The organism is Paucisalibacillus globulus DSM 18846 (assembly GCF_000482485.1).
Taxonomy (GTDB): Bacteria; Bacillota; Bacilli; order Bacillales; family Amphibacillaceae; genus Ornithinibacillus; species Ornithinibacillus globulus.
Window position 1 is genome coordinate 1 of sequence record NZ_AXVK01000029.1, and the last position, 104,819, is coordinate 104,819.

General features: G+C 36.2%; 83 protein-coding genes and 2 riboswitches. Of the genes, 65 read left to right on the forward strand and 18 right to left on the reverse strand.

The window, feature by feature from the left end; genetic code table 11:
• Positions 1 to 312 precede the first annotated feature (312 nt).
• From K332_RS0109090 to K332_RS0109100, 3 genes are all read left to right on the forward strand, one after another.
• Complete coding sequence (locus K332_RS0109090; RefSeq protein ID WP_026907171.1) at positions 313 to 1,491, forward strand: DUF2628 domain-containing protein; 1,179 nt, start codon at positions 313 to 315, stop codon at positions 1,489 to 1,491.
• Between the two features lie 157 nt (positions 1,492 to 1,648).
• Entirely contained in the window at positions 1,649 to 2,662 is a 1,014-nt protein-coding gene (locus K332_RS0109095; RefSeq protein WP_026907172.1) for a LacI family DNA-binding transcriptional regulator, read from the forward strand.
• A 149-nt stretch (positions 2,663 to 2,811) separates the two neighbouring features.
• The gene (locus tag K332_RS0109100) at positions 2,812 to 4,485 is read left to right on the forward strand and encodes a glycoside hydrolase family 13 protein (protein ID WP_026907173.1); all 1,674 of its coding nucleotides are present in this window, start codon (positions 2,812 to 2,814) and stop codon (positions 4,483 to 4,485) included.
• A gap of 65 nt (positions 4,486 to 4,550) precedes the next feature.
• Here the strand turns inward: K332_RS0109100 and K332_RS0109105 are convergent, their stop codons facing one another.
• Positions 4,551 to 5,630: a C40 family peptidase gene (locus K332_RS0109105; protein ID WP_026907174.1), complete on the reverse strand. Its 1,080-nt coding sequence runs from the start codon at positions 5,628 to 5,630 to the stop codon at positions 4,551 to 4,553.
• 277 nt (positions 5,631 to 5,907) lie between these two features.
• On the opposite strand from K332_RS0109105, the gene K332_RS0109110 reads away from it, so the two are divergent.
• Both K332_RS0109110 and K332_RS0109115 read left to right on the forward strand, forming a co-directional pair.
• A complete protein-coding gene (locus K332_RS0109110) occupies positions 5,908 to 6,279 on the forward strand; it encodes a CidA/LrgA family protein (RefSeq protein ID WP_084287866.1) in 372 nt (123 codons plus the stop codon).
• Positions 6,272 to 6,961: an LrgB family protein gene (locus K332_RS0109115; protein WP_026907176.1), complete on the forward strand. Its 690-nt coding sequence runs from the start codon at positions 6,272 to 6,274 to the stop codon at positions 6,959 to 6,961. Before K332_RS0109110 ends, K332_RS0109115 begins: the two co-directional genes overlap by 8 nt.
• A gap of 121 nt (positions 6,962 to 7,082) precedes the next feature.
• Here the strand turns inward: K332_RS0109115 and K332_RS0109120 are convergent, their stop codons facing one another.
• On the reverse strand, positions 7,083 to 8,123 hold the full coding sequence (locus tag K332_RS0109120; protein WP_026907177.1) for a YkvI family membrane protein: 1,041 nt from the start codon (positions 8,121 to 8,123) through the stop codon (positions 7,083 to 7,085).
• A 159-nt stretch (positions 8,124 to 8,282) separates the two neighbouring features.
• Positions 8,283 to 8,366: riboswitch (cyclic di-GMP riboswitch) on the forward strand.
• A 1,050-nt stretch (positions 8,367 to 9,416) separates the two neighbouring features.
• On the opposite strand from K332_RS0109120, the gene K332_RS0109125 reads away from it, so the two are divergent.
• Positions 9,417 to 10,691 carry a cation:dicarboxylate symporter family transporter gene (locus K332_RS0109125; protein ID WP_026907178.1) on the forward strand — a complete coding sequence of 425 codons (1,275 nt, stop codon included), beginning with the start codon at positions 9,417 to 9,419 and terminating at the stop codon, positions 10,689 to 10,691.
• Between the two features lie 130 nt (positions 10,692 to 10,821).
• Here the strand turns inward: K332_RS0109125 and K332_RS0109130 are convergent, their stop codons facing one another.
• Positions 10,822 to 13,905, reverse strand: a complete 3,084-nt coding sequence (locus K332_RS0109130) for a GNAT family N-acetyltransferase (protein ID WP_026907179.1) — start codon at positions 13,903 to 13,905, stop codon at positions 10,822 to 10,824.
• 535 nt (positions 13,906 to 14,440) lie between these two features.
• Here K332_RS0109130 and K332_RS0109135 point away from each other — a divergent pair.
• The 13 genes from K332_RS0109135 (at position 14,441) to K332_RS0109195 (ending at position 27,746) form a co-directional block, all read left to right on the forward strand.
• Positions 14,441 to 15,349, forward strand: a complete 909-nt coding sequence (locus tag K332_RS0109135; protein WP_026907180.1) for a dihydrodipicolinate synthase family protein — start codon at positions 14,441 to 14,443, stop codon at positions 15,347 to 15,349.
• 34 nt (positions 15,350 to 15,383) lie between these two features.
• On the forward strand, positions 15,384 to 16,115 hold the full coding sequence (locus K332_RS0109140; protein ID WP_211237413.1) for a GDSL-type esterase/lipase family protein: 732 nt from the start codon (positions 15,384 to 15,386) through the stop codon (positions 16,113 to 16,115).
• Between the two features lie 12 nt (positions 16,116 to 16,127).
• Positions 16,128 to 17,525, forward strand: a complete 1,398-nt coding sequence (locus K332_RS0109145) for an ABC transporter substrate-binding protein (protein ID WP_026907182.1) — start codon at positions 16,128 to 16,130, stop codon at positions 17,523 to 17,525.
• 70 nt (positions 17,526 to 17,595) lie between these two features.
• Positions 17,596 to 18,468 carry a carbohydrate ABC transporter permease gene (locus K332_RS0109150; protein ID WP_026907183.1) on the forward strand — a complete coding sequence of 291 codons (873 nt, stop codon included), beginning with the start codon at positions 17,596 to 17,598 and terminating at the stop codon, positions 18,466 to 18,468.
• An 11-nt stretch (positions 18,469 to 18,479) separates the two neighbouring features.
• The gene (locus K332_RS0109155; RefSeq protein WP_026907184.1) at positions 18,480 to 19,322 is read left to right on the forward strand and encodes a carbohydrate ABC transporter permease; all 843 of its coding nucleotides are present in this window, start codon (positions 18,480 to 18,482) and stop codon (positions 19,320 to 19,322) included.
• A gap of 23 nt (positions 19,323 to 19,345) precedes the next feature.
• Positions 19,346 to 20,035, forward strand: coding sequence for an N-acetylmannosamine-6-phosphate 2-epimerase (locus K332_RS0109160; protein WP_026907185.1), 690 nt, complete (start codon positions 19,346 to 19,348; stop codon positions 20,033 to 20,035).
• A gap of 114 nt (positions 20,036 to 20,149) precedes the next feature.
• On the forward strand, positions 20,150 to 21,022 hold the full coding sequence (locus tag K332_RS0109165; protein WP_026907186.1) for an ROK family protein: 873 nt from the start codon (positions 20,150 to 20,152) through the stop codon (positions 21,020 to 21,022).
• Positions 21,023 to 21,167: 145 nt separating this feature from the next.
• Complete coding sequence (locus tag K332_RS0109170; protein WP_026907187.1) at positions 21,168 to 22,019, forward strand: MurR/RpiR family transcriptional regulator; 852 nt, start codon at positions 21,168 to 21,170, stop codon at positions 22,017 to 22,019.
• 276 nt (positions 22,020 to 22,295) lie between these two features.
• Positions 22,296 to 22,931: a hypothetical protein gene (locus tag K332_RS0109175; protein ID WP_026907188.1), complete on the forward strand. Its 636-nt coding sequence runs from the start codon at positions 22,296 to 22,298 to the stop codon at positions 22,929 to 22,931.
• 12 nt (positions 22,932 to 22,943) lie between these two features.
• Positions 22,944 to 23,657 (forward strand): ABC transporter ATP-binding protein, encoded by a 714-nt coding sequence (locus tag K332_RS0109180; protein ID WP_026907189.1) that lies wholly within the window; start codon positions 22,944 to 22,946, stop codon positions 23,655 to 23,657.
• Positions 23,626 to 26,091 carry an ABC transporter permease gene (locus K332_RS0109185; RefSeq protein ID WP_026907190.1) on the forward strand — a complete coding sequence of 822 codons (2,466 nt, stop codon included), beginning with the start codon at positions 23,626 to 23,628 and terminating at the stop codon, positions 26,089 to 26,091. Before K332_RS0109180 ends, K332_RS0109185 begins: the two co-directional genes overlap by 32 nt.
• Before the next feature lie 12 nt (positions 26,092 to 26,103).
• Positions 26,104 to 26,598, forward strand: a complete 495-nt coding sequence (locus K332_RS0109190; RefSeq protein ID WP_026907191.1) for a PadR family transcriptional regulator — start codon at positions 26,104 to 26,106, stop codon at positions 26,596 to 26,598.
• Between the two features lie 404 nt (positions 26,599 to 27,002).
• Positions 27,003 to 27,746 carry a DUF4230 domain-containing protein gene (locus K332_RS0109195; protein WP_026907192.1) on the forward strand — a complete coding sequence of 248 codons (744 nt, stop codon included), beginning with the start codon at positions 27,003 to 27,005 and terminating at the stop codon, positions 27,744 to 27,746.
• 46 nt (positions 27,747 to 27,792) lie between these two features.
• Here K332_RS0109195 and K332_RS0109200 read toward each other — a convergent pair whose 3' ends face one another.
• Positions 27,793 to 28,251 carry an SRPBCC family protein gene (locus K332_RS0109200; protein WP_026907193.1) on the reverse strand — a complete coding sequence of 153 codons (459 nt, stop codon included), beginning with the start codon at positions 28,249 to 28,251 and terminating at the stop codon, positions 27,793 to 27,795.
• 266 nt (positions 28,252 to 28,517) lie between these two features.
• Between K332_RS0109200 and K332_RS0109205 the strand changes: the two genes are divergently transcribed.
• The 4 genes from K332_RS0109205 (at position 28,518) to K332_RS22255 (ending at position 32,754) form a co-directional block, all read left to right on the forward strand.
• A complete protein-coding gene (locus K332_RS0109205) occupies positions 28,518 to 30,044 on the forward strand; it encodes an ABC transporter substrate-binding protein (protein WP_026907194.1) in 1,527 nt (508 codons plus the stop codon).
• Positions 30,045 to 30,059: 15 nt separating this feature from the next.
• Positions 30,060 to 31,013: an ABC transporter permease gene (locus tag K332_RS0109210; protein WP_026907195.1), complete on the forward strand. Its 954-nt coding sequence runs from the start codon at positions 30,060 to 30,062 to the stop codon at positions 31,011 to 31,013.
• A complete protein-coding gene (locus K332_RS0109215; RefSeq protein WP_026907196.1) occupies positions 31,010 to 31,837 on the forward strand; it encodes an ABC transporter permease in 828 nt (275 codons plus the stop codon). Before K332_RS0109210 ends, K332_RS0109215 begins: the two co-directional genes overlap by 4 nt.
• 170 nt (positions 31,838 to 32,007) lie before the next feature.
• Complete coding sequence (locus K332_RS22255) at positions 32,008 to 32,754, forward strand: hypothetical protein (RefSeq protein WP_051359406.1); 747 nt, start codon at positions 32,008 to 32,010, stop codon at positions 32,752 to 32,754.
• 72 nt (positions 32,755 to 32,826) lie between these two features.
• On the opposite strand, the gene K332_RS0109225 is transcribed toward K332_RS22255, so the two are convergent.
• On the reverse strand, positions 32,827 to 33,204 hold the full coding sequence (locus tag K332_RS0109225; RefSeq protein ID WP_026907197.1) for an SET domain-containing protein: 378 nt from the start codon (positions 33,202 to 33,204) through the stop codon (positions 32,827 to 32,829).
• An 804-nt stretch (positions 33,205 to 34,008) separates the two neighbouring features.
• Here K332_RS0109225 and K332_RS0109230 point away from each other — a divergent pair.
• The 4 genes from K332_RS0109230 to K332_RS0109245 all read left to right on the forward strand — a co-directional run bounded on the left by K332_RS0109230 (position 34,009) and on the right by K332_RS0109245 (position 43,804).
• Complete coding sequence (locus K332_RS0109230) at positions 34,009 to 34,776, forward strand: PP2C family protein-serine/threonine phosphatase (protein ID WP_026907198.1); 768 nt, start codon at positions 34,009 to 34,011, stop codon at positions 34,774 to 34,776.
• A gap of 16 nt (positions 34,777 to 34,792) precedes the next feature.
• Positions 34,793 to 36,481 (forward strand): serine/threonine protein kinase, encoded by a 1,689-nt coding sequence (locus tag K332_RS0109235; protein WP_026907199.1) that lies wholly within the window; start codon positions 34,793 to 34,795, stop codon positions 36,479 to 36,481.
• A 14-nt stretch (positions 36,482 to 36,495) separates the two neighbouring features.
• A complete protein-coding gene (locus K332_RS0109240) occupies positions 36,496 to 37,215 on the forward strand; it encodes a hypothetical protein (protein WP_026907200.1) in 720 nt (239 codons plus the stop codon).
• A gap of 70 nt (positions 37,216 to 37,285) precedes the next feature.
• The gene (locus K332_RS0109245; protein ID WP_026907201.1) at positions 37,286 to 43,804 is read left to right on the forward strand and encodes an InlB B-repeat-containing protein; all 6,519 of its coding nucleotides are present in this window, start codon (positions 37,286 to 37,288) and stop codon (positions 43,802 to 43,804) included.
• Positions 43,805 to 44,520: 716 nt separating this feature from the next.
• On the opposite strand, the gene K332_RS0109250 is transcribed toward K332_RS0109245, so the two are convergent.
• Complete coding sequence (locus K332_RS0109250) at positions 44,521 to 44,706, reverse strand: hypothetical protein (protein ID WP_026907202.1); 186 nt, start codon at positions 44,704 to 44,706, stop codon at positions 44,521 to 44,523.
• A 196-nt stretch (positions 44,707 to 44,902) separates the two neighbouring features.
• Here K332_RS0109250 and K332_RS0109255 point away from each other — a divergent pair, with 196 nt between their 5' ends.
• The 3 genes from K332_RS0109255 to K332_RS0109265 all read left to right on the forward strand — a co-directional run bounded on the left by K332_RS0109255 (position 44,903) and on the right by K332_RS0109265 (position 47,908).
• Entirely contained in the window at positions 44,903 to 45,229 is a 327-nt protein-coding gene (locus tag K332_RS0109255; protein ID WP_026907203.1) for a PepSY domain-containing protein, read from the forward strand.
• A gap of 235 nt (positions 45,230 to 45,464) precedes the next feature.
• A complete protein-coding gene (locus K332_RS0109260; protein ID WP_026907204.1) occupies positions 45,465 to 46,826 on the forward strand; it encodes an APC family permease in 1,362 nt (453 codons plus the stop codon).
• A gap of 125 nt (positions 46,827 to 46,951) precedes the next feature.
• Complete coding sequence (locus K332_RS0109265) at positions 46,952 to 47,908, forward strand: acetamidase/formamidase family protein (protein WP_026907205.1); 957 nt, start codon at positions 46,952 to 46,954, stop codon at positions 47,906 to 47,908.
• 146 nt (positions 47,909 to 48,054) lie between these two features.
• On the opposite strand, the gene K332_RS0109270 is transcribed toward K332_RS0109265, so the two are convergent.
• Positions 48,055 to 48,501 carry a ribosomal maturation YjgA family protein gene (locus K332_RS0109270; RefSeq protein WP_425414454.1) on the reverse strand — a complete coding sequence of 149 codons (447 nt, stop codon included), beginning with the start codon at positions 48,499 to 48,501 and terminating at the stop codon, positions 48,055 to 48,057.
• Positions 48,502 to 48,679: 178 nt separating this feature from the next.
• On the opposite strand from K332_RS0109270, the gene K332_RS0109275 reads away from it, so the two are divergent.
• Positions 48,680 to 49,654: a Gfo/Idh/MocA family protein gene (locus tag K332_RS0109275; RefSeq protein WP_026907207.1), complete on the forward strand. Its 975-nt coding sequence runs from the start codon at positions 48,680 to 48,682 to the stop codon at positions 49,652 to 49,654.
• A gap of 300 nt (positions 49,655 to 49,954) precedes the next feature.
• Positions 49,955 to 50,524 (forward strand): REP-associated tyrosine transposase, encoded by a 570-nt coding sequence (locus K332_RS22260; RefSeq protein WP_051359407.1) that lies wholly within the window; start codon positions 49,955 to 49,957, stop codon positions 50,522 to 50,524.
• 209 nt (positions 50,525 to 50,733) lie between these two features.
• Here K332_RS22260 and speD read toward each other — a convergent pair whose 3' ends face one another.
• Positions 50,734 to 51,111 (reverse strand): adenosylmethionine decarboxylase, encoded by a 378-nt coding sequence (gene speD / locus K332_RS0109285; protein WP_026907208.1) that lies wholly within the window; start codon positions 51,109 to 51,111, stop codon positions 50,734 to 50,736.
• Between the two features lie 222 nt (positions 51,112 to 51,333).
• Between speD and K332_RS0109290 the strand changes: the two genes are divergently transcribed.
• From K332_RS0109290 to K332_RS0109310, 5 genes are all read left to right on the forward strand, one after another.
• On the forward strand, positions 51,334 to 51,846 hold the full coding sequence (locus tag K332_RS0109290; RefSeq protein WP_026907209.1) for a DUF4178 domain-containing protein: 513 nt from the start codon (positions 51,334 to 51,336) through the stop codon (positions 51,844 to 51,846).
• 58 nt (positions 51,847 to 51,904) lie between these two features.
• The gene (locus K332_RS0109295) at positions 51,905 to 52,573 is read left to right on the forward strand and encodes a PspA/IM30 family protein (protein ID WP_026907210.1); all 669 of its coding nucleotides are present in this window, start codon (positions 51,905 to 51,907) and stop codon (positions 52,571 to 52,573) included.
• Between the two features lie 64 nt (positions 52,574 to 52,637).
• Positions 52,638 to 53,249, forward strand: coding sequence for a DUF4247 domain-containing protein (locus K332_RS0109300; RefSeq protein WP_026907211.1), 612 nt, complete (start codon positions 52,638 to 52,640; stop codon positions 53,247 to 53,249).
• Positions 53,250 to 53,269: 20 nt separating this feature from the next.
• The gene (locus tag K332_RS0109305) at positions 53,270 to 53,665 is read left to right on the forward strand and encodes a DUF350 domain-containing protein (RefSeq protein WP_026907212.1); all 396 of its coding nucleotides are present in this window, start codon (positions 53,270 to 53,272) and stop codon (positions 53,663 to 53,665) included.
• A gap of 363 nt (positions 53,666 to 54,028) precedes the next feature.
• Positions 54,029 to 55,579, forward strand: a complete 1,551-nt coding sequence (locus tag K332_RS0109310; RefSeq protein ID WP_026907213.1) for a polyamine aminopropyltransferase — start codon at positions 54,029 to 54,031, stop codon at positions 55,577 to 55,579.
• 111 nt (positions 55,580 to 55,690) lie between these two features.
• Here K332_RS0109310 and K332_RS0109315 read toward each other — a convergent pair whose 3' ends face one another.
• Complete coding sequence (locus K332_RS0109315) at positions 55,691 to 56,659, reverse strand: sugar phosphate isomerase/epimerase family protein (RefSeq protein ID WP_026907214.1); 969 nt, start codon at positions 56,657 to 56,659, stop codon at positions 55,691 to 55,693.
• A gap of 177 nt (positions 56,660 to 56,836) precedes the next feature.
• Between K332_RS0109315 and K332_RS0109320 the strand changes: the two genes are divergently transcribed.
• The 11 genes from K332_RS0109320 to K332_RS0109370 all read left to right on the forward strand — a co-directional run bounded on the left by K332_RS0109320 (position 56,837) and on the right by K332_RS0109370 (position 69,104).
• Positions 56,837 to 57,823, forward strand: a complete 987-nt coding sequence (locus K332_RS0109320) for a LacI family DNA-binding transcriptional regulator (RefSeq protein ID WP_026907215.1) — start codon at positions 56,837 to 56,839, stop codon at positions 57,821 to 57,823.
• 33 nt (positions 57,824 to 57,856) lie between these two features.
• Entirely contained in the window at positions 57,857 to 58,867 is a 1,011-nt protein-coding gene (locus tag K332_RS0109325) for a Gfo/Idh/MocA family protein (RefSeq protein WP_026907216.1), read from the forward strand.
• A gap of 66 nt (positions 58,868 to 58,933) precedes the next feature.
• Entirely contained in the window at positions 58,934 to 59,920 is a 987-nt protein-coding gene (locus K332_RS22265; RefSeq protein ID WP_051359408.1) for a Gfo/Idh/MocA family protein, read from the forward strand.
• Between the two features lie 57 nt (positions 59,921 to 59,977).
• Entirely contained in the window at positions 59,978 to 60,961 is a 984-nt protein-coding gene (locus tag K332_RS0109335) for an ABC transporter substrate-binding protein (protein ID WP_026907217.1), read from the forward strand.
• A gap of 296 nt (positions 60,962 to 61,257) precedes the next feature.
• Positions 61,258 to 62,778 carry a sugar ABC transporter ATP-binding protein gene (locus tag K332_RS0109340; protein ID WP_026907218.1) on the forward strand — a complete coding sequence of 507 codons (1,521 nt, stop codon included), beginning with the start codon at positions 61,258 to 61,260 and terminating at the stop codon, positions 62,776 to 62,778.
• A complete protein-coding gene (locus K332_RS0109345; protein ID WP_026907219.1) occupies positions 62,775 to 63,842 on the forward strand; it encodes an ABC transporter permease in 1,068 nt (355 codons plus the stop codon). Before K332_RS0109340 ends, K332_RS0109345 begins: the two co-directional genes overlap by 4 nt.
• Positions 63,843 to 64,024: 182 nt before the next feature.
• Entirely contained in the window at positions 64,025 to 64,705 is a 681-nt protein-coding gene (locus K332_RS0109350) for a hypothetical protein (RefSeq protein ID WP_026907220.1), read from the forward strand.
• Complete coding sequence (locus K332_RS0109355) at positions 64,702 to 65,676, forward strand: Gfo/Idh/MocA family protein (RefSeq protein ID WP_026907221.1); 975 nt, start codon at positions 64,702 to 64,704, stop codon at positions 65,674 to 65,676. The genes K332_RS0109350 and K332_RS0109355 overlap by 4 nt, the downstream gene beginning before the upstream one ends.
• A gap of 298 nt (positions 65,677 to 65,974) precedes the next feature.
• Positions 65,975 to 67,252 carry an ABC transporter substrate-binding protein gene (locus K332_RS0109360; protein ID WP_036688557.1) on the forward strand — a complete coding sequence of 426 codons (1,278 nt, stop codon included), beginning with the start codon at positions 65,975 to 65,977 and terminating at the stop codon, positions 67,250 to 67,252.
• Between the two features lie 74 nt (positions 67,253 to 67,326).
• On the forward strand, positions 67,327 to 68,268 hold the full coding sequence (locus K332_RS0109365; protein WP_026907223.1) for a carbohydrate ABC transporter permease: 942 nt from the start codon (positions 67,327 to 67,329) through the stop codon (positions 68,266 to 68,268).
• Between the two features lie 11 nt (positions 68,269 to 68,279).
• Entirely contained in the window at positions 68,280 to 69,104 is an 825-nt protein-coding gene (locus K332_RS0109370) for a carbohydrate ABC transporter permease (protein WP_026907224.1), read from the forward strand.
• A gap of 310 nt (positions 69,105 to 69,414) precedes the next feature.
• Here the strand turns inward: K332_RS0109370 and K332_RS0109375 are convergent, their stop codons facing one another.
• The 3 genes from K332_RS0109375 to pxpB are packed head-to-tail and all read right to left on the reverse strand — an operon-like array spanning position 69,415 to position 71,827.
• On the reverse strand, positions 69,415 to 70,170 hold the full coding sequence (locus tag K332_RS0109375; RefSeq protein ID WP_026907225.1) for a LamB/YcsF family protein: 756 nt from the start codon (positions 70,168 to 70,170) through the stop codon (positions 69,415 to 69,417).
• Positions 70,171 to 70,187: 17 nt separating this feature from the next.
• On the reverse strand, positions 70,188 to 71,138 hold the full coding sequence (locus tag K332_RS0109380) for a 5-oxoprolinase subunit C family protein (RefSeq protein WP_051359409.1): 951 nt from the start codon (positions 71,136 to 71,138) through the stop codon (positions 70,188 to 70,190).
• 2 nt (positions 71,139 to 71,140) lie between these two features.
• Positions 71,141 to 71,827, reverse strand: coding sequence for a 5-oxoprolinase subunit PxpB (gene pxpB, locus K332_RS22270; RefSeq protein ID WP_051359410.1), 687 nt, complete (start codon positions 71,825 to 71,827; stop codon positions 71,141 to 71,143).
• Positions 71,828 to 72,225: 398 nt separating this feature from the next.
• Between pxpB and glpX the strand changes: the two genes are divergently transcribed.
• Both glpX and K332_RS0109395 read left to right on the forward strand, forming a co-directional pair.
• Complete coding sequence (glpX, locus tag K332_RS0109390) at positions 72,226 to 73,170, forward strand: class II fructose-bisphosphatase (protein ID WP_026907227.1); 945 nt, start codon at positions 72,226 to 72,228, stop codon at positions 73,168 to 73,170.
• A gap of 347 nt (positions 73,171 to 73,517) precedes the next feature.
• Entirely contained in the window at positions 73,518 to 73,847 is a 330-nt protein-coding gene (locus K332_RS0109395; protein WP_036688563.1) for a hypothetical protein, read from the forward strand.
• Positions 73,848 to 73,958: 111 nt separating this feature from the next.
• Here the strand turns inward: K332_RS0109395 and K332_RS0109400 are convergent, their stop codons facing one another.
• Positions 73,959 to 74,444, reverse strand: coding sequence for a hypothetical protein (locus tag K332_RS0109400; RefSeq protein WP_026907229.1), 486 nt, complete (start codon positions 74,442 to 74,444; stop codon positions 73,959 to 73,961).
• Positions 74,445 to 74,536: 92 nt separating this feature from the next.
• Here K332_RS0109400 and K332_RS0109405 point away from each other — a divergent pair, with 92 nt between their 5' ends.
• Positions 74,537 to 75,115, forward strand: coding sequence for a vWA domain-containing protein (locus K332_RS0109405; RefSeq protein WP_026907230.1), 579 nt, complete (start codon positions 74,537 to 74,539; stop codon positions 75,113 to 75,115).
• Between the two features lie 156 nt (positions 75,116 to 75,271).
• On the opposite strand, the gene K332_RS0109410 is transcribed toward K332_RS0109405, so the two are convergent.
• The 3 genes from K332_RS0109410 to K332_RS24450 form a co-directional block, all read right to left on the reverse strand.
• A complete protein-coding gene (locus K332_RS0109410; RefSeq protein WP_026907231.1) occupies positions 75,272 to 76,447 on the reverse strand; it encodes a hypothetical protein in 1,176 nt (391 codons plus the stop codon).
• A gap of 118 nt (positions 76,448 to 76,565) precedes the next feature.
• Complete coding sequence (locus K332_RS0109415) at positions 76,566 to 77,750, reverse strand: HD-GYP domain-containing protein (protein ID WP_026907232.1); 1,185 nt, start codon at positions 77,748 to 77,750, stop codon at positions 76,566 to 76,568.
• Between the two features lie 75 nt (positions 77,751 to 77,825).
• Entirely contained in the window at positions 77,826 to 78,083 is a 258-nt protein-coding gene (locus K332_RS24450) for a diguanylate cyclase domain-containing protein (RefSeq protein WP_084287875.1), read from the reverse strand.
• A 156-nt stretch (positions 78,084 to 78,239) separates the two neighbouring features.
• Here K332_RS24450 and K332_RS22275 point away from each other — a divergent pair, with 156 nt between their 5' ends.
• The gene (locus K332_RS22275; RefSeq protein ID WP_036688565.1) at positions 78,240 to 79,013 is read left to right on the forward strand and encodes an HAD family hydrolase; all 774 of its coding nucleotides are present in this window, start codon (positions 78,240 to 78,242) and stop codon (positions 79,011 to 79,013) included.
• Positions 79,014 to 79,036: 23 nt separating this feature from the next.
• Here K332_RS22275 and K332_RS0109430 read toward each other — a convergent pair whose 3' ends face one another.
• Positions 79,037 to 79,501 carry a divergent PAP2 family protein gene (locus tag K332_RS0109430; RefSeq protein WP_245604656.1) on the reverse strand — a complete coding sequence of 155 codons (465 nt, stop codon included), beginning with the start codon at positions 79,499 to 79,501 and terminating at the stop codon, positions 79,037 to 79,039.
• Between the two features lie 180 nt (positions 79,502 to 79,681).
• Between K332_RS0109430 and K332_RS0109435 the strand changes: the two genes are divergently transcribed.
• From K332_RS0109435 to K332_RS0109480, 10 genes are all read left to right on the forward strand, one after another.
• Positions 79,682 to 80,506 carry an MBL fold metallo-hydrolase gene (locus tag K332_RS0109435; protein ID WP_026907234.1) on the forward strand — a complete coding sequence of 275 codons (825 nt, stop codon included), beginning with the start codon at positions 79,682 to 79,684 and terminating at the stop codon, positions 80,504 to 80,506.
• An 81-nt stretch (positions 80,507 to 80,587) separates the two neighbouring features.
• Positions 80,588 to 81,025, forward strand: a complete 438-nt coding sequence (locus tag K332_RS0109440; protein ID WP_156914175.1) for a hypothetical protein — start codon at positions 80,588 to 80,590, stop codon at positions 81,023 to 81,025.
• A gap of 196 nt (positions 81,026 to 81,221) precedes the next feature.
• Positions 81,222 to 82,208, forward strand: coding sequence for a LacI family DNA-binding transcriptional regulator (locus K332_RS0109445; protein WP_026907236.1), 987 nt, complete (start codon positions 81,222 to 81,224; stop codon positions 82,206 to 82,208).
• A gap of 210 nt (positions 82,209 to 82,418) precedes the next feature.
• Positions 82,419 to 83,819, forward strand: coding sequence for a sucrose-specific PTS transporter subunit IIBC (locus tag K332_RS0109450; RefSeq protein ID WP_026907237.1), 1,401 nt, complete (start codon positions 82,419 to 82,421; stop codon positions 83,817 to 83,819).
• Positions 83,820 to 83,834: 15 nt separating this feature from the next.
• Entirely contained in the window at positions 83,835 to 85,289 is a 1,455-nt protein-coding gene (locus tag K332_RS0109455) for a glycoside hydrolase family 32 protein (protein ID WP_026907238.1), read from the forward strand.
• A gap of 27 nt (positions 85,290 to 85,316) precedes the next feature.
• Positions 85,317 to 86,270: a carbohydrate kinase family protein gene (locus tag K332_RS0109460; RefSeq protein WP_026907239.1), complete on the forward strand. Its 954-nt coding sequence runs from the start codon at positions 85,317 to 85,319 to the stop codon at positions 86,268 to 86,270.
• A 165-nt stretch (positions 86,271 to 86,435) separates the two neighbouring features.
• Positions 86,436 to 86,591 (forward strand): aspartyl-phosphate phosphatase Spo0E family protein, encoded by a 156-nt coding sequence (locus tag K332_RS23580; protein ID WP_084287881.1) that lies wholly within the window; start codon positions 86,436 to 86,438, stop codon positions 86,589 to 86,591.
• Positions 86,592 to 86,820: 229 nt separating this feature from the next.
• Positions 86,821 to 88,161 carry a short-chain fatty acid transporter gene (locus tag K332_RS0109470; protein ID WP_026907240.1) on the forward strand — a complete coding sequence of 447 codons (1,341 nt, stop codon included), beginning with the start codon at positions 86,821 to 86,823 and terminating at the stop codon, positions 88,159 to 88,161.
• A gap of 323 nt (positions 88,162 to 88,484) precedes the next feature.
• Positions 88,485 to 88,571, forward strand: a riboswitch (cyclic di-GMP riboswitch).
• Positions 88,572 to 88,808: 237 nt separating this feature from the next.
• On the forward strand, positions 88,809 to 94,187 hold the full coding sequence (locus tag K332_RS0109475; protein ID WP_026907241.1) for a diguanylate cyclase: 5,379 nt from the start codon (positions 88,809 to 88,811) through the stop codon (positions 94,185 to 94,187).
• A 735-nt stretch (positions 94,188 to 94,922) separates the two neighbouring features.
• On the forward strand, positions 94,923 to 100,277 hold the full coding sequence (locus K332_RS0109480; RefSeq protein ID WP_156914176.1) for a diguanylate cyclase: 5,355 nt from the start codon (positions 94,923 to 94,925) through the stop codon (positions 100,275 to 100,277).
• Between the two features lie 42 nt (positions 100,278 to 100,319).
• Here K332_RS0109480 and K332_RS0109485 read toward each other — a convergent pair whose 3' ends face one another.
• On the reverse strand, positions 100,320 to 101,564 hold the full coding sequence (locus K332_RS0109485) for a TraB/GumN family protein (RefSeq protein ID WP_026907243.1): 1,245 nt from the start codon (positions 101,562 to 101,564) through the stop codon (positions 100,320 to 100,322).
• Positions 101,565 to 101,818: 254 nt separating this feature from the next.
• On the opposite strand from K332_RS0109485, the gene K332_RS0109490 reads away from it, so the two are divergent.
• The 3 genes from K332_RS0109490 (at position 101,819) to cbpA (ending at position 104,458) form a co-directional block, all read left to right on the forward strand.
• Entirely contained in the window at positions 101,819 to 102,751 is a 933-nt protein-coding gene (locus K332_RS0109490; RefSeq protein WP_084287884.1) for a DMT family transporter, read from the forward strand.
• Between the two features lie 360 nt (positions 102,752 to 103,111).
• Positions 103,112 to 103,615 (forward strand): hypothetical protein, encoded by a 504-nt coding sequence (locus K332_RS0109495; RefSeq protein WP_026907245.1) that lies wholly within the window; start codon positions 103,112 to 103,114, stop codon positions 103,613 to 103,615.
• Positions 103,616 to 103,831: 216 nt separating this feature from the next.
• Positions 103,832 to 104,458, forward strand: a complete 627-nt coding sequence (gene cbpA / locus K332_RS0109500) for a cyclic di-AMP binding protein CbpA (RefSeq protein ID WP_026907246.1) — start codon at positions 103,832 to 103,834, stop codon at positions 104,456 to 104,458.
• The last annotated feature ends 361 nt before the right edge of the window (positions 104,459 to 104,819 follow it).

Below are 104,819 nucleotides of genomic sequence, written 5' to 3' on the forward strand. Positions count from 1 at the left end.
CCAAAGGGGATTAGTGGGAGGAGCCGTATGCGAAGTTCCGCACGTACGGTTCTGTGAGAGGGGTGGTCAGAGATGGCGACCCCTACTCGATTTTGTAGATAGGAAAGTATAAAAACTTTCCGCCGACATAAGAAAAACTACCAAACTACCACATTCGTTAAAGGACGAACGAATGTGAGTTTTTCTAAAGGGAAGAGCCATGGGGACAGGTACCTTGGCCCGGCCAAGGTACCTGTCCCCATGGTTCGAACTCCATGCTATAATTACAAAGTACTAGTTTAGCAGCAAGGAAGTTTACATGGGGGTGTAGTTTTGTATTGTATACATTGTGGAAAGAAACAGATTGAGGAAGCGAGGTTTTGTTTCTCTTGTGGAAAACAGTTAGTTATTGGTGATACATATGAAGGAAAGGATTTTGAGGTTAACCAGAATAATATTGTAAATAAGGGAAAAAAGCAGATAGTAGATGTACCGATGTCTGATGAAGAATTATTAGTTGAATATGTTGGAAAGTATAAAGCAAATTACTATACAGGAAATTGGACTAAGGGAAAAATTAATTGGAACTGGGCTGCATTTTTTCTAACTATTTTCTGGGTAGGATACAGAAGAATGTATGGCTTTATTTTCGGACTTCATATTTTTTATATTTTATTAGATTTAGCTTTGCAGCTACTAGGGGTCAGGAATACAGTAGCAATAGATGTGGGAATTGGTGCAGCATTGTCAATTTTTCTAGGGATGAATGGAAATAACATGTATCAAAAACATGCTCAGCGTAAAGTGAAGAAGCTGAAGCGAAAGTACGGGGAAAAGGTAGGAGCGGTATTAAAAATAAGTAGTGGCCCAAGCTGGGGAGGATTCTTTCTCAGTTTAGCTGTATTTATAGTATATGGGGTTATTACGTTTGCTATATTTTATCTCCCACCGATTACAGATCCAGAGCCGCAAAGATTCTATACGATAGTTGAGGAATATGAAGATGCTGAAGGTGAAACAGTGGTAGAGGATAGTGAGAGTGGAGATGTGGTAGAGAATGCTGCTGAGTACGAGGGCTGGGATGACGTGGAAGACGGATACTATCACGAACTAGTCGCCCCATCCTTGTTTGATTTCACGGTTTCCAAGGAAATCGATATTAACTTTGATGGTATCAATGAGATTGTCACATTGAGTGGTGGCCCGGTTTTGGATGATCCGTACCTCAACGATCAAGTGTATATCTCTGTTCGATTTGGTGATGTTGAGATGTATGAAAAGGTCCAATCAGAAGGTGATTCTAGTTTAATGTTATATGACGTTAATGGTGACGGTTTGCTCGAGCTACTATATGAAAATAGTGGGGATGAGACTCTTATCGATATTTTTCAGGTAGACAATGAAAAATTAGAATTTGTTCGTGCTTTGCCAGGTAGATTAGTAGAGTTGGATACGAATAGAATTATGACGGAGAATGGTGAGTATTGGTTTGAGGAATGGTGGTGGGAGTAACCGATTCCTGCCACTTTCTAATATTCAGGCCAGTGAACCTGTCCCCGTGGCTCATTTGTCCCGATGGATCTACTGAATTTCTTGCAACCGATTTCAGTTCGTGCTATCATCGTTTGTGTAAACGTTTACGTTGGTTTTTGTAGAGGAGTAACATATTATGTCTTTTACGATAAAAGATGTTGCAAAGAAAGCGAATGTTTCTATTGCAACGGTTTCAAGAATCATTAATAATAAGCCTGGCTATTCAAAGGAGACAGAAGAAAAGGTTCTTCAAGTTATTGAGGAATTAGGTTATCATCCGAATAGTATTGCCAGAGGATTGATTAACAAACGTACACATACTATTGGTGTATTAGTACCTAAATTATCGAGTATGATCATTACAGAGTTTATTCGAGGAATTGAGGATATTACGCATCATAATGGTTCAAGTGTTATTGTATGTCACACAGAATCCAACGGTAAGAAGACGATGAAGTATTTACAACTACTTTATGAAAAACAAGTGGATGGGATAATATTTGTTAGTGAAGAGCTAAAGGAAGAATATTATCAGTTTATTAATCGAATGAAAATTCCAATCGTATTACTTTCAACGGAAACTTATCAATTTCCTGTTCCATATGTGAAAGTAAATGACCAGCACGCAGCGTTTTCTGCAACAGAATTCCTTATTAAAAAAGGTCATCGTAATATTGGAATGGTTAGTGGAAATAAAGAGGATATGGTGGCAGGTCAATCTAGGATTAATGGTTTTATGCAGGCCATGAAGCATTATCAATTACCCGTTTCTGAAAAACATTTTGTTTCTGAATCTGGATTTGGCTTTGATGATGGTAGGAATGGATTGCCAAGGTTAATGAAGCAATATCCTGATATTACTGCAGTATTTGCTGCTAGTGATGAAATTGCTTTTGGTATACTTTCATCTGCGTATACTATGAAAATTAATGTTCCAGAACAGTTATCAGTTATTGGTTATGATAACCTTAGTATTGCCGAAATGAGTATACCACCTCTTACAACAGTTGCGCAGCCCCTTGTTGAAATGGGAGAAATGGCAACAAAAATGATTCTTGAAATCATTAATACGAATCAAAAGGTAGAGAGCAAGATTGTTGCACATCGTATTGTTGAAAGAGAAAGTGTAAGAGATTTAACAAATGAATAAGTCTCTTTATGTATAATGAGTAAACGTTTACGTATTTGTAGATTAAAAAGTATAATTATCGTTTTTTTCAGTTTGAAAATACGATTACTTTCAAAAGAAAAAACAAGTATTTCTATAGGTGAAATGTACTATGTATAGGAGTTGTCAAAATGAATAAACAGTGGTGGAAGGAAAGTGTGGTATATCAGGTATACCCTCGTAGTTTTAATGATAGTAATGGTGATGGAATAGGGGATATTAACGGAATTACCGAAAAATTAGATTACTTAAAAAATCTAGGAATCGATGTTATTTGGCTATCTCCAGTTTACAAGTCTCCGAATGATGATAATGGCTATGATATTAGTGATTACAAGCATATTATGGATGAGTTTGGAACAATGGCTGATTGGGAAGAGCTTCTAACAGAAATTCACTCGCGGGATATGAAACTGATTATGGATTTAGTGGTGAACCATTCTTCTGATGAGCATGCATGGTTTTTAGAATCTCGTAAATCAAAGGATAATCCATATCGTGATTATTATATTTGGCGTCCTGGCAAGGATGGTCGTGAGCCAAATAACTGGGAAGCGACATTTAGTGGATCTGCTTGGAAATATGACGAGGCAACGGATGAGTACTTTTTGCACCTTTTCAGTAAAAAACAACCAGATTTAAACTGGGAAAGTGAAAAACTTCGAAATGAAGTGTATGACATGATGAAATGGTGGTTAGATAAAGGTATTGACGGCTTCCGAATGGATGTAATCAACTTTATTTCTAAGGAAGAAGGTCTTCCAGATGCACCCAATCCAGAAGGGAAAAAATATGTTAGTGGTGGACAGTATTTCGTCAATGGTCCTAAAATTCATGATTACTTACAAGAAATGCATCAAGAAGTATTGTCTAAATACGATATCTTAACCGTAGGAGAAATGCCTGGTGCAAGTGTGGAGGATGCTAAACTATACACGGATCCGAGCCGTGCAGAAGTAAATATGGTGTTCACTTTCGAGCATATGGATTTAGACTCTGGTCCTGGTGGAAAATGGAATCTGAAGCCACTTCAACTACGTGATTTGAAGGAAAATATTACAAAATGGCAAACAGGCTTACATGGTGTTGGTTGGAATAGTTTATATATGAATAACCATGATCAACCAAGAATGGTTTCTCGTTTTGGTGATGATAAAACGTATCGTGTAGAATCTGCTAAAATGCTTGGAACGTTCTTACACATGTTACAAGGAACTCCTTATGTTTATCAAGGGGAAGAAATAGGGATGACAAATATTCGCTTCGACTCCATTGATGATTATCGAGATATCGAGATTCTAAATATGTATAAGGAGAAAGTTGTGGAAGGGAATGAACCACACGATAAAGTCATGGAATCTATCTATGTGAAAGGTCGTGACAATGCTAGAACCCCGATGCAATGGGATGCTAGTGAAAATGCTGGATTTACTACTGGAACACCTTGGATTCAAGTAAATCCGAATTATCCAGAAATTAATGCGGAACAAGCGGTTAATGATGAGAATTCCATTTATCATTATTATCGTAAGCTAATCCAATTACGTAAGGAAAATCCTATTATTGTGTATGGTGAGTATACGTTATTGGATGAAGAGAATGAGAAGGTTTACTCTTATTTGAGAACCTATAACAATCAAAAACTACTAGTTGTAACAAACTTTAGTGCGGAGGAATTGGAGTATGTGATTCCAGCTGAGTTTACAGGCGGGGAATTGTTGATTGGCAATTATTCAGACGTTAAAGGTAAAGTTGAGAAGAAAATACAGCTAAGACCTTATGAGGCAGTAGTTTATATTGGTTAAGTAAATGAAAAGGCACAATTAGCAGATTGCTAGTTGTGCCTTAATTATTCAATCCTAATTAGTGATTAATAAAACCTCTTAAATCCTTCAAAATGCTTTTTCCAATAAGAGTTATTTAAATTAGTAATGGTCACACCACCATCAGAAGCATGGATGAATTCATTATTACCAAGATAAATTCCAACATGGGATATACCGGATTTATATGTTCCTTCAAAGAATACGAGGTCCCCAACTTTAGGTGTATCTACATAATAGGAACGCATATGATATCCTTCACTTGAATAGCGGTTTGTTGAAAGTCCGGCTTCTTTATAGGCATAGAAAATAAATCCACTGCAGTCAAATCCATTAGGTGTGGATCCACCCCATGCGTAGCCAACTCCTAATTGGCTTTTGGCTGAATTGATTAATTTGTCAACATTATAGCTAATCTCTTTGGATGGCGTTTCATCCTTTGGAGTTTCAACTTTTGCGCCATCACCAATATTTAGTTTTTGACCAATATAAATCAAATCAGATTTCAAGTTATTCCATTTTTTTAAATTAGCTACCGTAACTTTATGATTTACCGCAATTCGTGATAATGTGTCACCTGACTTAACCGTGTAAACACTAGTAGATGGAACCTTTTGATCTTGTGGTTTCTCTGTTTTATGATTAGTTGGGTTAGTTGGCTTCTCTGTTGTAACTGTTTGTGCCTTGCTCACAACAAACACATTTCCTGGATAAATTAGCGTAGTCTCTAAATTATTCCATTTCATTAAATCCTGAAGTGAAACCTTATGTTTAGAAGCAATTCCACTCAATGTATCACCAGATTTGACGGTGTATGTCGCTGCTTTTGATGTCGTTGGTTTTTGTGTTTCTTTTGGTTTTGTAGTTTCAGTTTTATTGCTTGTATTTTTGCTAGATGAGTCCTTTTCTGTTTTCAGGACTTGGTTCGGGAAAATAATATCGCTTGATAAATTATTAAACGATTTCAGTTGCGCAACACTTACATTATGTTTTTGTGCAATTACCCAAAGAGAATCCCCACTCTGAACTTTGTACGAACTTGCCGCTTCAGCTTCTTCTGCACCGAATAATGCGGATGCAATGAAAGCAGTCGCAGTTACAGACATAAAAATCTTCTTGTTACTCAATTAATTTACCTCCTCACAAATTACTAGTCTATTAGAATCAGTATACTATAGTTTTGTCGAGGTTAGTAGATTAATGTGGAAATTTAGGGATATTTTGGCGATATTAGGTAGATTTGACTACTTAAATAATAATACTTTAGTATGCCCCTACTAAAAGTACGCTGTGTTGGACAGCATTATGATGAAGTGCTAGTCTATTCCTTATTGGAAATAGAGATTTGAAGCTAGGCAGAGGAAATTATTGCTACTAGCATGAGAAATTGGAGTGTCTAAAAAATTGCTGAACATATGTAAAATAATTCTTCATATTGCTTTTTTATATGGTATATATTTATTCGGAAATTGGATTCAGCATGTCCTAGGACTAGTTGTACCCGGAAGTGTCATTGGAATGATAATCCTATTCATTATGCTTTCTACTAAAATACTAAATGTTGCATGGGTGGAGAAAGGTGCTAAATTTATGGTTAATAATCTTGTCCTATTTTTTATTCCGGCAACTGTTGGGATCATGAACTATTTTGATTTGTTCGCAGGCAAAGGTTTTTTACTGGTTGTGATTGTTTTATTTAGTACGCTTCTTGTGATGGTTAGTTCGGGAAAGATGAGCCAATGGGTAATGCGTAGAAGGGAAAGAGAGCATGGCTAATTTATTAACAGCACTCATCGCGGTGCTTGCAACATATTGTATCTATTTATTTGCAAATAAGATTCATAGCAAGGTTGGGTATACATTTACCGCACCTGTTATTACTTCCGCCATTGTGATTATTGCTGTATTACTGATTTTTCATATTCCATATGAAACATACATGATTGGTGGAAAGTGGATTAATGAGTTACTTGGACCTGCGGTTGTAGCGCTAGCTTATCCGCTCTACATGCAACGTAGTGTTCTAAAAAAATTTATTACCCCGATCCTCACTGGAACGATTGTAGGAGCAATTATAGGAATATCTTCTGGTATATTACTAGCAAAATTAGCTGGATTCGAGGAAGTCATTATCTACTCCCTTACTCCAAAGTCAGTGACAACACCTGTTGCGATGGCTATCGCAGAAATGTTAGGTGGCGTGACTACGTTGGCAGCTGTTTTTGTAATGATTGCAGGAATTGGTGGTGTACTCTTCAGTTCCATTGTTAATAAAGTATTCAAAATCAATCATTACACAGGAAAAAGTGTTGGAATAGGCAGCGCCTCCCACGCAATTGGAACCTCCAAAGCATTAGAAAGCAGCCAACTAGAAGGCTCCATAAGTACCATAGCAATGGTCATCAGCGCAACAGTCGTATCCATAATAACCCCAGGATTAGTCGCACTCTTAGTATAGAAAAGAGCCATGGGGACAGGTTCACTGGCCCGAGTGGCATAACGCGGCCGGGGAACCTGTCCCCACGGCTTTGTCCCCACGGCTTTAAGGAAAATCGGGCCGAGGAAAGTCCCCATGGCTGTTATTTTGGAACTTTTGTAATGAGTAATACTGCTAGATAGAGTAATCCTATATATCCGAATAGTGGATAGAGGATGGAGAGTAGTTGGCCGTAGCCATATTGCTGACTTACTAGGAAGATGATTAGTAAGATAGCAAGTACAGCGTGATTATATTTTATTCCGAAGCTCGTTTTTACTTGACGGCTTATTCCGTATACATTGGCTGTTACGGTATTAAATATTTCACTAAAGATAATGAGTAAAAACAGAATATGTATAAGCCCACCGAATTGCTTTACGATCTCTGCCATTGGAATGTCAAATGGAAAGGTTGTTGGGTTGACTAATAAGGAAAAATGGCTCAATAATAACAAAATGAATAAGCCAAGTCCCCCAAGGAATCCACCCCACTTAAGTACATATTCATCTTGGATTTCCTTTCCTAAAGGAACAAGGACTACCATTGCGGTTATTACATTAAAGGATGCATAAGTAAAAGGTGATATCGTCCAAAATGGGTGTTCAGGGATTGTTATGGATAAAAAGGGAGCAAGCAATAGGGATGGATTATCGTCAAAAATGGAAATAAATATAAACAACCCAAATAAAATTATTAATGGAACGATGTATGAATTAATCGCAAATAATCCTTTCAGCCCTCTCATGACTACTAAAAAAACGAGCAGTATCGTAGTAATAATCCCAACAAAATATGGGATGCCTAACTGTTCGTGAAAAACGGCTCCCGCACCGGATAGCATAACAGAAGTTACAGACATCACAATTATAAAAATCATGATATTTATTACTTTTCCCCATGTATGTCCAAACAAATAATCATTAAATTCTTTATAGGAGTAAGCCTTAATATGTGCTGATATAAGCATGATTTTCGTTCCAAAGTAGGTTAGGAGATAGCAGCTGACAATAATACCAATTGTCCCAAGCGCTCCAAAGTTGCTAAAAAATGTTACGATTTCCTTTCCTGTAGCAAACCCTGCACCAATAACGGTTCCAATATATGTTGCTGCTACAAGTAATATTGCTGTCCATTGTTTCATGTCACATACCTCCTGATACCATGTATATGATTTTTAGAGGGAGATTAGACAAGCTTTATAGAAATTGGAAATTATAAGCGCTTACTGGGTATATTTACCTGGCTTATTCTTGACATCTCTCTTAGTCTCATAGAATAATAGTACATAAGAATGAATAATCGTACGAAAGGGCAAATTCACTGAAAGGTGAAGACGCAAAACTAAAGGGGCTAACGTTTAAAACTATGCCAGCCAGCTACCGAATACATAAACCTCCGTACGATTCATAAACCAAAATGGAGGTATTTTTTTATGCGATGGGTACATCGATTTTTGTATTCCTATTATTCTACAATTAGTAAGGATTGTATTAATCCGGAATATAAGTTAATGCTTAAAAAGCGAATGTATTATCACGAATTAAAATTATAAAGCAAAAGCGGTTCTCTCGTTTTCTTAATGGAAACGGTAGGAGCGCTTTTTTTATATGGTTGGAATGTATAAGACCTTTCCGAATGTAAAAAAAACGAACATATAAAGTGCCTATCTTATTAGAAGAAGGAACATTGCTCACCTCAAAGCTTTATTAAGTATCACATATAGTCGCTTCACTTGGGGCTTAGCGAATGTGAGTCTTCTTTAAGTAGTTCGATTGTAGATGGTGTACGAGATGGCGATGAAGTCACTGGAAAATATGCATACAACTTTGGAATCTGTAAGGCTGCGAGGTTTGTAGTGGTGGTTTTGTGATAGTTGGTTGTGTTCGTGTGAATCTAATATGACATCGCTTGTCAACTCTACGTTACACTATTTCTGAAAATTATGTGAAGTAGTTCACTATTTACAAAAATAGAGATATTAAGGTAAAATAAAAAAGTATATTTATAATAGTTTTCCTAAATCTGTGTTACTTCGATATTAAAATGGGTAGTTCTGCGTAATGGAATAGACTCTTCTTTAGGGCTTATCTTTCCCCCACGGGCCCGATTATGTCAGTGTTTTTTGTAGTTTGGAAAGAAAAAAGTTCTTTCCTGTATATACGAGTTTAACCAAGGTATTCTCTTTAAATAATAGGAGAACACCGAGTTATCTATTACTAGATTTGATAATTAAGTAGATATTAATAGATAGGAAGATGTATGAATCTTCCCTTTCTGTGTAAGAAAAACTAACGTAAAGAATGCTCAATAAAATACAGGATTCTTACCTTTAGTAACGAGTTATTCATTTATTTGTACCCGACAAATGTGAGTTTTTCTAACCTTGCCAAATCAGCGTTTATACAAAATTCATCAGGAAGGTAGGGCGATTTTATTGAAAAAGTTCAAATTAAGTTTAGCTAGCCAGATTTTTATTGGTCTTATTTTAGGGATTATTATCGGTGGAATATTTTATGGTAGTGAAACAGCACAAAGTATTTTACAACCATTCGGTGATCTTTTTATCCGTTTAATTAAAATGATTGTTGTTCCAATAGTATTATCTAGTATCATTGTTGCGGTTGCAGGTGTTGGAGATATTAAATCCGTTGGAAAACTTGGATTGAAATCTTTAACGTACTTTATCGGTATGACTTTAGTTGCGATTGCTGTTGGTCTTATTGCTGCTAATATATTTCAACCTGGAACCGGTTTAAATATGAACCAGCTTGAGCAAACAGACATCTCAAATTATGTAGACACATCAGAGGAACAAGAAGGGAAATCTATAGCGGATACACTGCTTCATATTGTTCCTACAAATCCAGTTCAGGCAATGGTTGAAGGCGATATGCTTGCAATTATCTTCTTCTCCGTAGTATTTGGACTAGGTGTTGCTGCAATTGGTGAGAGAGGAAAACCGGTACTAAGACTCTTTGAGGGTGTAGCACATGCCATGTTCTATGTGACGAATCTATTTATGAAATATGCACCAATTGGTGTTTTTGCATTAATTGGTGTCACCATTTCTAAATATGGATTTACATCACTAATTCCTTTAGGAAAACTGGCTCTTACGGTATATGGAACGATGATTTTCTTTGTTATTGTGATATTAGGATTAATGGCAAAGATAATTGGACTTAATATCTTTAAGCTATTGAAGCTGATTAAGGAAGAATTACTTTTAGCCTTTTCAACTTCTAGCTCGGAGACAGTGCTTCCGAGGATTATGGATAAAATGGAGCAAGCGGGTAGTCCGAAGCATATTGCATCATTTGTTATACCAACAGGTTATTCCTTTAACTTGGATGGCTCTGTTTTATATCAAGCGATTGCCGCGTTGTTTGTTGCGCAAATGTATGGTATTGACCTGAGTATTTGGCAGCAAATTACGTTAATGTTAGTCTTGATGATTACTTCGAAGGGAATGGCTGGAGTTCCAGGTGTATCCTTTGTGGTTCTATTAGCAACATTTAGTACGATTGGATTACCAGCTGCAGGATTAGCATTTATTGCAGGAATTGACCGTATTTTAGATATGGGACGTACAGCAGTTAACGTAGTAGGAAACTCATTGGCAGCACTCGTCGTTGCTAAATGGGAAGGACAGTATAATCCCCCAGCTGATGGTGCACTTGAAGAAGATGGCGTGACAGCCCAAGTTTAAGGTGCCTGTCACTTTCCGAAATAACTCGAATCTTGTCGATTTAATAGAGGTTTTTGGATGGATTGCTAAACAACATGAAAGGGAAAGTTCCTTACCACTTTTTCATTGCAGTGGTGAGGAACTTTCCCTTTTAATTAAACCTTATTTCTTTCAAATCACTTTGGGCTAATTCAGGTATATCAAAATCATTAAATAGATAAAAGATTGGTTTCGTATACATTGTGTTACCAGATGGTATGGTAATTCTTTCAAAGGCACCTGATACTAGCACTTCTTTATTGATATACGTATCCTGTAATGTGTTTTCAGAATTAGAAATTATTTGGAGAACTTCTTTTCTCTCATTGCTGCCAATAATTAAATTCTGAGCAACATTACTTTCATTTTCCCCTTTACCTGCAACAATCTTTGTCCAGTTCCCTTTTTGATCTTGTAATCGTGCCCAATTATCCTCTAAACGTTTGCTGGGCTTGAAGAATCCTGCAGTTTGCCAATTCATTTCATTAAAATAAGTTCCTGTTTCCTGGTTAATCTCTGAAACTTGACATAGTACTGGGCAGCCTGGTAGTAAGAGATAATATTGATTTATTTTGAGCCCTTTATATTTCTCATTTTCTTCGATTACTGTCGTAAGTTTAATTCCCTGCCATTCATTCTCTTTATTATCAATCATCTTTGCAAACTCTGCGGTGCTTTTCTCCTTCGCAAGAGAATATGGACGAATACTTGATAATCCACTCCATAATCCACCAGACCATGGATTCCACCACAATTTTGGCTGGATAGTTGGAAAAGAGGTATCCAACCATTCTTGTCCCTCATAGGTCAAACTATAAATTGCCGGGAAAAACTCTGGAGCTGCTTTTATTTGGATGATTCCATTATCCATTGTCCATGAATCGTAACCTTGCTCTGGGCTAATTTCAGCTCTCACTTCGGAATTCGTCTTCTTAATCGCAAGTGTTTTTCTTTCTAAAACTGTCGCATCCAGATTAGAAATTGCTTTTACAATAGAAATGGCTGGCGTATCGACTAGTGGTAGTTCGGTAATCCATTCTGTTTTTTTCTCTTCACGGTCAAATTGTCCAGATGCTTTATTTTCCAAAAGGGACAATGCCAACCCACCATGCAAGTAATTCGATTTATGATCTGATACCTTAACAATCACCTTTTCGCCATCCACAAACGGATTGTTGTTTTCCAATGTTACATTCAAATGATTAACTGTTTGGATATGCTCTGGCTGTACAGATTGACTAGCAAAAGAACGGAAGGAATCAACATCATGAAAAGCCCCAATGGAAAAGTAAATCGGATTTGTTTGAACGGTACTTTTCCCTTCAATTTCTCCAAGGTGATGTTCCAAATAGTTATACCAAGAGCCAAAATGGATGTTGTCATTAGGATGCCAGCACATGCCAATTGGATCTTTATCATCATTTACAAACAACCAATTTTCTGAAACGAAGCTATCATCCCATTCTTCATAGGAGTTACCAATAGAATCATTCATTTCCACCATCGCACCGTGATATGGAATCGTTGCTTGATCAAGTCCAAGATAAATGGACTGGTTTAGATAGATTGGTTTTTCCGTTTTAACATCTAATACATTTTCGATTTCATAATAATTTTCTAAAATTCCTTCGCCAAAGAGCTTTAGTATCAAATGCAATTTAATAGAAGGGAAGGAAGTGATTGCATAGGACACTTTTACACCAATAAATCCAGTTCCATCTATATATTCGATTGCTGTTGGTTTTGCTTTTGATAATTCCTCTGTGTACGGTTTTCCAAGCTTAGGTGTTAACAGTGTTACATGGCTTGCTTTTTTCTTTCTACCAGTAAGAATGGAATTTTCACCTTTATCTAGTGTTGCGAAATATTGTCCATTATAAAGCTGAATCGTTTTCTCATCTTCCCCATGGAATTTAGCACCAATTCCTCTAAAGGCAATCCCAATTTCTCGCTGGAAATGAATTTCCTCACCATTTTCCTTAATGGCATTAATGTCTAATTGCTTATAGTAATAGCCATGCGACTTGGTTAGAATTGGAACTGGAATCGATACTTTCCCCTTTGGCTCAATTTCCACTTGAATGTTAGGCTCAATTGGTTGAAGCACTGTTGACTGAGGAAATTCCAGCTCGAATCGGACTTTTTCCCGGAAATTATTTACCATGTCCACATAAAAGGTATTCTTCTTACCTACAAACGTTAAATCATCGGATAAATGAGCTGTCACCATTGCAGGGTACTTTGGCAAAATCCCTACCTTAAGTGTTGCCTGTTTACCATTGATCTTTATATTGGTTTTTACTGTTGGATGTGTTTTAAATGTATCTTGTTCTTCTTGAATCGGACCTACAAGGAATGTTCCTGTTATTTCCGCTTTGTCCACTACTTCCAACGATTCCTCTAAGGAAAACGTAATATTCTTGTCGTTTATCCCTGTTAAATCCAAATGAAGAGGTTTCCCAGATTTGTTTCGTATAGCATACTGAATCGTATATTGGTTGCCAAACACTAACGCATGATTCTCTACCGTTGCGGAAATAGCGTAATCATTTGTCTCAATTAAACGGATCCCTCTCCCGGTACGCTCAAACTCCATTCGAAGGGATTCATTTTCTTTTTCCCAGGAGTATTCAAAGTAATGAAAATCATTTTCTACTCTTCCATCTGGCTTCACTTCAATTTCGCGAGTGCTCATGTCGTACCAGCTTGCATCACAGAAAAAATCGCGGACAGCTTCTGTATGTAGAACGGTCGGCATAAAGTTCATTAAATGAGTCGTATCATCGCGATCTTCCCAGAAAAATCCACATCTCTTATAGAGTGGAACTGCCTTCGTATTTCCTGCCCACGTATATAAATCTAGTCTCGGCCATTTTAAATGGATGGCTTCCTGTAAAGCAGTTAAAAGTAACTTTTTGCCGATTTTCTTTCCATGATAGTCATCTCGAACATTTAATAATGGAATGTAAAGTGCCCCTTCATCATCGCGATATTCGCTAAAACCACAATAGCCAACCACTTTCTCGCCTTCAAGGGCTAAAAAGGTATGGAGGTTTGTTGAATTGGCCTCACGATGTAAAATCGATTCCTCTGTATCGATAGTGGTTGAACCACCCCAGCCATCCCGGCTATGATTCCACATATCTGCAACTCTAGCAGCATAACTCTCATCGTACTTAACAATTTCAATATTCATTTTTTCATCTCCTTAATAGGGAGGTAGCATGCACCCTGTCACTTCTGTAATAAAAAAAGAACCACTCAAGTCTTGCGCTGAATAGTTCTTTACCTCAAGTTGGATAATAAACGGAAAAATTAGCCAACTATAAAATTAAAAAACCACAGGATGCATCCTCCATCCTATGGTCTGTATACGTAATATAACAATCAGAACGAACGATAGGTTGAATAGGACATCGTATGAAATTTTATTGAAAAATCCAGATTTACTTTAATCATGTCGGACAACCTCCCTTTCGCATAAAAGTTTTTACTTTGTTATTATACTGAAAATTAATATTTTTGTAAACCATAGAATTTTTTGCAGTACTTATTGATGAATGGAGTAGAGCATTAGGTTCATGGAAAAATACTAAATTAATCATTACAATGGAAATTTCCCCCGGAAATTATTAAAAATGGTGAAAATTATTTACAAAGTATAATAAGCGTGTTATATTGGCAATGATAGCGCTTTACATAGTTTTTATGAAGCCAAGGGGGACAAAATAATGGTATTAGATAAATTTAAAGGTATCTTCCCTGCCTTTTATGCTTGTTACACGGATTCGGGAAAAATTTCCGAAGAGAGAACAAAAGCATTCGCTACTTACATACAGCAAAAAGGTGTTAAGGGATTATATGTCGGAGGCAGCTCAGGTGAGTGCATTTATCAAAGCCTTGAAGAAAGAAAAGAAACTCTTCGGTATGTTGCAGAACTAGTAAAAGGTGAATTGACGTTAATTGCCCATGTCGGTGCTCCATCGACAAGGGATAGTGTGGAATTAGCTAAATATGCTGAGGAATTAGGTTATGATGCATTATCTGCGATTCCGCCAATTTATTTTCGACTACCAGAAAGTTCTATTAAAAATTATTGGTCTGACATCATGGATTCAACAGAACTTCCATTTATTATTTACAACATACCTCAGACCACTGGATACAATCTTTCTATGAATCTATTTAAAGAATTAATTATGAATGAAAAAGTAATAGGTGTGAAAAATTCTTCCATGCCTGCTCTTGATATCGAACGATTTAAAACGACAGGTGGAGAATCATTTGTTGTATTCAATGGTCCTGATGAACAATATGTTTCAGGTAGATTGATAGGAGCAGATAGCGGTATTGGTGGGACATATGGTGCTATGCCAGAATTATATTTGAAGGCTGAGGAATTCGTTACAAGTGGACAATTTGCCAATGCTAGAGCAATACAACGGGATATCAATGATATTATTATTGCCTTGACCTCGCTAAAAGGTAACATGTATTCCGTTATTAAAGAAGTTCTTAAATTAAAGGGTATTGAGTTAGGTGGCGTACGCGCTCCATTAGAAGCAGTACATGAAGAAGAATACACTCAAATCGAACAAATTAGCGTAATGATAGATAAAGCCATAGAAACATATTGCTAGAAAATAGTGCCATGGGGACAGGTTCATTGGCTCATTGCGAGCCAATGAACCTGAGACTACGATAATTCGTGTCACTAATAAGATTTCTTCCTGTGGCCGTGAAATTGGATGTGAAGATGAATCTATGAAAAAGAGAATGGTATGTTTTGGAGATTCGAATACTTGGGGATATAATGCTGAGAATTTGACTAGGTTTTCTGAAGAGATACGGTGGCCATGTCGGCTACAAAGAATTCTTGGAAGTGATTTTCAGATAATAGAAGAGGGTTTATCTGGTAGAACTAGTGTAATGGATGATCCATTATTCGAAGGATTGAATGCGCTTACTTATATACATCCATGCCTAATGAGCCATGCACCACTTGATCTCGTGATTATCATGCTTGGCACCAATGATACAAAGGAAAGGTTTAGATTGACATCATTTAATATTGCTCAAGGTATTACGAGACTTGCACGTAAGGCAAGTCAAACAGCAGCTGGAATAAATGGAGCATATCCAAAAGTATTAGTCTTAGCGCCGCCTACTATCGGTAAAGGATATTATAATACAGAAATTCACCATTCAATGGGGGATAACTGTGACAAAAAGTCAAAGGAATTTCCAACCTATTTAGAGAAGATGCTTCAGGATGAGAATATCGAATTTTTAAATTTAGGCAATCAGGTAACGATGAATACAATTGACTTTATGCATTTAGATGAGGATGGACACAAGCTTACATCAGAGCTTGTTCATAATAAAATAATGGAGATTTTAGAATAGAGGAGGATAATTATGTTAAAAAAGTCATTACTGGCCATGGTAAGTTTTATTCTTATTATTACAGTTTTAGCGGCTTGTGGCGATGAGAACGAGAAGAAAAGTTCAACAGATAGTGGAAATGGTAAGGATACAGTTGAACTTTCTCTATGGTTAACGCCACAGTGGAAAGGTGTTTTAGATGGTTCCGAAGAGGGTGCAGATTATGATAGCTTCTTTAAGCATGCTGCAGAGCGCTTTTCAGAGGAATATGATGAGTATGATGTGAAAATTAATGTCGAAGTCATTGCTGGAGATCAAAGAGATGAAATGCTTAATGTTAACTTAAATGGTGGAACACCTCCAGATATGTTCTTTGAAAGTGTGTTTGCAATGGGCGATTATGCTCATCGTGGTGCACTAGTTCCGTTAAACGATATTGTTGATGATGAAGCGAAAAGTGATATTGCTGAAAATTACTGGGAAACAGTAACATTTGGTGATGATGTTTATTTCTACCCGTTCTCCCATATGCCAGGAACAATGGTCTACAATGCAGACATGTTCAAGGCTGCAGGACTTGAATCTTATATCGGTAGCGAAGATTCGATTAAAACATGGTCATTAGAAGAGTATGAAGAAATTCTCCAAGGGCTTAAAGAAAATACACCGTCTGATCAATATTCAAACGCATTCCCGATGGGGCTATATGCATTAAATAACCAAGCAGATACATGGAACCTTGCATACTTAAGAATGTTTGGCAATGAATTCTTTGGTGAAGATGGAAGTCTAGTTGTTGATGATGAAAATGGTGCTAAAGCATTAGCATGGTTAAAGAAAATTTATGATGATGGCCTAACAAATCCTGGTGCTGAGTCTGTATCTTCAAATGATGTAAACGCAATGTTCCAAAACCAACAACTTGGTATTAGCTTTACAAACTCTGTATTATACAACAATTTACAAGCAGATATGGAAAATGGTAATGTAGCAGAATTTGATGCTAGACTTGCCAATATTCCATCTGAAAGTGGTGACCCATTATCATTCACTTATGTAACAGGTACTGCCGTGTTTGATACAGGAGATGAAACAAGAATTAAAGTAAGTAAAGATTTTGTGAAATTCTTCTCTACCGATCCAGAACTAGTTAAGTCATCTAAAAATGGTGTTCCAGTTCGCACAACTGTAGCAGATCAATATAAAGATGAAAATCCATTATTCGCAGCATATGATGAAAATGCGCAGTACATGTTTAGCTTTACTGGAAATGTACCTGGATATAGTGAATTAAGACAAGTGCTATACCCTGAGCTTCAAGCATTATATATTGGTGACAAAACGCCTGAAGAAGCAATTGCGGCTTATCAGGAAAAAGGTAACGAAGTAATCGAGAAGTCAAAAGCTGACTCTGTAATCTACAATCAATAGTTTTTAAGAAATTTTCAATAGACAAGCCCCAATTACATGGGGCTTGCCTATTGGAGAGGAAAGGGTGCTTATGAAAAAAAATCACCATGCATTGAAGCGAAATCTAACTGGCTACCTTTTTATTACACCACAACTTTTCTTCTTTTGTTTATTTCTTGTGTATCCAATTTTTGAAGGGATACGCCTAAGTTTATATAAAATCAATTATCAAGGTATGTCATTTATAGGGTTTGATAATTATATAGCGCTTTTTAATGATCCGGTCTTTATTAAATCTACAGTAAATACGATCATTTTTGTAATTGTAATTGTTGCATTAACAGTTGTATTTTCCTTATTTGTTGCATCCGCTATTTTTGATAAGAATGCTAGATATGTATCGTTTATAAGAGGAAGCTACTATATACCAGTTATGGTCTCTATGGTAGTTATGAGTATGATTTGGAGTTTCCTATTAAACCCTGCCAATGGACTAATACCTTTTGTAGCGAGGGAACTTGAATTCCCTGTTGTCAATTTTCTTGGCGACAAAAACTTAGTATTACCAGTCGTTATATTTGTTACATTTGCAACAAACGTTGGTCAGGCGATTATTCTATATATTGCTGCCATGATTGGTGTACCGAAAGAATTATTTGAAGCAGCCGAAATTGATGGGGCAAATCGTCGGCAAGTTATTTTTAAAATACTAATTCCTTCCGTAAAGCCGATTACACTATATATTGTGATCATTAATATCATTGCAGTATTAAAGATATTTGTTGTTATTCAGCTATTAACTGGTGGAGGTCCAAACAATGCTTCCACAACATTAATGTATTTCCTTTACAACAATGCATTTAAATACAATCAACTTGGCATAGCGTCTGCTGTAGGAGTAATTATGTTTACCATTGCACTACTATTATCCATTCCACAGCTCCGGTCTATGTTTAAGAAATAGAGGTGAAATAAATGTTTAAAAGAAAAAACAAACGAAAAAGGGATCTATTTGACGTAATTTCTAATGTGGTTGTTTTCCTATTTGCCCTTTTAAGTTTATTTCCTCTGTACTGGCTAATTACAAGTTCATTAAAAAATAGTGCTGCTGTTGTAAAAATGCCACCTGATTGGTTTCCGAAAACGTTTAACATTGATAATTACATCGAAGTTTTTAGTAATCAACCTGCACTTAAGTGGGCGTTAAATAGTATTACTGTCTCTTTAGTTTCAACCATTGCTTTAATTATTGTTAGTTCCTTAGCAGCGTACGCTTTTTCTAAACTACAATTTAAAGGGAAGAATATTATTTTCATTCTATTTATTTCCAGTCTGATGGTACCAAAAGAAGTATTGATTGTTCCGTTATATCGGATTGTTGATAATCTAGAAATGGTTAATACACTTCATGGAATGATTTGGCCGAATGTAGCTACTGCTTTTGGGGTGTTTTTATTAAAAGGATTTTTTGATAGTATACCAGATTCATTGAGAGAATCAGCAAAAATGGATGGGGCAAGTGAACTTAGAACATTTTTTAAAATCATGTTGCCGCTTGTGAAGCCTGGTATTGGCGCATTGTTTATTCTTTATTTTGTTCAAGTATGGAATGACTATGTATGGCAATTAGTTATTGGTCAAGAAGAGGGCGTTAAGACGTTGATGGTAGGTACAGCAACCTTAATGCAAGATTTAAATCCAAACTTTGCTTATAAGATGGCTGGTGCTACGGTGGCAGCAATTCCGCTGTTAGTAATTTTTGTTTTCTTCCAACGCTATTTTACAAGTGGATTAACTAGTGGGGCAGAGAAAGGTTAAAAAAATATGTGGGGATGTTTTTAATGACAACTAATGCAGAAATACTTGAATCTATTAAAGGTAAACTGATCGTTTCATGCCAGGCACTTCCGGATGAACCCCTACACAGTCCGTTTATTATGGGAAGGATGGCTTATGCAGCTAAGCTTGGAGGGGCTGTAGGTATTCGAGCAAATAGTATTGAAGATATACAGGAAATTAAGAGAACCGTAGATTTGCCTATCATTGGTATTATTAAAAGTGTGTCTGAAGGTTCAGATGTTTTTATTACACCAACAATGAAAGAAATTGATATGTTAGCAGCAGAACGTGTAGAAATTATTGCCCTTGATGCAACAAAACGCGTAAGGCCTGATGGGAAGACAATTAATGAATTATTTCCTATCGTAAGAAATAAATATCCAAATCAATTGTTCATGGCGGATTGTTCTACCTATGAGGAAGCAGTGAATGCTTATAGGTTAGGCTTCGATTGTCTTGGATCAACATTAAGTGGCTATACCGACTACACAAAAGGAGTCACATTACCAAATATGGACTTGATTGCAAGGTTGGTAAAAAACTTCCCTATTCCCGTCATAGCAGAGGGTGGCATATGGAGTCCAACAGAATTGGCAGAAGTATTTAACCTAGGTGTGCATACTGCTGTCGTTGGAACTGCAATAACAAGACCAATGGAAATTACCAAAAGATTTGTTGACGTCTTGAAATAAAGTGCCGTGGGGACAGGTTCATTGGCTCTAAGTATGGGCCAATGAACCTGGGACTGCGATTAGTCGTCGCGCATAAATGATTTGTCCCCATGGCTTGATAAGTAGGTGAATGAAGTGAGGATCTTAGCTGCGGATATTGGTGGTACTTCTATTAAACTTGGTTTATCTGATGAAAATGGAATGATTGATGTATTTGAAGAAATTGATTCGGATGCTAAAAAGGGCGGGAATTATGTTATTGAGAAAGTCATTCATTTGATGAAGAGGTATAATAACTTCGATGGTATTGGTATTAGTACTGCTGGACAGGTGAATGCTGATACAGGTACGATTTTATATGCGAATAATAATATACCAAATTATACTGGAATGAATATAAAAGGTATTCTAGAAGAAGAGTTTCGGGTTCCTGTAAAGGTTGAAAATGATGTAAATGCAGCAGCTTTGGGAGAAAAATACTTTGGTATAGGGAAAGATTATCAGGATTTTCTTTGTCTAACATATGGAACAGGTATTGGTGGATCTGTCATCATTGATTCTAAGATTTACAAAGGTAAAAGTGGGATCGCTGCTGAATTTGGTCATATGATTACACATCCCTCTGGGCTACCATGTAATTGTGGGAATAAAGGATGCTATGAAATGTATGCTTCCACGACAGCATTAATTAGAAGTGCAAAAGAAATTGATGAAGCATTCCATAATGGTAGAGTAATATTCGAAAAATATCATGACTATTCTAAGCTCGAGCCTATTGTGAATGAATGGGTTAATGAGGTTGCCTTAGGATTAGTGACATTAATTCATATTTTTAACCCGCCAGCTATCATACTAGGTGGTGGCATAATGGAACAAGACGAACTCGTCCAAACTGTCGCTAAAAAGACTCAAAGTCTTATAATGAAAAGCTTCTCAGACGTTCAGATTCTAAAAGCATCCCTTGGAAACAAAGCAGGATTATTAGGAGCAGTATCCTTACACTTATAAAAGAGCCGTGGGGACAGGTCCATTGGCTCGATGCTCAACAAATAGAGCCAATGAACCTGTCCCCATGGCTTGCTAGGAAATGCTTTATGTATGAATATGTAAGGTGGTAGAATTAAATAATGTTAAAGGAAAGTTAGGGGTAACTATGGCTAAGGATATATTTTCGATTATTCATTCTAAATATAAGGAATTTACAAATACGGAGAAAAAGGTTGCCGATTTTATTCTAGAGAATAAAGATAGGGTAGTTTATATGTCCATCACGGATCTTGCAGATGCTTGTAATGTGGGGGAATCGAGTATTTTTCGTTTTTGTAAGTCAATGGATCTTAAGGGATACCAAGAGTTTAAAATAGCACTTGCACATAGTACAGCACTAGAAAATGAAACCCCGCAACTATCAAGTGAGATTACGATGCAAGATACGATTGAGGAAATTTCTTCAAAGGTTCTAACAGCAACGATGAGTGCTCTTACAGAAACACATCATTTAATAAACCACCATGAAATCTCTAAAGCAATTGATTTGCTAGTAGATGCTAACCGAATTCATTTCTTTGGTGTTGGAGCATCATTAATGACTGCAATGGAAGCTAAAAATAAATTTATGAGAATTACGAATAAAACAGAGTGTTCATTTGATAGCCATCTACAAATTATGTCGGCTGCCTTAATGACAAAAGATGAAGTAGCTGTATTAATTTCTTACTCGGGATCAACAAAAGATATGATTGAATTGGCAAAAGTCGTAAGAGAACGGAAAGCAAAAGTAATTGTATTAACAAGGTTTGCGAAGTCTCCTTTGGCTGGCTACTCTGATATCACGCTTCTATGTGGAGCAAATGAAGGCCCACTTCAAGGAGGAAGCTTATCAGCAAAAATTTCACAACTTTATCTACTAGACGTACTATACGCAGAATACTTCAAGCGTACAAATCACGCATCCATTGTTAATAAAGAATCTACAGCAAAAGCTGTTATTGAGAAGATGCTGTAGATCTTTGGTCAACGCAAGTGTTTTTGCATGAATGTTCTATTTGAAAACTAGATAATCAAAAATAAAGGTGCCAGTCCGGATTCATGTGAACAAATTACATGAATCCGGACTGGCACCATTTTATTTCAAATTGCGGTTATACCAACAATGCAGTGCTTATATTGGATAGTTCAAACAAAATATCTACTCATTTTTAAAATAAGTATTGACATATATACCGAGTATACATATACTCGGTATATAGATACTCAGTATATAAAATGAATGGAGGAACATATGGACTTTCTAGTGGAATATCAATGGGAACTGTTTATTTTTGCAGAGGTTATGTCACTTGTTGCTTTGTTGTTATTTGGTGTTGTGCGTTATTTTTTTGGTAAACGAAAGCTAAGTTTTATATTTATATTTTTGTTTTTACTACTACTCCTGATGGAAGCTGTTTTGGCACTTGTCATTTATCAAGAGACAAGCGAAATATCAACATTTCAAATTGTGATTATTGTATTTCTAGTCTATGCTTGTACATTTGGAATTAGCGATTTTAAAAAGCTAGACCGCTGGATGCGTTTGAAGATTGGAGATTGGCGTGGAATTGATTTACTGACAGAAAACGATAGGCTCATCATGAAAAAGAAAAATGATCCTAAATATATAGCAAAAAAATATCGGTATAGTTCGCTTATCCATTTGCTTGTATTTGTTGTCGTCCAAGGGATCTTTTGGGGCTATGGTTTAAGCCACTTCCATCAAGTATTTGATTATTTACAGGATTTATCTTGGATCGGAACAGATAATGTCTCTGAAACTCCCTATCCAAACGAAGCCATCTATCGAATTTCCATTGTTTGGGGATTAGTTTTTATTATTGATTTTATTTATTCATGGTCCTATACCATTTTTCCATCAAAATAATGAGGTGAATACATGATTAATGTTGTCGATTTGAAAAAGGAATACAAAACAGGAAAAGAAGTTGTACCAATTTTAAAGGGAGTTGACCTTACCATAGAGGAGGGGGAATTCGTTTGTATTATCGGACCAAGTGGTTCCGGAAAAACGACATTGCTTCATCTACTAGGTGGGTTGGATACTCCAACGACGGGAACTATTTCATTGGATGGTTCGGAATTAACATCCAAGACGGAAAAACAACGAACCATCATACGGAGAAGGGAGATTGGGTTCGTATTTCAAAACTATCAATTATTGCCAACTCTAACTGTCTATGAAAATATTATTTTTCCATTACATGCAGATGGAAAAAAAGCTTCTCCAAAGGATGTTCAAATGTTATTAGAAGCGGTAGACTTAGTTGGTTATGAAAAAAGATTTCCCCATGAATTAAGTGGTGGGCAGCAACAACGTGTGGCGATAGCTAGAGCGTTAATTCACAAGCCAAATCTTTTATTAGCTGATGAGCCAACAGGAAATTTAGACAGACAGCGCTCCAGTGATATTTTAGATTTATTGGCGAAGTTTCATTATGAAAGGAAACAAACAATTGTCATGGTTACCCATGATATGTTTGCAGCAGGATATGCTGATCGGATTATTTTATTTAAAGATGGTGTTATTGAAGCAGAAGTGAAAAGAGAGGATGACGATTATGCTAAGTTCCTTGCTCGTTTCATGGCGTAATGTAACCCGTCATAAAAAACGCTTCTTTTTTACCTTGATGGCCGTTGTCCTTGGTGTTGCAGTAATGACGAGTATGTTAATTGCCAAGTATACTTTTTCCAACTTAATGGATGAACAGGAACGGTTATATGCAGGAGAGGCAGACTTTTGGGTACAGAGTAATGCGGGCTTTTTTCCTGAGAATGAGCTAATGTGGCTTGAAGAAAGTGAGGAAATGGAAGAGGGAGTGGGTTTATTATTCCAAAAAGGCTTTCTAGAGATGGAAACAGAATTTCCCCAACAGGCCTCTGTACGATTTACAGGTGTAACAGATTTTCAAACTAATCTAATCGATTTACCTGTAAAAGATGGTGATGTAACAAAAGAAGGACTTATTATCACGGAAAATGCCGCAAAGTTACTAGAGAAAAAGGTGGGAGATCTCCTTTCATTTCAACATATGGGTAAATTAGAAATTACTGCTATTGTTCATGAAGGGGCAATGTTAACTAGTCCGAAAACGATGGATGCAGCAATGATTCGTGATGTTCAAGTGATGGTTCCAATGGAAATATTGCAGGAATGGACTGGAATGGAAAACCAAATCTCCAACTTCAGATTCAAATTACAACCAGATTCCAATAAGGATAAATTATTTGAAAGCTATCAGTCAGAACTTTCAGGTTCAGATTTATTTGTTCAACCAATTGTTGTCGATAGCAAGCAAAATAATGATGTTGAAGGAATATATTATGTTTTTGATCTTATTGCAATACTGGCTATTTTCATTAGTGCTTTTATTGCATTCAATATGATTCATACTAGTATTGTAGAAAGAAAAAAAGAAATTGCCATCATGAAAAGCTTGGGATATACAAGTGGTAATGTCATACGACTGGTTAGTAAGGAAATCGGATTTCTGGCATTCATGGGAACCATTTTTGGCTTAAGCATTGGTGTTTGGCTAGGAATCCTTATTCAAGATATATTGATAGGTGCAATTAGTAGTCAAAAAGTAGTTTATGATGTAGTAATCATCAAACCGTTAATCATTTCAGCTATTATTGGCTTCCTCTTCCCATTTTTAGCAGCAATATTCCCTTTAAGAAGGGCAGGAAAGACACCGATTTTAGCAGGGATGTTTGAAAAAAATACTGCTACAAGTAGGACGCGATTAAATATCGTTCGAATAATAGCAGGTATGGTTTGCACAGGAATTGGTTTAATTGATAATATATGGGCATTTCTATTTTTATTCATTGGACTTGTGCTGTTATTCCCGCTATGGATGCGATTGATGCAAATAATTATAAGCCCAATTCTGACAGCTTTGTTTGGTTTTTCAGGGAAACAAGCAGTCCATTCGCTCAAACAATCGGAGCGGAGAAATGCGAGTACAGCAGCAATGCTTGCAATTGGTGTGAGCTTAGCCCTGTTTATGAGTGCTGCATTGCAATCCCTACCTGATGGGAAGGAAGAAGAAATCCGGGCAACCTTTGGTGGCGATATCCAAGTGGAGAAAGAAACGCCATGGACAGATTCAGATTTAGCTGCTGTGAAGAATATAGAAGGTGTAAGTGCTATTAGCCCATTTACTGAAGTACCTCATATAACATGGCATACGAAATCAGGTGACTTAAGGGAATTTTCCATCATGTCTTTTACGGCTAGTGAACGAGCCGAGGCATTTGAAGTAATAGAAGAAGTAGAAGAAAATGTGGAATATCCGTCTATTTATGTTGGGGAGCGTGCATTAATAGAATGGGGCGGAGATGTTGGGGATATTTTGACGTTGAATACTCCAGCTGGTGAGCAACAGTTTTATGTAAAAGGTAGTGTCCAAACTTCTCATTATTCCAATTACGTTGCTTTTATGGATGAAAATAGTATAAAAGATGAACTTAATTGGCCACATGATTATCATGTAATGATTGACGTAGTTGACGAAAATGCAATTTACAATGTCTTACTTACACTGTGGAATAGTATGGGAGAAACGATTACAAGTGCAATTCCGATTACGGTGACAATAGAACAATCAACAAGTGCTTTAACAGGTATGGATGACTTAATGCAAGGGTTGCTATTGTTAATCATTGCAATTTCGGCAATTGGGATTAGCAATACATTATTTATGAATACGATGGAACGTGTGAAGGAAATTGGAACAATGCGAGCAATAGGATTTACAAAACGACAAGTCCAATTTATGATTATGGCGGAAGGTCTATTCATTGGTATTGCTGGTGTTGTAGTTGGAGTGCTATATGGAATTTTAGTAATATATTTAAATTCTATTTCCGTGTCCGCTCAAGGGTTATTAAGCTTTATCATACCTTGGGTTAGTTTACTCATAGCTGTAGCAGGTGGGATTATATTTACAATTCTTGCATCATGGCTGCCAAGTAATTCAGCATCACGAATTTCCATAAAAGAGGCGATAAATTATGAGTAAGTGGGGATTAACATGTCGGTAAAACATTCATTACTTGCCTTATTATACGAAAAACCAAGACACGGTTATGAATTGAAAACAGGATTTGAAGAATTAGTTCAAGGGATGTGGCCATTAAATGCAGGTCAAGTCTATACTACGCTTGACCGATTGGAGCGAGATTTATTAGTAGAATCACCTGGTCATGATAAGAAGGACCGGAAGCTATATACGATTACCCAAGCTGGTAAGGAGGAGCTTTGGGCTTGGTTGGAAAAGCCAGTCGGTAGATCCTTATTCAAGGATGAATTTTACTTCAAGTTTCTTTGTGCTAGTCATGTAACCTATGAAAATAGGCAAAGCATGATTAGAAATCAAAAAGAAACGATGTTAAAAGATATTCTCCATCTAACACATTTACGAAAACAAATGGTTTTATCAGATAATAAAACAATGAAAATGCTAATAGAAGGAGCATTACTCCATTTAGAAGCAGATATTAAATGGTTGGATATGATTGCAGACTAAAAGGACAGTCTCCCTTGAGGGACTGTCTTTTTGGTCTGCCGGTTTAGTGGGTGCCTGTCACTTCCCGAAATAACTCGAATATTGTCGAATGTGTGCTTGGAAGAAGCGTTTCAATCTCTAATAATGCATTCAACTTTTGACCAAATAATGGTTCTCGATTTATTAAGTGAGTTCTACAAGTAAATTCGACATATTCTGCAGACAAAACGACAATTATTTAGTAAAATAGTATATGTATCCTAAAGACTTCGAATTAGTAAGCTTGTAGAGAAAACTACTAAAAGATAAATTACCAAGACAAAGTATGTTTAATAGAAGAAATTTTTGAATACAGATATTAGTTCTACACAAGAAGTGTAGTTTTTTTATTTTCCGAATAGAGGATTAAAGTTAGGGGGAAATTTATGAATAAGAAAGATAATGCATTAAAGGAAATGGAAAATATAATAGCAGAACTTAAAAGTGGCAGGGAAGAAAGTGCTGCTACAGCAGTAATGGGCCAGAAAAAAGAAAAACGTCATATTTCAGGGACGATATTTAAGCTGTTTTTTAAATACTGGGGTATTAAGATTCTGTTAATCGTACTGCTTCTAATTGCAGTTACTGCCGGAAGTATTTGGGCATTTTCTGGAAGTACGTTCAAAAAGGAAACAACAACATTTGTCGAGCAGGTTCAAGAACTTGCGACGCTAGCAACGGCTGAAGCACATTTGAAGGTGGTTATTGAGCAAGAAGATAATAAGATATTTGGACAGGATATTTCAGTTAATTTTCCTGGTACGAAGAGAGAGGTATTATTAATTGTTCCAGTTGCAGTTACGGCCGGAGTTAATTTGAAAGAAGTAGATTCTACAGATATTAAGATGAATGAAAAGAATAATGAGATAGATATCACTTTACCGAAGGCAGCTCTTGTACAGGAACCGGCCATTCAAATGGAAAATGTACGAGCTTTTTCAGATGAAGGGTTATTTCGTGGTGATGTTAAATGGGTGGAAGGCTTTGATCTAGCTGCAGAAGCACAGATGAAAGCGAAGGAAGAGTCGATTGAAATTGGTTTATTAGAATCTGCTGAGCAAAATGCAAGCAAAGTATTGGAAGAGTTCTTCACTAGTCTTGGCTATAGCGCGAATATCACATTTAAATAGGAGACAGTCCCTCACCACTTTAAAGTAGTGAGGGACTGCCCTAGTTTTAATCAAAATCTCTCATTTCCAAGTATTCTTTTAACTTCTCCACCTGTTCCTTATACATGAATTTACCCAAACCACCAAATAGCTTGGTAATAATTCGATAGAATAGGTTACTAGGAATAATGCTAGATTCCATAACTAATCTAGTTCCGTCATATTCCCTATATAAGTAGTATCTAGTAAAAGCTTTCCCTTCTTTTGAGTATCCTTCCATTATAATTTTATTTGGAGGATCATACTCTGTTAAAACAATGTCCACTTTAATTGTTTTCTTCTCAATGTGTTGAACGGACGTGAATTTGGTACCAGGAATATTCTCCTGCTTTCCACTTTCATAAATATTCTCCACAAAAAATTCATTCCAAAGTCTAATCTTTTCATCATCATCCAAATAATCAAACACAACATCAATAGGCGCAGCAATAAACTCCTCTAAACGAAACAGTAACTTTTCTTCCATCCTATTCCCTATCCTTCTATGTAATATAAAGAGAATAAATCCCCTAGGAAGATTATACTTGGGATTGGGGTGCCTGTCACTCCCCGAGTTATGTCGCATTTTGTCGACCGGATAGAAGAAAGCGCTGCTCCTAATGCTTTCGACATCAACGTACAAAAACCGGGGAGTGACAGGCACCCACAAACAAGGTTATAATTATGTTTGGGCGGGGTTTGATAGTTTCTTAGTATGTGAGATTTGAACATTGTTAACAAAGGGGTTTTAGTATGCGAACTATTTATAAGAATTTTTGTGTGATTAGTATCTTGTTAGTAGTTGCTATTTTTATAAGTGCTTGTTCTGGGAAAGAGGGAGAAGATACGGCTAATGACACCAACAAAATCAATATCCGTATTAATAATGACCCGGATTTTCTGGACCCGCATATGGCAGAGGCGTCGATTACTTTCCAAATGCTGCTTAATATTTATGATGGGCTATTAATCGGAGATACGGATGGTTCTTTGAAACCTTCTCTCGCTGAAGATTATCGTATTTCTGATGATGGGCTAACGTATACATTTACTATTCGTGAAGGTGTGACGTTTCATAATGGAGAACCATTGACAGTAGAGGATGTTCAGTACAGTTTTGACCGTTTGATGGGTACAACGACTGGTGAGCCATTATCATCCGATTTTGACAATATTGCTTCATTAAACACACCGGATGACAAGACTTTTGTAATCACGTTACAAGAACCGAATTCTGCTTTTCTTACTTATTTAACAGCACTTAATTCTGCCATTGTGCCAAAGAGTAATGATGGTAAACATAATGAAAATCCAATTGGGACTGGGGCATTTAAATTTAACAGCTATAGCCCTGAAAACAATCTTGTCTTAGAAAAAAATGAAAACTATTGGAAAGAAGGCTTGCCTTATTTAGATAAGGTGACATTCACATTCCAACCGGATGACCAAACGGCATTACTATCCCTGCAGGCTGGTGAAATGGATATTGTTTCAGTTGGCTCACACCGTGTGTCAGAGGTGGAAGAACAATTTAATTTAGAGTATCAAGATAGTAACTCTGTATTACTTATGGGGTATAACCAAGAGAGAGAACTATTTACTGATATTCGTGTCCGTCAAGCAATCAATTATGCGGTGAATAAGGATGATATTATTGAAGCTGCTTTTTCTGGTTATGCTACAAAGCTTGGATCTAATATGAGTCCCGCAATGGGGGATGTCTTTAAAGAAGGCATGGAAGATACATACAAACAAGATGTGGATAAAGCAAAAGAACTACTAGCTGAAGCAGGCTATGCGGATGGTTTTAGTACTACTATTTCCATTTCATCACATGCAGCACTGTATACGAATGTGGCACAAGTAGTCGTAGAAAATTTAAAAGAAATTGGTATTCATGCGGAGATTGAAGTGGTTGAGTGGGGCGTTTGGTTGGAAAGAATTTACCAGGGTAGAGACTACGACATGACCATTATTGACTTTACGGGTGTGCTATCACCATATGAAACGATAAATCGCTATGTGAGTGATGCTGATAACAATTTCTTTAACTTTAAAAATGAAGAATTTGATCAGTTGATGAGTGAGGTACTAGTGGAATCAAATACAGACCGTCAGAAAGAAATTTATCAACGTTTACAGGAAATTTTAAGTGAAGAAGCGGCTGCAGTGTACTTAGCTGATTATCAAATTATCTGGGCTTTAAACCCGAAACTGGAAGGATATAAGCTGTACCCTTATTTCTTCCATGATCTCGCCGAAGTGAGGTACACCGAGTAGAGAGGACTTTCAACTATGGCCTATTTCGTTCGAAGGATTATATTGCTTTTAGTAACAGTGGTACTTGTATCACTGATTACTTTTGCCGTTTTTCAAATTATACCTGGTGATCCGATTCGGATTATGTTAGGTCCGGAAGCGGATGAAGCTAGGGTTGAAACCTTAGAAAAACAACTTGGATTGGATCAGCCACTTCCTATGCAGTATGTAAACTGGATTAGTGGTGTTTTTACAGGGGATTTAGGAGATTCCATTCGCTTTTCACGACCAGTTTCAGAGTTAATTGCTGATCGGTTACCTGTTACACTTTCTTTAGCGTTCCTGTCGATAGCAATTGTGATTTTAATAGCTATTTCTTTAGGGATATATGTTGCCAAAAGACCAAATACCTTAAGTGATCTTGTTTTCTCGTCTGTTACACAGGTCGGTATGGCTATTCCTTCTTTTTGGTTAGGAATGCTATTAATGCTCGGTTTGGGGATGACGTTTCAGTTCTTTTCCATTAGTGGCTATGTTCCATGGTCGGAAAGTATTATCGGTGCATTAGGATCATTACTATTACCGGCGATTACGATTGCCATTCCACAGATTGCTATTTCCTTTCGCTATATCCGAAATACCATTTTGGAGCAGATGCAATTGGATTATGTAAGGACGATTCGAAGCAAAGGAATCACGGAACGTGTGGTCATGTATAAGCATGTGTTACGCAACGCAATGATTCCAATTCTTACCGTGTTTGGATTGATTTTTGCAGAAGTAGTTGCTGGAACAATTATCGTGGAGCAGGTTTTTGGGCTTCCGGGATTTGGCAGTCTTCTCATTACTTCTATCAGTTATCGTGATTTTCCTTTAGTACAAGGGATAGTCATGTATATCACGATTGTTGTAGTGATCATCAATTTTATTATTGATATACTTTATGCTGTCTTGGATCCTCGCATTCGGTTAGGGAGAACAGGGGAATGAAACGAATACGAAATTATGGAAAAAATATTAATCTTATTATAGGAAGTTTGATCTTATTTGCTGTTCTAATCATGATGATAGTGAGTTTCTTTTACACGCCTTATGATGTAAACGAAATGGATATAGCAAATAAACTGCAGCCGCCAAGTTTAGTACACTGGTTTGGAACAGATGAGTTTGGTCGGGATATTTTTAGTAGGATTATGGTTGGTACCCAAACAGCATTTTTTGTCGGTACGGTATCTGTTAGTATTGGTTTGATTTTTGGTGTGCTCATTGGTGGAGTTTCTGGTTACTTTGGCGGGTGGATAGATGAAATTATCATGCGGATTATTGATGCACTCATGGCATTTCCAGGTATAATACTTGCCTTGATGCTTGTTGCTGTATTTGGTTCTGGTATGGTGAATACATCGATTGCTTTAGGGCTGATGGCCATTCCAGGGATTGCAAGAATTGCAAGGAGTGGCTTTTTGCAAAGCAAAGACGCAGAATACGTCCAGGCTGCCAAGTTGATGGGGCAAACACCTCTGAGAATTATGACAAAGCATATTTTGCCAAATGTCATATCACCAATAATAGTTGCTGCTTCCATTGCCTTTGCAGTTGCCATGTTAGCAGAGGCAGGCTTGAGTTACCTCGGATTGGGTGTCCAACCACCAGATCCAAGCTGGGGAAGAATGTTAAAGGATTCTCAAGGATATTTAGTCAGTGCACCTTGGTATACCTATGCTCCGGGTATTGTGATTACACTAATGGTACTCGGATTCTATTTGTTGAGTAATGCGATAAGGGATATTAGTGATCCAAGGTCGCGAAAATAAAATGATAAAAGCTACTTTCCTCCTAGTTAAAGGAGGTGGTGGCTTTTTTGTTTATAAAAATCTAACCAACACTATGTAAAGAGTGGATAGTAAATTCATGAAGCCAAGTACCCCTAGAATATCTCTAATTAATCATGTCCATACTAAATACAGAAAAGGAGGGATTTAGTATGGCTGAAAATGATAAAAAGCCCTTTTATAAAAAATGGTGGTTCTGGTTAATTGTTATTATCATTCTATTGTTTGCGATCTTCGGTGGTGGTGATGAGGAAGAACCACAAGACAATGATACAGGCACGGAAGACACCCAGAATAAGGAAGGTGAGACAACTAAAGATGATGCAGATAATGATGTGGCAGAAGAAGAATCTGCTGAAAAGGAACCAGCTGAAGAACCGAATACCCGTGACAATTCTTCAGCAAAGGAGACAACTCTTAATGCTGGTACATTCACAGTTGGAACGGATATCCCAAGTGGGCGTTATGTTATAACAGGAGATGGAATGGGAAATCTGTTTGTTTATGATGAGGCTGGACTACCAGTAGTAAATGAAATTCTGGATACTAGTACAGATATGGGAGTGTCTAGTGTTACTACAGATCTTGAAGATGGACAGGAAATTGAGATATCTGGTATGGATGCTGTAACATTTAAGCCTGCTGAAACAAAAATGTCAAACAAGCTTTCTGCTGGTACATGGGAAGTTGGTTTAGATATTGAACCAGGTAGATATGATGCAACTACTGAAAATGGAATGGGGAATTTTGTTATTTATAATGATATGGGATTACCTAACACGAATGAGATTCTTGATGCATCTGGTGACATGGGTGTAAAGACGATTACGGTTACACTGAAAGAAGGACAGCGAATCTCGATAAGTGGGTTAAATGAGGTAAACTTTGAAGCGAAATAAATGATTTAAATTAAGAGAAGTTGCCGTAATTGGTAGCTTCTCTTAATTTTGATTAGAAATGTGGATGGATTTTTAATCCTGATCAAACCACAGTGGATCTTTGTTATCAACGTCTCCATTATAATTGATCAGAATCTCTTCCCCTGCTTTTATATCTTTAAACGCATAAAAATCAAAGGTGTGATTATCAAAATTGATTTCATAATCTGCATTAGGCTCATAAGAATGGTTAAATAACATTCCATATCCAAGTAGGATTGCAGAGTGATTGATTCCATATTCAAAAGTGTAATCAGCTAGGAGTGTTTTCTCAATGTGTTCATGTTGGTCATTTGGATAGGAAATGACAGGAGCTTCATGAAAAAGTTCCCCTTTTTTTATATCACGAGTAGCAAATACTCCTCTATTAAATTCCCCGTCGCTAATTGAAGATGTTTTTACTTCTATCATGTTGTTGTTCACCTACTTACTATTAATAATCTTTCTAACTGTAACATTAATCCTAAAAATGAGCCAATTTTATTGTAGGTTAACTAATTGGAACCCCATAAACAAGGAAGTTTCACTTTGTATGAAACAATTGATTTGAGGACAGTCTTTTTCGATTGATGGGGTTCTTTCTAGGACAAAAGTTGCGCATGACTTTCGACTTAAATTAGACGAATTTATAGGATTTATAGTGACAAGGACATGGTTTGTAGTACCGTTAATGAGGGCTTTAGCCTCAGTGACAAATTTTGAATGGACATGGTAGAATTTTACTATGAAATTTATTTGTGAATTAGCGTAATATTACATTTACACTGTGTATTGCTATGGAACTAATTTGAAACTAAATTGAAATTAATATTTCAAGATATATAAAAGGGATTTTCCACATACATATACATGTTATTAATATTGGTTATTCGGAAGAGCTTACTACCCGTCTATTAGGTAGCATCACGGTCAGTAAAACTGAAAAAAAATCATTAATAATTTAAGTAAGTAATCCTTATTGTGAACAATACCATACAAGAAAAACTATATACACGAAATGAATCCCCTAAGATATTACACATTATCCCAATAAAACTATCTAATTATGCAGCTTATCTTTTTGAGAAAGCGTTATTGATATAAACAATTGATATGTCTTCTTTACGAATGAGGAAAGAAAAATATGGCAATTATTTTATTTTGAATAATCACGTAATTGGTAATGTCCAGCCGATTAAGATTTTGTATTTTACATATAGCAAGGAGGCTTCTGTTATGGAAATATTAACGGCAGTACATACGGACACTGGTCTAAAGAAACAAACAAATCAAGACAGTATATGTTTAAAAGTTGCTGATACATCCATAGGAAAGGTTGTTTTAGCTATCATTTGTGACGGAATGGGTGGTCTATCCAAAGGAGAAGTGGCAAGTAGCAATGTTATTGAAGCATTTTCCGATTGGTTTGAACAAGAATTGCCTTTCCAGCTTGCCCAAGAAAATTGGAGTGAAATTCAATATCGCTGGGATAGGATTATTAAGGAGCAGAATCATCGTATTGCTACATATGGAAGAAATACAAGTAGTCAGCTTGGAACAACTTTAACAGCAATGCTAATAGTAGACTCAGATTATATGCTTGTTGCTCATGTTGGTGATACAAGATTATATCGTTTGGATTCAGGTATTCATCAATTAACTGAGGACCAGACATTGGTTGCCAAGGAAGTTAGGCTAGGTCGATTAACTACAGAAGAGGCGAAAACAGATCCACGTCGACATGTCCTCCTACAATGTATAGGAGCTTCCAAGCGGGTAGAAGCTGATTTTATACAAGGAAAGGCTAAAATCGGAGAAGTATATTTACTTTGTTCGGATGGTTTTCGTCATAAAGTTACTGAAGAAGAAATATATACAGCCTTCTTGCCTGGAACTTCGCAGAATGAAATGGAAATGGAAAAACAAGCTAAAAGGTTGGTTGAGCTAAACAAAGAAAGACAAGAGACAGATAATATTTCTGTTGTAATTGTCAAAATACAATAAGAATGGGGAATCTATTTTGGCAGATATCGGTTCAGTAATAGATGGTAAATATGAAATATTGAAGTTGATTGGAAAAGGCGGTATGTCGAAAGTATATCTTGCGATGGATAAGCGTCTCAATAAACAATGGGCAGTTAAAGAGATTGAAAAAAGCGGAAGGGACAAAAGAAACAATGAAGTTGTTATTCAAAGTGCAATTGCGGAAGCGCACTTGATTAAACGATTAGACCATCCAGCTCTACCGCGCATCGTGGATATTATTGAAAATGACGATATTATTTATGTCGTTATGGACTATATCGAAGGAGAACCTTTAAATAAAATCATTGATGAGTATGGTGCACAGCCTCAAGATGTTGTGATTGACTGGGCAATGCAATTATGTGACGTACTTGATTATTTACATACTTCTAACCCTCCGATTATTTACCGCGATATGAAGCCAGCTAATGTCATGCTTAGGCCAGATGGTAGCCTGAAGTTAATTGACTTTGGTATTGCAAGGGAATTTAAAGAAGAAAATATAGAAGATACGGTTAGTCTTGGAACGAAAGGATATGCTGCCCCAGAGCAGTTTGGTGGGAAAGGACAAACCGATGCGCGTACCGATGTCTATTGTCTTGGTGTTACCCTGTACCATCTTGTTACAGGTCAAAACCCAAGTGATCCCCCATATGAGATATACCCTATTAGAGATTGGAATCCCAATTTATCTGGCGGACTAGAGAGAATTATTGAGAAGTGTACACAGCTCAATCCGGATGACCGCTATCAATCCTGTGCTGAATTATTATATGCACTGAACCATTATGAAGAAGTAGATGACACCTATCGGACAAAACAAAAAAGAAAGCTGCGGAGTTTCAGCGTGGTTACAGGGTTAGCATGTTTATGTTTATTTGTAGGTGTATTTGGGCAGGGAATGAAGGTTCGTACCAATAATTCGGATTATGAAACGAATTTGGAACTGGCTAAAGCTACTACGTCAGATGTAAGTAAAATTGATTATTATCTAAACGCTATCGATATTAAGCCGGAAGAAAATGAAGCCTATTTAGGCCTAATTGAAACTTTTAAAAGTGATACAGCATTCACCACAGAAGAGGAAGAAGAGTTGACGAAAAAGTTAAAACCTCACCTAACAGACCTTAGGAAAAATAAGAATTATGCTGATCTTGCATTCGAAATAGGGAAAATCTATTGGTACTATTACGACTATGGTAAAACAGCATCTACAGACAATGAAACGACAAGAATGAAAAGCTCTGTCACATGGTTTAACGATGCCGTTAAATATGGTTTAACTTCAGGGGAACGTGAAATGGCCGCTGTTTATGGGAAAATAGGGGAATTTCATCAGAATATAGACCAAAATATTGTAGAGGCATCTGATAGTGGTACATATAAAATCTATTGGGACAATTTGCAAAGATTACTAAAAGAAGAAGTTACAGATAATCCGGATGAAGGTGAAATTGTAAAATTAGAACTCTATAAAACAACTATGAATTCCATTGAAATGTATGCTAGAAAGTTTAAAGCAGATGGAATAGAAGAAACAGAAATCCGCTCGGTGTTTGAATCAGTAAAAGAAAGCACTGAACGTATCTCGACCAATAATGACAAAATGGAAGCAATAAAAATTAACATTATAAATCGTATACCAGCAATTGAAAAAGCCATTGAAAATGCATATAGAAGTTAAGAGGAGGAATATGTATGGATGCAGCGACATGGCAAATGATTTCCATTATCGGCTATTCCCTTTCAGTAGTACTGTTTATTGTTGTTATTATCATGTTTTTCAAAATGAATATCCCAGCCATCTATGGATACTTGTCTGGAAAAACTGCAGAAAAACATATACAGGCAATTCGAGAACAGTCTAGCAATTCAAAAGGTCGTCGCTACGAACCTATTCCGTATAATAGGGAACTAGATTTGACTGAACCAATACCAAAATCTAAAAGACTATGGAAAACAGGGAAAATGAGAAAAACTGGTCCAATCGGGGATGGGAGACCATTCTCCAAGAGACTAACTGGAAACATGTCCGTATCGGGTAAACTCGATAATGCCGCTACACAATCAAAGCAAATTGTTACTTTTAATGATTTAGATAAAACAGAGTTGCTAGTAGATGAGACCGAACTATTAGTAAATGAAACAGAGATAGTAACGGATGAAACGGAGCTGTTAGTAAATGGAACACAAGTTTTAACGGATGAAACCGAGCTGCTAGTAAATGAGACCCAGGTATTAGATGATACGACACAATTATTAGAAGAGGAAGAAGGAACAAGAACAACTAAGTTAGGGGATACAGATGAATTGTATCCTGAGGATCGACCTGTAAAACCAAAAATTAGTTTCAATGTTATTAAGGACATGACGATTACTCATGCAGATGAAACGATTAAGGATGAAGTAAGGAGTTAGATGTTTGCAGTAAATGGGGTGGAATCATGTTTGTTATCACAAGCTTTTACGTAATGGGGAGGGAAAACAAATGAAAGAACAGATTAAAATTAGGTTAAATCGCTTGATGTCTATTTTTCTAGTATTTATGCTGCTATCATACTATGTTCCAATCGGATTGTTAGTTGCGACTGCTGAGGGGGCAGAAGAAGATATATTTACTTTACAGATTGTTGATAATGGGGAACCCGTCGAAGGAGCACTTGTTAAAGGAACAAATGGGGTTATTAACGTAAACGGTACGACAGATAGTAGTGGTATTGTGCAGTTTGAGGAAGTTACTATTGAGGAGTTACAAGAGAAGTATACATTTAATTTTGATGTAGAATTACAGGATGGGGAAAAGAAGGAATTTAGTTTGGAGGTTAAGAATGGATTTTCAGATCCGTATGTATTTGACCTAGCTACTATACCAACTGAACCTGTAGAACCAGAGAAACATAAAGTTACAGTGAATGTAACAAATCCTGATTTAGGTAAAGTGAAGATCAATAACGAGAATTATGAGAATCCACTTCAAATTGAGGATGGGGAAGAAGTGGAAATTGAAGTAACACCAGATTCTGATGCAAAGATTAAATCATTGAAAATTAACAATGAAGATATAGAAATTGAAGATGAAAATTTTACTAAAACTATTCAAATTAACAAGGAAACCGAGATTGATGTTGAATTTACGAAAGTTTATACGATTAAATTTTCAAGTAACAAAAATGGAGATATTGAAGGTGACGGTTACCAAGAGATTAATGCAATGGAAGGACAGATTATTGCTAGTCAAGGATCAACCCCTTCGTTTACTGCAACACCTGAAGTAGGATACCATTTATCTGAAATTACCATTGATAATACGGCTATTGATTTATCATCTCTTAAAAACGGCGATAGTTATAAGCATGTCTTTGAACCGATAACAGAGAATCATACAGTATCCATTACATTTGCCATCAATACTTATGAAATTAATACTAGTGTAACTGGTGAAAATGGTATAATTTCGCAAAGTACGGAGGTTGAACATAACGGTAGTACCATCATCACGATTATCCCTGAAGATGATTATCAAATTAAATCTTTAACGGATAATGATAAACCTGTAAAGAGTGAAGTACAGCAAGATGGTGGTTCGTTTATGTATGTGCTTAATGATATCACTGAAAATCATAATATAAATGTTGAATTTAAAGAGGTTCCGAATTCTGAAAAAACTTGGGAAGAACTTATATCGATTAAACCTACTGAAGGTAAAGCGGTTGATTTAAATACTGAAGAAAATATATTAATTTATTCCAATGATGCTAAGGTTAAGATTAAAATTTTAGATGGTTGGCCATGGTTTGGGATTAACGATCATTGGAGGAAAACAGATTTTACTATCAATAAAAATACAACTATTGAGAGAATTCGATATGGTATAATATGGGACCAGAAGATTGCAAGGTTGAATCCTACACTTAAAATTCTCTTCGATACAAAAAAACCTGAAATAAACGAAGTAGTATTTGAGGGTGACGATAAAGTTAAAATTAAAGGCACTGATTGGTACAGCGGTGGGGTTATAAAAGGAAGTATTGATAATGTAGAGGATAAACACGAAGGTACTCCTTACTCGACAGAAATTGATAGTGTATATTATCAAAAAGAAGGTTCATCAGAAAAAGTTAAAATAGAAACATATAATAAAGAAGACGATACGTTTGAATTTACTTTACCTGAAGAAGATTACAGTGGGGATTATAAAATTTGGGCTGTTGATAAAGCTGGAAATGCTTCCGATGTTGAAACGGTAAAAGTAAATATTGATCATTCAAGTCCAACTATTAAGGGGATATATATAGAATCAGCAGATAATAGAGAAGATATTGACGACGAAGAAATTCTGGAGGAATATGTAGAATTAACGGAATATGGTTATTTCTTTAAAAAGCCACTTGAGGTAACGGTTGTTGCAGTAGATGAATTCTTAGGCGGTGGATCTGGAACTGGTGTGGAGTCTATGGTTGTTTATTTAAAAGACCATGCCAAAGATGAATATTATGCAGTGTTAGAGGATGGAAAGTTAAAACAAATTGATGAAACGATGATTGATACGATTGAGCCAATAGAGACCGATAGAGAATTAACGTTTAACATCCCTCATTCCTTTAAAGGGCAAATTATTGCAAAAGCAACAGATAAGGTTAAGAATACGGGTCCATTTGAATCACCAAAAGGTGCCATTCTTGAAACACCAGACCAACATAAACTGGAAGAACATGTTGCATTTGAAAAAGATGATGCTCCATACACGGATAGTAATGGTGGAGGTTTATATGCTGATAATCTAGACGTTGAATTAACTGTTACAGATACGTACTCAGGAATTGAAACGATTGAATGGTCAGTAGTTGCACCGAATGATACAGAAAATAACCAGTACGGTAGCTTAACTGTTAATCATGATGGCGAGATTACTGATGGTAGTGATGAAAACTGGGAAAAAACACAAACCAGCGAAAACCTTGTAACAGAAATGAAGAAAATGATAACCGTTAACCATAATAGTAATGATATTGTGGTCAACGTAAAAATGACAGATAGATCGGGCAATATGTCTGAGGAACAGATCAAGTTTAGTATTGATAAAACATCTCCAAATCTTGAGGTTGAATTTGATAATAATTCTCCCGATGAAGAAAACGGAAATATTTATAGTGAGAAGCGAATTGCAACCATTACCATTACAGAGCGTAACTTTAATCCAGATAATGTTTTACTTCATATTACGAAAGATAATAAGGAACACCCAGTAGTTGTAGAATGGACTACAATCCAACCTGAAGAAGGGAAACACTCAGATTTAACCACCCATACAACAAACATTGTTTTTGAAGAAGATGGGGAGTACACATTTGATGTTTCCTATATGGATAATGCAGAAAACCCTGGACCGGATGTGGAAAAACACGAATTTATCATTGACAGAACTGCACCTGAGGTAAAGGTGTCTTATGATAATAAGGATGCAGCAAATGAAAAGTATTATAAACAAAAAAGAACAGCAACAATTACTGTGGAAGAGCATAATTTTGACCCGAAACGTGTGAAGATTAATGGCTCTACGACAATAATTGGCAAAGGAGAAAAGGATTTCCCAGCTTTAAGTGCATGGGTGGAAACTGAGGAAGGCGTTTATGAAGCAACGATAGATTTTGAGGAAGATGCCTTGTATCAATACAATATTGTGGTAAGCGATAAAGCGGGAAATACATTTGACGACTTTGAAGATGAATTCTATATGGATCAAACAGAGGCTGTATTAATTGATGGGGAAGCTGTAACATTTGAACAAGTAAATGATAATAATTTCGCGAAAGTATTAAACTTCCTAACATTTGGTACGTTCTTTAACAAGGAAGTTCATATTAAGGTTCAGACCTTAGATGAAACCTCTGGTATTGAAGATATAGTACTTAAAACGATAGACGGGCAGATTATCGACCAAGATGATATTACTATTAATCAAGATGAATTAACTGGAGAAGCAGTTTTTATTCTTGATGTGGATCGTTTTGATGCTGCCTTTGAGGTAGATGTTAAGGACTTAGCCCATAATATTGGAACGTATCCAGTTACAGAAGAAAACTCAAACATTGTGTCAGATAACTCGAATATTGTTGTAGAAAAGGATAAGCCGAAAGTATCCATCGATGTAATACCAAATGAGGGTGTTAAACAATACAAGTACCAATACAATGGTGATGTGACCTTTAGCATTATAGCAGAAGATAAAGGCTCTGGAATCAATACGGTTGTCATCGATGTAAATGGTAAGAAGTATGAATATGATTATTCGGACCTAGAAGAGATGCAGATAAAACCGGATGCTTATCGTATAAGTACGAACCATAAAGATATTGTAGGAAATGAAGATGGATCTTATATTGTATCTGTCCATGTCGTTGATAACGCAGGAAATGAGAATGAAGCAGAAACAAAAATATATATCGATAAAACGAATCCAATTATAACGAAGTACGAATTCTCGGTAAAAGGTAAAAAAGTTGACGAAACAGATAAATTTAAGAAATCTCTTGAGTTAACCGAGTATGGCTATTATTTTAAAGAACCAACTCAGGTGAAAATTAGCGGGGAAGATCCAAAAGTGGATCATGAATTTACAAGTAACTTGAAGTCGATTACGGTTTACTTGCGTGATCATGAAAATGGGAAATATTATGCTGCACTTAAAAATGGTTCATTGAAGGAAATAAAAGAATCAGAGATTGTTAGCATTACTCCTATCACAACAAAAGACAGTGTAACCGTTAATGTTCCGAAAGCATTTAAGGGACAAATCTTTGCACAGGCTACAGACTATGTTCAAAATACAGGTCCTTATATTGCACCGAACGGTATGGTAGTAGAAAATGAAGCACAGCATAAAAAAGAGACACATATCAAACTTAAAAGAGCAGATGCGCCATTTAAGGATACGAATGGTGGAGATCTTTATGCGAACAATGTAAATGTTGAATTAACGGTTACGGATACGTATTCTGGAATTGAAGAAATTGAATGGTCAGTTGTTGCCCCATATGATATGGCTAACAATCAGGGTGGTAAACTAAAGCTGAATAATGATAAAACATACACAGAGGATAGTAATGCACAAGGGTGGAAACAGACTAGATCACAATTAAACCTTGTTACAGAAATGAAGAAAACCTTAACGGTCAATCATAATAGTAATAATATTAAAGTTAAGGTGAAAATGACGGATAGGGCAGGTCATACGTCAGAAGAGGAAATTACATTTAGTATAGATAAGACATCTCCTTCGATTAATGTCTCGTATGACAATAATTCGCCGGATCCAGAGCACCAAGATTATTATAAAGAAAATAGAACGGCAACGATTACAATTACAGAACGTAATTTTAAACCAGAAGATGTTGTCTATGTGGTGACGAACACGGATAATATTATTCCAGTTATCAATGGTTGGTCAAGTAATAGAAACAGTAATAATCCAGACCTAACCACGCATACTGCAACGATAACTTATAGTGCAGATGGAGACTATACATTTGATATTCAATATAAGGATAACGCAGGAAATAAAGCAGCTCCTGTAGCGCAAGATTCCTTTACGATTGATAAAACAAAACCGATTATTAATGTATCTTACAATACAAATGATGCCTTGAACGAAAATTTCTTTAATACAGCAAGAACAGCAACTATTTCCGTTACAGAGCATAACTTTGATCCAAGTCGTATTGAAATTACTGGTACGGCATTCCATGACGGAGAAGTAGTCGACTTTCCATCTTTAAGTGGTTGGACTAGAAACGGTGATGTTCATACTGCATCCATCGTCTATAATACGGATGCATTGTATAGCTTTGATATTGACTTTACGGATATGGCTGGGAATATCACTGATGATTTTTCACCACAAGAGTTCCATATTGATCAAACAGAACCGACATTAACGATAACTGGTGTAGAAGATATGTCAGCTAATAATGGAAAAGTTGCTCCAATTATTAGGTATTCTGATACGAACTTTGATCAAAATTCGGTGAAGATAGAACTAACTGGTTCTAACCGTGGGGAAGTTGAATTAGAAGGAAAATACTCAGAACGAAATAATGGCCAGGTGTTTATCTTTGATGATTTTGGAAAAACGAAGGAAAACGATGATCTGTATACGTTAACAGCATCTCTAGTTGACCTTGCAGGAAATGAAATAACAGAAGAGGTTCGATTCTCTGTAAACCGTTTTGGTTCAGTCTATACATTCGATGATTCATTAGATGCGCTTATTGGTAAATATGTCCAAAGTGAGCAGGATATCATCATTACGGAAACCAACGTAAATAGTCTAAACAAAGATTCCATAATGCTAAAAATGACTCATAATGGTTCACCTACGGATTTGGTGGCTGGAGAAGATTTTACGGTTAATGAAACTGGCGGAGAAGATAAGTGGAGTCAATACACATACAAGATTCATAAGGATCTTTTTGTTGGCGACGGTAGATATACCATTGCCCTCTATTCAGAAGATGCAGCTGGTAATACAAATGAGAATATCGATGAAGCGAAAAAAGCTGAAATTTCATTTGGAATTGATAAGACTAATCCAGTTATTGTTCCGATTGACATTGAGGATGGAGAGCAATATGCAGTAGATAGCAAAAAAGCTACTATATCGGTCAAGGATAATCTTGTTCTAGACCATGTAAAGATTAACCTAAATAATGAAGAAATTAATTTTGAGGAAGATGGGGAAAATTATACATTTATCATTCCAAACGCGAACTCGACGCAAGAAGTAAGTATTCAAGCAACGGACGCTGCAGGAAATGAATTAACAGCTGAAGTGAAAGATTTTCTTGTCACAACTAATCTGTTAGTTCGTTGGTATAATAATAAACCATTATTTATCGGTTCACTAGGAGGAGTAGGTGTCGTTGGTGTAGCACTTGCTGCATTCTTCCTATACAGAAAGAAAGATAATGGTGTTAGTGAAGAAGTGGAATTGGAAGATAAAGTTGGGTAAGAACCAACTTATTATCGGAAAGTTTATTCACAATTGACATCACCTTTCTCGGTATGCTTTGAATTAGAAAGATGAACATGTACTTGTGTTGTGAATGTTAGTTAAGAGTATGAAAATTGATTGCAAGAGAAAGGGAGTTGCCAAAGTGCAACTCCCTTTTTCAAATTCGAATTTGTACCATAATAATCTGTATTCATAATGAAAGCGAAATGGATAGGTTCATTGACCTATATAAAGCTTGTCGTATAATGTCCGAGATATAGGCATCATGCCTTCTTGTATGTACTTGTGTAAGCAGATACAATAATAACAGGAATAATAGCGGAAATTTACAATTACTGGTGAGCTATTGGAACCACAATACTGCAACACAAAAAGTTTAAACGATGTTAGTCTGCTTTCGATTAATGTTTCTATACGACTTAAAATGAAATGGGGTATTTTCATGAAGCTCGTACATAGATTTTTATATTCGTATTATTCAACGTTAAGTAAGGATTGTTTATGTCCAGAGTACAGAATAAAGCTTCAGAAGCGGATGCTGTTTCATGGCTCGAAGTTTTAGACGAGGCAATATCTATTAACATTCTATTCGATAGAGTGATTTTCATTTCAACTCGTATGGGAACACGAACCTGTAGTAAGACCAAAATAAGAAATTTTAGCGTAATAAGTGAAGGAGATTTCTTATGCTAAGGAAACCTCCAACTATTTGTTTAAAACTGTCTTTTTCCTAAATCCAATTCCATCAAAACCGTCATTCTACCACTATCACATGTTTTAGTTGTTCTAATAATCCGAGCACCCCCACGCTCTGCATGAGACGTAATCTCAAGCAACTCCTCTTTACTATACACCGAACGGCAAACCTGAATAAGCTTACTATTTTGCAAACCCTGCACACAGATATCCTCCCCCTCCTTTATGGTGCCTGTCACTTCCCGAAAAAAATCGAATTTTGTCGGTATTGATTTCCGTTTCTATGTCTTACTTAATAAAAAGTTATGGTAGTCAGCGCAATCTTATTCTTTTTTATTTTTCCACAATTTCATCCTATGTTAAAATGGATTAAACACTAGGAAAATTGAGGGAGATATATTGAAAACTGAATCAAGTAAAACACCGTGGATTATTGTTCTTGTATTATCCGTAATTTTAGTTGTTGGTCTAATACTTAATCAACCGATGTCTGAAGATGAAGCGATTGAAATTGCAAAGGAATTAGTACCTGAGGAATTCGATGAAGTTTATTCTACGCAGTTTACTCCAATGAACGAAACTGAAATTGGAGCAGATATATGGATCATCCAGCTAGAAAATAAAGAGGAAGATAGGGCTTTATTAACCATTAATGCAAATAACGGGAAAATGATAGAAGGAAAAATCGAGGATGGAGAGACAGGGGAAGTATTGGAAAATTTGTAGTTTGTGACTTTCTGTTTAAGAACTTGGAACTATAAGTTAATAGTGAAACGCCGTATGAGGTATTTTTTAAATACTTCATACGGCGTTTTTTCTAGCCAAATTTATCACAGGTTAATGGACTGTAGGATTGCTACTGAATGAAGTGTCAATTTAATCATATTTAAATTAGGCCAACATAGCATGTTCTATAAGAGTAATACCAATATTTTTGAAAAATATAAAGGGAGTGGGGAAAATGTCTAAAGACAATGGGAGTACATCATTAAGTAAGTTTGGGTACAAGCAAGAGTTACACCGTACATTATCAACCAAAGACTTACTAGTTTATGGACTTATTTTCATGGTTCCAATTGCCCCGTTTGGTATTTATGGCGAGGTGATGCTTGGTTCCCAGGGAATGGTTGCCTTAGCCTATTTAATTGGTATGGTGGGCATGATTTTTACCGCATTAAGCTATGCTAGAATGTCAGAAGCCTTTCCGATGGCTGGTTCTGTTTATTCTTATGCTGGACGAGGGATAAACCAATATGTTGGATTTATTGCAGGTTGGGCTATTCTACTCGATTATATCTTAGTTCCAGCCCTACTATACGTTGTAAGTGCAACTGCACTTACTGGTATGTGGCCAGCAATTCCAGGTTGGTTTTGGTTATTATTCTTTATTGTTATTAATACGGTTATCAATTATTTTGGAATTAAATTTACCGCTCGGACCAACTGGATATTCTTATTTTTTGAATTAGCTGTCTTACTAATTTTCCTTGTTGTTGGAATAACTGCAATTGCAAATGGTGTGAATGGTGCAACGTTCTCATTTGACCCAATATATAACCCAGATACATTTAGTATGAGTGTTGTAATGGGCGCGGTGTCTATCGCAGTGCTTAGTTTTTTAGGATTTGATGCGATTTCAACATTATCAGAGGAATCTGCTGGTGGGCCAAAAGCTATTGGGAAGGCAACGATTCTTTCCTTGTTAATTGTTGGTGTGCTATTTATGGCCCAAACGTGGGTTGCTGCATTAATTTTCCCAGATTTTAATAGCTTTGATGATATTGGTACAGCATTCTATGAAACTGCTGCAATGGCTGGGGGAGAGTGGCTTGGTGTCTTGACCGCAATTGCAACAGCACTTGCGTGGGGGATTGCTGATGCACTTGTTGCCCAAGTTGCTATATCAAGAGTTCTATTTAGTATGGGGCGTGACCGTAAATTGCCGAAGTTCTTGTCTAAGGTACATCCGAAATATAAAACGCCGTACTCTAGTATTTTATTTGTTGCTGTAATTTCATTTATTATTGGCTTGGCTTTCATGGGTGACATTGGGATATTAACATCCTTTATTAACTTTGGTGCGTTAACAGCATTCTTGTTCCTGCATGTTTCAGTTTTTGTGCATTATATTTATAAAAATAAAAGTAAAAATTATTGGAGTCATCTAGTATTACCGCTAATTGGCTTTATTATTATCGCTTATGTATGGATTAATCTAGCCACACAAGCTAAAGTACTAGGGCTTTCCTGGTTAGCTGTTGGTATTATTGTTGCTATTTACTTCGCTGTTAAGAAGAAAGATGCTTCTATTGATATGGATTAATATAAAGTGAGACTATGTTCCGTGTGAAGAATACTGCTGACTCTTTAGAAAATAATCGGAAACCTTGATTAGAATTCTGATTAAAGCTATTATTCTATTAATATCTAAAAAGGGAGTGTAAGATAATGACGATTCATCACCACCATCATCCGTATATGACAATCCATGATTTTAAATCTCATAGTCATTTAGGATGGGATAATTCATTAAAACCAATAGCAGAAGTGGATTCTGGACAGACGATTACGTATGAGATAACGGAATCTTCTGGGGGACAGTTTACTAAAAACTCAACAAGTGAAGATGTTCTAGGACTTGATTTTGGAAAGGTTAATCCAGTGTCCGGACCAATTTATATTAAAGGTGCTGAGCCTGGGGATACATTAGAAATTGAAATGCTAGATTTTCGCCAGCTAGATTGGGGCTGGACAGCGATTATTCCCGGATTTGGACTGCTTGCTGATGATTTTAAAGAGCCTGCTATAAAGACATTTGATCTAACCCGACGGAATACTACGGAGTTTTTGGATGGGATTGATCTTTTTATCAAGCCATTCCCAGGAACAATTGGTGTTGCATTACCTGAGCCTGGTAATCATAGTGTTGTTCCTCCGGGGAAGAATGGTGGGAATATGGATATTCGTCATTTGACTAGGGGAACAAAGCTTTATTTGCCTGTTTGGGTAGAGGGTGCACTGTTTTCAATTGGAGATACACATGCTGCACAAGGTGATGGGGAAGTATGTGGAACAGCAATTGAAGCATCTATGGAAACTACGGTGCGTTTTAAATTGCACAAAGGGAAGTCCATCGCAGAACCCCAATATGACATACCAGGACCTCCAACACCAGAAGCAGATAGTAAGGGATACTATGTAACTACCGGACACGGTGAAGACTTGATGGAAGCTTCACGAAACGCCATCCGATATATGATTGAACATTTAATATATACCTATGGAATGAGTAAACAAGAAGCATACATGCTATGTAGTATTACAGTAGACTTAAGAATAAGTGAAATCGTAGACGCACCAAACTGGCTAGTATCCGCATTCTTGCCAAAAGCAATCTTCAGGTAGAGCGGTGCCTGGCTGGGGGTGCCTGTCACTTCCCGAAGTTTGTCGTTTATTGTCGATACAATAGGTAATAAAGATTATAATACTTGCCCCATTAAAACAAGACTCCCTATTCATAATAGTAAGGAGTCTTGTTTAGATTTCGTTTTTTACCATTTTGCCGACCACAATCTAGCAATCATATCCAAGATAACAGCAATTATCATTCCAAAAGTATACCGGACAAGATCAAGGACTAGAAACCCTTTCCCTAAAATTAATCCACCTAGAATGTGACTTCGAATCTCGTTAATCCATGCCGCTTGATACAATTGACTAAACTCAATTCCAAAACTAAACAGGAGACCAAGTAGGAAGGCATTCATTATACTTCCACGAACTAGTAAAAAACGAAATCCAAAATAGACCATCATGGCCCACAGCGCGTCACCGGCATGCTGGGATACAAATGCAGGAAGAAGATAGCCGTATTTCCTACTTGCTAAACCTAGGAGGATGGTAATTAAGATCACCACCCCGTACACAATCCGCATATTACGGTAATTTCGGTTTAATGAATCTTTAATAGATTTATAGTCAGTATCCAATCGAATCACTCTTTACTATGATTTGAATTATTTTAAAGTATACATGTACCCGTGAGTTGCAAGCAAGAACGGGAGACTAGTATGTTTTTTTTTTCAATGGAAAGAACCTTTCATCTTTGGTACAGTTGAGACTAGGGGGAAGTTTACGAACTATATCCTCGCAACACAACTTGGAAGAGGTGTCGTTATGAAATATGCAACGATTGGTACAAGCATGATTACGAATGAATTTATAAATGCTGCAAAGGAACAGGGGAAGTTAACCTTACAAGCAGTATATTCAAGGACAGAAGAGCAAGCAAAGGATTTTGCAAAAATGCACGGGGCACCACAATTTTATACAGAACTTGAAGAGTTAGCTAAAAGTGATATTGAATGTGTCTATATTGCATCACCGAATTCCATGCATTTTGAACAAGTAACGTTGTTTTTAAAGCATAAAAAACATGTTATCTGTGAAAAACCTATATTTTCCAATAGAAATGAACTAGATAAAGCATTTCAAACAGCTGATGAAAATGGCGTTTTCTTATTTGAAGCGATGCGTAATTTACATATGCCGGGGCACTTAGCACTTAAGGAAAAACTGAGTGGAGCTGGTAGAATAAGAAGTGCAGTATTGGATTATTCAAGCTACTCTTCTCGCTATGATAAAGTCAAAAATGGTGAAGTACCGAATATCTTTTCACTGAAATTTTCAGGAGGAGCGCTAGTAGATTTGGGTGTATACCCATTGGCAATTGCTCTCGATATTTTTGGTAAACCGGAGGATATAACATATTCACCTACTATTATTGAAACTGGTGTTGATGGCAGTGGTACACTTATTCTGCGATACCCTGATTTCATTTGTACTATTTTATGCTCAAAAATCTCTACATCCTATAATCATTCTGAAATTCAAGGGGAAGAAGGAACATTTACGATTGATGATATCGGTACTTTAGCAAATGTGCGATTTATCCAATCAGCAGGAGAAACTATTATTTATGAAGAACAATCCCAGCATCCTATGTCCTATGAAATAGAAAGCTTTGTAAATATTATGGAGTCAAACGATCAAGAGAAATATAACCAATTCCGTAAAATCAGTACGGATATACTTGAAATAACAGAAAAAGCAAGGAAAACAAACGGGATTATTTTTGGAATAGAAAGGTAGTTTTGGGTGCCTGTCACTTCCCGAAGTAACTCGAATTTTGTCGAAAGAAATAAAAGCTATTTACCCCTGTGTTGAGAAATTCTCAAGGTGGTGAATAGCTTTTAAAATTACTAAAAATTGATTTTCGTGCTTGATTTTGAGCTATAATTTTAATTACTAATCTAAAAATTATGTTTTATAAGATGAAATTGCTTTTTCTACAAGTAATTTCCTATTTTTATAGTTTTGACACTAAATTAGAAGTAGTCTATTTTAGTGGTAAGTGTAAAACTAAACAATAGAGTAGGAGATGGTCCTATAATGGCAAGAAAGAAAAGAATTTGGATGCCCAATGCATTTTACCATGTTGTATGTAGGGGAAATAGACGTGAACCACTCTTTATCGATGCCGGTGATTATAAAACGTTTCTATATTTGCTTCGCAAGGTCCACGAGAAAACCCCTTTCGAACTAGCTTCATACTGCCTCATGACAAACCACTTTCACTTACAATTGCGCTCCAAAGAACAACCGATTTCCAAAGTGATGTCGCTCATAAATAAGCGATATGCTGACTATTACAACACAAAATATAAATTTACAGGGCATGTTTTTGAGAAAAGGTATTTTGATGAAATAATTGAACCAGGTACCGGGATGATAAAAGTAAGCCGGTATATACATTTGAATCCAGTTAAAGCTGAAATGGTAGAACGGCCAGAACAATATCCATGGAGTAGTTATCGGTATTATTTGCATACCTTGGGAAATGGCATGTTAGTAATGGATGAAGTATTAGCGTATTTTACAGGAGATGAAGTAGGCAAGCGTATGCGATACAAGGAATTCATGGAGACAAAAGAGGAAGAGAGTGGGTTTCAGAATGTGTGATGAATAAGCTTATTTACCATGCAAAATTGTCGAATATTTCCGGGGAAATATTTTCAGTTGTAATATTTAGTAGGAATATGTCATTAAAAAGAAACCCGAATTTAACGAAAAACCAGAAGTCCATTTCCATAAAATGTATGGAAATGGACTTCTGTTTCGACAAAATATTACAAAATCCGGGGAGTGACAGGCACCTCAAAACTACATTTCTATTCTATTTCTAATAAGATTGGTTGAACTGTGCCCATGCCGCGGGGGATTTCAATTATTTCACTTTTTTTTGCTTCTAATGCTTCGGTAATATATTTTACTGCAATGGTTGGATCTACTTTTTTGCCACATGTATACACATCAATACTTGCATATCCTTTTTCTGGGAAGCTGTGGATGGTTAAATGTGATTCGGAAATAATTACCACCCCACTAATTCCATATGGTGAAAACTGATGGAAGACAACTTCCCGAATTTCTGCACCTGCCTGCAGTGCCGCATCTATAAAAACTTGTTTGATTAATTCAATATTATTTAATGTACTTATGTTACAATCCCATAGTTCTGCTATAATTTGTCTTCCCAATACTTCCATGATAAAAACTCCTTAAAGGTATACTGTTACCGATAATTTTAGCATACCATATAGTTATGTGCATAAGGTTGAATTTAGTTGAATCAAATGTGAGTAATTGGAATAAAAACATGAAACTAATTATAGGGAATACTCGTATAAGTAGTTGAGGCTAGCATCAATACAGGGTGCTTGTGTTACAATTAATTTTAGAAAGACTTTTTCATGATGTGAGGTGAAGTAATGGGACTTTTATCTAAGATTTTTACTAAAAATAAAAATACAAAACCTGCACCAAAGGAGAGAACAGTATTATCCATTGAAGTTGGTGATATTATCAATTATGATCTCGTTGATTATGAGGTGGTTGGAAAAATCACCTATCGAGATGGGAATTATGAATGGTACGGTTACCAACTACTAGAAGGTCATGATACAATTTGGTTGGCAGCAGAAATGGATGATGAGTTAGAGTTAGGGATTTATAAAAAAGTCCAATTAGCCGTGTCAAAACCATATCAGAAGCAGCTTAATTTTGAGGGTAAGACTTATTATCTAGAGGAATCTGGTACTGCTCGAGTAATTGGTGAAGGTAGAAGTAAGAATATACATGATTCTTTAGTGGATTATGCAGACTATTCGGATGAGGACGAAGAGAGTTTCTTAAGTATCGAAGGCTGGGGAACTGAGATTGAAGTAAGTATTGGTTATCCAATTGAAAATTATGAAATTAAAATAATGGCAGGCTCGAATTAGTAGTATTCTGTAACATATTCAGGTAGTACAGGAAGGCCTAAAAACAGGAGGAATAGAAATGTTTAAATTTTTCAAACGAGTAAAAACAGTTGTGAGTTCAGAATTAAATTCTTTATTAGATAAAGCAGAAGATCCGGTGAAAATGCTAGATCAATTTATGCGTGATATGGCAGAGGATATTCGTGAAGTTGAAGCAGCTGTTGCAAAACAAATTGCGAATGAAAAAATGTTGAAGCGAAAAATGGAAGACGCTAAGGCAATGGTTGAAAAAAGACAGAAACAAGCGGAACAAGCGATTATTGCTGGAAATGATGATTTAGCTCGTCGTGCCCTAGAAGACAAGAAACAACATGAGTCCACTAGTGCAACATTAACAGAGTCATGGGAAAGAGCGAATCAGGATTCTGACGTGTTAAAGACTAAATTGGATGAAATGAAAAAAGAATATCAAGAAATGAATCTTAAAAAGGATTCGTTAAAAGCTCGCGCTGAATCTGCGAAAACCCGCACGAAAATTAATCGTACGATGTCTAATATCGGAAATGATCATTCTCGCCAAGGCTTCGATCGCATGGAAGAGAAGGTGTTGCGTTTTGAGGCAGAGGCGGAAACAAGTGAGGATTTAGCCTTTTCTAGCCGAACGCTAGATGATGAGTTTGATGCGTTAAGCAAAACTACTGGAGTTGACGATGAATTAGCGAAATTAAAAGAAAAAATGGGTAAATAGTAAGGTAAACATTAGTAGAGCAGTGCTATCATAGGCTGCTACTTCTAATGAGAGGGGGATTGATTTGTGTAGAAAACAAATGTTACTAATGGGTTTATTGTTCCTAGTCATTCTTTTATCCGCATGTTCTTCAAGGGGGATGAGTGGAGAGGCTATCACAGCACAGGATATTCCCGATGAGCCTTCAAAAGACGAGATCATTACAACAATCCAAAATTCTTCCAACTATGAGATGGACGATATCATCGAGGCTAACTTTCCAATGATAACAACCGTGGAGGGCGACTCTAGTAATGCAGAAATCTTTGCAACTACTCGTTTTAATTTAACAGAACTGAGCACCATTCTAGCAGATACTATTAAACCTTCTGAGGTAAGTGATGTAAAAGGTAATCAGCAGATATTAATTTATCCAGATGATTTCATTACATTACGTGAAAGTGAAGCGGACTCTAGTGTGTTATTGATTGAAGTTGCAAGTGATGAGTTTGTTAGAAGAAACTATTCACCTAATTTCTTAAGTACATACTTTACGATTCGGTTGTTGAATGACATGCTAGATGTTGATGACTGGGGAAAAAACCATCGTGGTTCCTACTCGGGAATGGGTGGTATAGATGCACCTAGTCGTGGAAATACAACATTCAGAGGCGGCGGCCCTGGTTCAGGTAAATAATTTTAAGGGAGGCGAAACGTTTGGAACCATTTATCTCAACGCTAATTTACTTTGTAATTTCTATCGTAATTGTACTAATTGGTTTATTCATTTTTGAAAATTTGACTCGCAAATATAAGGATATGGAAGAAGTGAAGAACGGGAATGTAGCGGTTTCCTTATCGATTATTGGAGAAATAATTGGGATCTGTATTATCTTAGCCTTTGCGATTTACAGCAGTGATGTGATTTTGGAAACGATTATTTGGGGTGTGTTCGGTGTCATTTTACAAATGATTGCTTATTTTCTTTTTGACCTGTTCACAAGGAATTTCTCCGTTGAAGAACAATTGGCCAAAAATAATATAGCAGTTGGACTGATGTCCTTGGGTGTATCGGTTGGATTGGCTTTAGTAATTGGTGCATCTATTACGTAAAATCAGCTCATGCGACCAGGCTATTGCTTGGTCGTTTATTTACAGATAAGAAAGGTATAAAGTTTTGGCTTTGTTAAGTTCTTGCGCAGGAACAGTCACGTCCAGCTCCAGCGCCCAGGGACTAGCGAGACTTCCCTCGCCTTCGTACGATAAGTCAACATCGACTCCCTACGGTCGTCGTGTTTCCTTTATCTCCTACGGCTCAGTCCAGTCCGTAGTCCCTAACCGGGCGCTTGCGCTTTTGTTCTTAGTAGTTAGGAAAGCATAAAAACTTTCCGCCGACATAAGAAAAACTAACACATTCGCTAAAGTGCGAGCGAATGTGTTAGTTTTTCTAATCTAAGTTAGTGGAGGGCGTGGAGTTTGAATGATGCAGCAGTAAGACAGAGTAAAATTATTTATTGGTCTTCGGGGATTGTATCCATTTGTGGGATTGTCTTTGAAGTGTTATTTGGGGCCCTAGGGTCATACATACTAGGTGACGGTGTGAAGCAGTACACGCTAACGATTTCTTTATTCCTAACAGGGATGGGAATTGGGGCTAGTTTAAGCGAGAAATTCTTGAAGAATCTTATTATAACGTTTGTATGGATTGAGTTTGGTGTAGCAATAATTGGTGGATTTTCCAGTTTTACCATGTTTGGCATAACAGCCTTTGCTCCTGAGGGAACGGATGCCCTATTCCTCTATTCCATAACATTGATTGTTGGGGCATTAACTGGGGTAGAATTACCAATTCTAATCAGAAAAGCAAATGAAATTGGAGTAACCTTAAATAAAAGTACAGCAAGGGTTTTATTTTCTGATTATGCTGGTGGATTAATAGGTGGGGTCCTATTTGTATTTTTCTTCCGTCCCTATTTTGGAATGGTGAAAACAGCATTTTTAGTTGGATGTATTAATCTATTAGTCGCTTTGATCGTATTGTATTTATTTCGTAAAGAAATCCGACATGTTATGGTACATGCTTGTATCGGGGGATTGATAGGAATCCTCCTGTTAGTTGGATTATTTTTTGGGGAAGAGATGGCGTTTAGTTTTGAACAAAAACTTTATAAGGATCCCATTATTCATATGGAGGATTCGAGCTATCAAAAAATTACAATGACAAAAGATCAGGAAGATGTGCGGCTGTATTTAGATGGGCAACTACAATTTAGTTCTACTGATGAGCATCGCTATCATGAGGTGCTTATACACCCTACAATGGCTTATGCAGAAAGTCCTCAGAATGTATTGGTACTAGGCGGCGGCGATGGGATTGCTGTAAATGAAATCCTAAAATACGATGAGGTGAAAAAAATAACGTTAGTGGATCTAGACCCAGCAGTTATTGAATTAGCCAATACGAATGAATGGTTATTAGAGGTGAATGAAGGGGCTTTGATGCATGAAAAAGTTCATGTAAAAAATACAGATGCTTTTAAGTTTTTGGAAGGAACAGATGAATGGTTTGATGTCATTATTGTAGATTTACCTGATCCGAATAATGAAAGCTTGAATAAGTTATATACGCGGGAATTCTATTCATTGGTACGGAATCATTTAAAACCTGGAGGAGCAGTGATGATTCAGGCAACAAGCCCTGTATTTGCTACAGAGGTATACTGGACCATTTCGGAGACGATTGCTGATACCGGTCTATTTGTAGAGAATTTGCACGTTGATGTACCGAGCTTTGGGAATTGGGGATATGTCATGGCAAGCCGGAATGAGATTAATTTGTCTAGTGTAAACATCTTAGTAGAGACGGAATTTTTAACAACGGACATGCTTCCAGCACTAGGTATTTTTGGAAAAGATGAAGATGGGGAGATTCGGAACAAAAAAGGCGAAATAGTTGAAATAAAGCCAAATACACTAATCGATCCTCATTTGATAGAGATATATGACCGTTCTTGGGAGAATTATTAGATTCGATGTTGTAACTACATTCCTGTCTAGCAAAATTCTTTGGAGTGAGTATTATTTCAAAAATCCATTTCAATAGCAATTATTGAAATGGATTTTCTTTTACTGCAAAATCTATGCCCACCACATATCCCCAATAGATTCTTTCACCATGACAGGTTTTAATGTTTCCACTGCTTTTGTGAATCCTTCATCTATGGACATTAGTCCGTCTTCGTGTTCGATGCTTACTACGTAGTCATATCCATAGAGTCTTAATGTACTGATCATATCCGCCCAATCTTTTGAGTCATGGCCAAATCCTACGGTGCGGAAATACCATGCGCGATTTTGCATATCAGAATAAGCAGTCATATCTGTTAACCCATTCCTATTCATATTTGGTTGATCGATAATGGTATCCTTTGCATGGAAGTGATGGATGGCATTTTCTCTTCCTAGTATTTTAATAGATTCAACCGGGTCAATTCCTTGCCACCACATATGACTAGGATCTAAATTGGCACCAATTGCAGGTCCGCAAGCTTCACGCAAACGTAATAATGTTGCAGGTGTATGTACCGAAAAACCACCATGAAGCTCCAGTCCAATTTTTACATTGTATTTTTCCGCAAGAGCAGTTTTTTCTTTCCAATAAGGAATTACTCTTTCTTCCCATTGCCATGTTAGTATTTCTTGGTAATCATTTGGCCAAGGTGCAACTGGCCAGTTAGGATATTTTGCATGTTCATGATCTCCTGGGCACCCGGAAAAGGTATTAACGACAGGAATACCAAGTTGTCTTGCTAATTTAATTGTCTTTACAATCAATTCATCAGCGTCTTGTGCTATCTTTTTTTGCGGATGTAATGGATTGGAATGACAACTTAAGGCACTTACCATTAATCCACGACTTTCGATTTTGGTCTTAAACTCTTTCTGTTTTTCCTCATTATTTAATAAATCATCAACTTGACAATGTGCGTTTCCTGGATATCCACCAGTACCTAATTCAACAGCCTCTATTCCTTTTGCTACTACATGATCAAGCATTTCATCGAGATCTTTGTCGGCAAATAAAACAGTAAAAACCCCTAATTTCATCAAAATCCCCCCTAAAATGTAAACCGTTACATATATTATACATAAAGTACAATAAAAACAATATATTTAATTTATTATATTCTAAATAAAAAGTAAATTTATTATTGACAAACAATTTGTAAAACTCTACAATCAAATTGTAATCGATTACATTATATACAAAAGGTAGGAATCTTCATGGCTAATATACAACAAATTGCGAAACGGGCGGGTGTGTCGGTTGCAACGGTTTCTAGGGTGCTTAATAAATCTACCACTGTAAGCCCAAAAACTAGGAATAAGGTCGAAGTTGCAATAAAAGAACTGAATTATGAACCTAGTATGCTAGGTCGTAACTTGAGAAATTCAGAAAGCCGCCTTTTACTGGTCCTTCTACCAAACATTGCAAATCCGTTTTACACAGAAATAATTAACGGAATTCAGGATACAGCAATTGCAAGGGACTATAATATTCTCCTTTGTGAAACAGACTCTAAGCCTGAACGGGAAAATATTTATTTTAACATGGTAAAGAACAAACTTGCAGATGGTGTTATTTCTATGGATCCAACTGTTAATATGCAAAAGCTTAATGAACTTGCAGAACATTATCCAGTCATTCTATGCAGTGAATATGAAGAGAACGGTGATATACCATACATAACAGTAGATAGTGAGTTGGCTGCATACCAGGCAGTTAAACATTTAATAAAATTAGGGAATGAAAAAATCGCTCTTATTACTTCGGATGAAAAGTATTTGTATGCAAGATTACGTCGAGCAGGATACGAAAGGGCACTGGAGGAATTCAATATACCAATTCGTGAAGAGTGGATATATCATACGAAAGGATTGGAGTTCCAATACGGTGTTCATGCGATGAGAATTTTGCTACAGCAGGAAATTGAACCAACAGCAGTATTTGCAATTTCCGATACATTAGCAATAGGAGCGTTAAAGGCTATCAATATGGAAGCACGTGACCAAGAACCTATTGCAGTTGTAGGTTTTGATAATATAAGTTTTGCCAGTATGACCAATCCCACATTGACAACGATTTCGCAGCCAATGTATACGATGGGATGTCGAGCTACCGAGATGCTTCTTAGCAGAATAAAAAAAGAAAAAGTTGAAAATATCGTATTGGACCATGAATTAATCATACGTGAGTCCACCATGTTGTAGAAAAAATTACAGGTATAAAGGGGGTCTTTCATAATGGGATTTCATGTTGGGATTATTGGTTGTGGCTCGATTACCAGATTCCGTCATGCTCCAGAATATAAAGCAAATCCACATGTAGAGGGAATTGTCTTCTTTGACCGAAATGTTAGAAGGGCTGAAAGGTTGGCTCGAGAATTTGGTGGACGGGTTGCGATAACATTAGAGGACTTGTTGAATGACCCTTCTGTCGTTGCGATAAGTGATTGCTCATCCAATGATGCTCATCACATCAATACAACTAAAGCATTACAAAAGGGGAAGCATGTTCTTTGTGAAAAACCATTGGCAATTAGTGTAAAACATGCAGAGGAAATGGCTGAAGTCGAGCAAAAGTCAGGAAAAATACTAATGGTGGATCATAATCAACGCTTTACAAAAGCACATCAAAAAGCAAAAGAAATTATTAAGAAAAAAGAACTGGGTGAAGTTCTTACTTTTAAAACAACTTTTGGACATGAAGGACCAGAGAGTTGGGGTACAACAAAGTCTAATGCAACGTGGTTTTTCAAAAAGGAGCGTTCACACTCAGGGGTTGCAGGGGATCTTGGTATCCATAAAATTGATTTAATTCATTGGCTTTTGGAGGACGAAATAGTGGATGTTCATGCATTTCATGGAGCACTTGATAAAGTAAATGAACATGGTAATCCAATTGAAGTGCCAGATAATGTGGTTTGTGCATTCCGAACAAAGAAAGGCTGCTTAGGTACTGCCTCATTTTCCTGGACGTATTACGGTGCCGAGGATAATACGACAACGATTTATTGCCAAAAAGGAATTTTAAAGCTGTATCACCATCCAGATTCACAGCTCATTGTGGAGATGAATGATGGATCCGTCATAAAGTATGAACTTGAACAAATCCAAACAAATGATAATCAGACTAGTACAGGTGTCATTGATGCTTTTATTGACTGTATTATTGATGGAAAACCATCATTAGTTACAAGTGCTGAGGCCATTGCTTCTTTGCGAGTAGTGGAAAAAATACTTGCACATCGATAAAAATATAATGGTTTACATAGTAACAATCCTAGAAAAACCAATTATAAAAGCATTGGGGAGGATGTCATGCAGAGAGTAGGGCTAGTTGGATTAGGTTATATGGGAAGAGCCCATTTAGAAGCTTACCGGAATATAGCTTATGCGGAAGTGGTTGCGATTTGCACACGTAATGGAGATCGTGAGGTAGAGAACCTATCCGACTACAACTTTATTTCAAATTATGAAGAGCTGCTAATGCGAGATGATATTGATATAGTTGATATTTGTCTTCCAACCTATTTACACGAAGAGTATATTATTAAAGCTGCACGAGCTAAGAAACATATTATTTGTGAAAAGCCACTAGCTTTATCGGTGGAATCAGTAAAACGAATCGTTGATGAGGTAGAGAAGTGTGGAGTGAAATTGTTTGTTGGGCATATTCTCCGTTTTTGGCCAGAATACCAAGCAATTAAGGAATATAGTCAGACAGAGAAGTTAAAGGATATTGAAATTGTGCATGCACAGCGATTAGGACAACTACCAACATGGAGTACTTGGTTTCAACACCCTGAGAAAAGCGGAGGTGCGTTATTTGATCTTCACCTTCATGATATTGATTTTGCTCATTATCTTTTGGGAGAAGTAAAGTATGTCTACGCTCAAGGTTCTCAGAATCTGCATGGTGCTTGGAATCATATTATGACAACGCTTACTTTTAAAAGTGGGGCAATAGCCTTTGTTGAAGCTTCCCATCGAATGCAGGTAGGATATCCTTTTACCATGACGTTTCGTGCGCAATCAGGTAAAAGCACCTTAGATTTTCGGTTAATAGCTGGGGAAAATATTGAAAGTGTCCATAACAGTAGTATGGTTTTATATGAAAATGAAAAGCTTACTGAAGTGGATGTTGATGAGGCAGATGCCTTTCAAAATGAACTTTCCCATTTTGTAACATGTGTAGAACTTAACCAGGAGGATAAAATAGTGCCATTAGATGACGTTCTATATGTTATCCGATTATTGGAAGCTATTAATCTATCACTTGAAACTGGTCATGAGGTACATATTTAAATATTGGATTCATTATTTTTACTATATACCAAAATCAAATCTAAGGGGGTTTTAGCAATGAGTAAGTTTTTAAAAGTGTTTGCTTTATTTGTATTAATTATGGTGCCAGCACTCGCAGCATGTGGATCAGAAGATACTTCAAGTAATGGAGGAGATTCTGGTGATTCCGGTGACTCCGGAGACAAGTATAAGATTGGTATTTTGGCACCGGCTGTAACACATGGTTGGGTAGCTGCAGTTGCGTATCATGCAGAAGCTCGTGCTAAGGAATTATCTGAAGAAATTGACTACAAAATCCACACAAGTAGCGATGCATCAGAAATGACTTCTCAATTAGATGACCTAATTACATGGGGAGCGGATGCTATTGTAGCGTTTCCGCAATGGGAAGGAATGGAAGTTCCAATTCAGCGTGCATTAGATGAAGGAATTGAAGTGGTTAACTTTGATATTGTCATTGATGTTGAAGGTGTATATCGTGTTGCTGGTGACAACTATGACATGGGTGTCCAAGGTGCTAATTATGTAGTAGACAAGATTGGGACAGAAGGGGAAGTGGTTCTATTAGAAGTACCTTCATCTGGTTCTGTATCCGAATTACGTAAAAGCGGGTTCCTAGAAACCATCGAGGAAATTGCTCCAGATATGAATATTCATACGTACGCTACACAGTTTACAAGAGAAGACGGATTGAAGGATTTTGCAGATATTCTTACAAGCTTAGATAAAATTGATGCTGTATTCTCATTAGATGATGAAACATCAATCGGTGTCTTGCAGGCAATTAGCGAAGCTGGAAGAACAGATATTCAAGTGGTAACTGGTGGTGGAGGTATGCAAGAATACTTTGAAATGATGCCAGAAAACGAAGATATTTGGATTCAATCCGCACTTTACAGCCCAGCAATGGTAAAAGACGCAGTGGATACAGCTGTTAAGATTCTAAAGGGCGAATCTGTTGAAATGGAAACTATCATCCCTACAACTGTAGTTGATAGAGACAATTATGAAGAGTTCCTTGACTCTGGGTCTCCATACTAAAATGGATATATGGGAGATATTTCCCTGAACAAGTAAGAAAAAATAAGGGGGGGTTATGGCTTAGCTATAGCCCCTTTTTGCAAAAGTCTGTAGTTTAATAGTTTGTTGCATTTAAGGGTTTTACTCATGAAAAGTATGTTTAAAATACGAAGTAACAAGTTCCTTAGCTTCTTGATTAGGGCACATGCTCTGGTTGACAGGGCTCAAGTTACGTCGCATTTTCCATCAATAGACAAATGGAATTTTTAAAACTAGTTATTAAGAATGAATTCACTTTAAAAAGCTTGGGTGATTACATGAAAATCGAAATGAAAAATATACGAAAATCCTTTGGTAATAATGATGTTTTAAAGGATGTTACCTTATCTGTTCAAGGCGGAGAAATATGTGCATTACTTGGAGAGAATGGTGCAGGTAAATCTACATTAATGAACATTCTTGGTGGAGTTTTACCAACGGATTTAGGAACTATTTTAATCGATGAAAAAGAAGTGAAATTTGAAACACCTGCTGATTCACAGGAAGCTGGCATTGCATTTATCCATCAAGAACTAAATTTAATAAATGATCTTCCTATCTATGAAAATATGTTTCTCGGTCGTGAACGCAAGACAAAGAGAGGAAGTCTTGATTTAAAGCAAATGTACAATAAAACTGCAGAGATTTTTGACCAGATGAACGTGAATTTAGATCCAGGAAAAATGGTTCGGGATTTGGATGCATCTTACAAACAGATTGTGGAAATCTGCCGTGCGATGATGATGAATGCATCTATTATTATCATGGATGAGCCAACCACTTCTTTAACAGATACAGAGATTGAACGCGTTTTTGAAATGGTGAGGACGTTAAAAGAGAACAATGTTGGGATTATTTTTATTTCTCATAAATTAAATGAAGTAAAAGAAATTTGTAATAAGTACATTGTTTTACGGGATGGGAACTTAATATCAAATGGGGATGTAAATAATGTTACGAAAAAAGATTTAGCTAGTTATATGGTGGGTTTTGATGTACGAACCGAGTCATTACGTAGAGAGTCAAGTGATGAAAAAGTTGGAAAAGAAGTTTTACGTGTGGAAGGTTTAACAGATAATCGCCATTTTCGGGATATTCATTTTACCATTAGAGCTGGTGAAATTGTCGGAATAACCGGGCTACTTGGTGATGGACGAAGTGAACTCTTTCAAGCAATCTTCGGTGCGGACCATTATAATTCAGGAAAAATATTGTTAGAAGGACAAGAGGTAACGATTAAAAGTACTTCTCAAGCAATTAAAAAGGGGATAGCCTACCTACCGCGTAATCGAAAGGAAAATGCCATTCTTAAAGATATGGACATCATTGAAAATGCTTCTATTGTAACATGGTCCATGTTTTCAAAACGTGGTGTGATCAACACTTCTAGACACCAGAAGCTATTTGAAGAGCAACGGGATTCCCTACGGATTAAAATGGGTGAAATGACAGATAGTATTACAAGCCTTTCAGGGGGAAATCAGCAAAAGGTTGTTTTATCAAAATGGTTAGCAGCTAACCCTAAAGTATTGATTCTGGATAACCCGACCCAAGGTGTTGATGTTGGTGCAAAGGAAGATATTTACGATATTATTCTAAAACTAGCGGAAGAAAATATTGCCATTGTTGTGTTATCTAGCGAGGCACAAGAAATTACCCGTGTTTGTGATAGAGCACTTGTCATGTATCATGGGGTAATTCAAGGTGAGGTTTGTGATGAAATGATGAATGAACAAACCATCATGAATTTAGCTACAGGTGGGGAAATTGGCGAAGAGAAAGGAGTACACCAACTATGATACCAAATAAGAAATCTAGTTTAGCAGATTCAGGTCAAGGAAAAAAGACGTTCATAGGGTGGTTTAAACATAAATGGTCCAATGATCCACTTTTTAGTATTCTAATTGCCCTGATTATTATGGTCATCTTACAAACGTTAACCTTGGGCTTTGATTATCAGTCATTTGGTGAATGGTTCCAATCCTGGAGTAATAACTGGATTAATATTTTACGAAATAATGCAGGTATAGGAATCGTTGCTTTAGGTATGACCTTTGTTATTATGACAGGGGGAATTGACTTATCTGTTGGTTCAACCTTAGTCATTACTGGAGCTTTTGCTATGTATCTATTAGATACTGGAGCACAGGGGATACTAGGTGCAGTAGGAATTACTGGTGTTCCTGCTATCATTCTAACGATTGTTTTAGTACTAGTATTTGGATATCTATTGGGTGCACTAATTGGTGTTTCCATTACAAAAGGGATGGTACCACCATTTATCGCAACACTTGGTGCTATGATGATATTCCGGAGTGTGACCCAACATTTTGCACAAGGATATAATACAAAGGTTCCAGTTGAATTTCTGCAAATTTCTAGCTTTAAAATTGGCAACCTTATGATTATGCCGATTATCTATTGGGCAATTATCGCATTAATTCTGTATTACGTATCGAAACGAACAACTTTTGGTAGGCAGATTATTGCGGTTGGATCGAATGAAAGAGCGGCAAAGCTTTCCGGAGTTAATATTAATAAAGTGAAGCTTCGCGTGTATGCCTTAATGGGTCTGTTAGTATCTATTGCTGCGATTATTCAGGTTTCTCGTATTGGTTCGATGGACTTTTCAAATGCTGGACGTGGTATGGAGATGGATGCAATTGCCGCAGCTGTTGTTGGTGGGACAAACATGCTTGGTGGCCGCGGCTACATCCTCGGTACAGTATACGGTATGCTAATCATAGCCGTAATGAATAATCTATTAAATCTATTCGGCGTACCCCCATTCCTCCGAGAAGCCTTTAAAGGCGTCATCGTAATTGTCGCAGTACTTTTACAGAGAAAAGAGAAAACAGCCTGATTTGGGTGCCTGTCACTTCTCGAAATAACTCGAAAATTGTCGAGCGGTAGAGGAATTAGACTTCTAGGAATACAAATAAAAAAGTCCATTTCAGCAGATGTATTGAAATGGACTTTTTTTCGACATTATTATACAAAATTCGGGTAGTGACAGGCACCATTAACAAAAATAGGAGGGGTAATATGGGTAATATTGTTTATGCGAATGTGGGTAAGGTTGTTGGTAATGTTGAAGTAGTGGATTCATTTGAACGGGTGAGAGATAGAACGGTGTTGTTTGATTTGGAAAAAATAGACTTTGTTGGCGGCCAAGGGGATCATAGAATATATATTCCAGCTACTATGATTGGTTCTGTACAAGGGGAGAATGTTTTTGTTTATCACGAGTTAGGGCTGTATCCTTTTTTCCAAAAAGCGAAAAAGATAATATTGGAGTCCGGTGTACCGAAAGGGGTCTTTCGATTACGTAGAATAATAGAAAGTAAGAAAAATAGATCTGTTATTGCGAGTGATCTTGTTGTGCTTTCTACGGTATTTGGCGAACCAGAAAGAATTGTTATTAAACATAGTCCAATGGAGATGCAACCAGCTCATGTTATTGTCATGATAAGTTTTAATGGGGGAACGATGGCACATGTGGATTATACCTTTACTGGCAAAGAATATATCGAGCTTGAATGGAGCGGAATTGGGCAGATTATTGAGTTCAACAGTGCTGAAATGAACCCAATGAATTTAGTGGTAAATTTACCACTGACTTTACAATATCATGTGGAATCTATTTTAGAGACTTCAATGAATCAGAATTCCGTTTGGAAAGATTTCCAGAGATTTCAACAATTAGTTGGAGGTGCTGATGAGTGAAAATAGGGATGATGAGCTTTGCACACATGCATGCATATAGTTATGCGGAATGTTTAATGGGATTAGAGAATGTTGAGTTGGTTGGCATATTTGACGATGATGTTTCCCGAGGTGAGAAAGTAGCTGAGAAATTTCAGACAACACATTATGCTGAACAGCAAGCATTTCTTGAACTTGAAATGGATGCGGTAATAATTTGTAGCGAGAATGTTCGTCATAAAGAAATGGTGTTCAATGCTGCTAGAGCTGGTAAGCATATTTTATGTGAAAAGCCGATAGCGACTACAGCTCGAGATGCACAAGAGATGATAGACGTCTGTGAGGAAAGTGATGTGATTTTACAAATTGCCTTTCCAGTACGTTTTAGTCCTGCTATTCAACACGTCAAGCAGTTAATTGATGATGGGGAGATTGGAGAAATTATTGCATTTCGTTCCACAAATCGTGGACAAAATCCTGGTGATTGGTTTGTAGATGAAAAACAAAGTGGTGGAGGTGCTGTTCTTGACCACACGGTACATATGGTGGATATCATGCGCTGGTATTTAGGGGAAGAAGTTGTAAAAGTGGATGCGATTGTTGATTCTTATTTTCATGGTGTAACTATTGATGATGCCGGATTGCTCACATTGGAATTTGAAAATGGCGTTATTGCTTCCCATGATTCCAGTTGGTCTCGTTTTACGGAATACCCAACCTGGGGGGATGCTTGCCTTGAAGTTATTGGAACGAAGCGGACTATAAAGGTAGACAGTTTTGGGGAATACTTACGTATGTTTACTAGTGGAAGAAAATCCTTGAGCCATGTTTTATATGGAAGTGATATGGATCTCGGTCTAATTAACGATTTCGTTGACTGCATAGAAAAAGGTCGTGAGCCTTCAATTACAGGACATGATGGATTAAAGGCATTGGAAGTAGCATTAGCGGCATATGAAGCGGGAGAAGGTGCCTGTCACTTCCCGAAATAACTCGAATTTTGTCAGATGGAAAAAAGCTATTCAATTACTTGAGTTTATTAAAATACTACTCAAGTAATCGAATAGCTTTTTATTTTTTGTAGATAGGAAAAAAATCTTTCTTCTTTGTTATTTAGGCCCCCTGATACCTAACTGGAATATTGTTACGAATTTTCAAATAAAATATTAACGAAGTATTTTACAATTTAAGATTCTGATTAAATTTCTAAATCCCTAATAAGGGTGGTCGATTATTTTGTGTTTGGACAGGGATAGAAGAATCACAAAAAAAATGAAGGAGGAAGTTATCATGAAATATAAAAAGCTTATTTTGTTTATGATTTTGTTAATAGCCAGTGGGATGTTATTTGCTTGTAGTGACAAAGATTCAAAAAGCAGTAGTTCAGAGGAAAATGTGGATGTAATAGAGTTGAATTTGTATAGTTGGAGACCAGAGGATAGAAAGGCATATGAAAAATTTATTGAGGTATTTGAATCTGAGAATCCTGGTATCAAGATTAACTTTCAGCCATTTGAGTCTACGGAATATAACACGATATTAACGAATTCATTGGTGTCTGGTTCTGGTCCAGATATTGTACAATTACGTCCTTATTCTGGAACGAAATCAATTGCAGACAATGGGTATCTTACACCATTAAATGATGTGCCTGGTGTAATGGAAATTGAAGAATCCTTCTTAGAAGCTGCGAAGGGTAGTGACGGGCAAGTATATGGTGTACCAACTACACTTAATGCTGGCGTCATTTTCTATAACAAAGATATTTTTGAGGAATATGGGTTAGAAGCCCCTGAAACCTGGGATGATTTACTTCAAGTGAGTAAGGAATTGAAGAACAACGGAATTATTCCAATTGCTCAGGCAGGGCGTGCTGCATATCTATTATCTATGTTACATGGTGTAATCAGTCCATCTGCATATGGTGGTAATGACTATGTCGATGAAATTATTGCGGGTAATACAGACCTAACAGATCCCAAAATGCTAGAAACACTGGAAAGAATGCAAGAAATAGAACAATATTTTCCAGAAGATTTTATTGCTTTAGATGATAATGATGTTCAAGCACTATTTTATGCAGGGGAAGCAGCTATGTATATCAATGGAGACTATCGGTTAGGAACATTTGAAACGAATGCACCGGACATGAATATTGGCGTAGTACCTGGTTTAAAAGCAGATGGCCCAAATAATCCGCTAGTTATGAATTGGGTAGACGGGTCTTACGGTGTTGTGGAACATTCGGAACATAAAGAAGAAGCGTTGAAATTCATAGAGTTTATGGCTACAAAGGAATTCGGTCAACTATTTAGTGATGAGCTTAATCGCTTAAGTGCCATTAATGGTGTGGAACCGAAACATGAATTGGTACAGCAAATTACAAAAGCATCTGAAGCAAATACTACTCCATACTTATTATTAGTATATTTTGGTGAGGGGTCACCAACAACCAAAACGGTTTTTGAAGACTCGCTGCAAGGAATGTATCTAGGAGAAATTACAAAGGAACAAGTTTTAGAAGATGCACAGAAAAATGTTGAAAGAGTAGCGACAGAAGTAGAATAACATTTTCATAGTGAATAAGTGAATACACAATCAACTTGACTTGATTGTGTATTCCAATTTTTGGAGGGGTAGCAATGTCTTCTCAAATAAATGACAACGGTTATTTTCAAAAAAGAAAATTAAGAAAACATATGGTTCATTTGTTTTTACTGCCTGCAGCAGTATTATATGGAGTTTTCCAGTTATATCCTTTGATTTCTGCTGCGTTGAATAGCTTTTATTCCTTTAATGGATTCGACAAAGATCAATTTATAGGGTTAAAGAACTTTATCGTACTATTTACGGAGGAACCTTATAAAAGTACTTTCTTTAATGCATTTAAACATAATTGGATATATTTTGGTGTTACGGTTTTGACACAGTTAATGATTTCCTTGCTTCTTGCGTTAATTATACATAGCAAAATTAAAGGAAAAGAACTTTTCAAAAGTATTTTCTTTCTACCTAAATTATTATCTGTAATCGTAATCGGTTTTCTTTATAGTCTTATTCTAAATCCTACAAGAGGGGCGCTAAATAATTTATTAGAAGCCATTGGGTTCGAGGAATTAACTAGGCCCTGGTTAGGTAGTATGGATACTGCTTTATTTAGTGTTATTTTCGTTGATAGTTGGGCCTCAATCGGTTTCTCCATGTTAATTTTCTTAGCTGGGTTACAGGCAATTGAACCAGAAATATTTGAGGCTGCAAAAATAGATGGTGCTAATTGGTTTACTGTACTAAGAAAAATTACCATCCCGATGTTAGGACCGTCCTTATTAGTTATGTCCGTGTTGGTGTTTATCGGTTCTTTTGAGACATTCGAATACGTCTATGCTATGCAAGGCTCTTCAGGGGGGCCCTATTATTCAACGGATGTATTAACGACATTTTTTTATCGATTAGCATTTGGAACTACGGATGGTGGGCAATCTATCGGCCTTGGTTCTGCAATCGCAGTTATTTTATTTATCATAATTGGATTGGCAACAACAATAATGCTACTAATCTTCAGACGTAAAGACTTCGATAGATAGGGGGAGTTGAGATGAAAACAAAGTGGTATATTCAGATACTGAAATATGTGGTACTAGCCTTATTTACGTTTATATTTGGGTACCCAATATTCTTAATGATTACGTCATCGTTAAAATCAAACATGGAGATATTTACATCTCCGTTAAGTTTGCCAAGTTCATTTTTATTTGAAAATTATCTAGAAGTTTGGGAAGTAGTGGATTTTTCTAGTTATATATGGAATAGCGTTATCGTAAGTGCTGCATCGGTATTCATCGTGCTATTTGTTTCCTCTATGGCGGGTTACTATTTAGCTAGATACAGATTTAAATGGAATTCATTTATCTTATTGTTCTTTATGATTGGTTTAATGCTACCTATGAGACTTGCAGTGATTCCACTTTACATGATGATGATGAATTTAGGATTGTTGGATACTCTATTCTCATTAATATTTGTTTATGTTGCAGGTGGAATTCCCTTTGCAGTATTTCTATTTTATGGATTTTTTCGTACCGTTCCACAGGCGTTGGAGGATTCGGCACGCTTAGACGGGTGTAATGATTTCCAAATTTATTACAAGATTGTATTGCCTTTAATGAAACCAGCAATATCCATTGTTGCAATTGTTAACTTGCTGAATGTTTGGAATGACTTCTTCTACCCACTAATCTTTATTCGTACGGATGCTTTGAAAACGATTCCTCTTGGCATGTTAACTCTGTTTGGTGAATTTGATACTCAATGGAATCTATTATTTGCTGGATTAACTATTTCATCATTACCAATGCTGATTGCATTCTTATTTGCTTCAAGACAATTTATGGATGGATTAACAGAAGGAGCAGTTAAGTAATGACAAAAAAAGTATGTAACCTTTGATTAACATAAGAGAAGAATGAGTGAAAATAATATATTAGAAGCCTATAACTGGGATGATTTCGTTAAAAAGTAATTATGAAAGGGATTTTGTTATGTGGATGCCTCGAAAAAATAAATAAACATGAGAAAAGCTATTCCTACATCATCAATTTGTAAATATTAAAAGTAGTGAATAGCTTTTCAAATTTATTTAGTAAAGGGATGTTGAATTTAAAAAAGCCTTTATATTTCGACAAAAAGAAACAAAATTCGGGAAGTGACAGGCACCATTACAACAGGCACCATTACAACGAGCTAATTCTAATTCTCTCTTTTGCTAAGGTATTCCGTATTACTTTAATCATTTCCAAGGCGCTTTGGGTGTCTCCATGCACACAGATAGTTTGTCCCTCTACCTTTAATTCTTCGCCTGTAATAGAGGTGATTCGGTTTTCTTTAACCATCCTGACAACATTTTTAGCCACTTGTTGCGGATTTGTAATTATTGCACCATCGTGACTTCTTGAAACTAAAGTCATATCCTTGTTATAAGCCCGATCTGCAAATAATTCCAAAACATATGGCTGACCTTTTTCCTTTGCGACTCTCTCCAGTTCAGAGTTAGGCTTAACGAAAAGGGGTAGTTCAGGATTAACGGTGTGAACGGCCTCTACAATACTAGTTGCGATGCCAGTATCCGTATCCGCCATATTATTTAAATTTCCATGTGGCTTTACATGCTGCATCCGAACGCCATGCTTTTTACAAAATATGTCCAGGGCACCAATTTGATAGAGAATGATATTGGTTAAGGTTTTTGATGGGATGTCCATATTCCACCGGCCAAAACCCAATAGATTAGGGAAACCAGGATGAGCTCCGACCCCGACATTATATTTCTTGGCCATTGCTACAGTATGGTCCATAACATCTGGGTCACCACCATGAAAACCACATGCGATATTAACAGAGGAAATAAATTTTATGACCTCATCATCTTTACCTATAGTAAATGCTCCGAAACTTTCCCCCAAGTCACAATTCAAATCAATCGTCTGCATCGTAATTCCTCCTTTCGTTAACAATTAGCTTGCAAAATTTTAAACATCTTTTCCTGTACTTGTAACCATTCCTGTGCTTCCTGAAGTGTAACTTGTTCAAACATAACACAGTCATTTGGTTTTAATTGTGCAACCTTTGGAAGGTCAACGGTTATTACCCCGCCAACTTTTGTATACCCTCCAACACTTGGCCTTCCTGCTTGAAAAAGAATTGGCTTGCCACTTTTTGGTACTTGAATGGCTCCCATAAACATTCCCTCAGAAAGGATATCAGCTCCAATTTTATGTTCTATCCTCGGTCCATCTAAACGACATGCCATTCGGTCTGCATCCTTTGTAACGGAATATTCAGCTGAAAGCAATGTATCAATACCTTCCTTGGTGAAAGCATCGTCTTGTGGACCTAAGATGATTCTTAAGTTAACTTTTCTAGAGTATGTAGGTACAAGTTCCGGTGAAAGCTTTCTGGGAAAGTATTTCTTGTAAGGCCGCCATTCATATGCATGTATCGTATCACTTTTCACAAGCCCTCTACCAAAATAGCCCCCAACTCCACTAATGAGGTCAGTTGATTTACTTCCAAGTGTATCCTCAACCTTAATGCCTCCAGCAACTGCTATATATGCTCTGCAACCAGAACGATAGCCTTTGAAAGAAAGAGTATCTCCTTTATTGACAGTAAAAGAATGCCAGAGTGGGACAGGGGTGTTATTAACATATGGGGTTAAATCTGCACCTGCGATGGCGATAGTTCTAGTTTCATTTACATGTAGTGTTGGACCGATTAGCGTTACCTCGAGTGTTGCTGCATTTTCCTGATTTCCCACAAGAATATTGGCCATCCGATGCGCGTAATGGTCCACTGCACCCGATACAGCCAGGCCATACTTTTGATAACCTTTTCTGCCAAGGTCTTGAATGGTTGTGAGCAATCCAGGTTTTATTACGTCGAAAATAACAATCACCATCCTTAATCCTGTTTAACGATAATTTCATCATACTCTTTTTTCGTGACCGATTTAAATTTTATGGTATCACCAGGAGAGAGTAAGAAGGGTTTCGCACTGTTTGGATTAAACAGTGAAATTGGTGTACGTCCAATTATTCGCCAACCTCCTGGACTAGTTACAGGATAAATCCCGGTTTGGTTATTTGCGATTCCTACACTACCCGCATAGACCCTATTTCGGGGGCTATCTAGCCTTTCGGTTGCAATTTTATCGTTTAATCCTCCCAAAAAAGGAAATCCAGGACTAAATCCTAGGAAGTAAACGGAGTAAAATGGAGCTGTATGAAGGTCTATTACTTCATCTGGAGTAAGGTTATTGATTCTGGCTACATCAGCTAAATCTGGACCTGTGTCATTTCCATATAAAACTGGTATCTCAATGGTGTTATTTCCTTTGAACTTAGATAAATCCATTTCCTTTATTAAAAGATCAACAGTGGTAAGTAGGTCTCTATATGTAATCTTTAAGGGATTATAGTGGATTAGAAGCGTTGTATAGCCAAGGATGACTTCTTCTATTCCAATTATGGCTTTGGCTTCAATTACTTTAGAAAGTTTTTGTACAGTTTGACTAGTATGCTCGTTCATTTGGTTGCCAAATTTAACGACAACGGATTGATCTCCAGCTAATTTGAATGAATAATCCAATTTAATGCCTCCTGTGACTTTCTTCTTTATGTCTATTTTATCATTGTTTCTTTGGAAAAAGAGACGATGTTTTACAGAGAATTTACATTAGATTCATACAGACATTACAAACTATCCTTATAATAAATGTGAAAGTAATTAATGATGCTATTTTTCAGGTTCACTTATATATACCCCCTATTTTTAATAAAGAGACATGAATTGACCACTCCACATGGTTAGTTGATGTCTTTTTATAGTTTTAATAAAAAACGACATTAAATGACAAAAATCGGGAAGTGACAGGCACCTAAAAGTGGTGTAGAATATTAAATGTTGTTATTATGCCTATTTGGTGGGGGTTCGATTTTATTCCAGTCAAATAGGCTCTTTCTATGAATCAATGAGGAGGCGCTATGATGAACCATTTAATAAAAGATTTTCTAAAAGTAACAGAAGAAGCTGCCATTCAAACATTGCCTTGGGTTGGTAGCGGAAATAAAAATGGCGCCGATCAAGCAGCTACAACATCGATGCGGAATAACTTAAATCAAATTGAAATGCAAGGTGTTATTGTAATTGGTGAGGGTGAAATTGACGAGGCCCCAATGCTTTATATTGATGAACAAGTCGGAACAGGAACTGGCAGCAAGTTAGATATTGCTGTGGACCCAATTGATGGGACAACTCCTGCGGCTAAGGGAAAGGATAATGCAATTTGCGTTATTGCTGCAGCACCAAAAGGAACGCTTTTACATGCTCCAGATATGTATATGGAAAAGATGATTGTAGGGAAAGAAGCAGCTGGTGTGATTGATTTGGATGCACCTCTATTAGACAACCTGATTGCAGTTGCTAAAGCGAAGAATAAAAAAGTAAGTGAACTATGTGTCATAATTCAGGATCGGCCAAGACATGATGATGCAGTTCGTATTATGCGAGAAAATGGAGTTACAGTGGAGTTGTTTCAAGACGGGGATGTATTAAAGTCCTTGTTACCATGTGTAAAACCAGATGAATACGATATGCTTTATAATATTGGTGGTGCACCTGAGGGTGTTTTATCAGCGGTAGCAATTAAATGTCTAGGAGGAGAAATGCAAGCGCGTCTTGCTTTTCGTAACAAAGAAGAATACGATCGCTGTATGCGGATGGGATTGGAAAATCCTAAAGCAGTGTTACGTCATGACCAACTAGCAGGGTCTGATCAAGGTCTGTTCGTTGCGACAGCTATTACAGATACAGAATTTTTGAAGGGAATACAGGAAAACTCTTCAAACGCAACAACACAATCACTAGTCATCGACGATAAATCCAAACAACTAAATATAGTAGAATCAATTAAAGAATTAGTCTTGGTTTAGAGTTTTGGGCTAGTGTTTAGGTGCCTGTCACTTCCCGAAATTTATCGAATAATGTCGAATTTATAAAAGCTATTTGTTTTAGTCTACCCGTTAATCCGGGGGCTAAATCAAATAGCTTTTTTATTTTGTTAGAAAAAACTGGGGGACTAGTAAAATTCTATTATAGTTTGATTGAGAGGCTTCATTTTCAACATTTCCCAGCTAGAAAATATCATTTCATAAGTTAAATCATTCGTTATTATTTTCTTTTGCAGTTTTGACTTTATTTTTTGGATACTCTATTTTATGGATAGTTCTTTGTTTCATCTAACTAGTAATCTTAAATTTATCTAAAAGGAGGCAATTTTGTGGGGCACGATATTTACGGTATTAATAAGAATAGGGAAGAAATCGCTTATGCTAGGTTTAGTATGGGAAATCCAAATGCTACTTTATTGTATAGGTTATTAGATGCATATGAATATTTTGCAGGGGTAAGTGGAACAGGAGAGATGGCAAGTTTTTCTTTGCAACAAATGGAGGAGGCTTGGAAGATTTTTAAGGAATACAATAAAGATGTTTCTTTCCATTCAGAGGATGAGTTAGAGAATTGGGATGAAAAACAAATCTATAAATTCATCCATAATTGTTTAACAACCGCCCAAAAAGAAGGTAGTGTAAGAGTGTATTTTGGATGATTTGGAAAAAGTCTATACAAGTATTTCTTCCCTAAGTACATTTTAGAAGCGGCTTTATCGACAATTATTGACAAAAATCGGGAAGTGACAGGCACCCTAAAACCCCAATTCTCACTCCAATGTCTTCACTTTAAAATAATCCAACATATTATTTACTTCAAATCGGTCATATATCTCTTTTTCAAGGCAAAATTGAATAATTAGATCAAATGTATCGCTGTCTGATAACGAAAAGCCAGCTGCGTTTAGTAGTTTATCTGTCTTTTCCTTGGGAAGTTCAAGGGCTAATGCTAATGAAAGAACAGTAGGCTTGCTAGGCTGATAGTCTGTTTTTGAACGTATTTTTGAGAAAAGTCTTCTGTCAATTCCTGCTTTTTTATAGACCTCAGAATCAGTAGCTCCGGATTTGTCTATGTATGTTAATAGCAACTTTTGAAAGGAAGCCTTTCTTTTTTTGCCAATGAAGTTTTCAAGGTCAACCTGACTCTCAAGGATATCCGATTGGTTATAAACTATCAAACTTTCATAGCGTTTACTTTCATTTAAATGTTCTTTAATATACTCCATTAATTCTTGTAACAGATTCTGCTTTAGCAAGTATATCCCTCCTAAATGTCGCTTCACAGGCGACCAATTTAACCGTAATTTTATTTATTATTATAGCATGGTTAACTTAGGAGGATGATTAAATGAAAACGGAAATTATCTTTTTACTGGATCGAAGCGGTTCGATGGGCGGACTTGAGAAGGATACAATAGGTGGATTTAATGCTTTAGTTCAGAAACAGTGCAAGTTAGAAGGAGAGACGATTTTAACAACCGTGTTGTTTGATCATCAGTATGAATTATTGTGGAATGGCATAGATGCAAGAGACGTAAGATTGACGGAAGAGGATTATTTTGTAAAAGGTTCTACGGCACTTTTGGACGCAATTGGAAAGGCAATAATGGATGTGAGTTTTCGATTATCGAACACCTCACTAGAAAAAAGACCAGATAATGTTCTTTTTGTAATAACAACAGACGGTTTTGAGAATTCAAGTTCCCATTATAGCTATAAACAAGTGAAAAAAATGATTATGGATCAACAGGAAAATCAAGGCTGGGAATTCATTTTCCTTGGGGCTAATATTGATGCTGCTGCAGAAGGAGGAAATCTTGGAATCAATGTAGAGAATTCCTTTTCATTCGAAGCAACTGATAGAGGTGTAGATGCAATGTATGGACTAGTTCATGAAGAGCTTTCCATAAGGAGAAAAGAAGAGTAATACAGCAAACGGAAGATACTAAACTACTACAGTTCAAGATTCCCCCCTGGCAAACATAGTGTGCTAGGGGGTATTTCTATGCAAAAAATAAAATCTACTCAGCAACTGTTCGACAAAAAATGACATATATCGGGAAGTGACAGGCACCTACCAAGTTTATTCTTTATTCTTTTTCAGTCTAGCATAGGCTAGTAATCCTAGCATTAGGATGGTTAGTCCTAGGAAGACAATGGAATCCCAAAATAGTGGGTTACTAGGTGAATCCCACAGGTACGAAACGGACTGGGAGTAAGCAAAGATTGCTTGTGGTAGGACATAGATTCCGATCAACACAAAGGTAGTCAGTATTCCAATGATGTAAAAAGTACTATAAATACGTATACCTAATAATTCATTTTGATAAGCTTGAGTTGTAGAATCCTTTTTCAAAAATGGTAGCCATTTTCTTAAATACTGCTTACCATTCTCCATTAAGTTATAGTGCCCAGTAATATTTTCGATAACATAATACATATCTGTTTTCATATAAAAGAAAAATTGATAAAGAGTTTTAATGAAAATATCAAAGATCACTATCCCAAGGATTCCTGTTATTAGCGAATTTCCTTCAGCAAAATACAGGGTAAGGATAAAGGAAATAAAAATAATAACTTGTTCAAATGACATTCCTGCAAAATATAGCGGATTTCTTTGTTTAGATGGTAGTTTCCATGCTGATGTTAAATCTGCCTCGAAAACGACTAAAAATAAACGATTCCCTATATCTAGCTTTGCTGGTAAATTATACGAACGAATCGCTAGAATATGACCAAATTCATGTATTAATATCAACACTAATGAGATGGACATATACATTAACATATTGAACATCATCGAGTCGAATAAGAATACATCTTTATAATTGGGTAAAAGTGTGGGATTAAGGATAATTAGAAGTACATTTATGAAAAACAAAATAATGTAAAATTTATTTGTTATTTTGTTGAAAAATATTTTCGCCAACTTAGGGGAAATCCAATTAAATCCATTCGAAGTACGGCTTTGTTTCGTTACAGTAACTCTCTCACCATCTATTTCTTTCACTAAGCCAAATTCTACTAATTGCTCTGCAAAGGAAATAATTTCAACCTCTTCTTCTAGATATTCTTCTTTTAGTAAGACTTCAATCTCACCTAAGTTTTTTCCTTTTTTTATCAATTCAATGGCGTCGATACAAATCTTTGGCATCTCATAAAATTCGCCTGATGCACTATCTTCAACGATGAAGTGCTTTTTGTCAGGGCGTATTTGTAAATAGTACAGGTTTAACCTTGAATCAAGCGTTAGTTTCATTTAAACACCGCCATTTTTTCAAAATAATAGGATGCTAGAATACTAGCATCCGTTGGATTATTAGTTCCATGGAGGTAGGATAAAACACCACCAGCAAGTTGTTTTGATCTTTTTTAGTTTACGTACTTTCATGTTGGTGCACCTCCTTTCTATTATTATTATACTGTTCATGAATTTTTTTCCAGTCCGGATAAACATCTTGAAACAATTCTACTAATTTAGGATCAAATTGTGAACCTTTTCCATCAAGAATACGAGAATATGCCTCTTCTAATGTTAAAGCAGAACGATACGACCTAGAAGAAGTCATCGCATCAAATGCATCTGCTATTGCCGTAATTCTAGCTAAAATTGTCGTTTCTTCCCCTTCTAATTGGTCAGGATAGCCTTTCCCATCCCATCGTTCATGGTGGTTGCGAATCACGTCAATATTTGCTGAAATACCTTCCACTTCCTGCACAGCTTTCGCTCCAACAAGTGGGTGCATTTTTATAATATCAAATTCCTCTTTTGTTAGTTTACCGGGTTTTGTTAGTATGGCGTCTGGAATATGGATCTTTCCAATATCATGAAGAAGACAAGCATAATAGAAATATTTTAACTCATTTTTACCAAATTTTCCAGTTTTTGTCGCCAAGGCCATTGCATATTCAGCAACACGTTCACTATGCCCCCTTGTATAAGGATCCTTAAGTTCTAATGTCGCAATGACACCCTTTACAATTCCTTCAATTTGTTTATCATAAGAATCTTTAACTGTATCTACATAACTAGTAATTCTCATTAAAATAATAAAAGCAATGACAGAAAATACAATTATTAGTAATAATGGCCCTACTACGGCATTGAATTGCAATAGATATCCAATGATTAAGTACTTTATAGTAGATAACAGAAATACTATATAAAAGAAATTCTTATTTACAAAAATAGGAGAAAATAAGATAGTTACTAACTCAACAAGATTACCACTGCTATAAGTAATTTCATTTTGGCTATAGAACCAAATTTCATAAGCTAGATTAATGGTTGCATAACTTATGAAAAGTATGTATTTTATTGGCCCTGGTTTATCTACTTTCATTAAATAAAAGAACAAAGGTATTATAGCGATTAACACTAGATAAATTAAATAGTCAAAAAAGTTATTGTTATTAACATCTTCAATTACCCAAGGTAACGTGGATAATATAAATGAATAAATAACCTCATAAATTATAAAAATCCCATAAAACAAACCTAAAAACCATTTAGTGGCTTGTTTTTCTTCTTGTATTAGAGATAATTGAAGTGGTTTCTTCATTATGTAACCCCTCTATTAATATTTTCTTATATATGTATCAACGAAAAATGTATCCTTATAAACTAGTAAAGTCAATTATTCGCCATTCTTAGACAATGTTTTTACTTGATACATTTTATTATCGGCAATTGTTACCAATTTATCAAATGTTTGCCCATCTTCTGGAAAAATAGATTGACCCATTGATAAATTGACATCACTTTCACTAAAAGTTTTACTAAGCTCTGTCTTCACTGTTTGGTTTATTCTATTTATAAGTTTTTCTGCTGTAAGTCTGTCAGCATTTAGTGGTAATATTCTCCTATTTAAAACACGAATGCAATTAGTATAAATCTTATTTTAATAACTGTAAATTAAAAGAAAATTTTAATAACCTAATAGAAATGTTGATTCTATTAGGGGTAAAATAGAAATATAATTTAATTTAGCAGACAATTATCCAACATGACGCTTGAAATTCAATTAAGATTTAAAGGAGGTAATGAAGACATGGATAAGAAATGGATTACTTTTGATTTAGATGGAACATTAATGCAAAATCCGTTTGGAAATTGGGTTTTTCCCGAAATTGCGAAGATGGCAGAAAGCTTTCTTGGAGATGATAATGAGATTATTTCTGAACTAGTACAAGAACACCAAAAAAGGATGGAATCGGGTGATATTGTAAATGCTTATGATTGGGATGATATTGTACAGAAAGTCTTCGCAATTAGTGGGGTACCTATTACGATAGATGTGGGGGAAATGGTTATAAAACATTCAATTCCTTCTAAAGTCTATTTGTTGGAAGAAGGAATATTGGAAATCTTGTATGGATTAAGAGATAGCGGATTTAGTTTGGCAGTGATTACTAATGGGTTCGAAAAATACCAAAAGCCGGTAATGGATGTGCTTAGGTTGACACATGCCTTTGATGCTATTATTACACCAGAAAAAGTGGGATTTGGTAAGCCACAGGTAGAAATGGTAAAAGGTTTACTTGAAGCAGATAATGAAATAATTGCACATATCGGTGACCGTTTGGATCATGATGTTGTACTAGCGAATAAACTGGGAATTTTGTCTGTACTTATTTATCAAAAGATGCCTGATGGTATGAAACACGCAGACATCCCCAAACGAATTGGAATGAAAGAGAGCTTAAATTGGTTAAGGAATAAATGGGAGAGAGAAACGAACGAAAAAACATTACCAATGAATGCTATCCCAAAGATTATGATTCACTCTATAAAGGAAATCAACAGGGAGTCCCTCAAATTCTAGTTTACATCATGAGGGACAGTCCCTTAATCATCCTTTTCTAATAGATGACTTACTGCGCCAATTAATAATCCAACTGCTGCTCCGCCTATTACTTCTATTGGCATATGGCCAAGCATTTCTTTTAATTCCTTTTCCCGTTTGCGGTATGAAACATCTGGATGTTTCTCAGCAAATTTCTCTAATTCTTCATACATATCATTTACTGCTATCGCGGTTTGACCAGCTTGCCAGCGGATGCCCATTGCGTCATACATGACAATTAAGCTAAAAATACTACTAATTCCAAAATCCATTGATGAAAAACCACTTTTGAATCCAACATAACTAGTAAGAGAAGTAACTGCAGCAGAATGCGAGCTGGGCATATCACCAGAACTAACCATCTTTTTCCAATCCCAAATTCCAGTTTCTTTAAAATGTAGTGGTACCTTCATAAATTGAGCAGCACCAATCCCAATTAATCCCGTAACTAACGCACGATTCAACATAAATTCACCTCTAGTTATTCATGTGCAATTTAAAAGAGAATATGTGTCGAATTTTACTTAGTGCCTGGCACTTGTCAAAAACAGTCGAAAAATATTCAGGACTAAATACCCGTTTGATAATTACTAGAATTAAGATAAAATGGAAAATATAGGGAATGTAGGAAGGGTCGGAAGATTAATATGAATCATTTTATCTGTGTGACTTGTGGAGTACAATATGAACAATCAACTTTGCCACCTGATTCCTGTTTGATTTGTAATGAAGAAAGGCAGTACATACACCCCGAAGGTCAATCCTGGACAACCCTAGAAAAAATGAGACAAGAAAAGATATACAGAAATGATATTATCCAGGAAGAAGAAAACCTTTATAGTATCCACACCAATCCGAACTACGGAATCAGTCAATTTGCATATTTAGTACAAAACCAAGGATTTAATATTCTTTGGGATTGTATCACTTACTTAGATAGAACCACTATCCAGGTAGTAGAAGAACTTGGTGGTATTGATGTAATTGCACTTTCACACCCTCATTATTACTCCACTCAAGTGGAGTGGGCTGAGGCTTTTGATGCACTAATATATATTCATGAAGATGATAAGGGATGGATAACTAGACCTAGTGAACGCATCGTTTTTTGGTCTGGTGAAAACCATGAACTGAATTATGGTTTAAATTTGCATCGTTTGGGTGGACATTTTAAGGGGGCAACGGTATTAGAGTGGCAACATGGTAATCAAGGTCTTGGAGTACTTTTATCAGGTGACGTCATTCAAATTGTACCGGACCAACATTGGGTTAGTTTTATGTATAGTTACCCTAATTTAATCCCGTTACCAGCAAACAAAGTAAGTGAAATGGCGGAGAGAGTTAAAACCATGAAGTTTGATAGGATTTATAATGCTTTTCATCGAATGGTTAAAAGTGATGGAATAGCAGTTGTGGAAAGATCTGCTAACCGTTATATTAAGGCTTTAAAAGGTACATTATTTGAAACATAAATGTAATCCATTTCATAGGAAAAATGTAGTATGATTAGTGTTAGTTTCGCTTCAGTTTATTACTTGCATAGGGTGATCGTAGTGGAGTATCGGAAAAAAATTGATTTTCATACTGAGGGCTTTACGGATGAAATTGTTGAGGTTATCCATCAGTTAGGTGAATTAAGGGATTTAGAATTAGAAAAGTGTATTAGTAATTTGATTAAGCGGACGGACTCCGTTTCATTTGCTAAGAATATTCTTCAACACCTCGAAATGATGAATGAGGAAAGCCCAAAGATTGTAGAAAAAGATAAGCAGAAACATAGTTTGAAAATAGAACATTTAAATGATAATTTAAAATCAAAAAATCTAACACCAATGGAAAAGCGGTATATTTATGAAGAAATGGCTGAACTCATCGATGATATGAAGTCCATTGGTAGGTATTGGTTTCAAAAGTCGTTAACTGGTGTAAAATATATTGGTGCAGCCGGAGCTGTTCTCGCTGCAGCACTGTTGTTTCGAAAAAAAAAATAAATTAAATATCATCCACCATTTTTAATAATGAGTGGATTTTTACTAAATGTCTTTTATACTAGTAATGTATCTTTTGGTGGATGCATTGCTATTTTTTTGAAGATAAATTAATCTGTATACTATGGTACATGGTAACCATGAGTTTTGATTGAAATAGTATTTTTTTGTTGTTTGAAATGAAGGAGGGGCGTTCCGATTGGTAACGATTAAACATATTGCGGAGATGGCAGGAGTTTCACGCACTACGGTATCACGAGTATTAAATAATTCAGGTTATGTAAGTGAAGATGCTCGGAAGCGAGTGGAGATGGTTATTAAGGAAACTGGTTATGTACCTAGTGAGCAAGCGAAATCCCTTCGTACAAAGAAAACAAAGGTTATTGGTGTGATTCTTCCAACGATTCAAACCGAAACACCAAGTAGGATTGTGACTGGAGTTGGTAAGGAATTAGCAGAAAATGGGTATCAGATTATACTTGCCAATACCAACTTAGATAAGGATAAAGAATTGGAGTACCTTGATGTATTAAGACTGCGTCAAGTTGATGGAATTATATTAATTGCAACTAATACCGAGCCTAAATTAATGGAAAAGATAAAGGGAATGAATATTCCCATAGTGATCGTCGGACAAGAGGCAGATGACTTAATGTACGTGACCTATGATGATTACCATGCAGCACGTGATTTAACCACCTTTTTCATAGAGAAGGGACATACTAATATTGCTTTTATTGGGGTAGATGAAGCAGACCATTCGGTAGGTTATTTGCGAAAGAAGGGTTACCTGGATGCAATGAAATCCAGTGAATTAGCAGTGGAGTCTAACTGGGTTGAAACTGGTATTTTTGATATTGAATCTGGTTATGAAGCAATGAAAAATATTCTTACAAAGACAACGAGTATACCTACTGCTACCATTGCAGTTACGGATAGACTGGCAATTGGTGCAATTAGTTATTTAAAGGAAAAAGGAATTCGTATACCAGAACAAATGGCATTGGCTGGTTTTGGCGCATCTGAATTGGCAAAGTATCTTGATCCGCCCTTAACAACAGTTGATTATCAAAATGAAAAAGCAGGAGAAGAGGCAGCAAAGCAACTACTTGCCAAAATTAACGCCAAGAAGTACCAAAAACAAATTATTTTAGACTATAGACTTATCATTCGAAAAAGTGTATGATTTTAAATGTAATCGATTCCATATTGAGCTAATCTATCTGGAATCGATTCCTTGAAAGATACGTATAACATCATAGATTGTACAAAATATAAAAGGGATGAACCTATCAGGGAAAAATAGTGAGCAAAGTTATACTTCTGTTTCAGCACTTCTACCTTTTTCTTTCCATGACGTGGAATCGATTCCCTAAAACAAATTGGAGGGGTTTGTATGTCGGAAAACAAAAGAATAGCAAAAGAAATTATTGATGCTATTGGTGGGCCAGATAATATTAAATCGGTCACACATTGTGCAACAAGACTTCGTTTCATTATTAATGATGAGGACAAAGTGAACAAAGATCAGGTTGAGAACATTGATAAAGTAAAAGGGGCATTTTTCAACTCAGGTCAATATCAAGTGATTTTAGGAACTGGAACAGTTAACAAGGTCTATGAAGAAGTAGAAAAATTCGATTTGAGCAAAATGACAAAAGAGGATCAGAAAGAGGAAGCATCTAAACAAAGAAACACGTTCCAACGTGCGATTCGAACATTTGGGGATGTATTTGTTCCAATTATTCCGGTTCTAGTTGCGACAGGTCTCTTTATGGGGCTACGCGGACTACTCATGCAAGAGGAAATATTAGGCTTATTTGGCCTTGCACCAGAGGATATTTCTAGTAACTTTCTTCTCTATACAGAAATTCTAACGGATACGGCATTTATCTTTTTACCAGCATTAATTGCTTGGTCTACGTTCCGTGTATTTGGCGGAACACCAATTATCGGTTTAGTTCTTGGCCTAATGTTAGTTAGTCCAGCCCTACCGAATGCTTGGGGTGTAGCTTCAGGTGCTGATCCACTATATTTCTTTGATTTTATTCCAGTTGTAGGCTATCAAGGTGCTGTATTACCAGCTTTTATTGCTGGTATCATTGGGGCAAAGTTAGAGCGAGCTATTCGTAAACGTGTTCCGGAAGCGTTGGATTTAATCCTAACCCCATTTTTAACGTTATTAGTTATGAGTGTTGCAGCATTATTTATTATTGGTCCTGTTTTCCATACAGTGGAAGGCTATATTTTAGACGCAGCATTATGGGTACTTGATTTACCATTAGGATTAGCAGGTATTTTACTTGGTGGCCTAAATCAAATTATTGTCATTACAGGTGTCCATCATATTTTTAACTTACTTGAGGTTCAATTATTAGAGAACTTAGGGAATAACCCTTATAACGCGATTGTAACAAGTGCGGTTGCAGCACAAGGTGGTGCAACGTTAGCTGTCGGATTGAAAACGAAAAAGAAAAAACTAAAAGCATTAGCGATGCCTTCTTCTTTGTCAGCCTTTTTAGGTATTACTGAGCCAGCAATTTTTGGAGTAAACCTTCGTTATGGTAAACCATTTATAATGGGCTTAATCGGTGGTGCAGCTGGTGGATTTTTAGCTTCTGTATTGAATTTAGCAGGTACGGGTATGGCAATTACGGTTATTCCAGGTACATTATTATATCTAAACTCTCAATTACCGCTTTATATCCTTGCTAACGTTGTAGCCATCGGTGTTGCTTTTCTGTTAACATGGATGTTTGGCTATTCCGATAAGGAAGCAGAGAGAATAGAAAAATAGGATTAGGAGATCGTTATGATACAATCATCTTCAGAATTACAGAAAAAAGTTTATCGTCGAGTAGCTGACATAAAACAAGTGGTTGCAAGCGATCCTTATCGCTTGCATTACCATTTGATGCCCCCTGTTGGATTATTAAATGATCCGAATGGATTTGTTTTTTATAAAGGGGAATATCATGTTTTTTATCAATGGAATCCTTTTGAAACAGCACATGGTGCGAAATTCTGGGGACATTATATTTCCGATGATTTAGTTAGGTGGGAGGAAGCATCCATTGCACTAGCCCCAGACAGTTGGTTTGATAAGGATGGCTGTTATTCTGGCAGTACAATCGTCCATGAAGACAAGATGTACGTTTTCTATACTGGGAATGTGAAAGATGACGAAGGAAATCGTAAGTCGTATCAGTGTCTAGCTGTTTCAGAAGATGGCTTAACATTTGAAAAAAAAGGTCCAGTTATTGAGGTGCCAAAAGGGTATACGGCACATTTTCGTGATCCAAAGGTGTTTTATCAGGATAAGAAATGGTATATGGTTCTTGGTGCTCAAACGGAAGCAGAAAAAGGGGAAGCTGTACTATATTCCTCTTCAGACCTTGAAAGTTGGAATTTTCGTGGTACTTTAACAGGAAGCGGACAGCACGGTCTTGGTGATTTCGGTTATATGTGGGAATGCCCGGATTTACTTGAAGTGAATGGGAAGGACATATTATTAGTTTGTCCACAGGGTATCCCTGCGAGAGGATTTGAATTTCAAAACATATTCCAGTCTGGTTATTTTGCCGGGAAAGTGAATTTAGAAAAGCCAACATTTGACCATGGAGAATTTGTTGAACTAGATCGCGGTTTTGACTTTTATGCTCCACAAACAACAATGGATGATAACGGCCGGTATCTATTATTTGGCTGGATGGGAAATGCTGAAGAAGAGGATATTATTCAACCGACTATTCGCAATGAATGGATTCATGCTTTAACAATCCCAAGAGAATTGGAATGGAAAGATGGTGCTCTTTTGCAGCGACCAGCTCTTGAACTGAAAAATCTACGTGAAAATGAAATAAGTTATTCTGACATTATACTTGGTTCACAAGGTAAGTCCTTTCAGGTTATTAATGGTCTCGTTTATGAGCTATTAATTGAAATCAAAGAATGGAATGCTAAAAACCTTCTTATTCAACTTGGTTCTTCGACATCGATAATGTTTGATCAAACCACACAAGTATTTTCATTCGAACGGGTTAACTTTAATGGAAAAGAGCTTGAACAAAGGCATTATTCCTTGGATGAACTCCATACACTCCAAATTTTTAAGGATACATCATCCGTGGAAGTCTTTGTTAATGATGGCGAGGCGGTCTTTACTTCACGGATATTTGACCGGGGACAGGAAATTGTTTTCAAGGCTGATGGTAGGATAGCATTAAATATGAGCAAATGGGATATAAAGCGAATAACCTCGTACTAATTTTGAAGATTAAAGTAGGTGAGCAAAATGACAGATGTTACTGCATTAGGTGAGATATTAATTGACTTTACACCACAGGGGCATAATGATGACGGAAATCCAAGCTTCGTGGCCAATCCAGGAGGGGCACCTGGAAATGTGATGGTTGGATTATCTTCTTTAGGAATTAAGTCTGGTTTTATTGGTAGTGTGGGGCAGGACCAGTTCGGTGACATGTTAAAGGAAACATTAAGAAACAATGGTGTTAATGTAGAGGGAATCGTTCAAGTTGGTATTCCTACCACACTTGCCTTTGTGCATATAGCTGAAGGCGGGGAACGTTCCTTTAGCTTCTACCGTAAGCCAGGTGCTGATATGATGCTTACCAAAAATGACTTAAATCTTGATTTGATTTCTAAGTCGAAAGTCTTTCATGTTGGTTCTATTTCCATGACGGATAATCCTGTACGGGAAGCGACTCTTGTAGCTTTAAAGCATGCAAAGGAAAACAATATAGCAATTTCCTATGATCCTAATTTACGACCAGCTCTTTGGGAAAGCTTGCACGAAGCTAACAAGTGGATGTTAGAAATCATGTCATTTGCAGATATTGTTAAGTTATCAGAAGATGAATTAGAATTTCTAACTGGTGAACAGGATATTCAAACTGGTGTGGAAAAGTTAAACCAGCAATATAATATGCCACTTCTATTTGTAACGCTAGGGGAAAAAGGAAGTTACTTATTTGCCAATGGAGAATCTGTCATGGTACCTGGCCAGATTGTACATGCGATTGACACAACTGGTTGTGGCGATGCATTTTTTGCGGGAGTACTGTATCAGATTATTAAAATGGATGCACTAGGAAAACAATTAAAAAAAGAAGAAATGGCTAAAATCCTTAAATTTGGGAATGCTATGGGCGGTTATGTAGCAACCAAGAAAGGTGCTATTTCAGGCATGCCTAGCTTAGAACAAATCCAAGCATTTATCCAATCCTAAATAGAATAAAAGTGTTGAAAAATATGTTGTGCCAGGTACCAGCAAATTCACCGAAATTGTGCTGGTACCTGGCATTTGTATATTTTACCAGTTTAATACATTTAGAAATAAGGTATATAAACAACAAGGTTCTGTCTTCGTGTACAGGAATATAGGAGGTAAGTCATGAAACCAAAAAAGAATGATTACTCTCGTCGCATCGAAGAAAAAAGATATGAAATGATAGAAGAAGCAAAAAAACACGGTATAACTAGTTGGCAAGTCTTGAAAAAAAGTAAGGAATTAGATGAGCTAATTTTTACCTCCATGAAAGAAAAGTAGTAGTAACAAGACATTGTAATCAAGCAAACCCTCGTGTCCCATTTTATTATATAACTTCATATTATCGCATTTTCCAAACGATTTTAAAAATAAAAATAAAAGCATTTTTTCCTTTGAAAGTTGGATTTTTAGTTAAAAACGAATAAACTATAGTAATGGTAATGACTAGAATAAAATGAGTATCAAAGAATAACATATACTAAGCTCACAGTTAAAAGGAGGGGAAAAGATGCTTGGTTCTATTACTAATTTTTTTGATCGAATCGTTCGTAGATATCTTCCAGATGCATTTTTATTTGCTATTATTCTAACTTTTGTTGTTTTTATACTTGGTATTGTTTTTACAAGTAATACGCCTATTGAGATGGTTCAACATTGGGGTGGGGGCTTCTGGGGGCTATTAGAATTTGCGATGCAAATGTCTCTCATTGTTGTTACAGGTTATATTCTAGCAAATAGTCCAGTAGTAAAAAGGTTACTTGGAAAAATCAGTAATCTAGCAAATACACCTGGACAAGCTGTAGTACTTGTTACATTAGTTGCTACAATCGCATGTTTAATTAACTATGGATTTGGTCTTGTGGTAGGTGCTTTACTTGCTGTACACGTAGCAAAGCGTGTACCATCTGCGGATTACCGTTTACTGATGGCGAGTGCCTATAGTGGTTTCTTAGTTTGGCATGGTGGTCTTTCTGGATCAATTCCATTAACTATTGCAACAGAAGGACATTTTCTAGAAGACGTTATGGGGACAATCCCAGTTACGGAAACTTTATTTGGCGGACCCAATTTGTTTATCGTTGGTTCGCTACTGGTGACATTACCACTATTAAATCGTTTATTGATGAAATCACATCGAAGTGTTGGGCAAATTGACCCTGAACTATTAAATCTTCAGCAAAATGTAATAGAAGAAAAGGTTGAAGAAGTCACTCCAAAGGAAGAAATGACACCTGCAGACCGATTAGAGAACAGCAAAATAGTTTCCTATTTAATAGGTATATTTGGACTTGTTTTTGTACTTTATCATTTTATTACGAATGGTTTTGATTTAAATATTAATATCGTAAACTTTATCTTCTTATTTCTAGGAGTTATTTTTCATGGAACGCCAAGACGCTTCTTGAATAGTGTATCCGGAGGGGTAAAAAATGCAGGAGGAATAATTATTCAATTCCCTTTTTATGCTGGAATTATGGGAATGATGCTTGATTCGGGTCTTGGTGATCAATTATCATTGTGGTTTGTTAGCATCTCTAATGAATTCACATTCCCTTGGTTGACCTTCATTAGTGCTGGTATTCTAAACTTCTTCGTCCCTTCTGGTGGAGGACAATGGGCTATTCAGGGGCCAATCATGATGGAGACAGCGATGAGCATTGGTGCTGATACTGCTAAAACTGCCTTGGCGGTTGCATGGGGAGATGCCTGGACAAACATGATTCAACCATTCTGGGCATTGCCATTACTTGCAATTGCCGGATTGAAAGTTCGTGATATTATGGGATTCTGTGTAATGGTATTACTATGGAGCTTTATTCCAATCTCGATTGGATTATTGTTGTTTTAGATAGAAAGCAAAAAAACTAATTTAGGTAAATTAGTCAAATACCGATTAATAGGGAGGACCTGTGCGATTCGAGCACTGGTCTTTCTTTTTTTATCCTATTTCGAAATGTTTAGTAAAAATCTCACTAGGAAGATTAGAAATTTCCGCAATAAGATCCCCTATGTAGGTTTGAGTTTCATCCAATTTGGGTAATACAATTTTGAGGTTGTCTGAAATAATAAGTAGTTATTAAAAGAAACTGAAATTTGTTCTCTTAAATTATTGAATTATCTTAAGATTGGTGTAGAATAGGTATTAAGTAATAGTAACTAAATACTGGAAAATTTGAAAAAAGGCAAACTATTCGAAAGGGTAGGACGCAAAGCTTAGGGTCTAACGTACAAGTTGACTATGATCGCCTGGCTACCAAATTTTATTTTGGCTATTCATGTTTATGGATAGCCATTTTTGTAGTTAGGAATGGATAAACCTCTAGCCTGGACAAGTACGGCTTTTGACGCCTATATTCAATATTTTAATTTTATTTGTAAGAATATTCGAAAGTAATTATTTTTAAGTTGAATTTCTAGTGAAACCAGTGTTTTGCAAATTTTGATTATTAGAAACATCTGTCAGATGGGGCATGATTTTTCGCAGGAGTGAAGGAAATGGAGATCATCAATAACAGATATAGGCTAAAAGAACTATTTAGTCAAGAGAAGCATGTTACCGTTTATTTGGCATTTGATATGCGAAATGATAATAAAGTTGTTCTATTAAACTTGTTAAATTCCGAGTATTTACCGAAGACATTGATTGGTTTTTACGTTAATCGTTTTATTGAAATAAAAGGATTAACTAGTAATAACATCATTCAAAATTATAACTTTAATACGGTTTCATTTATTGATAATAAACTACAATCTGATCCGCAATACTTTTATACGTCAGAATATATAACGGGTCGGAAAAACCTTTTTAATATAATAGGGAATTTAACGTTTAAACAGATTATAGATTATTTTGTGGAGATTTGTACCGCCGTCCATTACCTACATTTGAAGGGGTTTGTTCATGGTTCCTTGAATCGTAATGCTGTATTTGTTAACACAGGGAATGAAGAATTCCCTATTCTACTAGATGATGTGGCAACAGTTCAAATCCAAAGAATGACCAATGCAGAACAAATTGGGGATTCAGCCTATAAATCTCCAAAAGTTTTAGCTGGAAGAATAGAGAATGTTGAGTCAGATCTTTATTCACTGGGTGTAATCTTATTAGCGATGTTAACAAATCGTCCCTCCCTTAATAACCCTAAGGAAGAATTAGCTTCCATCATGAAAAATTCGGTTGATTCGGATGTCAGAAAGATTGTTCCCATCCTTAGTAAGATACTAGACACAGAGAATGAACAAACGTATAGCAATTTATATGATCTGATTATGGATCTTAATGCTGCTTTAGAAGAAAATTACACGATCGTTAAAATGGAAGAATTTAAGGGACTTAATCTTCACACCAAGCTTGTTGGTCGTAATGAGCATATACAGAAAATAATAAAAGCCAATGACAAGATGATTTCCTATCAGAGAGGTAAACGAATCTTCTTTGTTCAAGGAGCGAATGGAATTGGGAAGACACGTTTACTTCAGGAGGTTAATTTTTTATTAGATTTAAGTAAAGCGAGTGTATATGCAAGTTATAGCTTAAATAGTATTTCAGATGATAGTAAGAAAATGTGGATAGACATTTTAAGGGAACTTATTATGGAAACGAGTCAACATACAGTAGAAAAATACAACATCGAACTAATGGAATATTTCCCTGAATTAGTAGATAAAAACTACGCCACATCACTGAATTATTCCAATGAGCATAATACAAAATATCGCCTCCTTAATCGAATTGCAGGGTTTATTAGTGAGAGTATCCAAAATCGTCCGACTGCATTCATTATTGATAATATTCATCTTGCAGATGACTTTACGATTGATACATTTAACTATTTATGTACGGAAGTATTAGAGAATACGAATTTAACGTTAATTTTCTCTTGTGAAGATAGTGATGTTTCCCATAATCCAGTTGCCTCAGATTTTATTAAGAATATGAAGAAAAGGATGGATTCTGAAACGATTCGTTTGGAACCACTGGATGAAAAGCAAACAGGCAAAATGATTCAAAGTATTTTGTCGATATCGTTTAAACCGAGAAATATTTCAAGGAGGATCTATTCCCAATCTTATGGTAATCCGTTATTCATCACCGAAATAATGAAGGACTTGTATAGTCGACAAATTATTTATGTTGGTGAGGATACTGGTAAATGGCAAATAGATTTACCAGATGACAACGACTATAACAAGCTGGATCTCCCAGATAGTGTGGAACATGCACTTGTTAATCAGTTGAAGGATTTATATCCATCTAGTATGGAAATTCTTATGACCATCTCACTTTTTCCAAAGCCTATTTCTATGAGAATGATGGAGAACTTTTTAACATTGGATAAATTGGAAAGTAGTTTGGAAGATTTGGTGAAAAAGGGAGTTTTACAGCGCCTAATCGGTGATAATTCGTACCTGTATGACTTCCGTAGTAAAGTACTGAAAAACATTGTGTATGATAAAATACAGCCGGATAAAAGACTGGAAAATCACAAGCTAGCTGCTTCTATTATAGAAGAACATATGGATGTTTCTTATGCGATGAATTTAGATGAATTAATTTTCCAATTTGTTCGGTCAAACAATCATGAAAAAGCTAAAACATATTACCTTGAAAATGCCAAGAAGTTGCAAGCAGCTCGAAATACAAAGGCTCAAATTGAAAATTTGAAGCATGCCCTTGAACATACTGAATTACTTACAGAAAGGACAGGATTGTATCTAGAAATTGGCGCATTATTATCGGATGCAGGTGATTTTACATTAGCACTTGAGTACTTAGAAAATGCTGAGAGTCTCGCAATTGAAGACAATCATACTCAGCATAAAATAAGAACTTATGTGAATTTAGCAAATGCGTTTTTACTTCTACGTTTTAATGGAAGCGTACTAGATTATATTGCTAAAGCAGAGAAGGAAATGGAACTTAGACCAGATGAAGAGGCACGACTTGAAATTAAGAGAATCAGGGCCTCATTAATTTTGGAGGAGAACCAGTTAACAGAAGCTGCTGATCTATTTATAGAGGTAATTGAGGAATGTGGTGAACACTTTAAAAAAATTAAAGGGAACGCTTATCGTACCTTAGGATTTATTTACCTCCATATTGGTAAAATTGAGATGGCTTTAGAGTCCTATCATAAATCGGTAAATCTTCTAGAAGAAATTGATTACGCGAGAGGTGCATTATTATCATTAAATAATATTGGCCACGTATATGCGGAGATTTATGAAGATCAAGATAAGGCAATGGAGTACCACCTAAAGGTTAAAAATCTAAGTGAAGAATATGGTATATTCACAAGTGAAGTATATTCGCTTATTAATATTGCTGAATCACATCTGAAAAAATATGATTTTGATACAGCATATGACCATTTTAGCCATGCTTTGACCAAAGCTGAACGATATAATATGTCAATGGAAAAATACATGATTCTAAACTTTTTAACAAGAGTAACTCTTGAAATGAATAATTATCCAGAGGCCCTAGAATTATATCGACAGTTGAAAAAAGATATTAAGGATAATCCTAATAAGGGGTTTGATATTGGTGATTATTATCAAACCAGTGCAATGTTGCATCAATTGCTAGGTAACTATGACCAAGCTGACAATTATAATCAAAAAACGATTCAGTTCCATAGTGAACATGAGAATATACTCAAATATACAGCTACTGTAAATGTATTGATTAATCAAATACAACATATTCATTCTGAAGAGGAGTTTTTGACGAATCAGATTATAAAGATTTCGGAAAAGATAACCAATAAAAATACTAATATTGATAGCTTGTGTCAGGCTATACATCATCTCTGTGCAAAAAATGAATACAAGCTTGCATATCAAATATTTAGTAGGGTTGAGCAATATATTCAAGAAGATACTCCAGAAAGACTTAAGTCTATTTATTTACATGCAAAGGGTGCTATAGAATTTCATGTGAATCCGAATCAATCAATTGGTTATTTGGAAGAAAGCTTAGAATTAGCTAAAAATACGAGAAGTAAGGAACTTATTTCTCGGATTCAAGCAGATTTAGGGAATGCTTATTATGCAATGGGTAAGTATTATGAAGCTGCTAATTATTATCTAGAAAGCAGTGAAGGCATTAAAGGCTTAATTAGACAAATCCCTGATGCGTATAAACTGAATTATATCAATGGAAGAAAATTCTCTAAGGAATTTTATCGATTAACAGAAATAAGAGGTTGGATGACCTCACATGAATGGAACCAGGATCGTTTACCACAACGAGTTTCTTCCAATGACGATTTACAAGCGCTGTTACAAGCTAATGATGTGGATAGTTTTATTAACAATCAAAAGTTTATGCAATATGTGAGCAATCAATATATGGAGAAACTATCAGGAGGAATTTTTCACAAGGGAGAAATCCTCTTACAGCATCTGGATAGCGATGTAACGAAGAACTTAGATTATATTGGTAAATTCCTATCAGGTAAATTGCTTGCAACAAAGGGATATATTCTAGCAGAAGAAAAAGGACAAGAATTAACCGTTCTTTCTTCCATTAATGGAAATCTCAATGTACCCGGAAATGCATCGTTATATAATCGAGTTAGATCAACGATGAAACCTGTTCTTCTATCCGAGTGGACTAATGAAGAAATGGGAAATTACTCTCTCTTATTGGATGATTTAAAGGGTGTTATGTGTATTCCAATAATTAAAAGGCTAGAATCAAAGGTGTCTTTTGGTGAAAATAACCAAGTTCTTGGATATATCTATTTAGAAACAGACAAGATTGTGAATAATTTTAATCAACGTGGTTTAGAAAAATGTATGGAAATGGTGAACTTTCTTGTATTACTACTAGAAAAACGTCAATTAATGATCACCGCGTCAATTGATAAATTGACAGGTACGTTAACTAGAAAGTATTTAGAGGATGCTTTACAAAACACACTCGATTTTTCCAGAAAGAGTGGTAAAGAATTTAGTATTATCATGTTTGATTTAGATAAATTTAAAGGTGTTAATGATCGTTATGGACATCAAATTGGTGATCGAGTCCTAAGGGAAGTTTCACAGGTTATTATTAATAACCTAGATCAAACAAGTATGGTTGGTCGATATGGTGGCGAAGAATTTGTCATCATTCTACCTTCTGTAAAACTAGACGATGCGAAGCGTATTGCTGAAACACTTCGTAAAAAAGTACAAGATCAAAGGCTTCTTGGTGAGAAACATGAGGTTACAATAAGTATGGGTCTTGCATCATACCCTGTACAGGGACAAACGGTTAGAGAACTTATTTTGAAGGCAGACCAGGCATTATATATCGCCAAGGAAAATGGTAGAAATAATTCACAAGTATGGCATAAGGATTTTGAGAATAAAGTAAAGCCAGCTAATAAATTAATTGGTATTATTTCTGGCGATGAGATTAGGGATGCGAGAAACGTATTAGCACTTGTAGAGCTAGTAAAACTAACGAATTTAGATATATCACTAGAAGATAAACTTTATCAATTCCTTGGAAGAATGATTGAAATTGTTGAGGCCCAATATGGATATATACTTATTTCAGATGGCAATTCCGTTATCGATTTCTTTGGTAGGAAATCTCAAGAGGAAGAATGGCTAGAACAGAATACTTATAATGAAGAAATAGTTTCTACTGTCATTACCGATCGACTTGGTCTATACACCATTGACTGGGAAGAGACAGAAAAAATCAATAACGTGAATGGGTTACCTGACTGGGATTCTATCATTTCTGTACCAATCATTTCAAATGGTTGGGTAAAAGGAGTAATCTACCTATCAGTACCAGCTAGATTAAAGGAATTTGGTGCTGATGAGCTAAATGTACTAAATGTATATAGTGAATTAATGGCAAATATTATATAATGGAGTTATCAACTATTAGAATAATAAAAATATTATTCGTGAACTAGTAAAGGTGTTTAGATAGTATTACCGGGGAAAAGTAGAAAAGGCAAACTGTTTTAAGTAAAGGACTTTGACAAACAAGGTATAAAAGTATTCGATTGTCCATGATAGTCTGACTGCCAATAAAAACCGATAAATTTTAACCAACAAGAAAATTTGGCTATTCGTTCTAACGAATAGCCTGTTTTCGTAATGTTAGTTACTTTTTATGGCATGATTGATGGAAACTGTGCGGTAACTAATTATTTTTGGTAGTGCATCAAACCCGCTCCGGAAATACACTGCGCTTTCCATGGGCGGCTGTTGAGCCTCCTCGCGCTTCGCACTGCGGGGTCTCACCTATGCCTGTCCTCCCATAGGAGTCTCCGTGTATTTCCGGAGCTAGTTTAGATTGAATTCATTAACTTCACTTATCACGTCATTAAACTAACTTTAATTAGAGAACCAATACTAGCGCAGGCAGAATACGGAGACTCCTGCGGGAACAGCACGTGTCCGAAGACCCCGCAGCGGTGACTTTTGCGCGAGGAGGCTGAGGCCGTGCCCGTGGAAAGCGGAGTATTCTGCCGGAGCGGTATGATAGCACTATCCTAAAAAAGTTACCGCACAGTCTATAGATTCTGTGTAATTAACAATCTTTTAATATAAGCCAATAAACTACAACTAACCGAAAATGAGGTGAGGTCCGTGGAAATGATAAACAATCGTTATAGACTTATTGAACTCCTAGACCAAGGCAAGTTCGTATCAACGTACTCTGCAATTGATATACTAAAAGAGAATCGTTACATCAAAGTAAACCTATTAAACTCGGAATACACACCAAAATCGTTAGTTGATATTTTTGTTAAGAAATTTATTTCGATGAAGAACGTAAGCCATAAGAAGATAGTAAGAAACTATGAATTTGGTGTGGTCTCTTTCATTGACAACAGAGCACAAACGGATAAAATATATTATTTTACATCTGATTATGACAGAAAAACAGAGGCTTTTGTAGAGTATTTACCGAAGCTAACAATAGATGAAACGATTGATTGTTTTGTAGAGATTTGCTCCATACTTCATTACATCCATATAAATGGATTTGTTTATGGTTCTTTAAATCCACATGCAATTCAAGTAGTAAAATCAGGTGATGGAGTTTCCATAAAGCTTAAGGATCTTGCAACAATTACAATAGAAAGATATAGCCGTCATGAATTAGAAGACACATATTTTCAATCACCAAGTGTATTAGCTGGAAAAGATGCCAGCATGGAATCAGATATGTACTCCCTTGGTGTTATTTGGTTAGCAATGATTCTGCAAAAAAGCTATATAGCAAATCCAAAAATAGAGTTGAAAAAGCTGAAGGAAAATCTGAATAACTACAGTATTACTGAGCAGCTAGTATTAAAAAAGATACTACCAATTGTAGGGAATTTATTAATGTTTGAAGAGGGTTACCCATATGAAAATGTACAAGCAATCGTTAATGAACTTGGTAGAGAGCTTGACAGAGAATTTCCTATCATTCATAAAGAAGAAATTGAAAAGCTTCATTTCGATACCGAAATTGTAGGAAGAGATTTGGAGATGGAGCTAATCTTAAAAAACGTTGAACGGATGAAGGGGTATAAGCGAAGTAAGCGAATCTTTTTTATACAAGGTGATAATGGAATTGGAAAGACACGCCTTCTGCAAGAGCTTAACTTTTTATTAGCTTTACAAAAGTTAAATGTCTACGCAAGCTTTCAGTTAGAATGCAAAAGTAGTAAGAATCTATGGATTGAAATTTTACAAAAGCTTATTAGTCAAACAGATAAAAATGTATTACGAAAATATCGTGCTGAATTGGTAAAATATTTACCAGAATTAGAAAGACGAGTAGCTTCAACTTCCATAGAAATGTTACTGGATGGAAACAGTAAATATCGATTATTAAATAGAATGGGTTCTTTTATAAATGAAAGCCTTCAGGGGAAAACTGCAATTTTTATCATTGATGACCTTCATTTTGCTGATAAGTTTACATTGGATTTACTTAACTATTTAAGTTCTAATGTGATAAATCAAAATAATCTCATGTTTATCTTGTCTGGCGAGGTTAGGGAAGATAGTGAGAATCATATATTTTTGGAAAGCCTAGAAACACTTAAAAAGCGAACCGACTCAAGTTTTATTCGATTAGATCCATTATCGAAAGAACAATCAGCACAATTGATTAAGCAAATTCTATCTATCCCTTATCAACCGGTTAAATTAACGGAAAGGATTTTTTCACGTTCGTATGGAAATCCGTTGTTTATCCATGAAGTATTGAAGGATTTGTATAGTCGTAAGCAAATTCAGGTTTCTCGTGAAAATGGAGTGTGGAGTATTCATTTACCTACAAATGATTATAATTCCTTACAAATTCCTGAGAGCATTGAACAAGTATTGTCAAATCAGCTACAGGACCTTACCAATGAAAAGTTAGCTATTTTAAATACAGTAGCCGTTTATAATAAGCCTATATCTGTACGAGCTATTAATGCTGTTCTTCAAGAAAAAGAAACCACAGTTACTAAAAATCTCCAAGAATTGTTATGGAGAGGTATTCTTCAGGAACTAGTTTCCGATGAAGGGTATTTATTTGAATTTGATAATAAAGTACTGAAGCGGATTGTGTATAATGCTATCGACCTAGAAGTGAAAAAAGAGATGCATGTCCAAGTTGTATCTTTTCTAGAGAAAAATCAGGAACCCCAAATGGAAGAGCTAATATTTCATTATGAAGGTGCACAGAACCTAGAAAAAAGTATTAAATCTTATTTAGAAATTGCCAATCAATTACATGAACAACATGAGATAAAAGCTGAAATTCAGTATCTTGAAAAGGCTGTTACCATGATTGATGATGCATTTGTAAAAACAAAATTATATATGGAAATTGGTGATTTAAGTCTTCAAGTAAATTTAACTGAAATGGCATTGGAATACTTAAATAGAGCATTAGACCTTGCAAAGGAAACCAATCATCAGGAAGATAGATTAGCAATCTATCTTGCACTAGCAAATCTATATGCAACGTTATACCAGGCTGAAAAGGTAAAGAAATATTTGCAAAAGGTAGAAGAGCATTTTCCTGTGATTGAAGATATGGAACCCAGATTAGAGTTTAAACGACTTCAAGCCTTTTTGTTAGAGTTGGAAAATCAGATTGATGAAGCAGCAGAAATCTTACACAGTATTATTGAGGAAAGTGGAGATGAATTTCCGCGAATTACTGGTAATGCGTATTTATTACTTGGATTTACAAGTGTGCAGCATAATCGTGTTAAGGAAGCTATTGATTATTATCTTGTGGCAATGAATTTGCTAAATGAAGCAGGGTATACAAAAGGGTACTTAGGTGCAGTTAATAATATTGGTGTTATTCATCAAGCCTTTATGGATGAACTAGATACAGCAATGAAGTATTTTATTAAGGTTCGTGATTTAAGTGAGGAATACGGTATTTTTGAAACTGAAATCCGTGCATTAGCAAGTATCGGTAATATATACGCCAATGGACACAATTTCGAAGAGGCATATAAACATTTTCAACATGCATTACAAAAGGCCGAAATAGGTGGTTCTAAATGGGTCATGTATCATTTGTACAATTTGATGTGTCTAACCTGTGCAGAACTGGGTGATTACCAGCATGCGATTTGGTATTATGATCTTGTTGTTGACCTTTATGAAAAGGGTAATCTTAGTGATTTACAGACCTTTGATTTTCACAATACAAGCATGAATTTTTACCAGCAAATTGGTGACTTTAAGCTGGCAAATAAATATAGTGATTACGTTGTAGCATATAATAAAGGTAGGGAAAATATTTATTCCTATTCCGCGATAATCTATAAAAATATGAATATGCTAAGAACGACACAGGATATTCATTTAATAGATTTAATTACAGAAATTCTTTCTTCAGTGGAAAAAATACCGAGAGAACAATTTAATGTTAAGGTATTGACCCATGCCGCAATTATATTATACAAACGAGGCAAACATGTTTTAGCAAAGCCCTTAGTACAAGTACTAGAAGGATATCTTTCTGACCAAACTCCTGATACACTATGGGCGAGTTACTATTATCTACTTGGATTGAAAGATGACTCAGCTAAGTCGATTGGTTACTTAATCCGTGGATTAGAGTATGCAAAAAAAGCAAAGCATAGTGAGACAGTTGGTAAAATTTTGCTGTTACTAGGAGACTATGCATTGCAAAATAACAAATGGTATCGCGCTGCACATTATTATTTAGAAGGTACTGAAATCATAAAAAGCATTACGAAGGATCTTCCTGAAAAATATCAGCTACTATATGTTAATAGTCATAACTTTGCGAGAGGATTTATTAGAATTGAACATATTTATGAATGGTTAACAGGGGAACAAGTTACTTTTGTGAATAAAGAGGTTTCAGGTACTACGGAGTTAACACTGGGAAAATTAAAACAAATTTTAGAAGAGGATTATGTGAGTTCGTTTATTGAGCACCAAGACTTTATAACAGAGATTAGTGAAGAACATATGACTAGAGTTTCTAAAGATATTCAAAGTCCATTCGATATACTCCGAAATGTGAGTGCCAATACGATAAATAATATGACTATGGTTCTGAAGTTTTTTGCTGGGGTGACATTGGCAACAAGGGGTCTTATCATAACGGAAAATCAGCATGAGGAATTAACCGTTCTGTGTTCCATAAATGACAGCTATGAAGTACCTATCAATCAATATATGATTAGTAAGGCTCGTGTTACAAAGGAAGCATTCTTGGTGGATGATAAAGAGCACACTGTTGATGGAACGCTTTTACCTAAGGGTATACATGGTGCATTATATATTCCCATTATTCAGAAGCAAGGAACGGCTAATAAGCAGGGTCTGATTCTTGGATATGTTTACTTAGAAACGGACATGTTCGTGAATAATTTTAATGAAGCGGGTCTAGAAAAGTGTAACGAGTTGATGGGCTTTTTAGCTGCAATGGTAGAAAAGCATCAGTTGAAGCTGTCCGCGACAATCGATAGATTAACTGGTGCACTAACACGAAAGTATTTGGATGATGCGTTACAATATCATGCTGAATTTTCTAGGAACTCTGGGGAAACTTTCAGTATCATTATGCTTGACTTGGATCGATTTAAACAAGTTAATGACCGATATGGACACCAAGTTGGGGACAATGTGTTACAGAAGGTTTCCCATACAGTCATGGAATCTTTAGAGGAAAACTATATTCTAGGGCGTTATGGAGGGGAAGAATTTATTATAATCTTACCTTCTGTTGGACAGGATGAAGCTTTAGAAATTGGTGATGTCATTCGGAAAACGGTTACGTCTAAAAGATTGTTAGGTGATAAGTTTGAAGTAACGTTAAGTATGGGAATTGCTACTTATCCAAACCATGGACAACATGTTAAAGAATTAATAGAAAAGGCTGACCAAGCATTATACATGGCAAAAGAAACTGGTAGAAATAAAGTCAAACTTTGGCAGAGGGAATTTATCGCCAAATTTAAGCCACAAAATAAGCTTTCAGGTATCTTAAGTGGTGATGATATAAAAGATTCTCGAAATGTGCTGGCAATGGTTGAACTTATCCAGTTAAACAATTCCCTATTAACTCTAGAGGAGAAACTGTATCAATTTTTAGGTAGGGTTATCGAAATTAGTCAAGCAGAGTATGGCTATATTTTACTTTATCATGCAAATGGACAAAAGTACTATGGTAGAAAAGCGTATGTTAATGAGTGGTGCCAGGATATTTTGGTTGATAAAGAGATTTTGAATTCCGTACTACTAGAGGAACGTGGTATATATACCATTAATTGGGATGTAGCAGATAAGAAAAATAAAATGAATGGTTTACCAGATTGGGATTCAATTTTAGCTGTTCCTATTACGATAGAAGGAATAGTCCGAGGGGCGATTTATCTATCAGCTCCAACAAGAGTTAAGGAGTTTGGGGCAGACGATCTTAATATGCTAAATGTGTATGGTAATTTATTATCTGGGATGGTTTAAAAAAAACTGTACGGGATTATGGTTATCCCGTACAGTTTTTTTTCATAATACTTGTTCGATTGTATATCCCTTTTCCTCTAGGATAGAGCGGATATGTGGCTCTAACAGTAAATGTAGACTTCCTACGATAACGAAATAGGTATCCCCACTGTCTTCTTCAAGGAATTTTGCGATTTGTTCGGCCATGTTGTAATTTCTGTCATCGTTGAGTGCTTGCATATATGCTTCTTCTTCAGCTGTTGTTTCCGCATCTTCAACGATTAAGTATTCGATAAGCTTGTCTGGATTTCCTTCTAAATATAAGTTAAACATATCGTGCATTTGACTTTCGAATTCATCTAGTTCAATTAATGATTCTTCCAGCATTTCGGATTGGTATTCTGGTGTTGTATCAGCGAAAATAGATAGTTGTTCTTCGACAGTTTCTAACCCAATGACTTGTTTTTGATCTTCTTCCGCGCGGTCTAAAAAGTAAAAGTCTACCCCTTCAATGAACCCGAGCTCTTCCGTCATTAAATTTTGAATTAATGTAGAGTGGAACCAAGGTTTATAGTTTGCAAACATGGTAATAGAATAGCCTAGGTCTGTGTAGCTACTTGTCAACTTTTCATAGAGTTCTGGTGCAAGATGGTCTTCGATAGAACTTCCATCTGTGTAGGTTGCTAATTCCATAGTCATTGCCTGCATGTCTAGCATATTGATATTGTTCATATCAATTTCTGGAACAATAATATCTGACTTGGCATATGCCTCTTCAATTTTTCGATTTAAGGGATAGAATTCTTCTGTAGCGAGATGAATCGTTCCTTGTAAATAGACAGTAGTATCCCCGTTCTCTACCTTCCAAAGGAACCCTCCTGGACCATCTTCATTTCCTCTTACTTCAACTTCTACCTTTGTTAGTACCACGATATTTTTATTCTCTAGTTTTTCAATGATTTCAGTTTCGTATGGATTTCCACCAATATTAACTTCTTCTAGACTATCCATTCCCTCCAATGGGGAAAAGTCTGCGATTTTATTGTTTTGTAGATTAAGAGTCTTTACATGATCAAGATACTCGATGCCATCGATTGATTTAATTCGTTGACTAGATAAATCCAATTCTGTAATGGTCTTTAAATCTTCTGGCAAAATATCTCCCTCTGGTAGTCTAAGTTCTTCGCGAATGATTTGCTCTAGTTGATAATCAGTGAAATAAACAACTTCTGCTTCTTTATTCAACTGACAAGAAGCCAGCAATAAAAGAAACGTTAGTAGTAAACCAAAACGTAAGATCCGTTTCAAAGAAATCTCCCCCAATGCTGCATTGATTAACAGTATTTTCCACCACTATAGCAACTCCGTTAAAAATGAGCAACTCTAATCTTACGCGGGACTGCCACACGACCTGATATGGTGGAACCTAAGTAATACTGGTCTTTGGAATTCACTAGGAGAAATAGGGTGAACAGATAACATTCCATTCTTGCTAGGTTAGTATTTTTGGCGTATGATATTCATTTGGACATTATAATGATACAAACTAGGAGATGAATATTTTGAAAGGACTTTTTCAACATAAATGGTCCGTTGTTTTAATTGCGGTTTTTTGTTCGTTGTTATGGGGTAGCGCTTTTCCAGTATTAAAGGTAAGTTATGAGGAGCTGCAAATGGCATCGGATGATGTGATTGCTAAGATTGTTTTTGCAGGTGCTCGCTTTTTTCTAGCTGGTTTGATTGTACTTCTCTTTATTGTGGCGAAAAACTGGAAGCGGATTTTAGTTACAAAAAGGCAGTTATTTACGCTTATTATATTAGGTGTTGTTCAAACATCATTACAATACTTTTTCTTTTATAATGGACTTGCAAATGTTTCTGGAATGCAAGGTGCCATTCTGAGTTCAGCAGGCACATTTTTCACAGTCATACTTGCTCACTTTTACTATAAGAGTGATCGGATGAACTGGAAAAAAACACTAGGGCTAATTGCAGGGTTTACAGGAATTGTTGTAGCCAATTGGGGGCAAGAATTTAAAATTTCTTTCCAATGGGACGGGGAAGGATACATGATTCTTTCCGGTTTAACTGCTGCAGTTGCAACCATCCTTGCCAAGGAACTTGCAGCTGGGATTCATCCTTTTGCAATAACTGGTTGGCAACTATCATTAGGTGGCGTCATTTTGCTGATTATTGGGTTACCATTTTTAGAAGAAGGAGCCATTACCTTCACACCGTTAGGGTGGGGATTGTTTATTTACTCTGCTTTACTATCATCGATTGCTTTTACTCTATGGTATTCGTTATTAAAATTCAATAATGCGGGTGAACTCAGTATGTATAAGTTCATTGTACCTGTTTCAGGAGTGGTAATGTCAGCAATATTTATACCAGGAGAGAAATTGAATATATTTATTTACGTAGCTATTGCATTAGTTGCAATTGGTATAATCATCGTTAATTATCATGGGAAAAGACAGCGTGACGTCGCATAAAAGCTTAGTTAGTCCTTTACTCGTTTTGAGTGAAGGACTTATTTATTTTAAAAAAATACAAAAACGAATATTTGGAACTACTTAATTTACATAAAATGGAAATGGTATGGACTTTATAACCTCTTATAGGCAGAAAGTTAGGTGGCGAATAGTGACTACAGTATGCCTGCTATAAGACTAAACGACTATTAAAATAGTTTTAGCAATTTCCACCTAATTGACAGTTTATAGATTTGATTTAAAATTGCTAAGAGTACATAAAAAACTCACATTCGCTCGTTTTTTATCGAATGTGTTTGTTTTTGTATGTAGTGGAAGGTTTTTATACTTTCTTAGATTACAAAAAAGGGGAAAAGTTTGATGAAAAAAGTTTTATTATTATTAACTGGTTTTGCTTTAATGATGTTAGTAGCTTGTAGTTCACCTGAGGCAGATGAAGTATTAGACTATCATAATGAGATGGTGGATGAAATTAATCCTAAATTAGAACAAATTGACGGTCTTTATTCAAAAATTGATTCTTTAGCAACAGATCAAGAAGCAATAGAAGTATATGATAACGAACTACTTCCATTACTTACAGAAATAAAAGAATACTATGATACCCAATCATTAGAATATGATGTAGCAAAAGAATATCATAATCTTCATGTAGAATTGGCTAATGCGATGTATGATGCTGTGGCAAAAGAGAAAGAATTCGTTGAAGCATTTATTAGTGAAAGTGTAACTGAAGAAGAGCTTTTAGCGCTTGAGGCAGAGTTAGTAGAATTGAATACGATTGCAACTGATGCGGATGAAGCTGTTACGGATAGTTGGGAATCATTAAAAGAAGAATATGATTTTATTGAGGAAGAAGAATAGAATAGTACTTGAAAATGAGACTGTTAGAATTTAGCTAAATAGCTGACCTAGCAGTCTTGTTTTTTAGTTAGGATAGTTTATTAATCTTCCACTGACATAGGAAAATAAAGATATTTGTCGACGTGTCAATGTTGCTATTTGACTGGTAATGTAGGAAAATAGAGGTAAGGGATAGGGATTAGTCATCCCAAAAACATTGTCATGGAGGAGATAAATATGCTAGTTAAAAATGATTATGTGAACAAAAAAGAAGTTGTCCATGTAAGGGAAAATGATAGCTTAGAATCCGTGATGAATACGATTGAAGAATCAGGTTATCGCTGTATTCCAGTTCTTGATGAGACTGGTGAGAAGTATGTAGGCAACATTTACAAAGTTGATATACTTGAGTACGAGATTGATCATTCATTGGTCGGTACATTATCGGAGTTGATTTCTGACCGCGAAGGTTACATAAAGGAAGATGCTCCATTCTTTAAAGTATTCTCATCGATAAAGCAGCTACCTTATCTAGCCGTTGTAAATGACTCCATGGAATTTTTAGGGATACTAACAAATGGAAATGTTATTCAAGTTTTAGAAAATGCATGGGGAGTCCATAATGGAAGTTATTCGTTTACCATTGGAACGATTGAATATGCTGGTGCATTACAGAAAATGTTGAAGGTTGTTAACAAGCATTGTAATGTGCAAAGTGTTATTTCGTTGAATAATAATTCTAATTATGTTAGAAGAGTTGTTATCGTACTTCCGGAAGATGTAGATGAAGCACTAGCAGAGAAAATTCAAATTGATCTAGATAAGAATAATTTTACAGTGACAGATGTGGAGAAATTGAATTAGTTTAGAATGGAAAAGCTACTGAATCAAAAGGTTCAGTAGCTTTTTGTGCGTGTGGCAGCACGCTTCACTATAGGGTGAAAGTCCCGAATACGACCGCCGTTCAGTCGGTAAGTATTAGCTAACAGACAGTGCGGAGACCGTGAGGAGCCGTGCGGAGGGTCTGAAGGCAAACCCCTGACCAGAGCCAGTATCCCATGTTGGCATGAGAGTAGGGTGACTGTGCAAGAAAACAGGAAGTCCCAATAACTGACGTAGCTCGAAATGTTAAGAGGGCTGGGCTAGGGGGAAAGGAAGCGATGTGACCCACAGAGGTCTCCCTTTGTCCGACCAGATAGGTATTGTGTTTCAAGGAGGTAATCTG

Excerpts from the sequence above, each read along its gene's own strand:
- K332_RS0109095 (WP_026907172.1), top strand. The coding sequence starts at position 1,649 with ATGTCTTTTACGATAAAAGATGTTGCAAAGAAAGCGAATGTTTCTATT.
- K332_RS0109100 (WP_026907173.1), top strand. The coding sequence starts at position 2,812 with ATGAATAAACAGTGGTGGAAGGAAAGTGTGGTATATCAGGTATACCCT.
- K332_RS0109115 (WP_026907176.1), top strand. The coding sequence starts at position 6,272 with ATGGCTAATTTATTAACAGCACTCATCGCGGTGCTTGCAACATATTGT.
- K332_RS0109120 (WP_026907177.1), bottom strand. The coding sequence starts at position 8,123 with ATGAAACAATGGACAGCAATATTACTTGTAGCAGCAACATATATTGGA.
- K332_RS0109130 (WP_026907179.1), bottom strand. The coding sequence starts at position 13,905 with ATGAATATTGAAATTGTTAAGTACGATGAGAGTTATGCTGCTAGAGTT.
- K332_RS0109135 (WP_026907180.1), top strand. The coding sequence starts at position 14,441 with ATGGTATTAGATAAATTTAAAGGTATCTTCCCTGCCTTTTATGCTTGT.
- K332_RS0109145 (WP_026907182.1), top strand. The coding sequence starts at position 16,128 with ATGTTAAAAAAGTCATTACTGGCCATGGTAAGTTTTATTCTTATTATT.
- K332_RS0109150 (WP_026907183.1), top strand. The coding sequence starts at position 17,596 with ATGAAAAAAAATCACCATGCATTGAAGCGAAATCTAACTGGCTACCTT.
- K332_RS0109155 (WP_026907184.1), top strand. The coding sequence starts at position 18,480 with ATGTTTAAAAGAAAAAACAAACGAAAAAGGGATCTATTTGACGTAATT.
- K332_RS0109160 (WP_026907185.1), top strand. The coding sequence starts at position 19,346 with ATGACAACTAATGCAGAAATACTTGAATCTATTAAAGGTAAACTGATC.
- K332_RS0109170 (WP_026907187.1), top strand. The coding sequence starts at position 21,168 with ATGGCTAAGGATATATTTTCGATTATTCATTCTAAATATAAGGAATTT.
- K332_RS0109175 (WP_026907188.1), top strand. The coding sequence starts at position 22,296 with ATGGACTTTCTAGTGGAATATCAATGGGAACTGTTTATTTTTGCAGAG.
- K332_RS0109180 (WP_026907189.1), top strand. The coding sequence starts at position 22,944 with ATGATTAATGTTGTCGATTTGAAAAAGGAATACAAAACAGGAAAAGAA.
- K332_RS0109185 (WP_026907190.1), top strand. The coding sequence starts at position 23,626 with ATGCTAAGTTCCTTGCTCGTTTCATGGCGTAATGTAACCCGTCATAAA.
- K332_RS0109190 (WP_026907191.1), top strand. The coding sequence starts at position 26,104 with ATGTCGGTAAAACATTCATTACTTGCCTTATTATACGAAAAACCAAGA.
- K332_RS0109195 (WP_026907192.1), top strand. The coding sequence starts at position 27,003 with ATGAATAAGAAAGATAATGCATTAAAGGAAATGGAAAATATAATAGCA.
- K332_RS0109200 (WP_026907193.1), bottom strand. The coding sequence starts at position 28,251 with ATGGAAGAAAAGTTACTGTTTCGTTTAGAGGAGTTTATTGCTGCGCCT.
- K332_RS0109205 (WP_026907194.1), top strand. The coding sequence starts at position 28,518 with ATGCGAACTATTTATAAGAATTTTTGTGTGATTAGTATCTTGTTAGTA.
- K332_RS0109210 (WP_026907195.1), top strand. The coding sequence starts at position 30,060 with ATGGCCTATTTCGTTCGAAGGATTATATTGCTTTTAGTAACAGTGGTA.
- K332_RS0109215 (WP_026907196.1), top strand. The coding sequence starts at position 31,010 with ATGAAACGAATACGAAATTATGGAAAAAATATTAATCTTATTATAGGA.
- K332_RS22255 (WP_051359406.1), top strand. The coding sequence starts at position 32,008 with ATGGCTGAAAATGATAAAAAGCCCTTTTATAAAAAATGGTGGTTCTGG.
- K332_RS0109225 (WP_026907197.1), bottom strand. The coding sequence starts at position 33,204 with ATGATAGAAGTAAAAACATCTTCAATTAGCGACGGGGAATTTAATAGA.
- K332_RS0109230 (WP_026907198.1), top strand. The coding sequence starts at position 34,009 with ATGGAAATATTAACGGCAGTACATACGGACACTGGTCTAAAGAAACAA.
- K332_RS0109240 (WP_026907200.1), top strand. The coding sequence starts at position 36,496 with ATGGATGCAGCGACATGGCAAATGATTTCCATTATCGGCTATTCCCTT.
- K332_RS0109245 (WP_026907201.1), top strand. The coding sequence starts at position 37,286 with ATGAAAGAACAGATTAAAATTAGGTTAAATCGCTTGATGTCTATTTTT.
- K332_RS0109260 (WP_026907204.1), top strand. The coding sequence starts at position 45,465 with ATGTCTAAAGACAATGGGAGTACATCATTAAGTAAGTTTGGGTACAAG.
- K332_RS0109265 (WP_026907205.1), top strand. The coding sequence starts at position 46,952 with ATGACGATTCATCACCACCATCATCCGTATATGACAATCCATGATTTT.
- K332_RS0109275 (WP_026907207.1), top strand. The coding sequence starts at position 48,680 with ATGAAATATGCAACGATTGGTACAAGCATGATTACGAATGAATTTATA.
- K332_RS22260 (WP_051359407.1), top strand. The coding sequence starts at position 49,955 with ATGGCAAGAAAGAAAAGAATTTGGATGCCCAATGCATTTTACCATGTT.
- speD (WP_026907208.1), bottom strand. The coding sequence starts at position 51,111 with ATGGAAGTATTGGGAAGACAAATTATAGCAGAACTATGGGATTGTAAC.
- K332_RS0109290 (WP_026907209.1), top strand. The coding sequence starts at position 51,334 with ATGGGACTTTTATCTAAGATTTTTACTAAAAATAAAAATACAAAACCT.
- K332_RS0109295 (WP_026907210.1), top strand. The coding sequence starts at position 51,905 with ATGTTTAAATTTTTCAAACGAGTAAAAACAGTTGTGAGTTCAGAATTA.
- K332_RS0109315 (WP_026907214.1), bottom strand. The coding sequence starts at position 56,659 with ATGAAATTAGGGGTTTTTACTGTTTTATTTGCCGACAAAGATCTCGAT.
- K332_RS0109320 (WP_026907215.1), top strand. The coding sequence starts at position 56,837 with ATGGCTAATATACAACAAATTGCGAAACGGGCGGGTGTGTCGGTTGCA.
- K332_RS0109325 (WP_026907216.1), top strand. The coding sequence starts at position 57,857 with ATGGGATTTCATGTTGGGATTATTGGTTGTGGCTCGATTACCAGATTC.
- K332_RS22265 (WP_051359408.1), top strand. The coding sequence starts at position 58,934 with ATGCAGAGAGTAGGGCTAGTTGGATTAGGTTATATGGGAAGAGCCCAT.
- K332_RS0109335 (WP_026907217.1), top strand. The coding sequence starts at position 59,978 with ATGAGTAAGTTTTTAAAAGTGTTTGCTTTATTTGTATTAATTATGGTG.
- K332_RS0109340 (WP_026907218.1), top strand. The coding sequence starts at position 61,258 with ATGAAAATCGAAATGAAAAATATACGAAAATCCTTTGGTAATAATGAT.
- K332_RS0109345 (WP_026907219.1), top strand. The coding sequence starts at position 62,775 with ATGATACCAAATAAGAAATCTAGTTTAGCAGATTCAGGTCAAGGAAAA.
- K332_RS0109350 (WP_026907220.1), top strand. The coding sequence starts at position 64,025 with ATGGGTAATATTGTTTATGCGAATGTGGGTAAGGTTGTTGGTAATGTT.
- K332_RS0109360 (WP_036688557.1), top strand. The coding sequence starts at position 65,975 with ATGAAATATAAAAAGCTTATTTTGTTTATGATTTTGTTAATAGCCAGT.
- K332_RS0109365 (WP_026907223.1), top strand. The coding sequence starts at position 67,327 with ATGTCTTCTCAAATAAATGACAACGGTTATTTTCAAAAAAGAAAATTA.
- K332_RS0109370 (WP_026907224.1), top strand. The coding sequence starts at position 68,280 with ATGAAAACAAAGTGGTATATTCAGATACTGAAATATGTGGTACTAGCC.
- K332_RS0109375 (WP_026907225.1), bottom strand. The coding sequence starts at position 70,170 with ATGCAGACGATTGATTTGAATTGTGACTTGGGGGAAAGTTTCGGAGCA.
- K332_RS0109380 (WP_051359409.1), bottom strand. The coding sequence starts at position 71,138 with ATGGTGATTGTTATTTTCGACGTAATAAAACCTGGATTGCTCACAACC.
- glpX (WP_026907227.1), top strand. The coding sequence starts at position 72,226 with ATGAACCATTTAATAAAAGATTTTCTAAAAGTAACAGAAGAAGCTGCC.
- K332_RS0109405 (WP_026907230.1), top strand. The coding sequence starts at position 74,537 with ATGAAAACGGAAATTATCTTTTTACTGGATCGAAGCGGTTCGATGGGC.
- K332_RS0109410 (WP_026907231.1), bottom strand. The coding sequence starts at position 76,447 with ATGAAACTAACGCTTGATTCAAGGTTAAACCTGTACTATTTACAAATA.
- K332_RS0109415 (WP_026907232.1), bottom strand. The coding sequence starts at position 77,750 with ATGAAGAAACCACTTCAATTATCTCTAATACAAGAAGAAAAACAAGCC.
- K332_RS22275 (WP_036688565.1), top strand. The coding sequence starts at position 78,240 with ATGGATAAGAAATGGATTACTTTTGATTTAGATGGAACATTAATGCAA.
- K332_RS0109430 (WP_245604656.1), bottom strand. The coding sequence starts at position 79,501 with ATGTTGAATCGTGCGTTAGTTACGGGATTAATTGGGATTGGTGCTGCT.
- K332_RS0109435 (WP_026907234.1), top strand. The coding sequence starts at position 79,682 with ATGAATCATTTTATCTGTGTGACTTGTGGAGTACAATATGAACAATCA.
- K332_RS0109450 (WP_026907237.1), top strand. The coding sequence starts at position 82,419 with ATGTCGGAAAACAAAAGAATAGCAAAAGAAATTATTGATGCTATTGGT.
- K332_RS0109455 (WP_026907238.1), top strand. The coding sequence starts at position 83,835 with ATGATACAATCATCTTCAGAATTACAGAAAAAAGTTTATCGTCGAGTA.
- K332_RS0109460 (WP_026907239.1), top strand. The coding sequence starts at position 85,317 with ATGACAGATGTTACTGCATTAGGTGAGATATTAATTGACTTTACACCA.
- K332_RS23580 (WP_084287881.1), top strand. The coding sequence starts at position 86,436 with ATGAAACCAAAAAAGAATGATTACTCTCGTCGCATCGAAGAAAAAAGA.
- K332_RS0109470 (WP_026907240.1), top strand. The coding sequence starts at position 86,821 with ATGCTTGGTTCTATTACTAATTTTTTTGATCGAATCGTTCGTAGATAT.
- K332_RS0109475 (WP_026907241.1), top strand. The coding sequence starts at position 88,809 with ATGGAGATCATCAATAACAGATATAGGCTAAAAGAACTATTTAGTCAA.
- K332_RS0109480 (WP_156914176.1), top strand. The coding sequence starts at position 94,923 with ATGATAAACAATCGTTATAGACTTATTGAACTCCTAGACCAAGGCAAG.
- K332_RS0109495 (WP_026907245.1), top strand. The coding sequence starts at position 103,112 with ATGAAAAAAGTTTTATTATTATTAACTGGTTTTGCTTTAATGATGTTA.
- cbpA (WP_026907246.1), top strand. The coding sequence starts at position 103,832 with ATGCTAGTTAAAAATGATTATGTGAACAAAAAAGAAGTTGTCCATGTA.